Below are 114223 nucleotides of genomic sequence, written 5' to 3'. Positions count from 1 at the left end.
GGTGTAGCTGGTTCAGCGTTTCCGTATCATAGGCACTGGCATCATCCGGCTTGAACGGCTGGTCCTCGCCCTTGCCCTCCACGGTGATCGCACCGGCATAGCCGTTGCTGGAGAGATAGCTTTTCAACGTCTCTGCGCGGGCGACGGAGAGCCTGTAATTGGCCTCCGCCGAACCGACCGGATCGGTATGGCCGATCAGCGTGATCGCACCAGGCTTGACCGCCTTCAGGCATTCCGAGAGATCCTTTGCGGCCTCGATGCCCTCGGGTGTGAAATCCGCCGTGCCGAAGACGTAGCGCACGGGCGTCGACTTCTTCTTGATCTTCACGCCGCGGAAGGAAACCTTGCAACCGCCCCGCATGGCCAACTGCACGGGCCGCGGTGCGGCAAGGCGCATTTCGCTGGCGAGCCTGTCGAGACGCAGGATGTACTGCTCGTCCGGCGCCATCCAGTCCGGCGTCAGCGTCTCGTTCGAGCCGTCCTCCAGGGCAAGCTGGTAGAAGCGCGCGGCCTGTTCATAGTCCTTGCGCTCGCGCGCGAGATCGCCGAGCGCATCCAGCACCTGCCAGGGACCGCCATACTGGCGCTGCAGGTCTTCCAGCGCCTGCCGGTGATCGGAAAGCCGGCCGCCGCTGCCGACGGCGGTCGCGATGCGATTGAAGGTCGTCAATGCTGCGATACGGCCGGTGAGCGCCCGTTCGTTGGCGCTGCAATTGGCCGTGCCCGCCGTTTCCGCAAGCGCGCGTGCCTTCTGCTCGTCCCCTGCATTGAGCGCCTCGACGACACCGGTAAAGGCCTCACAGGCCGCGGCGGCAGGCGCCGCTCCGGCCAGTACGAAGAGTGTCGCTGCAAGGGATCGCATCAGCATTGTCGGTCCAGCCTTCATGTCCTCATGTAAGAAATGGGCAGGGGCCCGAAGGCCCCCGCCCCTCACGTCATTTGATCTCGAAGGTCACCATCTGGACGCCGCTTGCCCCGTTGTCCTTCTCGGCCTGTTTGGCGAGATTGACGGCAATGCCGCGCGTCAGCGGCTGCTTCGTGCTTGCGGCCAGTTCCTTGGCCTTCTCGGCCGTCAGCTTCTGGTCGCCAAGGCCGCCGATGCGGCAGTAGGCGATCATCGTTTCGCCGGGAGACGGCGAATCGAAGGTCAGGTTGCCCGTGCCCGGCTGCGGGATCAGGCGGCGCTCACCGGGATTGAGCGTGGTGCTGCCGATCATCACGTCGGGGATGATCTCCACATTGCCGGTGTCTTCCACATACATCACCTGCAGCTCGCAGGCATGGTTCGTGCTGAGTTCAAAGGCAAGGTAATCCCCAACCTTCGCGCTTGTCGACGGCACATGCAGGGCAAGCTTCACCTTGCTCTCCTGCGCCTTGTCGTCCTGCTTGTAGGGCGGGACATAGACCTTCTCCTCGGGCTTGGCATACTGGTCGCCACCCGTGGCCTGATCGGCCGGCTTCTGCTGGTAGTCGGTGCCGGCCTGTTCCTGCTTCTGTTCCGGTTTCTGCTCCGGCTGCTGGTAGCCGCTGTTGTCGGCGGACTGCTGGCCGGCATTGCCCTCCGGGTTGACGCCGCGCTTCAGCGGCTCGAGCTGGAGAAGCGGCTGAAGCATAAAGGCGTATTGCTCCTCGACCTCGACGCGCGGGATCGTCGCGCCCGATTCGAGTGTCGCCACCCAGTCGATGCCGATACGCAGCGCATTGACATCGGTGAGGCGGCGGATATCGGAGGCGAACTCTTCCGGCGTCATGTCGAATTCAGCCGCCAGCTGCTCGAAGTTCAGCTCGTCCTCGTACTTGTCGGCGAAGTAGGTGAAGATCTCGGCGCCGCCGGGAGCCTTCAGGCTGGTCTTGCCGCCGCCGGCCGTCGCTTCCGTGATGCCGAGGCGATCGAGCGCGGCGACGAAACGATCGGTGTCGCGCTTGTACACCTCGTTCAGTTCCTCCTGCGGAACATAGACGGCGAGCAGTTCGTCCTGCTGGTCCTTCGAGAACAGCGTCGACGTTTCGATATGTTCACGCAGCTGGTCACGCTTGGAGAGGATGCCGTCGAAATGGCAGTCGAAGCAGGAGCGTGCATTGATGATCTCGACGCCCTTGCCGATCGGCCGCTTGCGGAAGGAGACGATCGCCGTCGGGCCGATATCGAGCTGGTCGCCCTTGTCGGTCGACAGATAGTAACCCTGCATGCCGTTCGGAAGCGAGAAGATCATTTCGCCGCCGTCATGATCGAAGGGTTCGAGGCCCGCCTTGAGGCGCACGCCCTCCGGTCCTGCCGGGAAGCGCTTCAGCACCTGCTTGCCGACATCGCCGGCAAAGTCATAGGACTTCCAGTAGTAGCCGCCGAAGGGCATGTCGTGCCGCTCCAGCATGCGGTTGTGGTCGGAAACGCCGGAGGAACCATCGGCAAAGCCGGCGCGGACGATACGACGGCGCTCGATGTTCTGGTCGACCGGCACACCGAAGCGCTTTTCCAGCTCGGAAATGTTCGTCGGCAGCTTCATGAGACGGTTATAGACCTTCGGCCGGGCACCGTTGCTCATGAACCAGTCGACGCGCATGATCGGCAACTGCGTCTGCGTCGCCTTGGCAAGCGAGTGCAGCTGGGCGTCGCTGGCCGGGTCCACGCCATAGAAGTATTCGTTGATCAGGAAGTCGTAGTCCTCCTGGCTCCATTCGAGATCGCGCAGGTCGACACGCACGAGCAGACCGTCGGAACCTTCCACTTCTTCCGGAAGTACCAGTTCCGGTCCATAGGAGAGCGAGTTGAGCAGCTTCTTGAACCCGCCCGCCAGAACCTTCATGCGCTTCAGGAAGGTTTCATGGCTCTCGCAGCTCATCATCCCGTTGTACTGGTCGCGATAGCTGAAGTAGCGCATGAACGGCTGGTCGTGTTCATCGACCTTGGAAACATCGCGCAGCGCCAGTTCGACGAAATCGAGATATTTCAGCATTGGCCGCGAGCGCTCGGTCTTCGTCGCGGACACTGCTGTCGGGATAGCATCCTTGTTCAGCGAGTTGATCCAGTTGGCAAGGCTCTGCACTTCCGCATCATCGGGGCGCTTGCCGAGCGGCATGCGGCCGCTGGTGACGCTGGTGTAGAGCAGCGACTTGGCGGCATCGCCCGGCGTCACGAAGGCCGGATTGGCAGCAATCGAGGCAAGATCACCCGAAGGGAAGGAACCCTGCGAGCTTTCGCCCGGGCCATGGCAGTTGCGGCAATATTTGCCGATGAAAGCGTCGGCCGCCGAAGCGAATTCGGCGCTGCCGCCACCGGCGGCGAGCGCTGTTTCGGCGGTCGCTTCGCTGCAGACCGGCGCGGTGCTGGTCTCGACCGGTGTCACCTTGACCTCGCGGTCTGCAAGGAAGGCATACATGGCCTGCTTGTCTTCATCCGACAGCGTCGAAAGGCCTTGCGCAATACGGCGCATGACCGGATCGGCCAAAGGCGAGCCGGAGAGTTTCTTTCCTTCGTCGATCAGCCCCTTGGTGAAGACCTCGTGCGAGGCAAGGCCGGCCATGCGGGCCTTGGTGATATCGGGTGCGACGGCGCCGGTCAGGCCCTTCTCGCCCTCATAGGCGCGGGCGAGATCGAGACCGTAGGTCGTGGTGCGCGGCGTATGGCAATCGCCGCAGCCGCCGACATTCTCAACCAGGTAGCGGCCGCGCTCCATCTGCGTTTCCTCGCGCGGCTGGTAAGCCGGCACGGTGAAATGGCTGCGCTTCCAGAGCGTGATCGTCGTCTGGCGGCTGAAGGGGAAGGCGATCTCATGTTCCTTCGAGGCGGCATCCGACTGCGGCAGCGTCTCGATATAGGCCTTGATGTCGAGAACGTCCTCCGGCTTCATGCCGCCATAGGACGTGTAGGGCATGACCGGATAGAGATTGTCGCCGCTCTTCTTGAGGCCCACCATGACGGCATTCAGGAAGTCCGCATTGGACCAGCCGCCGATACCGTTCGGATGGGCGGAAATGTTCGGCGCGAAGAACTTGCCGATCGCCGTCTGCATTTCCATGCCGCCCGAAAGCAGCTCGGTGTTGTCACCGGAGCCGTGGCAGGCGCCGCAGCCGGCTGCGCCGAACAGCAGCTTGCCATTTTCGGCATTCGCCTTGTAGGTGCCGTAGGCATCGGCCGCGAACTGGTCGATGGCGAGCGCTCCGGTGGGACAGAACGCCGCCACGGCAAGGCCGATGGCAGCGGCAAGCCGGGCGCCGGGGCTGAAGAATGATGTCCTGAACATGCGCATGGCTTGTTCCTTTCGCTCCATGAAGCCGGCGCACCGGCTGGAAATGCAAACCCTTGAACCACAATTCCGAAAGAGAAACCGCTTCGCAGTTTCCTTGGAAACTGCCCTACCGAAATTCGAAACGCTCGAACTCGACGCGGCGCGGCGCCTTGCCGAGTTCCCTCAGTCCTTTTTCGATCGCCATCCGCAAGGGCGGCGGGCCGCAGAACCACAAATCGGCCTCCGCCGGGTTCATGCTCGTGCCGGCAACGAGCTTCGAGGCGTCGAAGCGGCCGTCGGTCGCCGAATTGTGCAGCACGAAATTGAAGTTCTCGAGCTTTTCCGCCTGCGCCCGAAACGTGTCGAGGCCGATTGCCTCGGCCCCGTCGCGCACGCAGTAGACCATGTGGATATCCTGCCCCTCGTCGCCCTTCAGCCGGCTCGCCATGGCGAGGAACGGCGTGACGCCGATGCCGCCGGCTAGCCAGATCTGTTTCTTGCCACCGCGCTTGTGGTTGAAATGGCCGTAGCCGCCCTCCAGCGTCAGCGCATCGCCGACGGCCACCGTCTCGCGCAGCGCCTTGGTGTAGTCGCCGAGCGGCTTGATGGCGAAACGCACCGATCCGTCGTCCTCGATGCCGGCGATGGTGAAGGGATGCGGCTCGCGCAGGCCCGGCTTGTTGACGCGGAAAAAACCGAACTGGCCGGGCATGGCCCGGAGCTTGCGGCCTGTGGGTCTGGCCGAGATGATCGTCGCTCCGTCATGGCGCTCGACATTCACCACCTCGTATTTCCGCGTGCGCAGCCAGGGCAGGAGCTGGGTATAGGCATAGCTGACGATACCGAGCGTGGCAAAGAGGTTGAGGTAGACCGCCAGCAGCACCGTGCCGTCATAAGGCCGCTTGATGAACATCTGGTGGAAGGCGACGAGCACGAAGAGCAGGCCGATGAAACGGTGGGTGATGCGCCAGTACTGGTAGGGAATCTGGAAACGTGTTTTCGGGATCACCTTCACCAGGCTGAGGACGAGCAGGAAGACGAAGCCGTAGAAGGCCCACTCGCCCGCCGTCTTGGCAAGCAGGTTGAGGCCGCTGGTCACCGAAAGGCCCTGGAAATCAGGCGCGACGAAATAGTGCACGAGGATAAGACAGAGCACCGCGATGCCGATCTTGCGATGGAACTGGTAGATGCGGTCGAGTCCGCCGAACAGCCTTTCGATGAAAGGCGGGCGGGTCGCCATGAACTGCGCGATACCCATGGCAACGAAAGCCATGGAGGAGGCCATCAGGGAGAAGGTGGTTCCCGCATTGGTATGGCTGACGGCTGGAACAGCCAGCAGCCCGGCAAAAATGATCAAAAGCGTCGCGACGATGGAACCCGCAGTCAACGTATGCCCCCACAAATTCAACTGGTCCGGTCCGAAATCCAGGGGCATGCTGGCAAGGCCCATGACGTTCGTCAACCGCATTCCTCCTATCGACGGGCGGGCGCACGGCTTTATTCGGGATGGTTTATTAGGAAAGGGAAACGTCTGGAATGAGCGCCGGAGGGAGCATCGATGCTGCATGCGAATGTGCAAAGGGCGCCTCGCGGCGCCCTTCTTTTTTAGTCGGCTTCGTGAGCGGGTTTACTTTCCGAGCCGCTCGATCTCCTCACGCGCCCGGTCGGCGAGCGGATGCTTCGGATGGCGCGCGATAAACAATTCCAGCGCGTCACGCGTCCCTTTCGACTTCAGATTTTCATACTCAGCCTGTACGGCCTTCTCGGGATCGGAGGGCTTTGCCATGATGCCGCCAGTACCGGCCGGCGCCTCACCGGCCGCTGCAAGGACAAGGCTGGTGGTCGCCACGATAGATATCTTTGATAGCAATTTTAACCTCCGGTCGAATACCATTCGGCAATTGTCCGTCCTGTTCTACGGGCTTCCATTTCACCACGGGAAGCGTGCATGGTTCAAGTGTTCACAGAATCGACCTGAATTGCGGTCTATCCAAGGCACGCACCCCAGACACCAAGCAGACGAGGAGAATGCGACATGACAGGTACAGGCAAGACCACCAAGACGATCGGCGAGACCGGCATATCGATGATTGACGGCGTTCTGTCGGGCAAGGCCTGGTCGGGCTCGGTGACCTATGCGTTCCCCACGTCGTCGTCCGCCTACACCTATGCCGGTGAAAAAGACAACGGCTTCGGTTCGATATCCTCCATGCAGCAATCCGCTGCCCGTTTCGCACTCGATACGAGCTTCGGCAGCGCGGCGAACAACGGTTTTTCGGTCGAGGGGTTCACGGGCCTTTCCATTTCACAGGGAAGCACGACGAGTTCCAACCTGCGTTTTGCCGAATCCAACGACCCGGATACGGCCTGGGCCTATTATCCCGGCACGACCAACGGCGATGGAGACCTCTGGTTCGGCCGCTCGTTCGACTATCGCTCGCCCGTCGCCGGCAACTACTCCTGGGCCACGATGCTACACGAAATCGGCCATGCGCTCGGCCTGAAGCACGGCCATGAGACAGACGACGGTTTCCCTGCCCTGCCGGGCAACAAGGATTCGATGGAGTATTCCATCATGACCTATCGTTCCAACATCGGCGGCCCGGCGGACGGCTACAGGAACGGCGAATTCGACTATGCCCAGTCCTACATGATGGCCGACATTGCCGCCCTGCAGCGCATGTACGGCGCCGACTTTTCAACCAATTCAGGCAACACGGTCTACAAATGGAAGCCCGGCAGCGGCGATACGCTGGTCAATGGCAAGGTCGCCATCGACGCCGGAGGCAACCGGATCTTCGCCACCATCTGGGACGGTGGCGGCAAGGATACCTACGACCTCTCCGCCTACAAAACCGGTGTCAATGTCGATCTTCGCCCCGGCCAGCATTCGAAATTCAGCGACGTCCAGCTTGCCCTGCTGAACTTCGAAAGCGATGCCTATGCCCGTGGCAACATCTTCAACGCACTCCTCTTCAAGGGTGACACCCGCTCGCTGATCGAGAACGCCAAGGGCGGCAGCGGCAACGACGTCCTGCGTGGCAACCAGGCGAACAACACGCTGCAGGGCAATGCCGGCAACGACAAGCTCTTCGGCATGGTCGGTAACGACAAGCTCGATGGCGGCGCCGGCAACGATGTGCTCACCGGCGGTGCCGGCAACGACGACTTCATCTTCAAGAAGGGTTACGGCCGCGACACGGTCACCGACTTCAAGGACAATGTCGACGATATCGATCTTCGTTCCTACAATTTCTCCAAGGTGAGCAGCGTGCTCAGCAAGGCTTCGCAGGTCGGCGACGATGTGCATATCAAGCTCTCGGCCGCCGACATCCTGATCCTCGACGACTTCAAGCTGAAGGATCTCGACGCGCGCGACTTCCTGCTCTGATTTCCCAGCAAGAATTCAGGCAAAGATGGGCCGGAACGCACGTTCCGGCCTTTTTCATGCCTTTCACGGCCCGAAGCCGGCGGAAACGTCAGTGATATATCACAACAATGGACAGCGGCCTCACGGCATGCGACGATGTGATATATCAAACAGGGACACGAAATGACGGAAAGCGCGGCTTCGCAGGCCCACCTCGCCTATCTCGCCCTCGAAGGGTTGCTCGTCACGCTCAAGCTGAAACCCGGCTCGCTCGTCACGGAACGCCAGCTCATCGCGCTTGCCGGCCACGGCCGGACGCCAGTGCGCGAGGCGATCCAGAAGCTGGAATGGCAGGGCCTGATCGCCGTGCGCCCGCGGGCCGGCCTGCAGATCACCGCGATCAGGCCCGAGGACCACGCCGAGGTCATGGCAACGCGCCGCCAGCTGGAGCCGCTTGCCGCCGAGCTTGTCGCCCGCAATGCGGACGAGGCGCACCGCGAATCGCTCGTCGCCTGCGCGCAGGCGATGACCGCCTGCTCGATCCATTCCGACATCGAAGGCTTTCTCGCCGCCGACAAGGCTTTTGACGAGATCATGGAGGCGGCCTGTCCCAACCGCTTCCTGACAACCGCCCTCGCCCCGCTGCAGACCCATGCCCGCCGCCTCTGGTTCGCGCGTGCCGACAGCCGGCAGATGGACCGCTCGGTGGACCTGCATGTGAAGGTGATCCGCGCCATCCGAAACGCCGACGGCCCCGCCGCCGCCGCCGCCATGGCGACCCTCATCGACGACCTCACCGGCTGAAACGAAAAGGGCGGCCCGAAGGCCGCCCATCAATCTTCAAGACCGGCGTTCGCTCAATCGACGAAGGCGCGTTCGATGACGAATTCGCCGGGTTTGTTGTTAGCGCCTTCGATCAGGCCAGCCTCTTCCAGGAGCACCTTGGTTTCCTTCAGCATGGCCGACGAGCCGCAGATCATGCCACGATCGACCGCCGGGTCGAAATGCGGCACGCCGAGATCGGCGAACATCTTGCCGTTGCGGATGAGGTCGGTGATGCGGCCCTGGAACGGATAGTCCTCACGGGTCACCGTCGCATAATGGCGCAGCTTGTTGCCGACGACTTCCGCAAGGAACTCGTGGTTACGGATCTCTTCGACGAGGTCGAAACCGTATTTCAGTTCCGCAACCTCGCGGCAGGTATGCGTCAGGATGACCTCGTCGAATTTCTCGTAGGTTTCCGGATCGCGAATGAGGCTGGCGAAGGGCGCGATGCCCGTGCCGGTCGAGAACATGTAGAGCCGCTTGCCCGGCGTCAGCGCGTCGAGCACCAGCGTGCCGGTCGGCTTCTTGCGCATCAGCACCGTGTCGCCCGGCTTGATCTGCTGGAGATGGGAGGTCAGCGGGCCGTCCGGCACCTTGATCGAGAAGAACTCCAGCTCCTCGTCCCAGGACGGGCTGGCGATCGAATAGGCGCGATAGACCGGCTTGTCGCCGACCATCAGGCCGATCATGGCGAATTCGCCGGAACGGAAGCGGAAGCTTTCCGGGCGCGTCATGCGAAAGCGGAACAGACGGTCCGTATAGTGCTGCACGCTCGTCACCGTCTCGGCGAAAACGCCGGCGGGAATGGCGGAGGCCACAAAATCTTCGGTCTTGGCAGGTGCGTTCATTTCGGGATCGGTCCTGGCTTCGCGTCGAGAAAATTTGACGATAGGCAGATATTACATCCTGAGCAGCAAAGGAAGGTATTCCGTTCCAATGCGCTGATTGGCCGCGCAATAGTTTGCCGCTCATGTCGTTTTTGCGCAAGGCCGGCCGTCCGGCCTTGATCTCGCGCAAAGCTGCCACAAAATTGCGGCTATTCGCCGGCCGGCGCCCGCATCAGGCCCGGCGGCGCCAGCTATAGGAACCCGCATCTCCGGAAGGACGCGCAGTCGGCTGGTAGTGGTTGTCGATGCCCGGCAGGCGGTTTTCCGCAAGCCGCTTCAGCGCCGTCGCATTGGTGACGGCGAAGCTGTCGATACCACAGCGCAGCATCAGCGGGATCTGGTCGATCAGCACGTCGCCCACCGCCCTCACCTCGCCCTTGAAGCCGAGGCGCGCGCGCAGCAGCGAGGCATGGCTGAAGGCCCGCCCGTCATTGAAGGCCGGAAAAGCGACTGCGACCAGCCCGATGCGGTCGAGATGACCCTCGAGCTTGCGCACGTCGTCCGCCGGATTGATCAGCACGCCGAGGCCGACCTCGTCCGTCTCCGAGACCTTCGCGAGGAAATCGCCGAGGCCGAGGATCGCCTTCTCGTTCGAGCCGGCCTTGGTCTCTTCAGTTTCGACCACCCAGGGATCGTCGGTCACGAAGCCGGTTTCGTTCCAGATTTTCGTCATCACCGGTCTCCTCAGGCTGCCGCGGCGGTCTTGTCGCCGTAGAGCGCATCCTTGAACGGCTGCGGCCCGACGCGGCGATAGGCGGTCAGGAAGGTCTCGGAGGGCTCAAGGCGCAGGCCGAGATAGGTATCGACGATCACCTCGATCGCATCCGTCACCTTTTCCGGCTCGAAGCCGCGTCCGATGATCTCGCCGATCGACGTGTTCTCGTCGCCGGACCCGCCGAGCGTGATCTGGTAGAGTTCCTCGCCCTTCTTCTCCACGCCGAGCAGGCCGATATGGCCGACATGATGGTGGCCGCAGGCATTGATGCAGCCGGAGATCTTGATCTTCAGCTCGCCGATCTCGGCCTGGCGCTCGGGCGAGCCGAAGCGGGTGGAGATCTCCTGCGCGACCGGGATCGAGCGGGCATTGGCCAGCGCGCAATAGTCCAGCCCGGGACAGGCAATGATATCCGTGATGAGGCCGGCATTGGCGGTTTCAAGCCCGGAGGCGACAAGGCCGCGATAGATCGGCTCGAGATCGGCCAGCGCCACATGCGGCAGGATCAGGTTCTGCTCGTGGCTGACGCGGATCTCGTCGAAGGCGTACTCCTCTGCGATGTCGGCGACCGCCTCCATCTGCGCATCCGTCGCATCGCCCGGGATGCCGCCGATCGGCTTCAGCGAGATCGTCACGCTGGCATAGTCGGGGTGCTTGTGCGGATGCACGTTGTGCTGCACCCAGCGGGCAAAGTCGGCATCGGCCTTCTTCCACTGTGCAAGGCTCGCCCAGCCTTCGGCACGCGCGGCAAGTGCCGGCGGCGCGAAATAGGCGGTGATGGCGGCGATGTCCCTTTCCGGCAGCTTCAGCTCGGTGTTCCTGAGTTCGGCGAACTCCACCTCCACCTGCCGCGCCAGTTCCTCCGCGCCGGTTTCGTGCACGAGGATCTTGATGCGCGCCTTGTACTTGTTGTCGCGCCGGCCATGCAGGTTGTACACACGCATGATCGCAGTCGTGTAGGACAGGAGGTCCTCTTCCGGCAGGAAATCGCGGATCTTCTTGGCGACCATCGGCGTGCGGCCCTGCCCGCCGCCGACATAGACGGCAAAGCCGATCTCGCCGTTGTCGTTCTTCTTCAGGTGCAGGCCGATGTCGTGCACCTGGATCGCCGCGCGGTCGCGCTCTGCGCCGGTGACGGCGATCTTGAACTTGCGCGGCAGGAAGGAGAATTCCGGATGCACGGAGGACCACTGGCGCAGGATTTCCGCATAGGGACGCGGATCGGCGACCTCATCGGCCGCAGCGCCGGCGAAATGATCGGCCGTGACGTTGCGAATGCAGTTGCCCGAGGTCTGCAACGCATGCATCTCGACCGTCGCGAGATCGGCCAGCGCGTCCGGCAGTTCCGACAGTTTCGGCCAGTTGTACTGGATGTTCTGGCGCGTGGTGAAATGGCCGTAGCCACGGTCATACTTGCGCGCGATATAGGCCAGCATGCGCATCTGGCGCGCATTCAGCGTGCCGTAGGGAATGGCGACGCGCAGCATGTAGGCGTGGAGCTGCAGATAGACGCCGTTCATCAGGCGCAGCGGCTTGAAAGCATCCTCGGCGAGTTCCCCGGACAGGCGGCGGCCCACCTGATCGCGGAACTGCTCCACCCGGCCGGAAACAAAGGCGTGATCGAATTCGTCGTAGCGATACATAGGCGTTCCTCAGGCGGCCGAAGCGGCCGTCGCAGTCAAGCCGGCATAGCCGGCGGCATAGGGAATGGTCGGGCCGGCGGCACGGATGCGCTCGCGCATGCGCAGCGGCCGCAGCACGCCGTCGATCTCTTCGACATCGACGACATTCACGTCAACCACTTTGTTGTCGGCGAAGGCCTGCTTGCCGGTCGCTTCCAGCGCGTCGACGGCCTCCTTGTGGCGCGCGACGAAGGCAGCCTGGAGCTGCTCGTTCCAGGTGCCGCTCGCATCCAGCCAGACGGAAATACCGTCGGAAAGGCGGTTGGCTGTCAGAACCTTGTCGGCCATGTCATGCTCCCAATACTGCTGTGGTGCGAACCGGCTCGCGGACAGCGAGCGGCTCGGAATGTTCGAAATTGGCGCCGGCAACGGCGTCGCCGATGATCACCATGACGGGACCGGTCAGCTCGTCGCGGTGCTCAAGGCCCGGCAGGTCCTTCAACGTGCCGTGCAGCAGCCGCTTTTCCCGCCGGCTGGCATTCTCAATGACAGCGACCGTCGTCTCGGCCGGCAGGCCCGCTTCCATCAGCCGGGCGGCGACGGAGGCGGCGACCGTGCGGCCCATATAGACGGCCACGGTGGCGCCGGAGATCGCAAGCCGCGCCCAATCCGGAAGGACAGAGCCCGTCAGGTCGTGGCCTGTCGTGAAGACGAGCGAGGACGCGACGCCGCGCAGCGTCAGCGGCAGTTCGAAATCGGCAGCCGCGGCGAAGGCGGAGGTGATGCCGGGCACGACCTCATAGGTGACGCCCGCCTGGCGGAGCGCCGCCATTTCCTCGCCGGCACGGCCATAGACCAGGGGATCGCCGGATTTCAGGCGCACGACACGTTTTCCCGCCTTGCCGAGTTCGACAAGCAGGTCGTTGATCTCTTCCTGCGACTTGGAATGACAGCCCTTGCGCTTGCCGACGGAAAGGCGCTCGGCATCGCGGCGCCCCATGTCGACGATGGCCTGCGGCACCAGCGCATCGAAGACGATGACGTCGGCTTCCATCATCACGCGCTGGGCGCGCAGCGTCAGGAGATCCTCTGCGCCCGGACCGGCGCCGACGAGCCAGACATGACCGGCGGCCCTGCCCTGCGAGGTCAGGAGGGAATCGGCAGCACGCTGCGCGAGTTCGATATCGCCATTGTTGACGGCATCGGCCACGGCGCCCTGAAAGAAGCGGCGCCAGAAGACGCGCCGCGTCACGCCGCGCGGCAGGATACGATCGACGGCTTCGCGGTAGCCGTTGGCGAGGCTGGCGAGGCGGCCGAGCGAAGGCGACAGGATCTGGTCGACCTGCGCGCGAATCATCTGCGCCAAGACGGGGCCTGCACCCTCCGTGCCGATGGCGACGGCGACGGGTGCCCGGTTGACCAGCGCCGGCGTGAAGAAATCGCAGTAGTCCGGCTGATCGACAGCATTGACCGGAATGCGCAGCGCGCGGGCCGCGGTGGAAATCGCCCGGTCGGTGGCAGCGTCGCCCGTCGCCGCGAAAACGAGCGTCGCATCGGCTATGGCGTCGCTGGAAAAGGATGCACGCACCAGCTCCAGCCCCTTGTCGGCGATGAAGCGGGCGAAGTCGGCCTCCGGCGTCTCGGCGAGCACGACGATCCGGGCATCCGTGTTGAACAGCAGCCGCGCCTTGGCAAACGCCTCGTCACCCCCACCCACGACAACGACCGTCCGGCCGCTGACGCGGAAGAACGCCGGGAATGTCGAAAGCTTCTGGTGTGCTGCGGTCATGGTGTGGTCCGGTTGAAGTCTGCGCACTATCGCGAAAAATGGCCACAAACAAAAGAAACAGAAATTCCAATGGCTCCGGGGGCGCGTATTGTTTTGCTCGCACCTCCCGCATTTTGAGCATAAGTCACCGGCCACCCTTGCCTGCCCACCGCACCGGCCGCTATGGAGGCACTGTCACGCCAACGGGGATTCCCATCATGGACCAGTCCGCCCTTGCAAAGCGCCTCCTCGATGTCATCGAATTCGATATTCTGCCGTTGACGCGCGACGGCGTTGCCGCCGGCAACAAGGTTTTCGGCGCGGCTATCCTCAACAAGGCCGATCTGTCGCTCGTGATCGCCGAAACGAACAACGAGACGGAAAACCCGCTCTGGCACGGCGAAGTGCACACGCTGAAGCGCCTTTACGAGCGCATCGAGAAGCCGGACACGAAGGACTACATCTTCCTCTCCACGCACGAGCCCTGCTCCATGTGCCTCTCGGCCATCACCTGGGCAGGCTTCGACAATTTCTACTATTTCTTCAGCCATGAGGATTCGCGCGACAGCTTTGCGATCCCGCACGATCTGCGCATCCTCAAGGAAGTTTTCCGGCTCGATCCCGGCGGTTATGCAAAGACGAATGCCTTCTGGCATTCCGCCGCCATCGCCGATCTCATCGCCACTTCCGACGAGACCGCGAAGGCAGCCTTGAAAGCACAGGACGCTAAGATCCGCGCCGCCTATGACGACCTGTCGGACGCCTACCAGTCCGGCAAGACCGGCAACAACATCCCCCTCAACTGAGAACCACGATGGAACCGAGCCGCGACATCGAACGCCTGATCGAGATCATGGCGGCCCTGCGCCAGCCTGAGACCGGCTGCCCCTGGGACGTCGTCCAGACCTTCGAGACGATCAAGCCCTATACGATCGAGGAGGCGTACGAGGTCGCCGACGCCATCGAGCGGAACGACATGGACGACCTGTGCGAGGAGCTGGGCGACCTCCTCCTTCAGGTGGTCTTCCATGCCCGCATGGCAGAGGAGCGCAGCGAATTCGACTTCGGCAACGTCGTCGAAGCCGTCACGCGCAAGATGATCCGCCGCCATCCGCATGTCTTCGCCCGCTCGGACGCGGACACGCCCGAAGCGGTGAAGCTGCAGTGGGATGCGATCAAGCAGGCGGAGAAGCGGGAGCGCAAGGAGCGCCGCGCCAGACGCGGCCTGCCGGACGACCCGCTCCGCGGCCATCTCGGCTCCGTGCAACGTTCCTTCCCCGCCCTCGTCGAGGCGCTGAAGCTTCAGGAACGCGCCGCCAAGGTGGGCTTCGACTGGTCCGAACCGGCGCCGATCCTCGACAAGATCGAGGAGGAGGTCGGCGAACTGCGTGAAGCGCTGCGGAACGATGACAAGAAGGCCGTCGCCGACGAACTCGGCGACCTCATCTTCGCGCTGGTCAATATCGGCCGCCATGTCGGCGCCGATCCGGAAATGGCGCTGCGCGGCACGAACACGAAGTTCCGCAACCGCTTCTCGCATATCGAGGACAACCTTGCTGCCAACGGCGAAAGCCTTGAAGCGGCGACGCTGGAGCGGATGGAAGAGTTGTGGCAGGCGGCAAAGCGGATCGAGCGGCAGTTGACGTAAGGGGCTGAAAGGCCCCTCATCCGCCTGCCGGCACCTTCTCCCCGCAAGCGGGGCGAAGGGGCAGGATGCAAGGCCTTCTCTTCATCCGGGACGTTTCGGTTTTTAGGAAACCGGTGCGACACCCCCTTCTCCCCGCCTGCGGGGAGAAGGTCGCGGCAGCGGGATGAGGGGCACTCAGCCCGGCGCCCTCAGCGCTCCCAGTCCTCCACCACTCTCTTGCCGCCAATGCCGAGCCGGCGGTCGAGTTCGGCAGCTTCCGTTTCGGTCAGCCGCAGTTCCAGCCGTACATTGCCGTCTTCCATGTCCTCGCGCGCATCGACGATCGAATGATCGTAGACCCAGGGCAGAAGCTGCAGCTGCGTGACCGGCAGGATGACGTCGCGATCGACCAGCACGCCGGAAAGCCGCTGGTTGATCTCAGAAAGCAGCTTGTCGACGCCCTCGCCGGAGATGGCGGAGACGGCGATGACGGTCGGCTGCCCCTCGGCCTTCTGCACCAGCGCCTCGCGCGCTTCGGGCTCCAGCCGGTCGATCTTGTTCCAGACCTCGAGGATGCGCTCCGCCCCGTCCTTCTCGTCGATACCGAGATCGGCGAGGATGCGCAGCACGTCCGAGGACTGCGCGCCGTTGTCGGGATCGGACATGTCGCGCACATGGAGAATCAAATCCGCCTCCAGCACCTCTTCCAGCGTCGCGCGGAAGGCGGCGACGAGGTGGGTCGGCAGGTCCGAGATGAAGCCCACGGTGTCGGAAAGGATAACGGTGCGGCCCTGCGGCAGCTTCATGCGGCGCAGCGTCGGGTCGAGCGTAGCGAAGAGCATGTCTTCCGCCAGAACCCCTGCCCCGGTGATGCGATTGAACAGCGTCGACTTTCCGGCGTTGGTATAGCCGACGAGCGCGACGATCGGATGCGGCACCTTCTTGCGCTTGGAACGGTGCAGCTGGCGGGTGCGGCGCACCTGCTCCAGCTCGCGCTCCAGCTTGACGATCTTGTCCTGCAGCAGCCGGCGGTCGGCCTCGATCTGGGTTTCGCCCGGACCGCCCATGAAGCCGGCGCCACCGCGCTGGCGTTCAAGGTGGGTCCAGCTGCGGACCAAGCGGCCCTTCTGGTAGTTGAGATGGGCAAGCTCGACCTGCAGCGTGCCTTCCTTGGTGGAGGCGCGCCGGCCGAAGATTTCGAGGATGAGGCCGGTGCGGTCGATGACCTTGGCACCCCATTCCTTTTCGAGATTACGCTGCTGTACCGGGGTCAACGGGTGATCGACGATGACGAGACCGGCATCGTGTTCATCGAGCAACGCCTTGATCTCCGCGATCTTGCCGGTGCCGAGCAGCGTGCCGGGCTTCGGCTGGCTGACGGGCACGACGGCAGAGGAAGCGATGGTCAGGTCGATAGCCCGGGCAAGGCCGACGGCCTCTTCCAGCCGCGCCTCGTCGGACCGCATGGTCACCGTCGGATCCGGTTTTCCACGCGCGGCCTTGAGGACCGGCACGATGACGACGGCGCGCATATCGTCCCGGTGCTTTTCAGCCTCCGGAACGATGGAATCCTTGCTTGTATCGGATTTCTTAATGGTCTTGGGTCCTGTCAGGAGCCGCTTTCCTCGGTCTCGAACATCTGCAACGGCTGGCCGGGCATGATGGTCGAGATCGCGTGCTTGTACACGAGCTGCGAGTGACCGTCGCGACGGAGCAGCACGCAGAAATTGTCGAAGGAGGTGACAACCCCGGTCAGCTTGACCCCGTTGATGAGAAAGATCGTCAGGGAAATCTTTTGCTTGCGAACGGTATTAAGAAAAAGATCCTGCAGGTTCTGAGAACGTTCCGCCATCGCGCCGCTTCTTTCTGATTGCCGGCCCTTGAGACCGGTTGACTAAAATAAATGTCCCCAGGCCCGACACGACGTGGCGGACCGCCAATTTTGGTATCAAATCGCGGTCTTCTCCGCAACGGCGAAAAAGGCCTCGCGGATTTTCTGTGCGGTCATGCCGGGATGGCCGTTGGCGATCGTACGCCCGTCGATCGAAACGACCGGCAGGCAGATCGTGGTCGCCCCGGTTACGAACACTTCCCGCGCGTCCAGCATCTCCGCCACGGAAAAGCGGCGCTCCTCGACAGCAAGGCCCAGCTTTTCAGCGACATCCATCAGCGTCGTGCGGGTAATGCCCTTGAGGATGCCGTGATCGGCCGGCCGCGTGACCAGCGTACCGGCCCGGTCGACGATCCAGAGATTCGTCGCGCCGCCCTCCGTCACATGGCCCTCCGCATCCACAAAAATCGCTTCCTGCGCGCCGGCCTCCTTCGCCTGCTGGCGGGCCAGCACATTCGGCAGCAGGCCGACGGTCTTGATGTCCACCCGCCCCCAGCGATTGTCAGCCACCGTGGCAGCCTTGATGCCCGAGGCGTATTTTGCAGCGTTCACCGCCGGATCCAGGCTTTTCGCCGTGACGACCAGCGTCGGGCGCACCTCCGGCGCGGGAAAGACATGGTCCCGCTTCGCGACGCCGCGCGTCACCTGGAGATAGACCATGCCGTTCGTCACGAGATTGCGCCGCAACACCTGCCGCAGGATGCCGGTCATCGCCGCGCGGGGCATCGGCGGGCGAATACGGATTTCCGCCAGCGACCGGTCGAGCCGGTCGAGATGGCGGCCGAGATCGACGATAAAACCCTGCTGGATCTGGCAGACCTCATAGACCGCATCGGCAAAGACGAAACCGCGGTCCAGGATATGCACCGCCGCATCGGCATGGCGGACATATCGGCCGTTGACATAGGCGATGCGCGGCATGGATGTTCCCGTTATAGGCGTTTGCGGATGCAAACGCTCAGAAATACTGGATGCTGACCCGGAAAAGCTGCTCGACATGGCGCACGGCCGCAGCGGCCGCGAACAGCACGACGCGATCCTTCGCCTTGATCTTGGTGTTGCCATCCGGCCGGATCACCGTCTTGTCGCGATAGATCGCGCCGATGCGGATACCGGGCGGCAGTTCGATCTCGCGCAGCGGCTTGCCGACGAGCGGCGAGGTCTCCAGCGCTTCTGCCTCGATCACCTCGGCAGACCCCTTCTGCACCGCATAGACCGAGCGGATACGCCCCTTGCGGACGTGCTGGAGGATGCCCGATATCGTCACTGCGCGCGGATTGATATGCGCATCGATGCCGAGCGTCTTGGTAAAATCCTGATACATCGGGTCGTTGATCAGGACGAGGTTCTGCTTGCAGCCGAGGCGCTTGGCCATCACGCTGCCGAGAATGTTAATCTGGTCGTTGTTGGTCAGCGCAACGATCAGGTCCGCATCCTGGATATCCGCCTGCAGCAGCATCTTCTGGTCGAGCGCCGAACCGTGCAGCACGACGGCGTTGCGCAGCTTGTCGGCGATGACGACCGCCCGCTCGCGGTCGCTCTCGATGATCTTCAACCGCGTCTTCGACTGATAGTCCTCGATCGCCTTGGCGACGAAATAGCCGATATTGCCGCCGCCGGCGATGACGATACGCGCCGCCTCCTGCTCCTCATGGCCGAACAGCGCCAGCGTGCGCCGGACGTGCTCCTTGTCGCAGACCACATAGGCAAGATCGCCCGAATGCAGCTGGTCGGAGGAATTCGGCACGAACAGCTTGCCATTGGAGAAGATGCCAGTGACGGTGGCGTTGAGATCCGGGAAGAGCTCGCTGAGCTGCTTCAGCGGGGTCTCGACGACCGGGCAATCCTCCATGCATTCGATCGCCACCATGACGATGCGGTCGTCGGCAAAGCGCACGACATCAGTCGCGCCCGGGAAGGAGATGCGCCGCAGCACCATCTTGCCCACCTCGATTTCCGGCGAGATGGTGACGTCGATGGGCATGTCGTCGCGCGAATAGAGATCGGAATACTCGGGCGCAAGGTAGCTCTGTGAGCGGATACGCGCGATCTTCGTCGGCACGTTGAACAGGGAATGCGCCACCTGACAGGCGACCATGTTGATCTCGTCGAACAGCGTGACGGCGATCAGCATGTCCGCCTGGTCCGCGCCGGCCTTGGCCAGCACCTCCGGATGTGCACCGTGACCGACGACGCCGCTGACGTCGAGCGTTTCCGTTATGGCCGATATCAGCGAGGGCTGCGTGTCGATCACCGAAACGTCGTTGCCCTCTTCCGAGAGCCGTTCCGCAATACCGTAGCCGACGCGCCCGGCGCCGCAGATGATGACCTTCATGCCCAAGAATCCCTCAAGTCGCTTGGCGCCTTATACGCCAAGCGACTTCAGTTTGCGATGGAGCGCGGAGCGTTCCATGCCGACGAATTCCGCCGTACGGGAAATGTTGCCGCCAAAGCGGTTGATCTGGGCGATGAGATAGTCCCGCTCGAACATTTCGCGCGCCTCGCGCAGCGGCAGCGTCATGATGTGCTGGTCGCCCTGCGTGGAAATCTTCGGCAGCATGTCGCCCACTTCCGTCGGCAGCATGTCGGCGGTGATCGGTGTATCCGGACCGTCGCTGCGCGCGAGAATCATCAGCCGCTCGATATTGTTCCGGAGCTGGCGGATATTGCCGGGCCAGTCGTGCGCCTGGAGCACCGCCAGCGCGTCGTCGCCGATCTTGCGGGCGCGGATACCCGCCTGCTCGCTGATCTGGCGCATGAACATGTCGACGAGGAAGGGAATGTCCTCGCGCCGTTCGGCAAGCGGCGGCACGCGCACGGGCACGACGGCAAGCCGGTGGTAGAGGTCTTCCCGGAAACCGCCTTCGGCGATCAGGCTTTCGAGATTGTAGGCGGTGGAGGAGATGATGCGCACATCCACCTTCACCCGCTTCGAACCGCCGACGCGCTCGAACTGCTGATCCACGAGCACGCGAAGGATCTTGTTCTGCGTCTCGCGCGGCATCTCGCCGATCTCGTCGAGATAGAGGATACCGCCATGCGCCTCCTCAAGCGCCCCTGTCCTGCGCGGTTGGCCGGGTGTGCCCTCGGTGCCGAACAGCGCGATCTCCATGCGCTCGGGCGTGATCGCCGCCGCGTTGAGCACGACGAACGGCCCGCTCGCCCGGCTCGACTTGCGGTGAATCATGCGCGCCACCAGCTCCTTGCCGGAGCCGGAGGGGCCGAGAATCATGATTCGGCTGTTGGTCGGCGAGACCTTTTCGATGTTTTGGCGCAGCTGGGAGACGGCGACCGAGGTGCCGATCAGCTCAACCGGGTCGCCGGAGCGCTTCTTCAGCTCCGTCACCTCGCGGCGCAGCTTGGAGTTCTCCAGCGCCCGTTCGGCGATCAGGATCAGCCGGTCGGCCTTGAACGGCTTCTCGATGAAATCATAGGCGCCGCGGCGGATCGCCGAGACGGCCGTCTCGATATTGCCGTGGCCCGAAATCATCACGACCGGCAGGTCCGGATGGCGGCTCTTGATCTCGTCGAGCAGCGCGAGGCCGTCGAGCTTGCTGCCTTGCATCCAGATATCGAGGAAGACGAGGCGCGGCACGCGATCGCTGATCGCGGCCAGCGCGCTGTCGCTGTCATAGGCCGTGCGCGTCTCGTGCCCTTCGTCCGAAAGAATGCCGGAAACGATCTCGCGGATGTCCTCTTCGTCATCCACCACAAGAATATCAGACGCCATGGCTCACTTCCTTGCTCTTCTTGTCCGCATCGACGGCCGCCGTTTCCTCGTAGGGCAGGATCACACGGATCATCGCCCCATGGCCGTTGTCGAAATCCGCCGGGGCATCATGCAGTTCCAGCTGCCCGCCGTGGTCTTCGATGATTTTCTTCACGATGGCGAGGCCGAGCCCCGTGCCCTTCTCGCGCATCGTCATGTAGGGTTCGAGAATCCGGTGCCGGTTCTCCGTCGGCAACCCCTTGCCGTTGTCAATGACATCAACGACGAACCGCCGTCCTGCGTCGTCGGGCGTCGCGCGCACGAGGATTTTCCGCTCCTCGCGCGTCACTTCGGGCGGCAGGGCCTCGATGGCCTCCACCGCATTCTTGATGAGATTGCCGAAGGCCTGGCCAAGCATGCGCGTATCGAACAGGCCTTCGAGCGGAACCTCGCCGAGATCCTTGCGGAAATCGACATGGGTATTGCCCATCTCGCGCAGGAAGACAGCATCCTTGAGGATGTTGCGCAGGTCCGACCGCTCCTTCGTCGGCTTCGGCATGCGTGCAAAAGCGGAGAACTCATCGACCATGCGGCCGATATCCTCGACCTGGCGCACGATGGTGTCCGTACACTGGTCGAAGACCGCGCGGTCCTCCGGATCGATCTGCTTGCCGTAGCGACGACGGATACGCTCGGCCGAAAGCTGGATCGGCGTCAGCGGGTTCTTGATCTCGTGCGCGATGCGCCGGGCCACGTCCGCCCAGGCGGTCGAACGCTGCGCGATGACGAGATCGGTGATGTCGTCGATGGTGATGACGTAGGATTCCTTGGCGTCCTTCGCCTCCTCGCGCGTCACCTGCACGTTGAGCGTCCGCTCCTTGCCGCCGTGCATGATGTTGATCTGCTTGCGGTAGTTGTTGCGGTGGCGGGTAGCCCCCTCGGCCAGCACCGCCGCGATTTCCGGCGCCACCGCGGTCAGCGGCTGGCCGATCAGGTCGTTGGCGTTGCGCCCGAGCAGGATTTCGGCCGAAAGGTTGGCGATCGTCATGCGCCCGTCGTCTTCCACGCCGATGACCGCCGCCGTCACGCCCGAAAGCACCGCCTCGATGAAGCGGCGGCGGTGGTCGACCTCGTCCTTCGCGTCAAGAATCTGCTCCTGCTGCGCGCGGATTTCCGCGATCATCTTGTTGAAAGTGCGCGAGAGGTTGCCGACGTCGCCATCGACAGTACGCACCGGCACACTGACATCGAGATTGCCCGAGGCAACGCTGTCCGCCGCGCCGATCAGCTGGCGGATCGGCCGCACGATGCGGTCGGCGACGGCGATCGCCGTCCAGATCGCCGCGAGCAGCACGATGAGGGCGAAGCCGAGATAGAGCACGCCGAAGGCGATCTGCAGCGTCGTGCGCCCGGCCTCGAGCGCCCGGTACTCTGCCGTGTTCTCCTCCATCAGCCGCATGGAGCGCATCACTTCGGGGTCGACGGTGCGGATCGTGTAGAGGAAGGCGTCGGAAATATTGTCGAGCTTGATGATGGCGCCGACGAGATTGGTGGCACCCGGCGGAATGAGCGTCGGCTGGCCGGCCGCAGACGCCTTCAGCGCATCCTCCGGCACGGCCGGCAGCGGGTTCTCGATCTGAATATTGGCCTGCAGGATGGTCGAACCGTCGGCCCGCAGCAGGAAGGCGCCGAGCATGCCGCGCCCGCGCGCCTGCCGCGTCATCAGATCGACGAAGCCCGTGCGGTCGAGGCTGTAGAGCTGGCGGTTGCGATCGAGATCGTTCGCCATCGACGCCGTCTGGCCCTGCAGATAGCTCGCGTTTTCCAAAACATAGGCCTGCGCCACATTGAGCGAGGAACTGACGATCGACTGGGTGCGGATGGAGAACCAGCGGTCGAGGCCGACATCGAGCGTGATGGAGGCGAAGATGGCGACGAGCACGGCAGGCGTGATCGCGACGATGGAGAACAGCGCCACGATGCGCACATGCAGGCGGGCAGCGGCGCGTCCGCGGCGGCGCGCGCGCAGGAGACGCAGGATCTCTCGGCCGATCAGGACCATCAGGCCGACGATGAAGACCGCGTTGATCGCCGCCGAGGCGATGACGACGTTCGCCTCCGGCTTGATCGGCGTCAGGCCGAGCAGGATGAACAGCGAGATGGTCGCGGCAACGAGGGCACCGCCAGCCAGCACCAGACCAGGCAGGGCAAAAGAGGCCCGTCGATCGCCGGTCGCTCCCTTTCCATTCTCGTTCGAAAGCAGGCTCACGCCTTCCGTCATCTGCCGCATCGCTTCCCCGGCCGGGCATCCCGAAGGGCGCCGGCGTTCTTCTCGTGTTTTCCGGAGTAGCGCCGACCGCATGAGGGACCGGCCACATTCGTACCCGCATCCATGACGATCAGGCACGCAAGCCTATTCGGCCGCAAACCCCTCTGTTACCCTCAAGCAACAGATTGTGGCCAAAATGCAACGCCCCCTGCCGTTAAGTCAAGCAGAACGCGAACTTCTGTATACAGATACACCCAGTTCGCGAATTTTCTTGCGCAGCGTGTTGCGGTTGAGGCCGAGGAGGTCCGCCGCCTTGATCTGGTTGCCGCGCGTCGCCGTCAGCGCGGCGAGAATCAGTGGATACTCCACCTCGGCCAGCACGCGCTCATAGAGCCCGGCCGGCGGCAGACCGTCGCCGAAGCCTGCAAAATACTGCCGCATGTTCTCCTCGACGGCCTGCGAAATGGAGAGCGAGCCGCTTCGCACCGCTGCCTTCTCGATTGGGCTGTCGGGAATGTCGGCGCGCAGCTCCGCCTCGATGATCTCGCGGGAGATGACGTCCTGCGGATAGAGTGCGGTGAGCCGGCGCACGACGTTTTCGAGTTCGCGCACATTGCCCGGCCAGGGATGCGCCTTCATCAGTTCCAGCGCCTCCTGGTCGAAGCGCTTGGCGTCGAGCCCTTCCTTCTCCGCCTGCTGCACGAAGTGGCGCACGAGATCGGGAATATCCTCCGCCCGGTCGCGCAGCGGCGGCAGGCGCAGCGGTACGACGTTGAGGCGATAGTAGAGGTCCTCGCGGAAAAGCCCCTGGTTGATCGACTGTTTCAGGTCCTTGTTGGTCGCCGCGACGATGCGCACGTCGGTGCGGATCGGCGTGCGCCCGCCGACGGTGGTGTATTCGCCCTGCTGCAGCACGCGCAGCAGCCGCGTCTGCGCATCCATCGGCATGTCGCCGATCTCGTCGAGGAAGAGCGTGCCGCCCTCGGCCTGCTCGAAGCGGCCGGTCGAACGGTTCTGCGCGCCCGTGAAGGCACCCTTCTCGTGGCCGAACAGTTCCGATTCGATGAGGTCGCGCGGAATGGCCGCCATGTTGATCGCGACGAACGGTCCATTGCGGCGCTTGCCGTAGTCATGCAGCGCGCGGGCGACCAGTTCCTTGCCGGTGCCCGATTCGCCGGTGATCATCAGCGTCAGGTCCGTTTGCATGAGGCGGGCGAGCACGCGGTAGATTTCCTGCATCGCCGCCGAGCGGCCGACGAGCGGCATGCCGTCCTGCGTGTCGTCGTCGAGCCGCGCGGGCTTGCGCTTCGGCTCCGACAGGGCCCGGCCGATGATGGCGATCAGCTCGGTGAGGTCGAAGGGTTTCGGCAGGTAGTCGTAGGCGCCCTTCTCCGAGGCCTTGATCGCCGTCATGAAGGTGTTTTGGGCACTCATCACGAGCACCGGCAGGTCCGGCCGCGCCTTCTTGATGCGCGGGAGGAGGTCGAAGGCGTTCTCGTCGGGCATCACGACGTCGGTGACGACGATGTCGCCCTCGCCGGCGGCGATCCAGCGCCACAGCGTTGCCGCGTTGGAGGTGATGCGCACGTCATAACCCGCGCGGCTGAGAGCCTGGTTGAGAACCGTGCGGATCGCGGCATCGTCATCGGCAACGAGGACTGTGGCGCCTGTCATCAATCATGTCCTTTGGTCTTGGGAAAGTCGTCGTCTTCGCTGACGCCGCGGGAGGCCGGCATCAGCACGCGGAAGGTGGTCCGGGAGGCCTGGCTGTCGCATTCGACAATGCCGCCATGCCCCCCGATGATCTTGGCGACCAGCGCGAGCCCGAGGCCCGAACCGTTGGTCTTGGTGGTGATGAAGGGATCGAAGAGGTGCGGCAGGAGATCCGCCGGCACGCCCGGCCCGTTGTCGTGCACGCAGAATTCCAGCGGCAGCGAGATCTTTTCCCGCGTGCCGGCGACGGAAAGGCGGATGCCCGGACGATAGGCGGTCGTGAGCTGGATCTCGCCGTCCGGCCGGTCGCCGATCGCCTCGGAAGCGTTCTTGATCAGGTTGAGGAACACCTGCACGAGCTGGTCTCGGTTGGCAAAGACCGGCGGCAGCGACGGATCGTAGAGTTCCGTGATCTTGATGTTGCGCGCAAAACCCGCCTTGGCGACCACCTTCACATGGTCGAGCACCGAATGGATGTTGAGCGGCACGCGGTCGACCGGCCGCTCGTCGGAAAACACCTCCATGCGGTCGACCAGCGAGACGATGCGGTCCGTCTCGTCACGGATGAGCCGGGTCAGCGTACGGTCCTCGTCGATGACGGAGGTTTCGAGAAGCTGCGCGGCGCCGCGGATGCCGGAAAGCGGATTCTTGATCTCATGCGCCAGCATGGAGGCGAGGCCCGTCACCGAACGCGCCGCCCCGCGATGGGTAAGCTGCCGGTCGATCTTGTCGGCCATCGAGCGTTCCTGGATGACGACCACCACCGAACCCGGCTCGGTCGTGACAGGCGCCACATAGATATCGACCAGTTTTTCCGCCCCGAGCCGCGGTGAACTCAGGTCGACGCGGTATTCACTGACCGGGGCCTTGCGCTCGCGCACCTGATCGATCAGCGTCAGCAGCGGGCTGCCGAAGGGAATGAAATTGGAGATGTCGTGCCGCGAGAGATAGCCGGCGCTCGACCCGAAGAAGGATTCGGCTTCCCAATTGGCGAAGGCGATCAGCCCGCGCGCATCGACGAGGATGACAGGATTCTGGATGGCGTTGAGCACGGCGAGCGCCAGGTCCGGCGCCTTCGCGGCATTCTGGTCGAAGGGCCTGTCCGTCATGCCGCCTCTCCGAGCCTTGCCGCGCCGCCCGCAAGCAGCGCCGTCGCGAGCCTGTCGGCGACGGCATCGCTGTCGCGCGCCGTCATGATCTCCGCCTTGGCCGGCCCCGTAAAGCCGGGTGCAAAACGCTCCAGATACCAGCCGACATGTTTGCGCGCATGGCGCAGCCCCGCCTCGACGCCGTAGAAGTCGAGCATCATGCGATAGTGCTCCACCGCAACCGCCGCGATCTCCTCCGTCGAAGGATGCGCCGCGCCGGCCAGCACCGCCGGATGCCATGGCCGGCCCTGCGCCCCGCGCCCGACCATCACCGCGTCCGCGCCGGAGCGCCGCAGGATCTCGCGCGCGTCATCGGCCGTGTCGACGTCGCCGTTCGCCACCAGCGGAATGGAAAGAACGTCCCGCACCGCGCGGATCGCGTCCCAGTCCGCCTTGCCCTCGTAGAACTGCATGCGGGTGCGCCCGTGCACGGTGATCATCGCCGCCCCCGCCGCCTCGGCGCGCGCGGCGATATGCGGCGCGTTCAGCGAATCGTGGTCCCAGCCGAGCCGCATCTTCACCGTGACCGGCACCTTCACCGCGCCGACCGTCGCCTCGATCAGCCCGAGCGCATGATCGGGATCGCGCATCAGCGCCGAACCGGAATAGCCGCCGATCACCTTCTTGGCGGGGCAGCCCATATTGATGTCGATGATATCGGCGCCCTCGCCCTCGGCGATCCGCGCCGCCTCGGCCATCCAGTGCGCCTCGCGCCCGGCGAGCTGCACCATATGCGGCCGGATGCCGCAATTGCGAATGCGCGACCAGCTTTCCCGCGCGTTCAGCGCCAGTTCCCGGCTCGCCACCATCTCCGTAACGACCAGCCCCGCGCCGAAACGCCAGGCGAGATCGCGGAACGGCAGGTCCGTGACGCCGGACATCGGCGCGAGGACCACCCGGTTGCGCAGGGTCCGGCCGCCGACGTCGAGCGGCGCTGACAGACTGGGGATCGTCAAATGCTCATCTTTCAAGCAAGTCATCTCTCTGCACTATTTTTAGCCATTGTTCTCGTTCTTGCCAAGCTGCAATCCTGCATGCCCGCAATTTTCCTTACAGCGCTGGAATTGCGGCACCCTTCCGGCTAAACCACCTCAAATCGCTTTGAAACGGGAGCTACGAGACCAGATGCTGGCGGAAAATGCGCTATCCTGCGGTGTGGTGATCGTCGCCGCCGGTCGCGGCGAACGGGCGGGCAGCCATGCCGAAGGCCCCAAGCAGTACCGCCGCATCGGCGGAAGGCCGGTCATCTCCCATACGCTCGATCTCTTTGTCAATTGGCTGCCCGCCCGGCGTATCGTGGTCGTGATACATCCCGATGACGTAGCCCTTTTCGAGAATGCACGCGCGCAATCCTTGCCCGCCGGCGACCGCCTGACGGTCGTCACCGGCGGCGCGACGCGCCAGCAGTCCGTTCTCGCCGGCCTCGAAGTGCTTGCGGAAGGCGACATCACGCATGTCCTCATCCAGGATGCCGTGCGCCCCTTCGTCGAGCCCGCCATCCTGGAGCGCACGCTGACCGCCTTCCAACATGGCGCCCGCGCCGTGCTGCCGGCCGTCGCCGTCGCCGATACGCTGAAGTGCGCGGACGCCAACGGCAATGTCGCCGAAACCGTCTCCCGCTCCGGCCTCTTCGCCGCCCAGACGCCGCAGTCCTTCCATTTTCAGACGATCCTGGAAGCCCATCGCCGCGCCAGCGCCTCCGGCCGCACGGACTTTACCGACGATGCCTCGATCGCCGAATGGGCGGGCGTGCGCGTCCACCTCGTCGAAGGGGGCCCTGGCAACGTCAAGCTTACCTTACAGAAGGACATCGCCATGGCCGACCAGCGCCTCGCCACCGCCCTGCCCGACGTTCGCACCGGCAACGGCTACGATGTGCACCAACTCGTCGAGGGCGACGGCGTCACGCTCTGCGGCCTCTTCATTCCGCACGACCAGAAATTGTCGGGCCATTCCGACGCCGACGTCGCGCTGCATGCGCTGACCGATGCCCTGCTCGCCACCTGCGGCGCGGGCGATATCGGCGATCATTTCCCGCCCTCCGACCCGCAGTGGAAGGGCGCGGCGTCCCGCATCTTCCTCGAACATGCCGCCGGCATCGTGCGCGCCAGGGGCGGCGTCATCATGAATGCCGATGTCTCGCTGATCGCCGAAGCGCCGAAGGTCGGCCCGCACCGCGAGGCGATGCGCCAAAACCTTGCCGATTTCCTCGGCATCTCCATCGATCGCTGCTCGGTCAAGGCGACGACCAACGAGAAGATCGGCTTCATCGGCCGCCGCGAAGGCATCGCCGCCATCGCCACCGCGACCGTCGTCTATAAGGGGACCGACGCATGAGTATCTGGCCAAAGGACATCGAAGCGGCTGCACAGACGATCGTCACCGATTTTGCGGCGCGCGGCCTTTTGATCGCCACCGCCGAATCCTGCACCGCCGGCCTCATCGCCGGCGCGATCACCGAAATATCCGGCTCCTCCACCGTCTTCGACCGCGGCTTCGTCACCTATTCCAACGAGGCGAAGCGCGAGATGATCGGCGTCGCCAACGCGACGCTGAAGGCGCACGGTGCCGTCTCCCGCCCGACCGCCATCGAGATGGCCGAAGGCGCCATCGGCAATTCCGGCGCAAACATTTCCGTGGCGGTGACGGGCATTGCCGGCCCCAGCGGCGGTTCGGAGGAAAAGCCCGTCGGCCTCGTGCATCTCGCCGCCGCCCGCAGGGGCCATGCGACCCTGCACCGGGAGATGCGCTACGGCGATATCGGCCGTAGCGCCGTGCGGCTTGCGACGGTGCGAACCGCCCTCGACATGCTGATCGAGCTGTCTAGGGACGATTGAGCTACTTCGTCGATCCCGGAAGACAGAGGCCGGTGACGTCGAGCAAGGCCTCCATGCGGACCTTCGCGTTGGTCGCTTCCCACCAGGGAACGCCGGTTGCCAGATATTCCTTGGCCATCCAGGCGTCGTTCGTCTCCTTTTCGCGGCGAACGGCGTCCTGGTACGCCTTGCCCGCGCGCTTTTCCGTCATGCATTTGGCGTAGTCGTCGCTGGCGAGTGTACGGCTGGCATAGATGCCCTCGAAATCGCCCGTGCTACCCGCCTTGCCGGTCTCGATATCGGCGACGCGCGCCGCCTGCTCGCGGGAAATGTCGAGATCGAGGGTCTCGATATAGACCCGCCGCCCCCAATCCATCTCCTTGTTCGCCGGATCCACCGGCGCGATCTCGTAAATCCGGCTGAGGAGTTTTGCGCCCCCTATGATGTCCGAGGCAACGGCGACGGTCGTCAGCGTGTAGGTAAGGTTTCGCGCCTCGACCTTTCCGGCAAGCAGGCCCATCGGTTCGTGCTTGCGCGTCACCGTCACCGTCTCCCCGACCGGCACCGCGCGGATATCCGGCGTCACCGTCTCCTTGCCGTTGAGGAAGAGATACATATTGGCGATGCGGCCGGGCGGAAAATCCCGGTCGGTGTAGAGCAGCGGCTGGGGATAGGAGCCGGGATTGCGTGAGTGCGTGCTCACCTTCAGCCCTTCGGACAGCCAGTAATTGCCGGCGATCGGACGTTTGTCCGCATCGAGCAGCAGCACATAGCTTCCGGGTTTGCGCAGGAGTGCCAGATCGGGCTCGGCGGATGCCGCATCGGCCGCGAAGATCGCAGCAGCCAGCAGAAAACAGCGCAAACGTCCCATCGTCACAGCACCCATCGTCCGCCTCCCGGCCGTTGATATCTAGGGTGAATGACGGATGATCGGCCGGTTTTGTTCAGCCGCCGTAGATCGTGGCCGCGCGCTTTTCAAAAGCCTCGGTGAACATACGGAAGGCGCGGTCGAACATCGAGCCCATCAGCGCGCCGAGAATCCGGCTCTTGAATTCGTAGTCGATGAAGAAATGCACGGAGCATCCGCCGTCCGGCAGCGGCTCGAAGCGCCAGCGATTGTCGAGATAGCGGAACGGCCCGTCGATATATTTGACGTCGATCGCCCGTTCGGCGCGGTTGAGAAGAACCTGCGTCGTGAACGTCTCGCGGATCGCCTTGTAGCCGACGGTCATGTCGGCGATCAGAAGTTCCTTGCCGTCGCGTTCCTTGCGCGAGCGCACCGTAAGCCCTTCGCAGAGCGGCAGGAATTCCGGATAGCGCTCGACATCGGCGACGAGGTCGTACATCTGCTCGGGCGTATGGGGAACCGGACGGCGGGTTTCGAACTGTGGCATGGCCGAGAGCTAATATTGCCGCGCGAGGATGGCAAGTAGCTCCCGGTTCTCGGCCTTCGATTTCAACACGCAAACCGGCACATCCGGTCCATATGCCGCAAGCTTCTCCTTGATTTCCGGGCTCTCCGTCTTCTCAAAGTTCCAGATGTAAGCGAGGAACTCGCGTGTCATCCGCTCCGGGCAGCCATCGGCCATTTCCGGCCGCGACCGGCCGCGGAATTTCAGCCAGCGCGACAGGACGCCGTAGAGCGACGCCCAGCGCGGCGGGCGAAGCCAGAGGACGAGATGCGTGCGCGGCAGGCGCACCGGTAGGGTGCCAGGGCTGGTGCCGTCGATGATCCAGCGCTCCTCCGCCACGATCGCCTGAAGGCGCATCAAGGCCTCCGCACGCGGTCGCACGATCCAGCCCGGCAGCCAGAATATCTCGCGGTCCATGGAGACATAGGGTAGGCCGAGCCGCTCGCTCAGCTTTCGCGCCAGCGTCGATTTTCCGCTGCCCGAGCAGCCCATGACCAGCACGCGCTCCGCCGTGTTCAGCCGCGCGGCGGCGGTCTCTTTCGTGATGGCGATCATGGTGGTTCTCCTATGCGCCGACGCGCGTCAGCAGGCGGCGCGCCTCACGTCGCGAAGACAGGGTGACGAGCGGTACGCCTTCGCCATGCTGCTCCAGCTTGCGGATGAAGACCGGTGCAGATTTTCTCTCGAAATTCCAGATGTAGTCGAGGAAGGTGCGGTCCGGAAGCGGTTCCGGGCAGTCCGCCGCCATTTCCGGCCGCACCGTGCCGTGGTAGCGCCAGACACGACGCGCGACGCCGAGAAGGCAGGTGAGCCGCGGCATGCGCACCCAGATGACGAGATCCGAGCGCGGCACGCGCAGGTCGAAGGTGGACGGATTGCTGCCGTCCATGATCCAGCGCTCCCGCGCCACCAGCATTTTCAGGATATCGAGCCGCGCGGCCGGATCGCGCTCGCGCCAGCCGGGCAGCCAGCGCACGTCCCGGTCGATCGACTGGTACTCCAGGCCGAACCGCGCGGCGAGCGCCTTTGACAGCGTCGACTTGCCGCCGCCCGAGCAGCCGATAACCAGCACACGGTTCGCCGTCTCCAGTCGCTCGGCCGCTTCGTCGATCGTGATCGAAACCGTCATCGCCACCCCCGAAACGCAAAACCCCGCCGTCGGGCGGGACGGCGGGGCTTAAAGGAAGGCTGAGGAAAAGTCTATTCCGCAGCGGCAAGAACCTTGCGTTCGCGCGCGGCCCGAAGCCGTGCGAAATCGTCGCCGGCATGGTGCGAGGAGCGCGTCAGCGGGCTGGAAGAGACCATCAGGAAGCCCTTGGAATAGGCGACGGTCTCGTAGGACTTGAACTCCTCCGGCGTCACGAAGCTCATGACGGCATGGTGCTTGCGGGTCGGCTGGAGATACTGGCCGATGGTGAGGAAATCCACATCCGCCGTGCGCAGGTCGTCCATGAGCTGGAGCACTTCGTTACGCTCCTCGCCGAGGCCCACCATGATGCCCGACTTGGTGAACATGGTCGGGTCCAGCTCCTTCACGCGCTGCAGGAGGCGGACGGAGTGGAAGTAGCGTGCGCCCGGACGAACCGTCAGGTAATTACCCGGCACAGTCTCCATATTGTGGTTGAAGACGTCAGGCTTGGCCGCAACGACACGTTCCAGCGCGCCCGGCTTCTTCAGGAAGTCCGGCGTCAGGATTTCGATCGTCGTCAGCGGCGAGGCTTCGCGGATCGCCCAGATCACCTTCTCGAAATGCTCGGCCCCGCCATCGGCGAGGTCGTCGCGGTCGACGGAGGTGATGACGACGTGGGAAAGACCCATCTGCTTGACGGCCTTGGCGACGTTCTCCGGCTCCGCCATGTCGAGTGCATTCGGCTTGCCCGTCGCCACGTTGCAGAAGGCGCAGGCGCGGGTACAGATCTCGCCCATGATCATGAACGTCGCGTGCTTCTTGTCCCAGCACTCGCCGATGTTCGGGCAGCCGGCCTCCTCGCACACCGTCACCAGCTTGTGGGAGCGCACGAGATCGCGCGTTTCCTGATAGCCCTTGGACACCGGCGCCTTGACGCGGATCCATTCCGGCTTGCGCAACACTTCCGTGTCGGGCCGGTGGGCCTTTTCCGGGTGGCGAACGCGCGGGGCGTTGGGATCAAGATTGGTGCGGTCGAGAATGGTGACCATGTCGATTCCACTTTCCTGTGGGGCGCCAGCACCCCTTGCGGACCGGAAATTAGCGGGCCCGCCTCCATGTGGAGGCGGGCTTTAGCACGTTCAAGCGTTCAGTGCACGCCCATAGGCATCGAGCACGCTTTCCTTCAGCGTTTCCGAAATGGTCGGATGCGGGAAGATCGTGTGCATCAGTTCTTCCTCGGTCGTCTCCAGGTTCATGGCGATGACGAAACCCTGGATGAGCTCGGTCACTTCCGCGCCCACGAGGTGCGCGCCGAGCAGTTCACCGGTCTTCTTGTCGAAGATCGTCTTGACGAGACCCTGGTCTTCGCCGAGCGCGATCGCCTTGCCGTTGGCGACGAAGGGGAAGCGGCCGACGCGGATGTCGCGACCCTGTTCCTTGGCCTTGGCTTCCGTCAGGCCGACCGAGGCGACCTGCGGATGGCAATAGGTGCAGCCCGGGATCTTCGACTTGTCCATCGGATGCACGTTCGGCAGGCCCGCGATCTTCTCGATGCAGATGACGGCCTCATGCTCGGCCTTGTGGGCCAGCATCGGCGGACCGGCGACGTCGCCGATCGCGTAGATGCCCGGTACGTTCGTCTTGCCGTAACCGTCGATGGCGATGAAGCCGCGGTCGGTCTTCACGCCGACGGCTTCAAGGCCAATATTTTCCACATTGGCCTGAACGCCAACGGCGGAGATCATCCGGTCGGCGGTGATCTTCTCGACCTTGCCGTCCTTCATCTCGACATGGGCGGTGATGGAGTTCGCCCCCTTCTCCACCTTGGTGACCTTCGCCTCCAGATGAATCTTCATGCCCTGCTTTTCGAACTGCTTCTTGGCGAGTGCGGAGATTTCCGCATCCTCGACCGGCATCACCGTCTTCATCACCTCGACCACCGTCACATCGACGCCGAGCGTGCGGTAGAAGGAGGCGAATTCGATGCCGATGGCGCCCGACCCCATGACGAGCAGAGACTTCGGCATCTCTTCCGGCTTCATCGCCTCGAAATAGGTCCAGATCAGCTTGCCATCCGGCTCGATGCCGGGCAGTGCGCGCGGACGCGCACCGGTGGCGATGACGATATGCTTGGCGGCGTAGGTGCCTTCGGGAAGAACATTCTTCGGCAGCGGCGCCTGCGGCTGCTGGATCGCCTTGGTCGTCTTGGACACGACGATCTCGCCCGGCTTGGTGATCTTGGCTTCACCCCAGATGATATCGACCTTGTTCTTCTTCATCAGGAAGCCGACGCCGCCGTTCATGCGCTGGGCGATGCCGCGCGAGCGGGCAACGATCGCCTTCAGGTCCGGCGTCACCGAGCCTTCGATCTTGATGCCGTAGTCGCCCGGATGCTGGGCGTAGTGGAATATCTCGGCCGAGCGCAGCAGCGCCTTGGTGGGAATGCAGCCCCAGTTGGAGCAGATGCCGGCGAGATGCTCGCGCTCGACGATGGCCGTCTTCAGGCCCAATTGCGCCGCGCGGATCGCGGCGATGTAGCCGCCCGGACCCGAACCGATAACGATGACGTCGTAGGCATTCGACATGAGCGCTTCCACTCCTCTGTTGTTCTTCTGCGCCACAGTCGGCCAACCGCCGCCACGGCCTTGACGAGAAGCGGAAGCACTCCGCCCCTCAGGGAAGCTGCTCGACCTTTTCCGGCCGCATCAGCATCCCGTAGATTTCATCCTTGAGCCGCATCCTCTCCTTCCGCATGTCGGCCATGTGGAAGTCGGCGACGGGCTCGATATCCGTCTCGGCGCGGTGGATCGCGAGATTCACCGCTTGATACTCCTCGGAAATCCGGTGGAAATGACCATCGACCTCGCGCAGGTGGCGGATCTTGGCCAGGTGCTCCGGAAATTCCTCTGCCAGCTGGTGCGGGGTATTCGGCATGTCCATCTCCTTCTTCTGATGATGGTGCCAGCCTAGCGCGCCCGCGCCTTCACTCCTTGATCCCGATCAAAGCCCGAGCATCATGCGCACGACCGGCTCGAGACCCTTGCCGATCGCCCGCGTGTTCTTCGCATCGAGATGCACGCCGTCGAGCGGCGTGGTCTCGGCCACCGCGCCCGCATCGAAGAAGCCGCAGCCGGCTTCGTCCGCCAGGTCCGCATAGAGCGTCGCCAGCATCGCCGATTGTTCCACGCCGCCGGCGAACATCGCCGCAAAGGCGGTGTTCGCGGTTTCGCACAGCGGCGGCGGGGAGACGATCAGCACCTCCGGCCCCTCCTGGTCACCGAACGACCAGGCATGGTGGCGCACGAGCGACACCAGCCGCTCCATGCCCTGCACGGCGCCGAAGGCGGTGCCGCAAACGACCGGCTTCATGTCATTGGCGCCGAGCAACAGGATGACGAGGTCGATCGGATCGTGGCTGTGCAGGATGGTCGGCAGGATGCGCGCGCCGTTGCGGTCGCAGTCCGCCATGTGGTCGTCATAGGCGGTGGTGCGGCCGTTGAGGCCCTCCGCGATCACGGTGACACCCGGTCCGAGGGCCTTGGCGAGCACGCTCGGCCAGCGATCCTCGAAGGCGTGCCGGTCGAGCGTTTCCGCTTTGTAACCCCAGGTCAGGCTGTCGCCGTAGCAGAGAACCGTCTTCATGGCCGCACTCCGCTATCAGACGAGCATCCCCATCGGGCTCTCGATGTAGCGCTTGAAGGCGCCGAGCAGTTCGGCACCCAGCGCGCCATCGACGCAGCGGTGGTCGGTGGAGAGCGTGACCGTCATCGCGTTGACGATGACCATCTGGCCCTTCTTGACCACCACCCGCTCCGTGCCCGCGCCGACAGCCAGGATCGTCGCATGCGGCGGGTTGACGACGGCAGCGAAGTTCGAGACGCCCATCATGCCCATGTTGGAGACCGCGGTCGTGCCGCCCTGGTATTCCTCGGGCTTCAGCTTGCGTTCCTTGGCCCGCTTGCCGAGATCCTTCATCTCGTTGGAGATGGCCGACAGGCTCTTCAACTCCGCCTTGCGGATGATCGGCGTGATCAGGCCGCCCGGGATGGAAACGGCGACACCGACATCCGCGTGCTTGTGCTTGACCATGTTCGTGTCGGTCCAGGAGACGTTGGCATCCGGCACGTCACGCAGGGCGAGTGCCATGGCCTTGATCACCATGTCGTTGACCGAGAGCTTGTAGGCCGGCTTGCCGTCCTTCTCCGGCGCGGAACCGTTGATCTGGGCGCGCAGCGCCAGCAGCGCATCGAGCTCGACGTCAACGGAGACGTAGAAGTGCGGGATCGTCTGCTTGGATTCCTGCAGGCGCTTGGCAATGGTCTTGCGCATGCCGTCATGCGGCACGAGCTCGTACGAGCCCTGCTCGAACAGCTTGAGCACGGCCTCTTCCGACATGCCCTTGGGGGCCGCGGCGGGCGCTGTGGAGGCGGCGGCAGCCGGGGCTGCTGCAGCGGCGGCGGGCTTGGCACCGCCGGAGGCGATCGCCTTCTCAACATCGCTCTTCACCACGCGGCCGTGCGGGCCGGAGCCGGAGACCGACTTGATGTCGACGCCGGCATCCTTGGCGATACGCCGGGCGAGCGGCGAAGAGAAGAGGCCGTTGCCGACGAAATGACCGTTGCCGGTGCTGGCAGCGACGGGAGCCGGCGCGGCTGCTGCCGTCACGGGCTTCTCTGCTTCCTTCGGCGCTTCGGCCTTGGCCTCGGCAGGCTTGGCTTCCGCCTTCGGCGCGGAACCACCGCCGGCAGCGGCTGCCGACACATCTTCACCGTCGGCGGCAAGGATGGCGATCAGGCTGTTGACCTTGACGCCTTCAGTACCGGCGGGCACGACGATCTTGGCGACAACGCCCTCATCGACGGCCTCGACTTCCATCGTCGCCTTGTCGGTCTCGATCTCGGCGATGACGTCACCGGATTTCACGGTGTCGCCTTCCTTGACCAGCCACTTGGCGAGGTTGCCCTCTTCCATGGTGGGCGAGAGGGCGGGCATCGTAATGTTGATCGGCATTTCGGCGCCCTCCCCTTATTTGTAGCAGACGGTTTTGACCGCCTGGACGACTTCGCCGACATTCGGCAGCGCCAGCTTTTCGAGGTTCGCGGCGTAGGGCATCGGAACGTCCTTGCCAGCAATCGTCAGGATCGGCGCATCGAGATAGTCGAAGGCCTGCTGCATGACGCGGGTCGCGATCTCGGTGCCGACGGAGGACTGCGGATAGCCCTCTTCCACGACGACGAGGCGGCCCGTCTTCTTGACGGATTCGATGACCGTCGGCAGATCCATCGGGCGGATGGTGCGAAGGTCGATCAGCTCGACGTCGATGCCGTCCTTCTCGAGCTCAGCAATCGCCTTCAGCGCGTAGGTCATGCCGATGCCGAAGGAGACGACGGTGACGTCGTTGCCCTTCTTGTGCACGCGCGCCTTGCCGATCGGCAACACGAAATCGTCCATCTTCGGCACATCGAAGCTCTGGCCGTAGAGGATTTCGTTTTCGAGGAAGATGACCGGGTTCGGGTCGCGGATGGCCGCCTTCAGGAGACCCTTCGCGTCGGCCGCCGTATAGGGCATGACCACCTTGAGGCCCGGAATGTGGCTGTACCAGGCGGCATAGCACTGCGAGTGCTGGGCCGCGACGCGCGCTGCCGCGCCATTCGGGCCGCGGAAGACGATCGGCGCGCCCATCTGGCCGCCGGACATGTAGAGCGTCTTGGCCGCGGAGTTGATGATCTGGTCGATCGCCTGCATGGCGAAGTTGAAGGTCATGAACTCGACGATCGGCTTCAGGCCGGTCATCGCCGCACCGACGCCGACGCCGGCAAAGCCATGCTCGGTGATCGGGGTGTCGATAACGCGGCGGGCGCCGAATTCCTGCAGCAGGCCCTGCGTAATCTTGTAGGCACCCTGGTATTCGGCAACTTCCTCGCCCATGACGAAGACGTCGTCATCGCGGCGCATCTCTTCCGCCATGGCGTCACGCAGCGCTTCGCGCACCGTCGTCGCCACCATTTCGGTGCCGGCCGGAATATCCGGATCAGCGGCAACTTCGCCCTTCGGCTGCGCCGGAACGGGCGCGGCAGCGGCGGCAGGTGCCGGCTCGACGGCCTTCGGCGCCTCGGCTTCAGCGGGCTTGGCGGCTGCCTTCGGCGCGGCGACCGCGTCGGCGCTCTCGCCGTCCTGCAGCAGCACGGCGATCGCCGTGTTCACCTTGACGCCCTCGGTGCCGGCGGCGATCAGGATCTTGCCGATCACGCCTTCATCGACGGCCTCGACTTCCATCGTCGCCTTGTCGGTTTCGATTTCGGCAATCACATCGCCGGACTTGACGGTGTCACCCTCGTTCTTCACCCATTTGGAGAGCGTGCCCTCCTCCATGGTCGGAGACAGGGCGGGCATGAGAATCTCGATTGGCATTGGTGTCCCTCCCCGGATTACAGCAGGATGTCGGTGTAGAGTTCGGATGCATCCGGCTCCGGATCGGCCTGCGCGAAATCGGCGCTGTCGGCGACGATGTCACGGACGTCCTTGTCGATCTGCTTGAGATCGTCCTCGCTTGCCCACTTGTTTTCCAGAAGGCGGGCGCGCACCTGCTCGATCGGGTCGTGCTCGGAACGCATCTTCTGCACTTCGTCCTTCGAACGGTACTTCGCCGGGTCGGACATCGAGTGACCGCGATAGCGGTAGGTCTGCATCTCGAGGATGACCGGCCCCTTGCCCGAGCGGCAATGTTCGACGGCTTCGTCGGCGGCGGCCTTAACGGCACGCACATCCATGCCATCCACCTGGTAACCGGGGATGTTGAAGGATGCGCCCCGATGCGAGAAATCGGTCTGGGCGGAGGCGCGCGAAACGGACGTGCCCATGGCGTAGCGGTTGTTCTCGATCACGTAGACGACCGGCAGCTTCCAGAGAGCGGCCATGTTGAAGCTCTCGTAGACCTGGCCCTGGTTGGCAGCGCCGTCGCCGAAATAGGCGAGCGAGACATTGTCGTTGCCGCGGTATCGGTTGGCGAAGGCAAGGCCCGTGCCGAGCGAAACCTGCCCGCCGACGATGCCGTGGCCGCCATAAAAGTTCTTTTCCTTGGAGAACATGTGCATGGAGCCGCCCTTGCCCTTGGAAAGGCCGCCGCGACGTCCGGTCAGTTCCGCCATCACGCCGCGCGGGCTCATGCCGCAGGCGAGCATGTGGCCGTGGTCACGATAACCCGTGATGACCTGGTCACCCTCCTTCAGCGCCAGCTGCATGCCGACGACGACAGCTTCCTGGCCAATATAGAGGTGACAGAAGCCGCCGATGAAGCCCATACCATAGAGCTGGCCAGCCTTTTCCTCGAAACGCCGGATGAGCAGCATTTCGCGATAGGCGTGAAGATCGTCTTCCTTGGAGAACTCGGCAATCGTGCCGCCGGTGAAGTCTTTCTTTGCAGGCTTTGCCGCGGTTTTGCGGCTGGACGTGGACGCGGTTTTACGCGGAGCCATTCGTTCCTCCCTATGTTTGCCTCTTGGAGGAAACCATAGGGGAGAAAGTCCGCCTCAGCAATGCCATAAATGCATGGCTTATATTCTTCGCAAGCCACTGATTAGTAAGGCATATTTACGATTAACCAGATTTCGGTTAATCGACTTCTTCAATGGAAAATAACGATTTCGTCGGCTCTGGACATATTGAGATAGGAGCGCGCTTTTTCGTCGAGCATGTCACGCTCGAGCGAGCCATCGCTCATCAGAGCCACCTCTTTTTCCAGAATCTGACGCTGCCGCACGAGGACGTCCAGGCGCGCCTGACGCTCTACTCTCTGCCGTTCGAGCTCCTCCATCCCCCTGAGGCCGAAATCGCCATGGACGGAATGATAGCCGAAGTAGGAAAGGAATGCGACTGTAATCACCGGCAACGCCAGCCGGCCGAATTTCCGCTTCTTATGGTGTTTGGTCCACATGCACAGCAGTCCCGATACGCAATACAAGTTCGATACTAGCGGTAAGCGGTTAACCGACCATTGACCATGATGGTTGGGCAAAGAAAAAACCGCATCTGCCGATGCCGCCCCGGTTTTTCCGTTGAAAGGCCCGTGCCGTCAGGAGCCGAGACAGGGCAATCGCATTTGGAAGGAAGCCGCTGCCTCATTCCCCTTCTCCCCACGGGGAGAAAGTGCCGGCAGGCGGATGAAGGGGATGGCAAAGGCGCAAATGATCCGTCCGCCCCCCTCATCGACCCCTTCGGGCCACCTTCTCCCCACCGGGAGAAGGAAAGAAAGGCACTGTCGAATTCCCTATGCGATTGCCTGAAGGCTCAGGCGTCGAGCATTTCCCGCACGGCCTCGGCGAGCTGCTTCAGAGAGAACGGCTTCGGCAGGAAGCCGAACTTGGCGTCCGCCGGCAGGTTGCGGGCAAAGGCGTCCTCGGCATAGCCCGAGACGAAGATGAACTTGAGGTCCGGATAGGTTTTCCGCAGCTCGCGCAGCAGCGACGGACCGTCCATCTCGGGCATGACCACGTCGGAGACAACGATGTCGACGGCACCGTTCAGCTCTTCCATGATGTCGAGCGCCTCGACACCGGACCCGGCCTCGTGGACGGTGTAGCCGCGGGTCTCCAGCATGCGCTTGCCGCCGCGCCGCACCGCTTCCTCGTCCTCCACGAGCAGCACCACGGCCGAACCGCCGGTAAGGTCGCGCGGCTCCTTGTCCGCTTCCCGCGCGGCCACGGCCGTCGATTGACCGCCGGTCTGCGACAGTGCCTGCACCGCGCCCGCCACTTCCGCCGGCACCACCTCTTCGATATGGCGCGGCATGAGGATGCGGAAGGTCGTGCCACTGCCGACTTCGGAATCGAGATAGATATAGCCGCCGGACTGCTTGACGATGCCATAGACCATCGAAAGGCCCAGCCCTGTGCCCTTGCCGACTTCCTTGGTGGTGAAGAAGGGCTCGAAGATCTTGTCGATGATTTCGGGCGGGATGCCGGTGCCCTGGTCGGCCACGTCCACTTCCACATAGTCGCCCGGCGGCAGATCGCGCAGGTTCCGTGCCGCCGCCTCGTCAGCCTCCACATTGCGGGTGCGGAAGGTGATGGTGCCGCCCTCCGGCATGGCGTCGCGCGCATTGACCGCAAGGTTGATCAGCACCTGCTCGAACTGGCCGAGATCGGTCTTCACCGACCAGAGGTCGCGGCCATATTCGACATCGATCTTGACGTTGGTGCCGGTCATGCGATCGACGAGCATGCGCAGGTCACCGATGACGTCGGTGAGGTTGAGCACGGTCGGGCGCATCGTCTGCTTGCGCGAGAAGGCAAGCAGCTGGCGCACCAGCACCGCCGCCCGGTTTGCGTTGCGCTTGATCTCCATGAGATCGGCAAAGCTCGCATCGGACGGGCGCGCGGACAGAAGCAGGTGGTCGGAGGAAAGCAGGATCGCCGTCAGCACGTTGTTGAAGTCGTGCGCGATGCCGCCGGCGAGCGTGCCGACCGCATTCATCTTCTGCGTCTGCGCCATCTGCGTCTCGAGCGCCTTCTGCTCGGTGATCTCGACGGCATAGACGATGGCCGCCTCCTCCGGCGCCTCGTCGCTCTGGTCGATGACGGCGTTCACATAGAAGCGGAAATGCCGGCCGTCGTCGGCCGGATGCAGCGAGTCGATCGGCGCGATGTCGCCCTGCCGGTCCTTCGCCGCATCGAGCGCCGATTGCAGGCGCAAGCGATCCGTCTCGTGCACGATGGTCTCGAGCTTGGCGCCGCGGTCGATATCGTCGCGCGAGACGACGCCCGAGAACAGCTTCAGGAATGGCGCGTTGGTGCGCAGGATCCGGCCGCCGCCATCGACCGAGGCGATGGCCATCGGCGTGTTGTTGAAGAAGCGCGTGAAGCGCATGGAGGCAATCGAGGCGGACTGATCGTTCGCGCTGCCCTCCTCGCGCGCAAGAACGATGGTGCGGCTTTCGCCGGGCGCCCCGTCGCGCGTCGTGGAAACGCGGTGCACGATGCGCACCGGAAGGCTCTGGCCGTTCGTCTTGCGCAGGTCGAGATCGAGCAATTCGGTGCGCTTCAGGCCAGGCTCGGCCTGCACGGACTGGATAAGCGCCAGCCCCTCGCCCGCCACCATCTCGGCGATCGACAGCGAGCCAGGATGGAACTTCGCAAGATCGATGCCGAGCCATTCGGCAAGCGTCGCGTTCAGGTAGACAATCTCGCCCTTGCGGCCCGCGGAGAAGAAACCGGCCGGTGCATGGTCCAGATAGTCGATGGCGTTCTGCAATTCCTTAAAGAAGCGCTCCTGGTCGTCCCGCTCGGAGGTGATGTTGGAAATCTGCCAGATATAGAGCGGCTGCTTCGGCTTGTCGCGGTTCGGCAGGATACGCGCCTTGAGGCGATACCACTGCGCGCCCGAGCCGCCGGAGCCGGCCGGGTTGAGCGGCTTCTGGACGCGGAACTCCTCGGCGCCTTCCTTGCCTTCGTGCAGTCCGTTGGTCAGGCGATAGACGGCTTCGGTCGCGTCGCGATTGCGCGACAGCAGGGTCTCGAGCGTCTGCACCTCGGCAGCACCGTTCGCCCCCGTCAGCGCGCCATAGGCCGCATTGGCGTAGACGATGCGGCCCTTGCGGTCGGTGACGACCGTGCCATCGGGATGCGCATCGAGAAAGGCGCGTGCCAGATCATCCGAGCGCGCCGCCTGCGGCATGACCTCGATGAAGCCGATCAGCGCGGAAACGACGAAGAAGATGCCGGCCATCGCGAGAACGCCGAGAACTCCGAGCACGAGCTCGTTGTCGAGCTGGTTCTTGAAGACGATGAACGCCCCCGCCGAAGCCGCCAGCACGACCGCGAGCAGCACCACACGCAGCGCCACCGCCGGCCGCACGCCGCGGTCCACGATCGGCACATTATCCCCGTCCGGCCGCTTCATCGTCGTCATCAGTCCCTCGTCTGCAACAGCCCGGGTCTTGCGCTTGACCCGAACCCGATGCCAGAATCATGTTTATCCGCACGAGGGAAGCGCAAAAAGCCGTCGAGGGGAAGCAAGGCCGCGAATTCACAGGGAATATTCCCGGCTCAAACATCGCAATTTCCCTAACCTGCCATACTTACGCGACGATGACGACGGCAATCCGTGCTGGACAACCGGTATACCGCGCTTGTAGGACCCCGGGAAAAGCCGTCAAATGCAGCCAATCGGCCCGAAAGGCCGAACTGCTGGGCCAAAACTGCTGAGAAGGAGTGACCGCGCCATGTTCCAGGAGATTCTCGCAGAGAACGGCACGAAGTTCGTCATCGCCGCGGTGGTGGTGCTGCTCGGCCTTCTCTGCCTCGCGCTGGTGCTCTGGATCATCCGGGGCCGCCCCTCCTCGCCCTTCATCCGCGGCGGGCGCAACCGTGCGCCGCGCCTTGCCGTGCTCGATGCCGCGGCAATCGACACGCGCCGCCGCCTCGTCCTGATACGCCGGGACGACGTGGAACACCTCCTGATGATCGGCGGCCCGACCGACATCGTCATCGAGACGCGCATCGCCCTCCCGTCGGCTGACCATGCCCAGCCGACGGAAAAGACCAACCAGAGGACCGAGCGTGCCGAGCCCGCACCGGTGCTGCAGGAAACAGTGGCGAAGGCGGCCGAACCCGCGATCGCCGCCCGCACCACCGCCTCGGCCGGTGCCGTCGCATCGGCCAACGGCACGGTGGAGCGCCGCCCGGCGGCAACGCCGGAGGGCGTCTCGGCGATGACCAGGGTGCTTTATGCCGGTGAGGACGACACCGCTCCCCGCACCACTCCGGCGCAGGCGGTGAGCCAGCCGGTCCAGACGACCCAGCAGGCGCAGACGGCCATGCAGCAGCGTACGCCGGAGCGCCGCATCGAGGACGTCCTCGAACAGAACCGCCAGCGCGTCCTGCCCCAGTCCACGGTAACGCACACGACACAGGCAACCGCCGGCCAGACGGTGCAGCGCCCGATGGCGACGCCGACGCTCGCCAAGCCGACGCCCCAACTTGCCGACAACCCAGCGCTGGTCAGCGAGTTCGAAAAGATCCTGGAGGCCGAAATGGCCAGCAGCGCCGCCGCCGGCACGACCGCCCACACAGCCGCCCAGCCGACGCTCAACCCGACGCAGACCGCCGCCACGATCGGTCATGGGCAGCCCGTCGCAAAGAGCCGCGAGGAAACCGAAGCGGAGATGGCGCGCCTGCTCGGTGAAATTGCCGCCAATCGCAAGGCGTAAGACAACCGGTCCGAACCGCACAGAAAAAAGCCGCTGGAAACACGAGGTTTCCGGCGGCTTTAATTTTGGTCTTGCCAGCACCGAACAACACGAAACCTGCCGGCACCGGAAACATCCGGTGTTCGATTACCGCGAAGCCTGCCCTCGGACCTCCTCAGATCCGTAGGAAAGGTCTACTCGTCGCGATACACCTTCTCCCGACGCTCATGGCGCTCCTGCGCCTCGATCGAAAGCGTGGCGATCGGGCGGGCGTCGAGACGCTTGAGGCCGATCGGTTCGCCTGTTTCCTCGCAGTAACCGTAAGTGCCTTCGTCGAGACGTTGCAGCGCCGCATCGATCTTGGAGATCAGCTTGCGCTGGCGGTCACGTGCCCGAAGTTCGATGGCACGGTCGGTTTCCGAAGACGCCCGGTCCGCAAGATCCGGATGATTGGCGCTTTCTTCTGCCAGATGGTCGAGGGTTTCGCGCGCTTCGCGCAGGATGTCGTTTTTCCAGGCGTTCAGCTTTGCTCGAAAGTAAGCCCGCTGGTTTGCGTTCATGAATTCATCGCCCTCATCGAGGACGAAATTGCTAAGATCGATCTTCTCACTCAACGCGATTCTCCTGAAGAACATCTCAAGGCGCGCTGTATATCCCCACGGGTAACGTGTTTCAAGCCTGTAGAAACTTACCCACGGTTTTTCGCGTCTGCCTCTGTTTTGAACCTTGCCAGACTAATATTTCATCAAGATTACAACGAGATGGCAAAATCGGCCGCCAAACATCCCCGTCGCCTCGCCCAAAGGGCGCTCTATCGCCTGTCTGTCGCATCGTCCTGCACCAAATATAGGCACGCGATTGCCGATCCGGGATAAGGGTAGGACGATTTTCTTTCGCGAACCTGTAGCGCCCTGGATTCAGACTTATTTTAGCAACTCATGCTTTTCTCTTGCCGTAAGGGCAGGAGCACGCATTGATGTTCAGCAGGGCAAAGGCCATTCTTTCGATCGAATCCGGCAATCCGGAGCTCGTCCAGGCGCAGCTTGCCGCCTTTACCAAGCAGGTGCCGCTGCTCTACTTCATGCTGGTGACGAATACTGTCGCCATCACCGTCACCCATTTGGGCACCGCTCCCGTCTCTCTCACCCTCTACATTCCCTCCGCGCTCTATGCCATCAGCCTGTTCCGCCTCGTCCACTGGTGGTTCAGCCGCAACCGGCGCTACACCCATGCGGAGGCAGTCGGCCGGCTGCGCTCGACCTATCGCCTGACCGCACTGCTCGGCGCCGGCTTCTGCGCCTGGTCGCTGAGCCTCTACCCCTATGGCAACGCCTACCAGCAGTCTCATGTCGCCTTCTACATCGCCAACACGGTCGTCGGCTGCATCTTCTGCCTGATGCACCTGCGGGCGGCCGCGCTCGCGCTGACGGCCATCGTGCTCGGCCCGTTCACCATCTTCTTCGGCACTTCGGGCAATCCGGTCTTCACCGCGCTCGCTCTCAATGTCGCACTCGTCACCGTCGCCATGGTGTTCATTCTCTTCACCTACTACCGGGATTTCGGCGCCCTCATCCAGTCGCAGAAGGAGCTGGAGGCGCGCCAGGCGGAAACCCAACGCCTCAGCGACGAGAACCATCGCCTCGCCAATCTCGACAGCCTGACCAACCTGCCCAACCGCCGCCAGTTCCGTGCCGAGCTCGAAACGAGGATCGCGCGGGCGGAGAAGAACCGCACCGGCCTCGCCCTCGGCCTTATCGACCTCGACGGTTTCAAGCCCGTCAACGACACCTTCGGCCACGGCATCGGCGACAAGCTGCTCGTCGAGGTCGGCGAACGGCTCCTCGCCTTTGCCGGCCAGGGTCTGTTCCCGGCCCGCCTCGGCGGCGACGAGTTCGGCATCATCTTCGAGGGCAAGGCCTGCGCAGAGCGGCTCCATGCGATCGGCGACGAAATCTGCGCGGCCCTCCAGGAACCCTATGTCTTCAACGGACAGACAGCACGCGTTTCCGGCTCGCTCGGCATCTCGATCCTCGGCGATGCCGGCACCACGGCCGACCGGCTCTTCGATCGCGCCGACTTTGCCCTTTATCTCGCCAAGCAGAATTTTCGCGGAACGACGGTCGTCTTCTCCGCCGAGCACGAGGCCGAGATCAACGAGCAGGGCCGCATCCAGCAGGCGCTGCGCGCCGCCGATTTCGAGAAGGAGATGCACCTCGTCTTCCAGCCCATGGTCGATGTGGACACGAACGGCATCTCCGCCTATGAGGCACTCGCCCGCTGGCGGAGCCCGACCCTCGGCAACGTGCCGCCCGGTATCTTCATCCGTGCAGCCGAGCGGGCCGGCATCATCGGCCGGCTGACGGAGATCCTGGTGCAGAAGGCGCTGGCGGCCATACAGAGCTGGCCGGATCACATCCGCCTCTCCGTCAACCTGTCGACCCGCGACGTCGTCTCCAACAAGACCGTCGATGCCCTGCTTGAGATCATCGCGCAAAGCGGCGTCGACCCGGCCCGCCTCGACATCGAGGTGACGGAGACGGCCGTCATGCGCAACTTCACGCTTGCCGCCGACAACATCCGCCGTTTCGCCGAGCGCGGCATCGGCATTGCGCTCGACGATTTCGGCACGGGCCATTCGAGCCTCAACTACGTGCACAAACTGCCGCTCACCAAGATCAAGATCGACCGCAGCTTCATCGTCGATATCGCCACGAACGAACGCAGCCGCAGCATCGTCAAGACGATCGTCGACCTCTCCCGCAACGTCGGCTGCGTCTGCGTTGTCGAAGGCATGGAGACCCATGAACAGGTCGCTGCGCTGCGCGGCCTCGGCTGCCGCATGATGCAGGGCTACTACTTCGCACGGCCAGAGCGGCTGGAGGGCACGCTGGCCTACCAGGCGCCGTCAGACACGATCGTGAACGCGCCCGTGCGCAAAACCGGTTGATCTTTCCCGCAAGGACAGACATGAAGTCGGAATGCGGCACGGATCGTTTGCTGCAGGCGGATGGAGGACACACTTGGCATCTCTCGGCACGCCGGCCTTCCGGCTCTACATCCTTCGTCACGCCCGCGCCGCCTGGGCCGAGCCCGGCCAGTCGGATTTCGACCGCGCCCTCGACGACGATGGCTTTGCCGAAGCCGAGGTGATCGCCGAGGAAGCCGCCGACCAAGGCTACAGGCCGGACCTCATCATCTCCTCCACCGCCGTCCGCTGCCGCCAGACCGCCGAGCCTTTCCATCGCTCGGTGAGCGAGGAGCTGACCATCGATTATGTCGATTCCCTTTATTCCGGCACGGTCGACACCTATGCCGAACTCGCCTTCGCGGACCGGCAGGAGACCGCCGTGATGATCGTCGGCCACAATCCGATGATCGAGGAGTTCTTCCACCGTCTCGTCGGCAAGGAGATCGCCGAGACCGCCGCCCCCTTCGGCTATCCGACAGCAGGCCTTGCCATCCTGGATTTCGACGAGCGCCCGACCGAAGACAACTATGCCGGCGCCTGCCTTGCCGGCTTCATGACACCGCGCCCGGCGCATTGAGGCGCAGCGCGATCCCTCGGGGCCGCCTCTTGATTTTCGGCATCGCGCTGGCGCAAAACCGCTGCAGATTCCTGCGTGACATGGTTTGCGTGAAAAGGCGGCCTCTTTTTCCGCCGGATTTCGTTTCCTATATCGCCTTCGATGCTGGAAAGAGACCTTGTCCCCTAGCCTGACCACCTTCACCGACGAAGCCCTGCTCGCGCTCGACGCGCTGACCGGCCGCGCCACCAACCTCGTCAACCCGTCGATCCGCCTCGGCGTGACGGGCCTGTCGCGCGCCGGCAAGACCGTCTTCATCTCCTCGCTCGTCCACAACCTGCTGAATGGTGGCCGCCTGCCGCTGTTCGAGGCAGGGCGCTCGGGACGTGTGTCAAAAATCCGGCTGGAGCCGCAGCCGGACGACGCCGTGCCGCGCTTCCAGTACGAGGACCATATCCGAGCGCTGGTCGCCGATCGCCTCTGGCCAGATTCGACCCGGGCCATCTCGCAGCTTCGCCTGACACTCGATTATGAAAGCGCCTCCGGCTGGGGTCGCCTGCTGTCACCCGGAAAACTGTCGATCGACATCGTCGACTATCCCGGCGAATGGCTGCTCGACCTGCCGCTGCTCGCGCAGGATTTCCGCACCTTCAGCGCAAACACCGTGGCGCTCGCACAGTCCGGCATCCGCGCGGAGCTCGCGCGCGACTGGCTGGCGCTGTCGGCCACCATCGACCCGGCAGCTTCAGCCGAGGAAGCGACCGCGCGCACGCTGGCAGAAGCCTTCACCGCCTATCTGAGGGCCTGCAAATCCGACGAACGTTCGCTCTCCACCCTGCCGCCCGGCCGTTTCCTGATGCCCGGCGACCTCGAAGGTTCGCCCGCCCTCACCTTCGCCCCCCTGCCGAACCTGCCGGAAGGCCGCCCGGACAGGGGATCGCTGCATGCCATGATGGAGCGCCGCTACGAGGCCTACAAGACGCATGTGGTGCGCCCGTTCTTCCGCGAACATTTTGCCCGGCTCGACCGGCAGATCGTGCTGATCGACGCCCTTCAGGCCATCAACCGCGGCGCCGAGGCCGTACACGACCTGGAGCGCGCGCTCGGCGACGTGCTCGATTGTTTCCGCGCCGGCACGAACAGCTTTCTGTCCTCCTTCGTGACACGCCGCATCGACCGCATCGTGATTGCCGCCACCAAGGCGGACCATCTGCACCACGAAAGCCATGCGCGGCTGGAGGCCGTCACCCGCCGCCTCGTCGAGCGCGCCGTCGAGCGCATCGGCATGAGCGGCGCCGGCATCGAGGTGATGGCGCTCGCCTCCGTGCGCGCCACCCGCGAGGCGACCGTCAAGCACGATGGCGAGGACCTGCCGGTCATCGTCGGCGTGCCCATGGCCGGCGAGCGGATCAACGGCGAGATCTTCGACGGCGAACGAAAAACAGCTATATTTCCCGGGGACTTGCCGAAGGATCCGGATTCACTTTTCAAGGAACTTGAATCCGTTCCTGAAGGCGAGGCGCCGCATCTCCTGAACTTCGTGCGCTTCCGACCGCCGCATATCGAGGAGACGGGCGGCGGCCTGAAACTGTCCGTGCCGCACATCCGCCTCGACCGCGCACTGCAATACCTGATCGGAGACCGGCTCGCATGAACGACCGTCCGCGCAAGCCCGCCGCCTTCGCTTTGCCCGCCGGCTCCCCGCAGCCATCCGAGCATGCAAAGCGCCGTGCGCCCGCCGCCTTCGACGACGCCGTCACGCTGACGCCGGATGCTGAGGATCCCTTCATCGCCACTACCGCCGACCTGCCGGATCTGGCACCGCCGATCGCCACCCCGCGCAAGCGCCGCCTCACCCTCGGCCGCATAGCCCTCGGCGCGCTCGGCCTCCTCGTCTCGCTCGCCGTCGGGCTCTGGGTCGATTCGCTGATCCGCGATCTCTTCAGCCGCAACGACTGGCTCGGCTATCTCGCGATCGCCGCTGCCGCGATCGCGGTTCTCGCCGTCTTCGGCCTTGTCGCGCGCGAACTGATCGGCCTGCGCCGTCTCGCCGCCGTGCAGGACCTCAAGCACGACGTCGCCGAAGCCGCCCTGTCGCCAAGCCCGTCGGTCGGCCGCGCCATCCTCGCCCGCCTCGTGCATCTCGTGGCCGCCCGGCCGCAGACGGCGCGCGGGCGCGCGCGTCTCGCCGAGACCGAAGGCGAGATCATCGACGCGGCCCACCTCGTCGACCTTGCCGAACGCGAATTGATGGCGCCGCTCGACCGCGAGGCGCGTGCGCTGATCCTCGGCGCGGCCAAGCGGGTCTCCATCGTCACCGCCGTCAGCCCGCGGGCGCTGGTCGATCTCGGCTATGTCATTTACGAGAGCAGTCGGCTGGTGCGCGGCATGGCGGAACTGTACGGCGGCCGTCCCGGCAAGATCGGCATGCTGCGCCTGATGCGTGATGTCATCGCCCATCTCGCCGTTACCGGCTCTATTGCCATGGGCGACAGCCTGGTGCAGCAGGTGCTGGGCCACGGGCTTGCCTCGAAGCTTTCCGCCCGGCTCGGAGAAGGCGTCATCAACGGCCTGATGACGGCGCGAATCGGCATTGCCGCCATGGATCTCTGCCGGCCCATGCCCTTCCGCGCGCTGAAACGGCCCGGCATCGGCGATTTCATCGGCGACCTTACACCGAGCATGACGAACGGCCGGCGCGACGACGCCTGACCCCCGGCACCGTGCATCATTCGCGACGCGCAGGCGGGGTCCTGGAACTGTGGGCTCGTTGCAACACCCCGGTTTTCAGGGCCTGCATGACCGGTAAATGACGAAGGGCAAGACGCCCGGAAACCGTCCATTAACCATTTTCGCGCAAATCTCGTCGCACACAAGCAGGCCAGATGGCCGTCGCCCATCAAGGATCGTTCATGTACTCGCGCACCTCTTTGATCGCCCGCGTCTCCGTAGCGGCCTTCCTCGCAGCCACCGCCATCGCGCTTCCCGCCTCCGCCGGCTCGCGCGACAAGGCGTTCTTCGAGCAGGTCACCGGCAGCTGGCAGGGCAAGGGCGAGATCGTCGCCGGCAAGTACAAGGGCACCAAGTTCGCCTGCGACCTGACGGGCGACACCGCACCCGCCAAGGGCGCCGGCATCCAGCTCGAGGGCTTCTGCCGCGTCGGCGTCTTCAAGCAGCCGATGTCCGCGCTCATAACCAAGTCGGGCAGCACCTACAAGGGCAAGTTCCTCGACGGCGCTTCCGGCAAGGGCCTCGACATCACCTCCGGCCAGGTCAACGGCGACAAGGTGGTCGTCGGCATCAACCGCCAGAAGCTGAACGGCGCGATGATCGCGCGCCTCGAAGGCGATAACAAGATGAACATCACCATCTCGGTGAAGGTCGAGAACAAGATGGTACCGGTCATCGGCGTCTCGCTCGACCGCAATCTCGACGACATCGCCGTCGGTTCGATCAAGTAACCTTCCACCATTCCGGGCCGACGCTCGCCGGCTCGATGCCCGCGACATCCGCATCTTCCAGCCAGGACCTCACCGTGCGCCCCTCGACCGCAAGGTCGGGCGCAACGTCGGCAAGCGGCATCAGCACGAAGCCGCGCCCCGTCATGCGCGGATGCGGCAGCTCCAGCCGCCCGCCGGATTGCGCCACGCCCTCATAGGTCAGAACATCGATATCGATGGTGCGCGGACCCCAGCGCTCCTTGCGCTCGCGCTTCATGTCACGCTCGATAGCAAGGCAGGTGTCGAGCAGCGGCTCGGGCGCAAGCGTCGTCTCCACCAGCGCACAGGCATTGAAGAACCAGTCCTGGTCGGTCTTGCCCCAGGGCGGCGTGCGGTAGAGCCGCGAGACGGCCGTCACGTGGCAGTCCTCCCGCGCATCGAGCGCCTGCAACGCCTCGGCCATGGAGCGCACGGGATCGCCGATGTTGCCGCCAAGGCCGAGCGAAGCCCGGCGGAAAGGCTCAGACGGCATGATCGACCGTCACCTGCACATAATCCAGCACGCCGGGCACCGGCGCGTTCGGCTTGCGCACCGTAATGCGGGCACGGGAAATCTGCGGGAAGCGGGCACAGAGCACCGTGGCGATCTCCTGCGCCAGCGCCTCGATGAGATAGCGCCGCTGGCCTGTGACGATCTTCTCGATCTCCTGGAAGGCGACGCCGTAATCGACGGTCGATTCGATCGCGTCGTCGGAAAGCGGGCGCAGCGGCCGCACCTCCAGCTCGGCATCGACGAAGAACCGCTGGCCGAGGAATTCCTCGGCGTCGTGCAGGCCGTGGCGGGCGAAGAAGGCACAGTTCTTGAGCGTGATCGTGTAGGTGGTGGTCATGGTCTTTCCTGTCTGGCTGCCTGTCTGTCAGGCGCGCGCCTCGCGCGCCGTCACCTTGCGCCTTGCGTCAAGCATAGCATCCGCCATTGCCAGCGCATCCCTGTTGATTGCGACATCGTGCACCCTGAAGACCGCCGCACCGGCAACCCGCAGCAGCGCGGTCGTGGCGGCAGTGCCGGCATCCCGGCCTTCCGCCTCGCGCCCCGTGACGGCGCCGACGAAACGTTTGCGCGAGGTGCCGGCCAGGATGGGCAGTTCGAAACCGAAAAGCTCGCCGAAACGCGCCATGAGTTCGAGATTTTCCCCCGTATCCTTGGCAAAGCCAAAACCGGGATCGAGTACCATCGCCTCTCGCGCGACACCCGCCTCCCGGGCGATCTCCAGCGAGCGACCGAGGAAGAGATACTGGTCCCCCACGACATCCGGCTGCTTCTGACGGTCGCGGCCGGTATGCATGATGCACAGCCCCGCCCGGGTCGCGGCGGCAACGCCGGCAATGTCGGGTTCGCGCTGCAGGCCGTGCACGTCGTTGACGATATGCGCCCCGGCCGCAACGGCCAGCCGCGCCGTCTCGGCCCGGTAGGTATCGACCGAGATGATTGCGTCCGTCGTAGCTGCAAGCGCCTCGATAACGGGCAGAATACGGTCCTGCTCCTGCGCTGCCGACACGGAAGCCGCGCCCGGTCGGGTGGATTCCCCGCCGATATCGACGATCTCCGCCCCCTCTTCGAGACAGAGCATGGCCTGCGCCACCGCCTTGTCCGCGCTGTCGAAGCGACCGCCATCGGAAAAGGAATCCGGTGTAACATTGACGATCGCCATCAAAATGCCACGCGGGCCGAGCTCCAGGGAGCGCCCGTGGGCGAGCACCCAGCGAAAGGGCTCGAATGGTGAAAACATGGCGGTTTTCCTCGCAGTTGGCGACAGCGCCTTGGACATCTCCTAGACACCCTTAGCTTTAAATCAACGGATTTGACGCTAAGGCTATCGAGCGGCGTCCCGGATAGGGTGTTGCGCTCGCCGAGCCTATGCCCCAAGCTTGGGGGAAGTTCAACCGGCGCTTTCGGCCGGTTTCCACACCGGATGTCCCGGTGGCGAAAGGAATGCTGACTGAATGACGACCATCGCTCGCCTGATGGCCCTTGCCGCCCTCGCCTGCCTCGCGTCCCAGCCCGCCCGCGCCGAGACCATCACCTCGAAGACCTTCGCCTATTTCTCCGTCGGCGGACGCACCGCGGCCGAACTCGACGAGGAACTGTCGAAGCGCGGTCCGATGATGAAACACAGCGGATCGCGCCATCCCGGCGCCACCCGCATCAAGTGGGGCGGCTCGGTCACCTATGTGCGCCGCGGCAGCCGCTGTGCGGTCGGCGAGGCGCGGGTGACGCTCTCCACCGAGATCATCCTGCCGCGCTGGAAGCACCGCAAGCGTGCCACTCCGTCGCTCGCGCTGATCTGGGATACGCTTTCGAGCGACATCAAGCGCCACGAGGAACGCCACGCCGAAATCGCCCGCACCCATGCCCGCAGCCTGGAGCGCACGCTGAAAGCCCTGCGGCCCGAGGCCGACTGCGAACGCATGCAGGCGCGGGTCGATCGGGTGACGGCGGATGCCGTAACGAAACACGACGCCGACCAGGCCCGTTTCGACCGCATCGAATCGAAGAACTTCAACGACCGCATGATGCGCCTTCTGGTGCACCGGCTGAAGAACCGCGCCGAGTAAAGGCGCACCGCGCCGGCAGGTATATCTTGAAGGAGTTTTAATGGAACGGGACCGGGCCAAGGCACGGAGGCGTTTCCATGCATGAAATGACTGGTTAGTTTTAGCGATAGCGCAATTCCGCAAATCGCCGTATGTTTATATCAACAGTGAACGGGAAGACGACTTTCCTTCCCGAAGTTGCATGAAGCGGTTTGTAACAGGTTCTCCTGGCGCGTCCTTATCAAAGCAGCAGGTGTCTCCTCCCTCTCCTGCCTGCGATGCGCCCTCCTGGCCTCGCTCGTCCTGACCGACCGGCGAGGCTCTTTTTTTACCCTTCTATTCTTGCAGGCGAGCAGAACCCGGCGATCTCTTCTTTACGCGCAAAGAAGAGGCGACAAGAGGCCGGCCGAAACCAAATCGGCTTCGGCCGGTAGTTCCGACAATCTGAAGGAAAAGATGTCAGGCCTGGCGTTCGGGAACGTGGACCACGAGCCCGTCAAGCGCATCCGACATCTTGATCTGACAGGAGAGCCGCGAGGTGGGACGCACCTCGTAGGCGAAGTCCAGCATGTCCTCTTCCATCGCTTCCGGCGGGCCGACGGTCGCGCTCCAGGCATCGTCGACATAGACGTGACAGGTCGCGCAGGCGCAGGCGCCGCCGCACTCGGCCTCGATGCCGGGCACGGAGTTGCGCACGGCGTTTTCCATGACCGTGGAGCCGTTGGCGACATCCAGTTCGTGGCGCGTGCCGTCAAAGGCGACGATGGTGAGTTTGCTCATGATGGCTTCCGGATCCTCAAGACTGCCCGGGCGGGCGAACGAACGGCCGGCGGAAGGATGGTCGAACGCGCCGGTTTTCCGCGGACGTTTCCAACAAAACCCCTCCCCAGTCAACATCGCGCGCCCGGCAGGATCCGGATGGTCCGGGCGCGGCATCGGCTTTTCCCGCCGCGCCAGGGAAGACACGGCGGGTCTGCGCCGTTCAGCGGCAGAGTTTCAGGATGAAGTTTTCCGCCTCGACCACGGCGGCAGCAACGCCGGCAAGCGCGATTGCATCGGCCGGATTGTCCTCGAGCGCGGCGGCCGCCTTGCCGACGGCGGTGGCGCCGACGGACTGTGCGGAGCCCTTGAGGCGATGAGCGACGGCAGCGCGGGCGGCGCCCTCCAGGCTCGCCAGGTCCTTCATGCTCGCGCGCGCCTGCCGCGCGAACATCTGCAGCACTTCCAGCTCCAGCCCCTTGTCACCCATCGTCTGGCGGGCAAGGTGTACCAGATCGATCGGCTTTTCCCCGGAATGGGACATGCCGCCTGCATTGTCCGGCGCCTCGAATGCAATGTTGAGCGCTGCCATTTGCCAATATCCTTATAGACGCGATGTACGCATGTTTCTTTGTGGTGCACGCAGGTGTCGATGCGGCACGGGTGTTTCCGTCGTTCCGCACAGGGACATGGGACGTTCATTCTGCGCGGCCGGCGCGCCTATCCGATTAAAAGACGGCGCAAAATGGGCATGAATCGCGAACTATGGTTAACGGCTGAAAAATAGCCATTTTCGCAGGTTTTCCATCGCGATACAGAATCGCCCGATATTAACTTCCTGTTAAGTTTCGGGCGAAGGGAGATGGCAATGAATTGTGTGATACAGGCTAATGTGTCACTACGATACGACCGGATAGTCCCGGTGGATAAGCCGTGGGCGGAGATACACCGCTTCGCCTTTTCGGTCTATCGAGCGAATTTGGAATGAACGGCGGTCCGGACGCTGCGTGCCATGAGGGTATGCAGCAAGACCGGCCACCAACCGGACCGGTTCGAATGCGCCTGAGCAGCGGCAGCGCGCATGAAGCCCGATCCCGGACATGGTAACGAGGCGTATCCGCATGGCGACGAACAAGCCCACCGAGTCGATCGACGACAAGGCCTTCCAGGCCCTGGAAGAAGCACTGAAGATCGACTTTGATGATCTAGCGCCGGAGACGCCCTCGAAGAAGGACGCTTCGGAGGCCCATGTGTCTGAACCAGCAAGCCGCGTTCCGAACAAGACGCAGGAAAAGCCTGCGAGCCGCCCTGCATCCGGCGAGGCCGCGCGTGGCCTCAGCCCCGAGCAGGCACCGAAAACCCCGGCCTTCACCCCCGCCAACGACGGCTCCCGCAAGACGCCTGCCGCGATCCTGAAGTCGCTGGACGTGCGCTCGGGCCGGGCCTCGATCCGCATGGCCATCCTGATGTCCATTCTCTGGGTCATCGGCGGGCTGGGCGTTGCCAACCTTCTCTATGCGCCCGAGATCTGGCAGATCCGCTCGGTGGCCGACCTGGTGGCGCTGCCCGGTGCCATCGGCATGGTCGTCGCCATCGTCATGCCGATCATGCTCTTCTTCGCCTTCGCGATCATGATCTCCCGCGCCCAGGAACTGCGCAGTGCCGCCCGCTCCATGGCGGAAGTCGCACTCCGTCTCTCCGAGCCGGAAACCGTCGCGAGCGACCGCATCATGAGCGTCGGCCAGGCCGTCCGCCGCGAAGTCTCCGCGATGAACGAGGGCATCGAGCGCACGATCGCCCGCGCAACCGAGCTCGAAACGCTCGTGCATTCCGAAGTCAACGCCCTCGAGCGCAGCTATTCCGACAACGAGATGCGCGTGCGCACCCTCGTCCAGGAACTCGGCTCGGAGCGCGAGGCGATCGTCAGCCATGCCGAGCGCATCCGGTCGTCGATCTCCGGCGCGCACGAACAGCTGAAGGACGAGCTGGCCAGCGCCGGCGACAACATCACCCAGCGCCTCGCCACCTCGGGCGAAGCCTTCGCCTCCATGCTCGATACCCGCGCCGCGATGCTGATGGAGAAATCCGACAGCGCGACGCAGACGATCGGCGCCATGCTGTCGGCCCGCACCGACAGCCTGCTCTCGACGCTCAGCTCCTCCGGCCTCGCGCTCGCCAACGAGTTCGACAGCCGCCTCGACCAGCTCACCAAGAACCTCGATTCGCGCGGCCGTGACCTGCTGCAGCAGTTCGAGACCCGCGCGAGCTCGCTCGACACCAATACGGAAAAGCTGAATGCCGCGTTGAACGAGCGCGCCAAGCAGCTCAATGAGACGCTGATCGCCCGCACCCGCGAGATCAGCGAAAGCCTGTCGATCGGCCAGCAGGCCGTCACCGGCGGTCTCGATCACATTCTCCAGTCGATGAACGCCGCGCTCGACGAAAAGGGCGCGCAGTTCCGCCAGAGCCTCAAGAACGCCGCCGACGACACCGTCATGGACCTCGACCTGCGCACCGGCTTCTTCGACGAGCGCATGCACGCGACCGTCGGCCAGATTGCCAGCGCCTTCGACCATCGTGTCGAGGAATTCACCCAGGCCTTCGACCAGCGCGCCGGCTCGCTCGACAGCAAGCTGATGGAGAGCCTTGCCCGCATCAACGAAACGGTCGCCAGCGGCCGCGACGCGATGGACGGTATCCTCACCTCCAGCATCGACCGTCTCGGCAACACGCTCACCGACCAGTCCTTCGCACTGGCCACGACGCTCGCCACCAGCCAGGAAGTCCTCGAAAGTGCGGTCTCCGGCCATGCCGACGCCATCTCCAATGCCGTCAGCGGTGCGCATGAACGCATGGGCGCGGTCCTCTCGGAAAAGTCCGCCGCCCTTCTCGGCGGCCTCGCCGACGTGCAGAACCGCATCGAAAGCGGCTTCGGCACCCGTGCCGAAGCGCTGGCGGAAAGCATTTCCGGCAGCGAACGCCGCCTGACGGACGCGCTGGATTCGCGCGGCTCGGCCATCGCCACCGACATCGAGGCCGCACAGGCCCGCATGGAAGAGGCCCTTGGCGCCCGCGCCAGCGCCCTGGTGGAAAGCATTTCCGGCAGCGAGCGCCGCCTGACGGATGCGTTGGATTCGCGTGGCACCTCGATCGCCTCCGGCATCGAAACCGCCCAGGCGCGCATGGAAGAGGCCCTCGGCGCCCGCGCGGACGAGATCGCCTCGACGATCGCCGCCAGCCACAACCGCATAGACAGCGCGCTGTCCGAGCGCACCACCGCCCTCTCCTCGATGCTGAACGAGACCGGCAGCCAGCTCGAACAATCCGTCGGCGCCGCCGCCGGCCGTGTCGAGAACGCCCTGACGGGCGCCGCCCGCCAGATCGACGACGCCATCACCGGCCGCACGGCCAATCTCGCATCGGTTCTGTCCAACAGCGCCGGCGCGATGCAGTCCGCGATCGACGCGGCGGCTGAACGCGTCGAAACAGTCCTCTCCGAAGGCAACCAGCAGCTCACGGGCGTCCTGCATGGCCAGGCCACCGAATTCGCCGAAGCCTTCTCCGGTCGTGCCGCCAACATCGCCGAACAGCTTTCGGGCCGCGCATCCGAACTAGCCGGTTCGCTCGTCTCCACCCACGAGCAGATCCGCGCGACGCTCGACGACCGCATCGACGCGATCAACCTCGCCATCACCGAGGGCCGCAACCAGCTCACCGAAACGCTCAACGATCAGGTCACCTCCATCGGCACCTCGATCGCCACCAGCGCCGGCATGCTGGAACTGTCCATGGAGCAGCTTTCGGACCGTGCATCGACGCTCACCGGTTCGCTGGCCTCCACCCATGACGAGATTCGTGCGACGCTCGACGACCGCATCAATGCGATCAACCTCGCCATCACCGAGGGCCGCAACCATCTCACCGAGACGCTGAACGACCAGGTGACCACCATCGGCACCTCGATCGCCACCAGCGCCGGCATGCTGGAACTGTCCATGGAGCAGCACGAGGAGGCTCTTCGCCGCACCATCGACGGCAGCGGCGCCCTGCTCGACCAGCGCGTGCGTGAAAGCGTCGGCGCCGTCGCAGAACGCCTCGTCGAAACCTCGGCGAAGATCGTGCACGCAGCCGACACCTTCGGCAGCCGCATGGAGCAGACCGTCGACAACGTCGCCAACCGCTTCGACACGACCGGCAGCCGCCTCGAGGAAAACCTCGGCAAGCTCGAATCCCGCATCGAATACAGCGTCGACCACGTCTCCGGCCTTGTCGATACGGCAGCATCGCGCATCTCCGACACCCTGTCGGAACGCCTCACCGATCTCGACCGCGCCGGCGGCGACGTTTCGCTGCGCGTATCCGAAGCCCTTTCCCGGCCGATGGCCGAGGTGGAGCGCATCGGCGACGAGACGACGGCACGCATCGCCGCCGCCCTCGCCGGCCGCGTCACCGACATCGAGCGCCTTGGTGCCAGCGCTGCCGAGCGCATCGAAGGCGCCCTCTCTGGCCGCCTCACCGATATCGAGCGCGTCACCGGAGAAGCCGCCGAACGCATCGACGGTGCGCTGGCAAGCCGCGCCGACCAGATCGCCCGCGTCGCCGGGGAAGCGGCCGACCGCATCGACGACACGCTGATTGCCCGCGCCACGCAGATCGAGATGACCGTGGGGAGTGCCGCCGAGCGTATCGACGGCGCCCTTGTCAACCGCGTCGACGAGATCAACCGCGTCGTCGGCCAGGTCGCAGACCGCATCGACGACACGCTGCTCGCCCGCGCAACGCAGATCGAGCTGACGGTCGGCAATGCCGCCGAGCGCATTGACGGCGCCCTCGTCGGCCGCGTCGACGAAATCAGCCGCACCGTCGGCGAGGCTGCCGAACGTCTCGAAGGCGCGCTCCTCAACCGGGCAAGCCAGATCGAACGCACCGTCGACAGTGCCGCCGAACGCATCGACGGCGCCCTTGTCGGGCGTGTCGACGAAATCAGCCGTACGGTCGGGGAAGCCACCGAACGGCTCGAAGGCACGCTCCTCAACCGCGCGAACCAGATCGAGCGCTCCGTCGGCGACGCTGCCGAGCGTATCGATGGCGCCCTCGTCAACCGCGCCGACGAAATCAGCCGCGCCGTGGGTGAGGCTGCGGAGCGCATCGACGGAACCCTGGCCAGCCGTGCCAGCGACATTGCCCGCATTGCCGGAGAAGCCGCCGAACGCATCGACGGAACACTCGTTGCACGCACCGGCGACATCGAACGCATCACCGGAGAGGCCGCCGAGCGCATCGCCGGCACGATCGACGAGAAGACCGGCCGCATCGAGGAACGCCTCGGCACGATGGACCGCGCGCTGACCATCGGTCTCGACAGTGTCAACCGTACGATCGACGGCAAGGCCGCAGGTCTTGCCGCAACGCTGCGCGACGCCGTTTCGCAGGCCGCCCAGGACATGGACGCCGAAGCGGTCCGCTCCGCCCAGTCGCTCGCCAAGACCGGTGAGGAATTCGCCAGCCTCAGCTCGTCGCTGCGCGGCGCCGTCTCCCGTGCAGCCCAGGAAATGGGCGTCGAGGCCCAGCGCGCCGCCGAAAACATCGCCCGCACCGGCGAGGAGTTCGCCGGCAACCTTTCGGCCCGCAACGAAGCCTTCGCCCGCGCCGTCGAAGAGACCACCTCCTCCGCCGTCGCCCGCTTCACGGAAACGGAAAACCGCCTTGCCGACCAGGCCCAGTCGCTGCGCGCCGGCCTCGGCGATGTCGAGAAGGCTCTGGAAGCGCGCGGTGCCTCCATCCGTTCGACGCTCGACGAGCGCACCCGCGAGCTCAACTCCATGCTGGCGAGCCGCACGGAAGAGCTGGCCCGCCTGATCGACGAGGAAGCCCGTCCGGTCATCGACAGCTATGCTGCCGTCGGCCGCGAGGCTGCCGAAGGCATCGGCGGTGTCGCCCGTGACGCTGCCGAGCGCATCAGCGGCGTCGCCCGCGAAAGCGCCGAGCGCCTGCGCAACGAGAACGCCGCGCTCATCAACGCGATCTCCGCCCGCACGGCCGATACGCTCGCCGCCATCACCAGCCGCACGGAAGAAGCCGCCGGCACGATGCGCGAGATCGAAAGCGGCCTTGCCGCCAATGTCGAAAGCCTGATCGCCCGCCTCTCGGAAAGCAACGGCGCGATCGCCGGCATCGTCGATGCCGCCAGCCAGACGCTCGGCGCCATCGATGGCCGTCTGATGAGCACGGCCGAACGCTTCTCCACCTCCGCCGAGCGCGCCTCCGACATGGTATCCACCACGTCGCGCCTGCTCGAGGGCAAGGTGGACCGCCTGTCCGACATCTCATCCGGCACGCTGTCGCAGATCGGCGGCATCGTCGGTCGCTTCGAGGACCACTCGAAGATCCTGTCGCAGGCCTCGGATCTGCTCGCCGCCGCCCAGTCGAACCTCGTCTCGACGCTGGAAGAGCGCCAGGACGCGCTGCGTTCGCTCTCCGTCGGCCTCGTGCAGCGCTCGGAGGAGATCGAGAAGACCATGCAGTCGCTCGAAGGCATGGTCGAGGGCGTCTTCACCCGCGCCGAGGAGCGCTCGAACCTCATCGCCGGCAACCTGCGCGGCGGCATCCAGACGTCGTTCGCCGAAGTCGGCCGCATCCTCGGCGAGACCGAGAAGCGCGCCGAGGCCGCTGCCAACACGCTGCGCGAGCAGCTGACAAAGGCCGGCGAGGAAGCAGGCCAGTCGGTCGAGGGTTCCTTCGCCCGCGCCGAAGAGCGGACCAAGGAAGTGGCGAACCGCCTGCGCGGCAGCGTCGGCGCCTCGCTCTCCGATGTCGATCGCCTGCTCACCGAAAGCGGCAAGAAGTCCGAAGCCGCCACGACCGTCATGCGCGAAACGCTGCGCGAGGCCGTCGAGGAAGCGGTCGGCAAGTTCTCCGGTGCGACCGAGGAAATCCGCCGCGCCGCCGCCGACATCCGCAAGGAGCTCGACCAGACCCGCGGCGAGCTGAAGCGCGGTGCCTTCGACCTGCCGGAAGAGGCCAAGGAAAACGCGGCGCAGATGCGCCGCGCCGTCAGCGAGCAGATCAAGGCCCTGCAGGACCTGTCCGACATCATCGGCAAGTCCTCCTCGGCGCTGGAAGTCTCCCGCCCGGCCGCGGTTCAGGCCAAGGTCGTACAGCAGGCACAGCCGGTGCAGGAAACCCGCGTCGAGCCCCGCCGCGAGGAGCCGGCCCAGCAGCTGCGCGGGAGCCTCGGCCTCGAGCGTGCCGCACCGGCCACGGTGCCGCAGCGCGCACAGCCCCTGCCCGCGGAATCCGAAGCCAAGACCACCGGCGAAGGCGGCTGGATGCGGGATCTCCTGCGCGGCGCCGTCTCGCGTGAGGAGGCCCAGTTCGGCCAGCCGCGCGCCGATGGTCAGGCGGCTCGCCCGGACAGCCGCAACCCGCGCCATGTCGTCGAATCGCTGAACTCGCTCTCGGTCGATATCGCCCGCGCCATCGACCACGATGCCTCGGTCGACCTGTGGCGCCGCTACCAGCGCGGCGAGCGCGACGTCTTCACGCGGCGCCTCTACACGCTGAAGGGCCAGCAGACGTTCGACGAGATCAAGCGCAAGTACGAGCGCGAGCCGGAGTTCCGCACCGCGGTCGACCGCTATATCTCGGACTTCGAGAAGCTGCTCGCCGACGTCGCCCGTAACGACCGCGACAAGGTCATGACGCAGACCTACCTCACCTCGGACACCGGCAAGGTCTACACCATGCTGGCCCATGCGGCAGGCCGCTTCAGCTAAGCTGATCCGGACGGAAAACGAAACGGCCGCCCGCAAGGCGGCCGTTTTGCGTTCAAGGCCCCAATTGGCGGAGCTGATAACGCACCTTTGATGAGACATGCCCTTCCGGGTGACCGATTTCCGGCGACGGAACCTTAAAATCCGGCTCTCCAGCCGCTATATGCGGACCAACGCGCCTGCGGGCGCATGGGAAGAGAGACGGAAATGATCTTTATACAAGGCTTTGGACGCATTCTGGCGACGCTGGCAGTCGCGGTGATGGTGATGATGACGGTGGTGGACGTGGCGGAAGCCCGCCGCGCCGGCGGCGGCCTCGGCAGCCGCGGCAGCCGCACCTTCTCGACGCCCTCGACGACGCGCACCGCACCGACGGATGCCCAGCCCATCGACCGCACCATGACGCGCCAGCAGTCGGCCCAGCCGTCCGCGGGACGCAACGCCACGGCCACCAATCCGCGCCCCGGCCTCTTCGGTGGTTTCGGCGGCACGCTGCTCGGCGGCCTGATGCTCGGCGGCCTCGTCGGCATGCTGATGGGCCAGGGGCTCGGTGGCGGCATCGGCATGCTCGGTCTTCTCCTGCAGATCCTGCTGATCGCCGGTGTCTTCCTGTTCCTCCGCCGCATGTTCGCGCAGAAGAATGCCACCGCCTATGCCGGCAGCGGCCATGCCCGCAACGCCACGCCGGACGGCGGCTCGCAGTTCAAGATCCCGAGCATCGGCGGCGGCAGCCGTCAGGCCGCACCGCAGCCGAAGGGCGGCGACGAGCTCGGCATCAAGCAGGCCGATCTCGAACAGTTCGAAAGCATGCTGAAGGAGCTGCAGGCGGCCTATGCAGCCGAGGACTTCCGCACGTTGCGCCAGATCACAACGCCGGAAGCCATGTCGTACCTTGCCGAGGAACTGAGCGACAACGCCACTCAGGGCCTGAAGAACGAGGTGCGCGACATCCACCTCGTGCAGGGCGACGTTGCCGAAGCCTGGCGCGAAGGCGCCGACGAATACGCCACCGTCGCCATGCGTTACGAGAGCATCGACGTGATGCGCGACCGCTCGACCGGCAAGCTCGTTTCCGGCGATCCGGACAATCTGACGGAAGCGGTCGAGATCTGGACCTTCGTGCGCCGCGACGGCGGCGACTGGAAGGTCTCGGCCATTCAGGGCGTCGAAAACGCCTGACGGGACGGCTGCGCGTCGGCGCGCGGCCCCTCATCCCGTTGTCGCAACCTTCTCCCCGCAAGCGGGGAGAAGGAGCAAGCGGCACAGTTTTCCAATCGACATGGGCGTTGTTTGCCTGGGGAAACCCGCAAGACACACCCCTTCGCGCCGCTTGCGGGGAGAAGGTGCCGGCAGGCGGATGAGGGCCTTTCTACGCCCGCGTGTCGAAAGAAATCAGATCGCGCCGAGCGCCCAGCCGACAATATCGGCCGTGACCGCGGCAAAGGCCGCGTCGAGCGCCTTCACGAAGGCCGGATTGCCCGCACCGCCAACCGGAACCGTCGCACGAAACACCTTCTGTGCTCGGACAGTCCCGTTGCGGTCGTTGAGCAGCTTTGCCGAAATCTCCACCACCGCCGCATCGGCGCCGGCGGTCTGCACCTCGAAGGCGCGGATATCGGTGACGATCTGGTAGTCGATCGCCAGCCCCTCGCCCGGCTTGCCGACACCGCCAAGACGGCCGGTGTTCTCGAAAGCCTGCACGAGCTTGGCCTGCACCATCTTGCTCAGGCTGTCGCTCCACTGCGCGCCGGCAAGGTACTGGATTTCGGAGGCGGACGGGCGGATGACGATCTGTTCGCTGTCGAGCGCCTTCAGCGCCGAAGGCTGCGGCACGAGGATCTGCCGGCTCTTGGCCGAAGGGCCTTCGACGGCGGCGACGGAGGAGAGCGCGAACGTATCGTTCTTGGCCTGTGTGCTGCCGCAGGCGGCAAGCGTCGTCGCCAGGACGGCCACGAGCGCGGCGCGCGCCGCAGTCCCGTTCCGCAACAAACCCATACCCGAACTCGTCATGTCGTCCTCAAACCCTTGTAACTGCCTGTGTAGCAGCGGCACGGCATGCTGTCACGGCTGCGCGGACGGACAAATCCGCCTCGGCCCGCCGGCGGCCGGCAGTTGTGGGGATAGGGCCACACCTTGCGGCCGGATCAGCGCCGGTTGCGACCATCATACTGCTTGACCGTGTCGCCGCCGAAGAGCAGGCGCTGCGGATTGCGCTCGAAGCCGGAGATCGCACCGTCGAGATTCTGGATGGTGCGGCGCGTATCGAGCACCAGCGCCTCGATGTCCCGCAGCCCCGAACCGGAGAATCGCTGCAATCCGTCGGCAATCGGTCCGATCCGCCCGTTCAGCGTGTCGGCCGCCTGCTTGATCGACTGCAGCGTCGCCTTGGCCTCGGCGAAGAGCGATTCGGAATCCCCCTCGCCCAGGAAGCCGTCAAGCTTGGCGAGCACGCCATCGACGCGCGTGGAAGCGGCATTCAGCTTGTTGCTCATCTGCTGCACGTCGGTGATGATCTGGTCGATATCCTCCTCGCGCGCGCCGATACGGTCGGCGACGCCCGTCACGGAGGCGATGGCCTTGCGGGCATCGGCTGTCGCGACCGAAATGTCGTTGATCGCCCCGCCGACCTTCTGCGGATCGACCGCAGCGATCAGGCTGTCGATCTTGTCGAGCGAGGCCGTCGCCTGCTTGCCGAGGGTATCGAAGGTCTCGGCCGTCTTGCGGAAGCCCTCGACCGTGGTCTTGATGTCGCCGGACGCGGCCGCGATGTCCTTGCTGACCTTGTCGACATTGCCGACAAAATCCTCGACCTTCTTCGGGTCAACCGCCTTGATCAGCTCGTCGACCGAGGCGAGCGTCGAATCGAGCCGGCCGGAAAGATTGCGGAAGGTTTCCGACAGGCCACCGACGCTCTGCAGGAACTCGTCCACCTTCTCGCCGTTGCGGGCGAGCGAGCCGGAGAACTGCTCTGCGTTCTGGATGGTCGTCGTCAGCGGCCCGCGTGCATCGGCGACGAAGCCCTGGATATCCGTGATCGCCGCATCGGCACGCTTCAGGATCTTGTCTGCGGTCGACAGGATGTTCGTCACGCTCGACTGTTCCGCCTGCAGCACCGCTGGAACCTCGGTGTCGAAGGCCTGGCGCAGGATGTTCGGATCGGCAGCACTGCCGCCGGAAAGCTCGATATAGGCCGCGCCCGTCAGACCCTGCACTTCAAGCACCGCGGTCGTCGTCTGCTTGACTGGCGCGCTGGTCGAGACCTCCGTCATGGCGACGGAGAAGAGCGGATCGTCGGCATCGATGGCAAGGCTGCGTACGGAACCGACCGGGATGCCGTTGAAGCGCACGGGCGAGCCGATGCTGAGCCCGTTCGCCGATCCCGGGATGCGGATCGCCAGCTGCGCCATCTCGCCGCCACGGCCGTATTGCGACATCCAGTAGACGAAAGCGAAGGCGGCAGCCATGACGAGGACGGTGAAGAAACCGACGAGGGCGTAATTGGCTTTGGTTTCCATGCTTCGGGCTATCCTGCTCGCAGTTCCATCCACCGGGGCCCATCGGCCCCGGACACGTCCTTACGTTTTGCGCACGATCGATCGCGCGCGCTTGCCCCGGAAATAGGACTGCACCCAGGGGTCGTCAAAGGCCAGCATGTCCTCGATCGTGCCTTCGACCATGACCTTCTTCTGCCCGAGAACGGCGATACGATCGCAAACCGAAAACAGGCTGTCGAGGTCGTGAGTCACCATATACACGGTCAATCCGAGGGTGTCGCGCAGTTTGGCGATCAGCTCGTCGAATTCCGCCGCGCCGATCGGGTCGAGGCCCGAGGTCGGCTCGTCGAGGAAGACGAGAGCCGGGTCGAGCGCCAGCGCCCGCGCCAGCGCCGCACGCTTGATCATGCCGCCCGAAAGCTCGGAGGGAAATTTGTTCGCGGCCTCCGGGGCAAGGCCGACAAGCTCGATCTTCAGCCGCGCCAGCTCGTCCATCATCGCCTGCGGCAGGTCGAGATATTCGCGCATCGGCACCTGGATGTTCTCCATGACCGTCAGCGAGGAAAAGAGGGCGCCGTGCTGGAAGAGCACGCCGAGCTTCATGTCGAGCGCCAGCCGCTCGGCCTCGCTCGCCTTGTCGAAATCCATGCCGAAGATGCGGATGTTGCCGGAGCGGCGCGGCAGAAGGCGCAGCACCGTGCGCATCAGCACCGACTTGCCCGTGCCGGACGCGCCGACGAAGCCGAGAATCTCGCCGCGATAGATATCGAGATTGAGCTCATCCAGTACGATGTTGCTGCCGAAGCCGACGGTCAGATCCTTGACCGAAAGCACCACGTCGTCCGCCTTTGCCGAAACCTGCTCCATGGACATCCCTAGAAATCGATCGCGGCGTAGAACATGGCGAAGAGGCCGTCGACGAGGATAACGACGAAGATCGACTTCACCACAGCGGCGGTGACGTGGCGGCCAAGCGATTCGGCGCTGCCGCCCACCTTCAGCCCCTCGACCGAGGCGACGATGCCGATGATCAGTGCCATGAACGGCGCCTTGATCATGCCGGACACCACCGTCGAGAGGTCGATGGCCTCGCGAAGACGCGACAGGAAAGTGTCGAAGGTGATGCCGGAATAGGACCAGGCGACGAAGGCCGCGCCGCCGAGGGCCGCAAAGTTGGCGATGATGGTCAGCAGCGGCAGCGCCACCGTCAGTGCCACCAGCCGCGGGAAGACGAGCACGCCGATGGGGCTGAGGCCCATGACCTTCAGCGCGTCGATCTCCTCGCGCATCTTCATCGAGCCGATCTCGGCCGTGATCGCGCTGCCGGAGCGGCCGGCGATCATGATGGCGGTGAGCAGCACGCCGACCTCGCGCAACTGAAGGATGCCGACGAGGTCAACGACGAAGACCTCCGCCCCGAAGTAGCGCAGCTGGAAAGCGCCCTGCTGGGCGATGATCGCACCGATCAGGAAGGACATCAGGAGGATGATCGGCACCGCGCGGACACCCATATGGTCGATCTGGTGCACGATCGCCGAGGGCGAGACGCCGCTGCGGCGCCCGAGCTTCAGTTGCGCGCCCCGCACCGCCGAGCCGAGGATGAACATGGCGGCGACCGTATCGTCCCAGACGTCCATCATCGCGCGGCCGATGGGGGTGAAGATGCGCTCGAACAGGGTGCCCTTCCCGCCGCCGCTATACCGTGGTTCGGCGAGCTTTTCCGGCAGGGCAGAAATCAGGTCGGCGTAGTGCGTACCCTCGCGATCGGTAAGGCTGACCTCGTTGCCGCCGCCCTGCCGCTCGGCAATCGCCCGGCGCAGCAGCCAGGCGCCGGCCGTATCCATGGCCGAAACGCCGCTGAGGTCGATTTCCAGCGCACCGGCCTGCCCGCGGCCGATATCGGCCAGCCGCTTGCTGGCGGCAACCGCGTTCGTGTTCACCCACTCGCCGGAAAGGCGCCAGACCTCCCGGCCGTTTTCAGGCGGGTTTTCGATCGCGATGTCGAGGGGGGAACGGGTGGCGGTCAAGTCTCTTGCATCTTCCCGTGCTTGGGACAACATGCGCCTGTCTTACCGGCTCGCCGCCCATCTGTCACCGAACGAACCTGCAAAAGCCCCTTCCCGCCTCGATTTTTTCAAGCCTGCCAGGATCAGTCCCATGCGCCGCACATTGCTCGCCACCACCGAAAGCTTCCCGATTGCCGGCACCTTCACCATTTCGCGCGGCGCCAAGACGACGGCCGAAGTGGTGACCTGCACGATCGGCAGTTCGGGCCTTTCCGGCCGCGGCGAATGCGTTCCCTATGCGCGCTACGGCGAATCGGTTGCCGGCGTGCTCGCCGCCATCGAGGACATGCGCGGCGCCGTGGAGGACGGAATCGGCCGCGAGGAACTGGCGCGGGTCATGCCCGCAGGTGCGGCCCGCAACGCCCTCGACTGCGCGCTCTGGGATCTCGAGGCGAAACTGTCGGGGGTGCCGACCTGGCAGGTGGTCAATGCCGCGGCGCCGCAAAAGCTCGTCACCGCCTTCACGCTCTCCCTCGGCGAACCCGAAGCGATGCAGCGCCAGGCCGCACAGGAGGCAGGCCGCCCGCTTCTCAAGGTCAAGGTCGGCACGGCGGACGATGCCGCCCGCATCCGCGCGGTGCGCGCCGGCGCCCCCGAAAGCGCCATCATCCTCGACGCCAACGAGGGCTGGACGCCGGAAAACCTCGCCTATCACTTCGCGCTCTGCGCAGAGGCACGCATCGCCCTTGTCGAGCAGCCGCTTCCGGCCGGAAACGATTCGGCGCTGCGCGACATTGCCCGCCCGGTCCCGATCTGCGCCGATGAGAGCGTGCACCAGACGCAGGACATCCCCAAACTTGCCGACCGCTACGACGCGATCAACATCAAGCTCGACAAGGCCGGCGGGCTGACGGAGGCGCTCGCGCTGCGCGAGGCGGCGAAGGAATGCGGCCTGAAGATCATGGTGGGCTGCATGGTCGGCACGTCGCTGGGCATGGCCCCGGCCGTGCTGTTGGCGCAGGGCGCCGATTTCGTCGATCTTGACGGCCCGCTGCTGCTTGCCCGCGACCGCGAACCGGGTCTGCGCTATAAAGGTTCCACCGTCTATCCGCCCGAGGCCGCGCTCTGGGGCTGAACACGCGGCGCGACGATGCGTCCGGCAATGACCGAGAGAAGACCGGCAGCGGCAACGAGCGACATCAGGTAGAAGCCCTGGACGCCGTACCAGCTGAAGGCATAGCCCGAGACGAAGGTGGCGAGCGCCGTGAAGACGCCGGTGTAGAAGAAATAGAGCCCCTGCGCCGCCGCCTCCTGCTCCTCCGCCACGCGCTCCACGAGCCGGCTCTGCGCGCTCATATGGATCAGCGCGTAGGTGAAGGCATGCAGACATTGCAGCGCGAAATAGCCGGCAAAGGACATGTCCATCGGAAAGAGGATCCAGCGGCCGACCGCAACGGCGCCGCCGACCATCATCATGGACCAGAGATTGAAGCGGCGCCGCAGCTGGACGGCAAAGAGGAAGAAGAGCACTTCGGCCAGAACGCCAGCGCTCCAGAGAATACCGACGTCGACGCCGCTGAATCCCATCTTCTGCCAGTAGATCGCCGAAAAGGCGAACAGCATGGCGTGGCTCGCATTGACCAGCGAGACGCCGATCAGCATGAACTGCACATCCGCCTGCCGCAGCGTGCTCTTCGTCGGCATGGTCGCGATCGCGGCAATCGGCGACGGACGGCGCGGCTTGCCGATCCTGGGCGCGATCACCGCGCCGATCACGGTCAGCACGAAGGCCACCGCCATCGCCGGCAGCACCATCGCACCGCCATAGAGGCCGGCAAGCCAGCCGCCGGTCATCGTCGCGACGATGAAGGCGAGTGACCCCCACAGGCGCATCTTGCCGTAGTCGAAATTCCAGCGCCGCACGCCCGACAGCATGATCGCCTCGGTGATCGGTACATAGGGTGAATAGACCGCGCCCTGCAGCGTATAGAGCAGCAGCACCGTCCAGAAGGAGCCCGTCGCAAAGAGCGCGAGAGCCGTCGCAAGCGACAGCAGCGCCGACCAGAGCAGCACGATCGAGCGCTCGCCGATCCGGTCCGCGATGATGCCCGCCACCGGCGCAGTGAAGACGCGCACGAACAGCGGCACGGCGAGAACCATGCCGATCTGGAAATCGCTCATCGAGAGCGTTTCCAGCCAGACCGGAAAGAACGGCAGCGCAATGCCGTTGACCATCATCGGCGCGCAGAAGACGAGAGCGATACGCGCAGCAAAATACGGCGGCGCGCCGGCGGTCACGGTAAAACCGGAGGGGGCATTCATTGGCGGGGAACCTGCGTTGGAACGCCCTCCGCTCTATCATGCCGATGTACGTACGCCAATGCGCTATTTCTGCCCACCGGCGGGAATGCCGAACTTGTGAAACCGGACACAGGCGCAGCGCGATCCGTCAGGTTCCGCCCCATGCTTTTGCATCCCGGATGCACGCAAGTTGCCGCAGGGCAGTTCCGCTTTTCTTCGAATCGCGGAAACGCTCTATCTCTCGTTTTTACGCAAAACCGCTACGCGCTTCCGCTGGAATTTCTCTAAGCGGCCTCCGGCTCCCGGGTCTCGATCGCCAGCATCCGGTGCGAGACCGGAAGGACTTCGGCGGGGCTTGAGGCGAGCTTCTGCCAGGTGATCAGTTCCATCTCCCCGTCATGGTGTTCGGCAATCGCCGTGCAGCTCTCCACCCAATCGCCGCTGTTGATGTAGCGGATGCCGTCGATCTCGGTGATGACGGCGTGGTGGATATGGCCGCAGATCACACCGTCGGCATCGTGGCGCCGCGCCTCCTCGACGACCACCTTCTGGAACTCGCCAATGAAGTTCACCGCCGTCTTGACCTGCTGCTTGGCCCAGGAAGAGAACGACCAGTACGGCAGGCCGAGCCGGCGGCGGATGGCGGCGAAGACCACGTTGATGGCGATGGCCGCGTCATAGGCCCAGTCGCCGAGATAGGCGACGACGCGGGCATGGCGCACGACGACGTCGAACTCGTCGCCATGCAGCACGAGATAGCGCTTGCCGTCAGCCGCCTCGTGGATGATGCGGTCGGCCACTTCCACGCCGCCGAAATGGGTGCCGGGGAAATCGCGCAGGAATTCGTCGTGGTTGCCGGGAATGTAAATGATGCGTGTGCCCTTGCGCGCCTTGCGCAGCAGCTTCTGCGTGACATCGTTGAAGGCCTGCGGCCAATACCAGTTGCGCTTCAGGCGCCAGCCATCGACGATGTCGCCGATGAGCACGATCGTTTCCGCTTCATGATGCCGCAGGAAGTCGATCAGGAAGTCCGCCTTGGCCGCCTTCGATCCCAGATGCACGTCCGAGATGAACAGCGTGCGGAAGTGGCGGACAGTGGGGTCGGCAAGGGTCGCAGTCATGCGTTCTTCTCCGGGTGGCCGGCCGCCGCGGTGGTCGTCGGGAGGGGCGGCTTTCATCCCGTTGAAAACCAGACTCCTGTTTCAGATTGATGACACACCTATGCCTTTTTCGGCGGCAAATAGGCATTGCACAGGCCGCTGATTGCGGCTTTATGGAAGACTCGGAAAACTTCACGTCGCGGCGGTTTCGCAGAGCGAAGAGCCGCAACGAAAACAGCATATGGCAGGGAGCATCATGAGCACGGGTGACAAATCGCGGACGCAGGACGGTCCGGCAAGCGGCGACATCGACCAGCAGGCCCTCTTCTTCCACCGCCACCCCCGCCCCGGCAAGCTCGAGATCAACCCGACCAAGCCGCTCGGCAACCAGCGCGATCTGGCGCTTGCCTATTCGCCGGGGGTCGCCGCGCCCTGCCTTGCCATCCGTGACGACCCCAACACGGCCGCCGACTACACGGCGCGCGCCAACCTCGTCGCCGTCGTCTCCAACGGCACGGCCGTGCTCGGCCTCGGCAATATCGGTCCGCTCGCCTCCAAGCCCGTGATGGAAGGCAAGGCGGTGCTCTTCAAGAAGTTCGCCGGCATCGACGTCTTCGACATCGAGATCGACGCGCCGACCGTCGACGAGATGGTCAATGTCGTCTCGGCGCTGGAGCCGACCTTCGGCGGCATCAACCTCGAAGACATCAAGGCGCCGGAATGTTTCGAGGTGGAGCGCCAGCTGCGCGAGAAGATGGATATCCCCGTCTTTCACGACGACCAGCACGGCACTGCCATCATCGTCGCCGCAGCGGTCCTCAACGGCCTGGAGCTCGCCGGCAAGGCGTTGTCGGACGCCAAGATCGTCGCTTCGGGCGCCGGCGCTGCCGCGCTTGCCTGCCTCAACCAGCTCGTTTCCCTCGGCGCGAAGGTCGAGAACATCTGGGTGCATGACATCGAGGGCCTGGTCTACAAGGGCCGCGAAGCCCTGATGGACCAGTGGAAGAGCATCTATGCGCAGGAGACCGACAAGCGCCAGCTCTCCGAAACCATCGACGGTGCGGACGTCTTCCTCGGCCTGTCGGCCGCCGGCGTGCTGAAGCCGGAGCTGCTCGCGCGCATGGCGGAAAAGCCGCTGATCATGGCACTCGCCAATCCGACGCCGGAAATCATGCCCGAGGAGGCGCGCGCCGCCCGCCCGGACGCGATGATCTGCACCGGCCGGTCGGACTTTCCCAACCAGGTCAACAACGTCCTCTGCTTCCCCTACATCTTCCGCGGCGCGCTCGATTGCGGCGCGCGCACGATCAACGAGGAGATGAAGATGGCCGCCGTGCGCGCCATCGCCTCCCTCGCCCGTGAGGAAGTGTCCGATGTCGCCGCCCGCGCCTATTCCGGCGACACGCCGAGCTTCGGTCCGAACTACCTCATCCCCTCGCCCTTCGACCAGCGCCTTATCCTGCGCATCGCGCCGGCCGTTGCCCGTGCGGCGGCGGAAACCGGCGTGGCGACACGCCCGATCGCCGATTTCGACGCCTATCTCGACCAGCTCAACCGCTTCGTCTGGCGCTCGGGTTTCGTCATGAAGCCGATCTTCGCTGCGGCGAAGAACGCGGCCAGGAAGCGCGTGATCTTTGCCGAAGGCGAAGACGAGCGCGTGCTGCGCGCCGCCCAGGTGCTGCTGGAGGAGGACATCGCCAAGCCGATCCTCATCGGCCGCCCGCAGATCATCGAAGCGCGCCTCAAGCGCTACGGCCTGCGCGTCCGCCCGCAGACGGACTTCGAAGTGGTGAACCCCGAGGACGATCCGCGCTACCGCGATTATGTCGACGACTATTTCCGCATCGTCGGCCGCCGTGGCGTCATTCCGGAAGCCGCACGCACCATCGTGCGCACCAACCAGACGGTCATCGGCGCGCTCGCCCTCAAACGCGGCGAAGCCGATGCGCTGATCTGCGGCGTCGAAGGGCGTTATGCCAAGCACCTGCGGGATGTCAGCCAGATCATCGGCAAGAAGGAGGGCGTGCTCGACTTCTCCGCCCTCAGCCTGCTGATCTCCCAGCGCGGCGCCACCTTCTTTACCGACACCTATGTCACCTTCGACCCGACGGCCGAGGAAGTGGCACAGATGACGGTCATGGCTGCGCAGGAAATCCGCCGCTTCGGCATCACGCCGCGCGCCGCCCTGGTCTCCCATTCGAACTTCGGCTCGCGGGATTCCGACAGCGCCTTCAAGATGCGCCGCGCCATGGAGATGGTGCGCGACATGGACCCGACGCTCGAGGCGGACGGCGAAATGCACGGCGATGCCGCGATCTCCGAGGCGCTGCGCCAGCGCGTCATGCCGAATTCGACGCTGTCCGGCGAAGCCAATCTCCTTGTCTTCCCCAATCTCGACGCCGCCAACATCACGCTTGGCGTCGTCAAGACGATGACGGACAGCCTGCATGTCGGCCCGATCCTGCTCGGCGCCGCCATGCCCGCCCATATCCTGTCACCGTCGGTCACCTCGCGCGGCGTGGTGAACATGGCCGCCCTTGCCGTGGTGGAGGCCTCCTACCCGGCCTGAGCCGCAATCCCCGCCTTACGAAACGGCCGCCGCCTCGGCGGCCGTCTTCGTTTGCAGCGCCGGGTGCGCAGCATCCCGCGCCTCCCACCAGTCGCCGAGCGCATCGACCAGCGGCAACAGCGTCAGGCCGGATGGCGTGAGGTCGTATTCGACCCGCAGCGGATAGCCGTCGAACACCGTGCGCTGCACGATGCCCGCCTTTTCCAGCTTGCGCAGTTCGAGCGTCAGGATGCGGTGCGAGACGGTGGGATTGTCGCGCCTGAGGTCGCTGAAGCGCTTCGTTCCGTCCTTGAGGTAATAGATCAGCAGCGTCGGCCAGCGGCCGCTCAAGACCTGCATGACCTCCTCGATCGGGCAACGGGAAACGAGATCCTTCATGACGGGCTCCGGCGTGGTGACAAAAATGTGCGTAATTTACATGGGGGCAGGCAAGGCTTAGGTCCAGTGTCGCTGCGCAGCGTGGTCAACAGAAATCACGGAGAAGAACATTGGAACCGATCCTCGTCTACGGCTTCCCCGCCGGAAGCTCCATGGGCCTTGTCGCCGCGCTGGAGTGGCTGGGAAAACCCTATCGCCTCTGCCGCGTCGACATGCTGGGCGACATGCGCGACCCTGCCTATGCCCGCCTCAACGCCCGGCACGAGACACCCGCCCTCGTCACCGATGACGGCCGGGTGATCACCGAAACCATGGCCATCGCCCATTGGATCGCCGCACGCGACACGGAACGGCGCGTCAGCTTCGAGGCAACGGCGCCGGAAGCCGACCGCATGGTTCAGCTGATGGCCTTCCTCAACACCGGCTTCACCGGTTCCTTCAGCCCGCTCTGGTCGGCGCTCGAACTGGAGACACCGGACCCGGTGCTCGAAGATTCGCTGCGTCGCTGGGGCCGCGAGGGGGTCATCGAACGGCACGACAAGCTGGAGGCGATGCTCGGCGACACGCCCTATCTTGCCGGCGACCGTCCGACATTGGCGGACGGCGTGCTGATCGGCGTCGCGCGCTGGCTCGACTACCACGCCGTCGCCCCGGCAAGCCGCTGGCCCCGAATCGAGGCCATCCGCCGCCGGCTGGAGGCCGACCCTGCCGTCGTGTTCGCCACCGCACTTGAAAGCGGCGAGACACCGGCCGGCAACGGCGCCTTCAAGGGCCACGTTCCGCTTGCCGAGGTCATCGAGCGTTTCGGAAAGGCCTGAAGAAGGAAGGTCGGGCAAAAACCCGGCCTTCCTATCCTCCCGCAGAAAGCTCCAGCCGGCGCGTCACGCCGATCGCCGTCAGAAACGCCTCGTCATGGCTGACGACGAGGAGCGCGCCGTCATAGGCGCGCAGTCCCGCCTCCACCGCCTCGATCGAATCGATATCCAGATGGTTCGTCGGCTCGTCGAGGACCAGCAGCGCCGGCGGCCGGCCCCCGCCGAGCACACAGGCTAGTCCGGCACGCAGCAGCTGCCCGCCCGAAAGGCTGCCGGTGACCTGAAGCGCGGCATCCGCGCGGAACATGAAACGCGCCAGCGCCGCCCGGCAGGCATTTTCGCCGGAACCGGGGTTGATCCGGCGAAAATTGTCGCGGATCGACAGGGCCGGATCGAGCAGGCTCACCTTCTGATCGAGCATGGAGGCGTCCGTAAAGAGGCGCGCGCTGCCCTGCCACGGCGTCAGCGCGCCGATGACGAGCGCCAGGAAGGTCGTCTTGCCCGCGCCGTTCGGCCCCGCCACGGCCACCCGCTCCGGCCCGGTCAAGGTGAAGGAAAGGTCGCGGATGACCGGACGGTCCGGCCGGTAGCCGGCGGTGACGCCGTCCATCCGGAGCACCGTCTTGCCGGCGGCAAGATGGGTCGGCGGCACGCTGACGCTCAGCGGCTGGAGGATTTCGATGCGCTCGCGCGCTGCCGCCACCGCCTCGCCCGCCTGCGCCTGGCGGTCCTCGGCAAGCCGCGCATTGGCGCCGCCCGTCAGCTCGCTGCGCTCCTTCATCGCGCCCAGCATGATGCGCGGAATGTCGCCACGCGCTTTCTTGCGGCGGCCGGCACTGTCCTTGCGCGCCTTGCGCTCGGCAATGACTTGCATGGTGTGCGCCACCTCGGCGGCATGCCTTTCCGCATCCGCAAGGTCACGATGGGCGGCGGCGAGTTCCAGCGCCTTGCGCGCATGATAGGCGCTCCAGTTGCCGCCATAGCGGGTGGCGCCGAGCGTCGTCAGCTCGACGATGGCATCCATGGTCTCCAGCAGCGCGCGGTCGTGGCTGACGACGATCGCCCCCGCCCGCCAGCCGGCGAGCAGATCGATGACCGCCTGCCGCCCATCCCGGTCGAGATTGTTCGTCGGCTCGTCGAGCAGCAGGAAATCGGGCGCGCTGAAGATGAGGGCCGCGAGCGCCGCCCGCGTGCGCTGTCCACCGGAAAGGGCGGCAAGCGGCGTCTCCGCCTCCGCCTCCAGCCCGACGCGGGCGAGCGCGGCGGCAAGCCGCGCCTCCAGCGTCCAGTCCGCATCGGCAAGGGCCTCGGCGTCCGCCTCCCCGCGCGCCGCGCGGGAAAGCAGGTCGAGCGCCTCGACGATGCCGAACAGGCTGGCAACGGTTTCCTGCGGGTTGACCTGCACGCTCTGGCGCAGCAGCCCGACCGTGCCGTTCACGGCGACGGTGCCGGCCTGCGGCGTGAGCGCGCCGGTGACGAGCTGCAGCAGCGTCGTCTTGCCGACGCCATTGCGGCCGACGAGGCCGGCGCGCTCGGCGCCGAAGGTCAGGTCGAGATCGGAAAGGAGGGCGTGGCCGTCAGGCGTGGACCACCGGATTTTGGAAAGGGTGATGGAATGCGGCATGAATAGAGATTTCCCCGAGGACAAAACGAAGTCGGTTTGTGGTCGGGTTGAAATCCATGGTGCACCATCCGGTCGGCATTGCGTTGCCGGAAATCTAGGGTCGAACCGACCGCCTTGCAAGGGTGCGTCCGGTTCGTCCGGTTTTTTAAGGCTCAGGCCGAGGGCTGCTTCAGCCGCTTCGACCATTCGTCGGCCTTGCCCTGGCCGGCATCCTTCCAGGGCGAGCCCTTGAGGCCGAGCTTCGCACGAAACCCCATGGCCGAGATGATCAGGCGGTTCATGCCGGAGGCGATGAAGGGCAGCGAGGCGATGTGCAGACCGGTAAACGGCAGGAAGGGATTGCGGCGCAGCGAGCCGTAGATCTCGATGCGCGTCGTCGTCTTGTAGCTCGGGCTGCGGGCATGGAAGCCGTGCGTGTCGGCGACGACAAGCGTGTTCGCCTTCACCGTCATCTTGACCGGCTGGCCATAGCCCAGCGCCGTCAGCTCGTCCGGCATGATGCGCAGCGAGCCGCGGGCGGAATACTTGTTCTCGATCGCATCGGCATTCTCGCTGATGTCGCGCTCCCAGGCGAGGCGCTGCGGCGTCATCTCGTGCGAGCCGGGCACATAGGCGAACGGGCCGTCCTCCTCGCCGACATCGCGCAGGAACAGCCAGGCCTTGGCCGTCGGCTGGAACGTGTCGCTGTGCAGCGCGGTCTGCGGGTCGGTCGAACCCTGCGTGATGACGGACGGCAGCGCCATCACCACCTGCACGACGAGCAGCGGCTGGCCGGCATGGGACGAGACGTAGCGCAGGAGATTGCTGACGCGCGGGTCGTTGCGCGCCGCCTTGAAGCCCGGCAGGCTTTCGAGGTCGCTGTCGTCGATGATCGCGCGGCGCGTGACGGTTTCGCCCTGCAGCATGTCGTAGCGCTCGAAATCCCGCTCGGCGATCTCGCGGGTGACCGCGGCAAACACGTCGGGCGACAGGAAGTTCTCGATCTTCACGAAACCGTTCTCGGCATATTGCCGGCGGTGATCCGGGGCGACGAGGTTTTCCAGCTTCTTGCGGCGCCAGGCAGCCATGCGCATGGCAAGCGAAACGCGCTTCTCGTGCAAGCCCTTCCGGTTCAGCCACTTGCTGCCGATGATGGGGTTGTCAGCGAAGGATTTTGCGCCGGATGCGAGCTGAAGCGCGTACCAGGGGCTGAGCAAGATGGAGGAAATCCGCATGAATACCTGCCTGCAAGGGCCGGGGTTCCGCCATAGGCGGTTGCGCCATCCGGGCGCAGACCGGCTGTTGAGTTTGTCGAGAGTGCTACACCAAGGCCCATGGGAGATCAATTGCGCGCCACGGGCAAAAAGGTGAATACGCAACTCATATTTTGTGACCGACATTAATCACAAATCCGGGAGCACGTTGCGCTTCCCCCGCCAGGGCCTATGATAGGAACTGCATATGCGGCCGGAACGCGGCCCAACCAATTCACGGGATCGATGATGTGACCGGGCGCCTTCGCCTCCTCCTTGCCATTGCAACCGGCCTGCCGCTGCTCCTATCGGGCGGCACGGCGGCGGCGAACGTGTGCGAGCGCCTCCAGGCGGAGCTGGCCAACCTGCCCAAGGTGGTGGTCGATACGACGAGCGCCCGCAAATATGCCGGCGCGATCGCCCGCCAGAACATTCAGCTGCGCAAGGCCAAGAGTGACCAGCGCCGCCTTGGCTGCTCGGGCGGCAGCATCATCGTGGTCGGCGGGGCGAATGCCGAAGCTTGCGACACGCTCTCAAGCGTCATCGGCAAGATGGAGCGCAACCTTGAAATCCTCGACAAGAAGCGCCGCGAATTTGCCGGCGGCACCTCGTCGCAGGGCAAGCGCAGCCGTCTCACCGCCCTCCTGGCGAGCAACGGCTGCGGCAACGAGGCGAAGGTCATGCCGATCGCGGCGACCGAGACGCTGCGCACGCTCGATGAAAAGCGCACCCTGCCCCTCGGCACCGCGCCCGACGGCAGCGAGCGCCTGAAACTGCGCTCGCTCGGCGGCAGCAACGGCCATGGCAACCTGCGCACCGTCTGCGTGCGCACCTGCGACGGCGGCTTCTTCCCGATCTCGTCGGGCGCGACACCGCTCGACTTCCGGCGCGACCAGAAGGTCTGCGCCATGATGTGCCCGGAAACCGAGACCGAACTGTTCTACCAGTCGATGACCAGCGGCCAGGAAACCGAGCAGATGACCTCCACGGTCACGGGCCGCCCCTATTACGAAATGCCGAACGCCTTCTCCTACCGCACGCGCGACCTTTCCAAGCCCGGCGCCTGCGGCTGCAACCTCTCGGCCTACTACCAGGAGATGATCAAGCGCGAGAAGGCGCTGAAGGGCGACGACGCCGAGACCGCGCGCGCCGGCACCGCCGACGATTCCGACAGCGGCTCGATCACCACCATTCGCACCCTGCCGAAGAAGGAAGAGACCCCGGTCAAGATGCCGGCGAAGGTCGAGGAGCGCGACTACGACCCGGCCAGCAGCAAGGTGCGCACGGTCGGCCCGGTCTTCCTGCCGGCCAACGAATCCGCCATCGACCTCGGCCGCCCGGTGGATGCCGGCGTCAACTGACGCCTTCCTCCGGCCAGCGTTCCTCGAACACCAGGTCTTCCAGCGGCAGGCGTTGCCGCCAGCCCTTCACCGCCAGCTCCGGCTCACCGTAGAGTCGGTCGACGAAGCCGACGCACAGCCAGGCGACGATCTCGACATGGCCGGGTATGCCGAGGATCGAACGGATATCGCTGTCGTGGAAGATGCTGACCCAGCCGACGCCGACGCCTTCCGCCCGCGCCGCGAGCCACAGGTTCTGCACGGCGCAGACCGTGGAATAGACGTCCATTCGCGGGTTGTGCGTGCGGCCGAGAACCACGCTGCCGCCGCGGGTCGGATCGCAGGTCACGCAGATCGACAGCGGCGCCTTCAGGATACCCTCCAGCTTCAGCGCACGATACTGCGCCTGACGCTCTCCTTCGAACATCGCCGCCGCCTCGGCATTGGCTTTCAGGAAGGCCGCATGCACCGCCTGACGGGTCGCCGCGCTGCGCACCAACAGGAAGTTCCATGGCTGCATGAAACCGACAGACGGGGCATTGTGAGCGGCCTGCAGCAGGCGGCCGACGAGGTCGTCCGGCAGGGGATCGGTCAGGAACTGGTCGCGCACGTCGCGGCGCGTTTCGATGGCACGGTAGACGGCTTGCTTTTCCTCGCGGGAAAAGGCGCCCGCCCGGACCAGAGGGTCCAAGGGTTCGCTTCGCATCGTCATCTCCCCAACAATGCGTCACAACCTGCCGCCGTCCGCGCGGTTCGGTCTATCGTGCCAGGCCGGTCTTCTGACTTCGGGTTACGCGGCAGGCACCTGCCTTCCCGGTTGAACAACCAGTGGCAAAAGCCTGAATCGATTCAAGCTTTTACGGTGCAAACCATCCCCGTCACAGCGTTGGGCACGTTCCGGACCTGAGCGTTTCGCCCGCACCGGATTCCCGATTCTCCCGCCGGAGCGGGCACCTGACGCGAAGGATATGCGCATGGCTTGCGGGCACGATCAAGCCCGCCTGCGCCATGCACCGCCGTGCCTGCGCCTCAGAGCGGCGCATCCGGATGGGGCGAGCCGTCATAGGCACCCCAGATAGACTGGTCGAAGCAGATCACCGAGCCCGTCATCAGGCCGGATTCCGGCGAGGAGAGATAGGCGCAGGCCCGCGCCACCTCGGCCGGATCGACGAGCCGCCCGAAGGGCTGGCTTGCCGCCGCTTTCGCCAGCCAGTCGTCGGCCGCGCCATGGAATTCGCGCTGGATGCGATCCTCTCCCTCCGAGGCCATCCAGCCGATGTTGAGGCCGTTGACACGGATGCGGTTGCGCAGAACGGCATAGGCCGTGTTCTTGGTCAGCGTCTCGAGCGCGCCCTTGGAGGCACAATAGGCGGCGATGAAGGGCTGGCCGGCCTTGGCCGACATCGAACCGATATTGACGATGGTGCCCTCGGTCTTCTCGCGCCGCATCACCGTGATCGCCTCCTGCATGAGGAAGAACGGCGCGCGTACGTTGACCGCGAACATGCGGTCGAACAGCTCCGGGCTCGTATCGAGGATCGTGCCGCGGTCGGTGATGGCGGCGGCGTTGACCAGCGCGTCCACACGGCCGAAGGCCGCGTCGCAGGCGGCAATGACCGCGCGCGCATCCTCGACCACAGCGAGATCGGCCTTCACATAGAGTGTCGCAACACCCGTCGCGCCGGAAATCTCCTTGGCCTTCGCCTCGCCCTTGGCGGCATTGCGACCGCAGATGACGAGGCCCGCCGCACCCCGCTCGGCAAAGAGCCGGGCGATCGTCGCCCCCAGTCCCTGCGTTCCTCCCGTGACGACGGCGATCTTGCCGTCGAGCCGCGCACCTTCACTCATGCCATGCCTCCCTTGCAGACCGGCCGACACTGGCTCGCGAACAACGAGAAGCCGATCGACACATGATTCATTTCCGCAAGCAAATCCCCTATCGGGCTGTTTCTCAAGCCATTTCCGGAGACAGAGACCGACCGGACACGACTATCTTCAGACAGGGCCGGCGCCTGCTGCGGCGCATCCTGGCGGAAACCCCATGGAAACAAGGCGGTAGGCGCTTCAGTGCGCAGGGCGACTGGTCAGGCCGCGCGTACCGCATCGGCTTCGGCAATCGCGTCGCCAGCCATGTCGCCGACATGAACGGCTCGGTTGCGACCGGCATTCTTGGCCGCATAGAGCGCCGCATCCGCCATCACCATCACATCGTGCAGGCTACCACCATGGTCCGGGAACTGGGCAATGCCCGCGCTGCCGCCGATGACCAGAAGCTGCCCGTCATGGGCGATCGGTATTTGCGCATCCCGGACAAGGCCCTCAGCAAGCTCGAGGAGCATCTCGCGGCTGGAGACACCGCCAAGGAGCACGGAAAACTCATCGCCGCCGAGGCGGGCGACCGTACCGAGCGGGCCGATACGCTCGGAAAAGCGGCGTGCGACAGCCTGCAGCACCGCATCGCCAGCCGCATGGCCGTACCGGTCGTTGACGGCCTTGAACCGGTCGAGGTCGAGAGCGACGATCGAGAAGGGCTGGCTCTCGCCCTTGCGGATGGCATGGCGCACCTCTTCGTCGAAACCGCTGCGGTTCTTCAGCCCCGTCAGCGGATCGTGCTGGGCAAGGAAGGCGTTCTGCGCCTCGCTGCGCTGCAGTGCCTTGACCAGTGCAGAGAAGCGCAGCGTGACAAACAGCATGACGCCGGCAAAGACCAGCACGAACATCGCGATCTGCGGCAGTGCCGATTTCCAGACGAACAGGCCGGGCATGTTCGGCCGCCAGGAGGCGACCATCGGATTGTAGGTATCGGCACCGACCGGCGTCATCACCAGCCCCGGCTCCTGCGTCACGATGGGCGTGAAGCCGAGGTCGCGCAAACCGAGTCGCCGCTCGGTATTGGCCAGCATCTTCTGCGAAACCGGCTTGACGGTGATCAGCAGCGTCGGCTGCATCCGGCTTGCGGGAATGTAGAGCGACTTCGGGATAACTGCCTGCACGACGACGATGCTCATGACGCGGTCGATGAGGCGCATGCCGGAGACGTGGATTTCCGGCAGCGCCGGCGTCAGCAGGTCGGGGTCCTCCTTGGCGCCCTGGACCTGCCATCCGCCACGGTCGGGCGACAGCGCCTCGCGGTAGGCGCGCTCGGCCTTGAGCGTCAGGTCGCTCACCCAATGCAGCTTCTCGCGCGCCTTGCTTTCGGAAACCGTCTCGCCGCGATGCACGCCGAGCACCTTTTCCCCGTCCGGCGTGGTGAAGATCATCCAGGAAAAGCCGAAGTCGGCCCACATCCAGTCGCGCAGCTGATCCTTGACGAAGGCATCACCCGGCATGCCGTCCTTCAGTTCGTTGAAGGTCTTGTCCCAGAAGGACAACTGGCTCTGGTACTGCACCACCTGGTCGATCTGATGGCCGAATTCGTTGCGCACCAGCGTGCGCTCGGTCTCGGCGGCAAAACTGTCGGCCCGCTCAATGGCATAGTCCAGCACGAGATAGTTCGCGGCGCCGAACAGGACGACGATCATCACCGCCGCCATCCGGATCGCCAGACCAACCCCGCGTCGCCGCATTGAGCGGCCCACCTGCGCCTTGCCTGTCATCGTTTCCCTGCCTGTCCCCTGCCGGTTTCTCCGGCTTATGGGACGAAGGCTAAATGACAGACGGCAAAATTCGCTTAAATGAGCTGGTGAGCGAAAACTTAACTTCCGCCAGCCGGATCCGGGAAACCTGACGCTCCATCCTGCCGAGTCTCCTCCTCCGCCGAGAGCTTCCGGCAGATAGACTGCATCAGCACAAGATTGCGCTGGTCGCGCCAGGTGGTGACGACACCCCAGACGAGGAGCAGCAGGATGGAAAGGAAGGCAACGCCGAGAATGACGAGGCTGCCGGTTGCAAAGCCGTAGAAGCCGAAAACCGCCGGCGTAGCGAAATAAGCGATCTGCGCCGAAAGCTGCCGCCCGGCCGAAAGATCACTGAGTGACCACAGCCGGATCAGCCGGACTTCCTCCTCGGTGAAGGCCGGGCGCAGGCCCGGCTTGTCGGCGGGATCGCCCACGCCCTACCCCCGGTCGCGATAACGGTTGGTGATCGGATAGCGCCGGTCTCGTCCGAAATTCTTCTTGGTGATCTTCACGCCCGGCGCGGACTGGCGGCGCTTGTACTCGGCGATGTAGAGCAGGTGCTCGACGCGGTGCACGGTCGCCGCGTCATGCCCGCGGGCGACGATCTCCTCGGTGCTCATCTCGCGCTCCACCAGGCATTCGAGGATGTCGTCGAGCACCGGATAGGGCGGCAGCGAATCCTGGTCGGTCTGGTTGGGACGCAGCTCCGCCGACGGCGCCTTGTCGATGATGTTCTGCGGGATCACCTCGCCCGTCGGCCCAAGCGCGCCTGGCGGCACATGCGCGTTGCGCCAGCGCGAGATCGCATAGACCTGCATCTTGTAGAGGTCCTTGATCGGATTGAAGCCGCCGTTCATGTCGCCGTAGAGCGTCGCATAGCCGACCGACATTTCCGACTTGTTGCCGGTCGTCACGACCATCGAGCCGAACTTGTTGGACACCGCCATGAGAATGGTGCCGCGTGCGCGGCTCTGGAGGTTTTCCTCCGTAATGCCTTCCTCCGTGCCTTCGAAAAGCTCCGAAAGCGAGGAGAGGAAGCCGGTGACCGGGGCCTCGATCGGCACGATGTCATAGCGGCAGCCGAGCAGCCGGGCGCAATCGGCCGCATCCTTCAGCGAATCCTTCGACGTGTAGCGGTAGGGCATCATGATGCAGCGCACCCGCTCCTCGCCGAGCGCATCGACGGCAATCGCCGCGCAGATTGCCGAATCGATGCCGCCGGACAGGCCGAGCACGACGTTCTTGAAGCCGTTCTTGTTGACATAATCGCGGAAGCCGAGCAGGCAGGCCCGGTAGTCGGCCTCTTCCTTCTCGGGAATGCGCGACGCCGGCCCACCGTCGCAGACCCAGCCGTCCGCCCGCTTCTTCCAGGTGGTGAGCGCGATCGTCTCCTCGAACTGGCTCATCTGGAAGGCGAGCGACTTGTCCGCATTGAAGGCGAAGCTGGCGCCGTCGAAGACCAGTTCGTCCTGTCCGCCGAGCTGGTTGGCATAGAGCAGCGGCAGGCCGGTCTCGATGACCTGCTTCAGGACGACCTGGTGGCGGATGTCGACCTTGCCGCGATAATAGGGGGAGCCGTTCGGCGACAGCAGGATTTCCGCGCCGCTCTCGGCCAGCGTCTCGCAGACACCGAGATCGCCCCAGATGTCCTCGCAGATCGGGATGCCGAGACGCACGCCGCGGAAATTGACGGGACCGGGCATCGCGCCCTGGTCGAAGACGCGCTTCTCGTCGAACTCGCCGTAGTTCGGCAGGTCCACCTTGTCGCGCACCGCGATCACCTTGCCGTCGTCGATGACGGCGACCGCATTGTAGCGCCCGGTTTCGTCCTGCCTCGGAAAGCCGATGATGACGCCGGGGCCGCCCTTGGCGGTATCGGCCGCCAGATCATCGACCGCGCGCCGGCAGGCATTCAGGAAGGCCGGCTTCAGCACGAGGTCTTCCGGCGGATAGCCGGAGATGAAGAGTTCGGTCAGCAGCAGCAGATCGGCGCCCTGCCGGGCGGCGTCCTCACGGGCGGCGCGCGCCTTGGCAAGGTTGCCGGCGACGTCGCCGACTACAGGGTTCAATTGCGCAACCGCGATGCGCAGCGTCGCCCTGCCTTGATCGGAGGTCATGTCTTGATCGGAAGTCATGTCTGCGGACCCATCTCTTGCTGGTGTCCGAGCCTGCGGCCGCGCGTCGCTGTCGCCCTCTCGAACGGTCGACAAGCTCTTTAGAGCATGGCGGACGTTTTGGGAATGAAGCGCGGAGCGTTTGCCGGACCTTTCGGCGCAAGAGCCCGGTTTTCAACGGGTCCGCAGCGCCATGGCGGGCCTGCAACAGACGGAACCAAAGCGGGGGACGAACGTTGCAGAAACCGTTCATCTCCTGTTCAAGATGACGTCCGTATGACAGATACACGAAACTTTCATGAAATCTGGAGACGGCCTTGGCCCTGTTCACCTCCGCAGCCGTGGCAATCAATGCAACCGAAGAACGCGCCGTCGAGGCCGGCTTCTTCGCGCGCCATGCCAAGACGCTTGCCGTCCTGCGTTCCCTTGCCGTTTCCGTCCTTCTTGCGCTCCTCACCGTCGTCGTCGTCGAATGGATCACGCGCGGCGCGCTCGATCAGGTGCGCCTCTATTTAACCAATCTCGAACAGCCTGCCTGGACGACGACGGGCGTCTTCTTCCTGCTCTACCTCGCCGTCGACGCGCTGATCGGCCGCCAGCACAAGGCCGTCCTGCTCGTCTCGCCGCTCGTCGTGCTGATGGGCGTCATTTCCCAGCAGAAGCAGGTCTTCCTCACCGATCCGCTCTACCCGACGGACCTGCTGTTCGGCCGGCAGATTCTGGAACTCATGCCCGTGCTCGTGCAGGACCGGCCGTGGACGGCCGCTCTCCTCGCCGTCGCCGTTCTCGCCTCCGTCGCCGGCCTCATCAGCCTGTGGGTCTTCGCCTGGCGCCGTTTCCGGCCGCTGACGAAGAGGGAACGCCTGACGCGGCTTGCCGTCGCGCTGCCGCTTCTCGCCGGCTTCGTCTCCATCATGGACTACAACGAGTTCTCCTGGGTCCGCGACCGGTTGAAAGTCTTCCCGATCATGTGGGATCAGGCGGAGAACTATCGCCACAACGGTTTCGTCATGGCCTTTGCCATCAACCTGCCGATGGCAAACGTCCAGGCGCCCGCCGGCTACATGACCGAGGCGATCGACAAGATCCCCTCCAAGCCGCTGCCGGCCGGCACCACGCACCGTTCGAAGCCCGACGTGATCGTCGTCATGAGTGAATCGCTGTGGGATCCGGCGCGCATCGAGAGCGTGAAGCTTTCGGCCGACCCGATGCCCGTCATCCGCGAAAGCCAGGGCGGCAACGTCTTCTCGCCGGAATTCGGCGGCCTCACCGCCAATGTCGAGTTCGAGGCGCTGACCGGCTTCTCCAACGCCTTCCTGCCGACGGGCTCGATCCCCTACCAGCAATATGTGCGAAAGCCGATCCCCTCGCTTGCCACCTTCTTCCGGGCGGAAGGCTACACGGCGCGCGCCATCCATCCCTTCTCCGGCTGGTTCTGGAACCGCAACAGCGTCTACAAGGCGTTCGGCTTCGAGACCTTCAAGGACGTCGACAAGATGCCGCCGCTCGCCAAGCGTGGCAACTTCACCTCGGACGAGGCGCTGACCAAGGAGATCATCCGTCAGGCGGACCTGCAGGAAGATCCCTTCTTCTTCTTCACCGTCACGCTGCAGGGCCACGGCCCCTATGACGACGGCCGCTACGCCAAGACCGACATCAAGGTCGACGGCAAGCTCGATGCCCGCGACAACCGCATGCTCGCAAGCTACGCGCAGGGCGTGAAGGAAGCCGACAACAGCCTGAAGATGCTGATGGACTGGGCCAAGGACCGCGACCGCGAGACGATCATCGTCGTCTTCGGCGACCACCTGCCGCCGCTCAACACCGTCTACCAGAACTCCGGCTACATGAAGGGCATCACCGCTTCACGCAAGGGTTCGCCCGAGGTGATGAAGAAGGAACACGAGACCCCGCTCGTCATCTGGTCGAACAAGACGGGTGCGGAAAAGGAAATCGGCACGATCAGCCCGGCGTTCCTGTCCTACTACATCCTCAAGGAAGCCGGCTTCGAGCATCCCTACTACACCGGGTTCCTCGGCGCGGTGCACGAGAAGCTGCGCGTCATCGACCGCTACATGCTGATCGACGCCAAGGGCAACGGTACGGGCGGCTGGGCGCGCAAGAAGACGATCGACCCGCTGGTGCGCGACTTCCGCTTCCTGCAGCACGACATCATGTTCGGCAAGCAGTACGGCCTGGAGCGCTTCTTCAACTCCCATGCGGAACTGATGGCCGCAGGCTACTGATTTCCCAGAAAAGAACGTTAGGTTAGGGCTCCGATTCCCACAACGGAGCCTGGCCATGAGACCCTTCGACGACGCCGCCCAGATCCTCTTCGGCAAAGCCTCCAGCGAACTCGACGATACCGAGCGCGAGGTCCTTCTCCATTCCCGCGAGGGTCGCATCCTTTCAGAGGATCGCAACGACGCCTATGACGCAAAACAGTCTGTCGGCGAGCGGGTCGCAGACGCCATCGCCCGCGTCGGCGGCTCGTGGGCCTTCATCATCACCTTCCTCGGCTTCCTCGTTGTCTGGACGATCGTCAACACGATCGTGCTGACGCGTGAAGCCTTCGATCCCTACCCCTTCATCTTCCTCAACCTCGTGCTCTCCATGCTCGCTGCCCTTCAGGCGCCGATCATCATGATGTCGCAGAACCGGCAGGCCGCCCGCGACCGCTTCGAGGCCTCGAAGGATTACGAGGTCAACCTGAAGGCCGAGATCGAACTGATGGCACTGCACCACAAGATCGACACCCACTTCATCAGCGAGATCGCTGCGTTGAAACTGGAGGTTCTGCGCTTGCACGAGGTGCTGCGGCAGAGGGAGTGACAATCGTCCACAACCTATCTGAGTTACAATTTTAGCTAATTCAATTAATAGGAGAAAATTAACACACAGGGCGCACGATATAGGTGCATTCCACCAGAATGCGCGAATACCTTGTCAGCGGACAATCCCAAGGAGGAGATGTCATGCACACGCTGTCTAACCTGGTAAAGGATCGATTCGGCACTTCGGCTCTGGAATTCGCGATCATTGCGCCCCTGTTCTTCCTTGTGCTCTTTACGCTCATCGCCTACGGCGTCTATCTCAGCGTAACCCATGCGGTACAGCAGGTCGCAGCAGACGCGGCCCGCACGGCGGTTGCCGGCCTCAACCAGACCGAGCGCATCACGCTCGTCAACCGCTACCTCGATACGTCCCACTTCGACTACGCCTTCCTCAATCGTGCAAAGATGCAGGTCGTCGTTACCGACGATCCGGCCAACCCGGAGCAATTCACGGTCACGATCACCTACAACTCCGAGGATCTGCCGATCTGGAACCTCTTCACCTTCGCCCTGCCCAGCCAGAAGATTAAACGCTACTCCACCGTCCGTGTCGGAGGAATGTGACCATGAAACGCTCTCGCACCTTGCTTTCCGACCGCGACGGCAACATTGGCACGCTTGCCGCCATCAGCCTGCCGCTGCTGATCTTCTCGCTCGCCCTCGGCGTCGACTACGGCTACCTCACCGTGCAGCAGCGCGAGTTGCAGACCGCCGCCGACCTTGCCGCCATTGCCGCCGCCTCCAATGTCAACGACGCGGAGAAATCCGCCGCCAGCTACTTTGCGCTCAACAACCTCCCTGTCGCCGTGACGGGCAAGGACGGCGCCACCATCCCGGCCGTCGTCACCACCTTCAACTCCAAGGCGACGCCGGCAACGGCTGTCGTCGAGCGTGGTCGCTACACGGCCGATCCCGACATCGCCCCGGCGGAGCGCTTCAAGGCGGCGAGCGCCGATGCGGACGCCGCACGGGTGACGATGACCCGCTCGTCGGATCTCTTCGTCGCAACGCTCTTCACCCCCAAGTCCCCGCTGCTCTCGGCAACCGGCTCGGCCGCCCGCTCCAAGACGGCGGCCTTTTCCATCGGAACACGCCTTGCCAGCCTCAATGACGGAATCTTGAACGCGGTGCTCGGCCAGTTGCTCGGCACCAACCTCTCCCTCAATGTCATGGACTACCGGGCGCTGGTCGATACCGACATCTCCGTCAACCCTTTCCTGAAGGCCGTCGCGACGCACCTCAACCTGACGGCAGGCACCTATGAGGATGTGCTGAACGCCGGCATCACCATGCCGCAGCTCCTCGCCTCGATGCGCGCCGTCGAGGGCCTGTCCGGCCCCGTGCGCTCCGCATTGCGGCTCGTCGAACAGGCAACGGCCGGCAGCAAGGTGAAGCTGCCGCTGTCCCGCATTCTCAATCTCGACCCGAAGAAGGGCCTCGCGATTGCCACCGGCGGCGACTGGAAGATGTCGATCAACGCCCTGCAGATGATCACGTCGGCCGCGGCGCTCGCCAACGGCAAGAACCAGGTGGCGCTCGACGTCGGCGCCGTCGTGCCCGGCCTTGCCGCGGTCAAGGTGACCCTCGCCATTGGCGAACCGCCGGTGGAAACGCCCTCGCACCGTCTCGGTGCACCGGGCACCGCCGTGCGCAGCGCCCAGACGCGGCTTGCCGTGGAAGTCTCCGTCGATGGCCTCGCCGCGCTTGCCGGCCTGCGCATCAAGCTGCCGCTCTATGTCGAGGTCGCAGCCTCGGAGGCAAAGCTCTCCGATATCCGCTGCCTCGGCGGCTCGCCGACGAATGCCAATGTGGTGGTCGATGCGGTGCCTGGCGTCGCGGAGGTGGCCATCGGCAAGGTCAATCCGTCCGTGCTCTCGGACTTCTCGGACGACGCACGGGTGGAAAAGGCCCGCATCGTCGATTCCGCCCTCCTCAGCATCGACGCGATCGCCCATACCGAAGTGAAGAACCTCGGCAGGACCCGCCTCACCTACACGCCGACGGAAGTCGCCGCCGGCACGACGAAATCCGTCTCGACGCGGGACACGCTCACCTCGGCCGTGCGCACCCTCTTCGGCAATCTCGACGTCGACATCAACATCAAGCTGCTCGGCCTGCCGATCGGCATTCCCGGCATCGCCGCGGCACTCGGCAGCACGCTCGGCGCCGTGACGCCCGCCATCGACGAACTGCTCTACAACCTCCTGATCCTCGCCGGCGTCCGGGTCGGCGAGGCGGACATCCGCGTGACCGGCGTCAGCTGCCAGCGGCCGGCGCTGGTGCAGTAGACCGGACGGTGCGCCGCCGCTGCCTCAGCGCGCCTGGGGCAGTTGCGGCGCACCGTCGTTGATTTCGTAGTAGTCGCCCTTGTCGGTGCAGAAGATGTGCACGCCCATCTCGAGCCCGGTCGGCAGGTCGAAGGCACCGGCCATGACCGATATGTGATCGGCCGTATCGCCCTTCCAGAACAGCGCCGAGCCGCAGATGCGGCAGAAGCCGCGCCCGGCAGTCGCGCTCGCCCGGTACCACGTGACGTTCTCTTCCCCTTCGATCGTCAGCGCGTCGTTGCGCACGTCGGTAGCGGCGTAGAAGTGGCCCGTCTGCCGCCGGCACTGGCTGCAATGACACGCAACCACTTTGCCGAGCGCGCCACGGGTGCGAAAGCGCACCGCGCCGCACAGACAATGCCCCGTATGTTCCTCACTCATGCCTTCCCCCCAAACGAAAACCGGGCCAGCTTTTCCAGCTGGCCCGGTCCTGTCAATTTCACATTCCTGAATGCTTGCATCAGTTCCGCTAATCTACGGAACCAAAGCATGAACGAATGGCGATCAACCGTTCACAACCATGCGTTTTTCATCGCGGCCGCCCTTCATGCGCTCGGCAAGAAGGAAGGCGAGCTCCAGCGCCTGGTCGGCATTGAGGCGCGGATCGCAATGCGTGTGGTAGCGGTCGGCGAGGTCATCGCCCGACAGCGCCCGGGCGCCACCCGTGCATTCCGTCACATCGTTGCCGGTCATCTCGATATGGATGCCGCCCGGATGCGTGCCTTCCGCGCGGTGGATCTGGAAGAAGCTCTCGACTTCCGACAGGATCCGCTCGAACGGACGGGTCTTGTAGTTGTTGAGCGTGATCGTGTTGCCATGCATCGGATCGCAGGACCAGACGACCTTCTTGCCTTCCCGCTCGACGGCGCGGATGAGCTTCGGCAGGTTGTCGGCGACCTTGTCGTGGCCGAAGCGGCAGATCAGCGTCAGGCGGCCAGCCTCGTTCGCCGGGTTCAGGAGGTCGGTCAGCTCCAGAAGGCCGTCGGCGGTCAGCGACGGGCCGCACTTGAGGCCGAGCGGGTTCTTGATGCCGCGGCAATATTCGATATGCGCATGGTCGGCCTGGCGCGTGCGGTCGCCGATCCAGATCATATGGCCGGATGTCGCGTACCAGTCGCCCGAGGTGGAATCGACACGGGTCAACGCCTGCTCGTAGCCGAGCAGCAGCGCCTCATGGCTGGTGAAGAAATCGGTCTCGCGCAGGCCCGGATGGTTTTCCGCGCTGATGCCGATCGCCTTCATGAAATCCATGGTCTCGGAAATCCGGTCGGCGAGCTTGCGGTAGCGCTCGGCCTGCGGTGAATCCTTGACGAAGCCGAGCATCCACTGGTGCACATTCTCGAGGTTGGCATAGCCGCCCATCGCGAAGGCGCGCAGCAGGTTCAGCGTGGCAGCCGACTGGCGGTAGGCCATGATCTGGCGTTCCGGGCTCGGCACGCGCGCCTCTTCCGTGAACTCGATGCCATTGATGATGTCGCCGCGGTAGGACGGCAGCGTCACGTCGCCCTGCTTCTCGATGCCCGAGGAGCGCGGCTTGGCGAACTGGCCGGCAATGCGCCCGACCTTGACCACCGGCTGCTGGGCGCCGAACGTCAGCACCACAGCCATCTGGAGGAAGGCGCGGAAGAAGTCACGGATCGTGTCGGCGCCGTGTTCGGCGAAGCTTTCGGCACAGTCGCCGCCCTGCAGCAGGAAGCCCTTGCCCTCGGCCACATTCGCAAGCGAGGCCTTCAGGCGCCGTGCTTCGCCGGCGAAGACGAGCGGCGGAAACTTCGAAAGGCGCTCTTCGGTCGCCGCCAATGCGGCGAGATCGGGATAGTCCGGAACCTGCTGGATGGGCTTGTGCCGCCAGCTACTCGGGGTCCAATTCTCTGCCATGATACTCACCTGTCCTGATGCGCCCAAGAAAGCCCGGGGCGCCACGTCCGTTTGAAGATGCGGGCTTATAAACCTTTAGATGGGTCTTGCATAGCCGCAGTTCCAGCCGCATCGACGCATTTGCAACGGTTGCGGCCCCGCTTCTGGACAGGCAATAAAACACCGCAAGCGACCGGTCTGGTCTAGAAACGACGCAGGATTGCATGTGAGGCAACCGGCCCGTCCGGCAGGACCCGCCGGGTGGCGCCCCGCTTCGGTCGGCTGCGGCCGGCAAGGAGACGCGAGAGAAGCGCGCTCACCCCTTCGAGACCCCGCCACGCCTCCGCCTCCAGCGGATCGGACAAGGGGTCCGCGCGGCGCCGCTTCGTCATCTTCTCCGCCCTGTCGAGGGCGATCATCCATTCCGGGCTCATGACGGCCTCCTGTTTCCGGTATCCTTTCCGAGATAGCGACCGCTCGCCGGCCGGCGTAGATGCGGAAATGAAACGTCCGTTTCACGGATGAGCGATGCCGGCCGGCGGCTTTTGCGCTAGAAAAGGGCGTTCAACAGGAGCCGGTGCATGTCGGAAGTCGACTGGAGCGATCTGCAGCTTTTCTTCCACGTCGCGACGGAGGGCGGCCTTGCCGGCGCGGCGGCGATCACGGGTGCCAGCGCACCGACGATCGGCCGGCGCATGCTGGCGCTGGAGCGGGCCATGGGCCGCACGCTCTTCATCCGCAGCCAGCAGGGTTACAGGCTGGCGCCGGACGGCGTGGTTCTGCTGGACCATGTCCGGACGATCCGCCGCACGACCGCCGACATCACCCGCTGGCACGGCGATGCCTTCGCATTGCCCATCGTCTCGATAGCCGGCGACATCTGGGTGATGGACTTCATCGCGGAAAACACGCGCGCGCTGCGTGGCCCGGCCGACAGTTTCCGCCTGTGCTGCAAGCATTTTCCGGCAGGGGAAGACCTGACCTATCGCCACGGCATGATCGGCCTCTTCCACAGCGCACCGAAGAGCGGCAATGTCGCCGTGCGCAAATCGGTGACCGTGGCCTATGCGGTCTATCGCGCTGCAGATCTCGCCTTCGAAGCGGATCTACCCTGGGTTTCGATCGGCACCGAGGTCGCCGTGTCCGATGCGGAGAAATGGGTTTTCCGCAACCACGAGCCGCAGATCCACACCTGGACGAATGCGCCGGCCGTGCTCGCGCGGCTGATCGCCGGTGGCGCCGGGCGCGGCGTACTGCCGGCCTTCGTCGGCGACGCCATGCCCGCGCTCGTGCGCGAGGGCTCCCCAATCGAGGATCTCGGCCATCCGCTCTGGCTCGCCGTCAACGACGACGACCGCCACCGGCCGGAAATGCGGCTGGCCCTCGATCGCCTCGCAGGCCTCTTCAAGCGCCACGAGGACCGCTTCGCCGGCCGGCTGGCCGGCGAGGAACAGCCGTCCGTCAGAGCCGCTGCCCGTTCCTGACGCGATAGCTCGGCTGGTACATGGTCACCAGCTCCTCCGACGCCGTCGGATGCACCGCCATGGTGCGATCGAAATCGTCCTTGGTGACGCCGGCCTTCAGCGAGATGCCGAGCAGCTGCGCCATCTCGCCGGCCTCGTGGCCGAGAATGTGCGCGCCGACGACCTTGCGATCGGCCGCATTGACGACGAGCTTCATGATCGTCTTTTCCTGCCGGCCGGAGAGCGTCGCCTTCATCGGGCGGAACTCGGCGCGGTAGACCTCCAGCTCGTCGAAGGTCTTTGCCGCCGCCTCTTCGCTGAGGCCGACAGTGCCGATCTCCGGCTGGGAGAAGACCGCGGTGGCGATGAGGTCGTGGTCCGGCGAAACCGGATTGCCGCGGAACTCCGTCTCGATGAAGCACATCGCCTCATGGATCGCGACAGGGGTGAGCTGCACGCGGTCGGTGACGTCGCCGAGCGCGAAAATGCCGGGCACGTTGGTGCGGGAATGGGCATCGACGATGATCGCCCCCCGCTCGTCCGTCGCAACGCCGGCCGTGTCCAGGCCGAGGCTGCCGGTGTTCGGCGCGCGGCCGAGCGCCAGCATCACCTGATCGACGGCAAGCGTCTCGCCCGTCTTGGTGGTGACGGTGCGCCTGCCACCCTCGGCTTCGCTCACACGGGTGATGATGTCCTCGCAGAGGATGCGGATCCCCTTGGCGACCATCGCCGCCTGCACGCCCTGGCGCATGTCCTGGTCGAAACGCGACAGGATCTGCTTTCCGCGGTAGATCAGCGTCGTCTCGACACCGAGGCCATGGAAGATGTTGGCGAATTCGACGGCGATGTAGCCGCCGCCGGCGATCAGGATGGATTTCGGCAGTTCCGGCAGGTCGAACGCCTCGTTGGAACTGATGCAGAGCGCATGGCCGGGCAGGTCGGCATGCGGCGTCGGATGGCCGCCGACGGCGATGAGGATGCGCTCGGCCGTCACCAGCTCGTCCGTCGCCGTCAGGCGCACGGTGTTCGGCCCGACGAGCACGGCGCGGCTCGCAAGGATTGTCGCGCCCGCATTGTCGAGGCCCTTGCGGTAGAGCCCTTCCAGACGGGTGATCTCCTTCTCCTTGGCTGCAACGAGCGCCTGCCAGTCGAAACGGGTCTCCCCGACCTGCCAGCCGAAGCCGGCGGCATCCTCGAAATGTTCAGGAAACTGCGAGGCGTAGACATAGAGCTTCTTGGGCACGCAGCCACGGATGACGCAGGTACCGCCGAAACGGAACTCCTCGGCGATAGCCACCTTCTTGCCCATGCCGGCGGCAAGGCGCGCGCTGCGCACGCCGCCGGAGCCTCCACCGATGACGAAGAGGTCGTAGTCGAATGTCGGCATGGTGATCTCCTGCGGGCAAGCCTGGCCGGACGGCCGTCTGACGGGGGCCGACGGTGCGAATCCGCCGTCGGGCGCTACACATATAGGAACAGCAGGGCCAAAAGGAAAAGACCACGCCGCCGCAGCCCGGCGTTGCAGGCACTTCCTCCCCTTCACGTCTTCGCGAGATCCGCCCAAAAATGGGTAGGACGACGGCGGCAATTCCCGTTTACGTCCGCCCGCATGCACTCTAAGAATTGCACGCTCGATTGTGGGCTAACCGGATGACAAATATGCACAAATTCAAACATTTCACAGCAGCCGCCGCAGCACTCGTCATGCTTGCAGGCCCGGCCGCCGCGGAAGACCTCGTCTTCAAGCTCAAGAACGGCACCGGCTCGGTGCTGACCCGCTTCCACACCTCCCCGGTCGGCGTCGACAAGTGGGAAGAGGATGTTTTCGGCGAGCAGGTCCTGAACCCCGGCGAAACGATCGAGATCACCATCGCGGACGGCCGCAGCGTCTGCAAATACGACATGCGCTTCGAGTTCACGGAAGATTCCGACCTCGACACGACCACCGATACGCAGAACCTCTGCGAGCTCGGCGAATACACGATCCACGAATGAGCCCGCCCGGGATCGCCGCGCATTGCGGCGGTCCCGCACGTTTCAGGCCATGACAGTACCGCGCTCGACGGCCGCCTGAAAAGCCTCGGAAATCGCCGAAAACTTGAGCGCCTGCCAGCGCCGGTATTCCAGGACGAGATCCGGTGAGACCCAGCAGTCGCCGCGATTGCCGGCAAGCGCCCAGCCGATCAGCCCCTCGTCCCGCGCCCTGGCCAGGATGCGTGCCGTGTGGCTCTGCGAGATCAGGTAGCGCGCGGCAATGCCGCTCGACGTCACCGGACCGATCCAGACCCGAGTTTCCGTCAGGTGCCACGGCGCCCGCGCCGCGATGTCGTGCAGGATGTTGCTGCCCGCTTCCGCCCGGGTGAACAGGCCGACGGCATTCGGCGGGCGACACCAGCCCTGCGCGGAAAGCAGCAGGCGCGCCATGCGCGTCTGTGCAGGAAGGATGAGGTCCGGCGCCGCCCGCAGGCGCTCCGCACGCCCCGCGCCGTCCATGCGGTCGAGCGCTTCCAGATGGGTGCAGTACCAGCGGCGGATCAGGTCTTCCGTATGCGCCCGCGCAACGAAAACCCGCTGCCGGCGGTCGCTGTTCGCAAGCGGCTCGACGAGACCGTACTGCCGCATCTCGGCCAGGAAGGCGAGAACGGTGTTGCGGCTGGCGATCGGCGTATTGGCAAGGAAGCGCAGGAGATTGCTGGGCGAGATCGGCGGGCGCGCCGGATCGAGACGATGCTCGAAGTGCAGCGCCAGCGTCGCCTGGCTGAGAAGCCATTTTTGCAGGTCCGCCAGATAGCGCACCTCGCGGGGAATCTCGCGATGCGTGGCCAGAAGCTCGGCGGCGGAAAAAACGAGACAGTCCTGGAACCGACTGTCCGCAAGAAGACGGTCGACGCTATAGACTATCATCTGGTCGGGAACGCGATCGGCGAAAGATCGCTCTGGCAGCACGGGCGACAGGGCGGCATAACGGAAAAGGGCGGCTCGCGCCGCCCCTTCATCATTCGGTTACTGCTGCGGCTGCGCTTCGCCGCCCTCGGCCGACGCTGCGGCGCCGAGGATCGGGTTCAGCTTCTTGGCGCTTTCGGCACGCAGGTCGCGGTCGACGCCGACAGCCCAGATCTCGGCGGCCTTCATGACTTCGCGCGTGGCGATCGGGCCGTCCGACAGCAGCTTCTTGCCGACCGGCGAGCTGTAGAAGTCAGCGATCGACTTCAGCTCTTCCTGGGTGAAGGTCTTGGCGTAGATCGTCGCGGCTTCCTTCTCGAGGTCGGCGCGGCGCGGGGCGAGCGCCAGAGCCTGCTCGTCGACGGTGGCGTTGATTTCCGTCTCGTGGTTCGGCGAGGCCTGGACGAGCGTCGCCTTGATGCGAACGGCAAGACCCGGCAGGATGTTGTCGAAACCGTTCGTGGCACCGATCGCGTCGATGGCGGCGCGGGCAGCCTTGACCTGCTCGTCGGTGACGTCCTGCGCCTTGGTGGCGCCGGCAAGCGCTGCCGATACGATGAGGGTCGCCGCGAGGGTCCGGCCGAAACCAGCAAATTTGATCATGTCGGTCTGTGCTCCTGTCTAGTCTTTTGCCGTCAGCGTGCGCGCACCCGCGGGTCCCGCGATGATGGCCAGCGACGCCATGTTGATGAAGAGTCCGTGTTCGACGACACCGGGAATGTCATTGAGGTTGCTTGCGAGCGCATCTGCATCAGGAATGCGGCCAAAAGATGCGTCGAGAATGTAGTGTCCACCGTCCGTCATGAACGTGCCGTCGCCCGAGGCGCGCAGCGCGATTCCCCCGGAAAGCCCAAGGCGGGCCGCCGTCTTCTCGATGGCGATGCGGGTGGCGGTGAGACCGAAGGGATTGACTTCGATCGGCAGTTTGAAGGCGCCGAGCGTCTCCACGACCTTGGTCTCGTCGGCGATGACGATCATGCGCGTCGAGGCGCTGGCGACGATCTTCTCGCGCAGCAGCGCGCCGCCGCCGCCCTTGATGAGGCGCAGCTTGCCGTCGACTTCATCGGCGCCGTCGATGGTGAGGTCGAGTTCCGGCAGTTCGTCGAGCGACTTCAGCGGCACGCCGAGCTCGACGCAGAGCCGCGCCGTGCGCTCGGAGGTGGGCACGCCCTCGACCTTCAGGCCGCCGGCGACCTTTTCCGCCAGGAGCCGCACGAACTCCTCGGCGGTCGATCCGGTGCCGATACCGAGGCGCATGCCGTCCTCTACATGGGTGAGCGCGACCTCTGCGGCCTTGATCTTCATTTCCCGGGCGTCCATGCCCAAAACTCCTTGAATGGTCGTCGGCCGGCGCCGAAGCGGCCGGATTTCCGGTGAGACACTTACACGCCCCCGCCGGCAAACGAAAGCCAAAAACGCCGCCCGTCCCATGCCGGCCAAGGCGGAGAAGGCGATTGCAAATGCCGGCGCCATCGCATACCGGAAGGGCCTGCCTGCGTCCTCCCCATACAAGGTTTCCCCATGTCTGCTTCTCTCGTAGTCTTCGATCTCGACGGTACGCTCATCGACACGGCGCACGATCTCGTGGCAAGCCTCAACCACACGATCGGCCTCGAGGGCCTCGAGCCCGTCGGTTACGGCGACCTTACCTATCTCGTCGGCCACGGCGGCCAGGTGATGATCAAGCGCGCCTTCGCGCTGCGCGGACGCGACATTTCCGAGGAGGAGCTGCAGCGCATGCTCGCCGCCTTCGTCGAGCACTATTCCGGCGCGATGCCCGGCGTTTCCGTGCCCTATCCGGGCCTTCTCGACGCCATGGACCGCCTTGCCGGCGCCGGCCACCGCCTTGCCGTCTGCACCAACAAGCTGGAAGGCCTCGCCCGCCGCCTTCTCGACGGCCTCGCCCTCACCCCGCGTTTTGCCGCGATCACCGGCGGCGACACCTTCGCGGTGCGCAAGCCGGACGCCGAGCACCTGCTCGGCACCGTCCGCCTTGCCGAGGCCGATCCGAAGCGCACGGTGATGATCGGCGACAGCCTCAACGACATGCTCGTCGCCCGCAATGCCGGCGTGCCCTCCATCGGCGTGCCCTTCGGCTACTCGGACGTACCCGTCGCCGACCTTGAACCGAGCCATGTCATCACCCATTTCGACGAACTGACACCCGACCTCGTCGAGCGGCTCATCGCCCGCTGATATCCCGGAGGAAAGCCTTGGACTGGACGGAAACACTCTTGAACCTCCGGTCCGGCTGGACTCCCGTCCATCAGGGCGAATCCGGCGACCGGGTTTTCCGCAGCCCGGATGGCCGCAGCTACGCCAAGCTGGCAACCGGCGACCGTGCGCCGGAGCTTGCCGGCGAACGGGACCGTCTCGGCTGGCTCGCCGGCCGGGGCATCGCCTGTCCCTTGCTGGAGGACTGGCGGGAGAACGAACACGGCGCCTGCCTGATGATGAGCGCCGTGTCCGGCGTTCCCGCCGTCACGCTTACGGGCGACGACCTTCTGAAGGCATGGCCGTCGATGGCCGAACAGCTTGCGGCTATGCACGCCCTTCCCGTCGCGGATTGCCCCTTCGAAAAGAACCTTTCCGGCATGTTCGCCCGCGCCGCCGACGTGGTGGCGCGCGATGCCGTCAATCCGGACTTCCTGCCCGACGAGGATCAAGGCCAGCCGGGCAGCGTGCTCCTCGCCCGTGTCGAGGCAGACCTGCCGCAGCGGCTCGCGCAGGAAAAAACGGACCGCGTCGTCTGCCACGGCGACCCCTGCCTGCCGAATTTCATGGTGGACCCGCACACACTGCGCTGCACGGGCCTGATCGATCTCGGCCGGCTCGGCACGGCGGATCGTTATGCCGATCTCACGCTGATGCTCGCCAACGCTTCGGAAAACTGGGCAACGCAGGCACAGGCGGCAGAGGCCTTCGACACACTGTTCTCCGCCCTAAAGATCGAGGCGCCCGATGAGGGGCGCCTCGCATTCTATCTCAGGCTGGATCCGCTGACCTGGGGTTGATCAGCTTTCCCCCTGCCGCGCCTTCTGCGTGGCGGCGAAGGCCTTGCGCATGTAGCCGTCACGGTCATAGACATCGTCGAAATACTCGACCACGCCGTCCTTGTTCGGCCAGGCGGTGAAGTAGGCGATGTAGATCGGAATGTCGGCCTTGACGTTCAGCGCCTTGTTCTTGCCACCGGCGATTTCCTTGCCGACGTCTTCCTCGCTGACACCAAGCACCGCGGCGGCCATCTTGCGCGGCTCGGCAAGACGCACGCAGCCATGGCTCAGCGCCCGCATGTCCTTCTTGAAGAAGCTCTTCGACGGTGTGTCGTGCATGTAGATGGCGTGGCTGTTCGGGAACAGGATCTTCAGTTCGCCCAGCGCATTGTCGCCGCTCGGCGGCTGGCGGACGGAGACGCCCGCGGTCGAGCCGTACCAGTTGACCGACGACGAGGCGACCGCGCGACCGCCGACAGCGACCTCATAGCCCATGCGGTCGAGGTAGGACGGATCGTTCCGGAGCTTCGGCAGCATCTCGTTGATGATGATCGACTGCGGTACGCCCCAATAGGGGTTCACCTCGACGGTCTGCACCTTGTCCTCGAAGAAATAGGTCTGGTTCGACTTGGAGCCGACGACCGTGCGCATCGAGAACTTTTCCGCGCCGTCCTCGTAGTAGTAGACTTGGAAGGCCGGCTGGTTGATGAAGACGTGGCGCGCGCCGAGATCGACCGGCAGCCAGCGCGCCTGTTCCAGCGCCACGTCGAGCTTGGCGACCTTGTCAGCGACCGAATCGCCGCCGACGAGCTTGCGGATCGACGCCTTGCCGACGACGCCATCCGGCTTCAGCCCGTTCTCCTTCTGAAAGGCTTCGACGAGCGCGACCAGCTCGGGCGTGTAGTCCGGCGTGTCCTTGTAGTTGGCGATGGCGAGCGAATGGTCGGTCTTCAGTGCATCCGAACCGTGCCTGACGACACCCTTGACGATGTTCGCAAGTTCCGGATTGCTCTGGCCCGGCTTCAGCACGGTGCCTTCGGCGATGACGACACGGTCCTCGCCGGAGGTTTCCGCCTTCAACTTTGCAAGCTCGGCCTTCAGCGCCCGGAAATCGGCGCTCGCCGGCGAACGGCTTTCGAGATAGCCCTTGACGTTGCTGCTCATCGCCACGTTCTTCAGCGCCGCGACGAGGTTGACGTCCTTGCGCTTGAAATCGTGGTAGCCGGAGATCTTGTTCGGATCGATGCGGCCGCGCACGGCGTCCTGCACATAGGCGGCGACGGCCGCGGAGAGACCGACCTCGAAGGCCGCAAGCTCGCTGTAGCGCGCATTCATGTCGGCGCTGTCAAAGCTTTCGGCCGGAATCTTGACCGCATAGTCCCAGGGATCGAGGCCGACGGCGGCCGCATCGGCCAGCACCGCGATGGCGGTCTTCGCCTTGTCGTTGATGCCGGTGCCATCGATCCAGACGAATTTCTTCTGCGTGCCGTAGAACGTCTCGACCGCCTTGGCGGCATCCGGTGTCGCACGCACATTGATGGTGGAGAAGGCGGCGCGCACACCGGCATCGCCGGCCGGCGCGATATCGGCCGAAATGGAGCTGGTGACGACCGGGTCGGCCAGCTTGTCAACCGCGACACGCCTCAGGGCATCGGCCTTGTAGGTGTAGTAGCGCGGGCCGGTAACACGCGGAAGCGGCTTGGCTTCCTGCTTCACCTCGGCGCCAGGCAGCGCCAGGCCGGTCGTGACGCCGGGGAGCGGCTCGGACTTCTGCTTCTTCTTGCCGTTCAGCCATTCCATGACGGTCAGGGCGTTGGCGGGTGTCGCATGGAGCGAAACAGTGGCGCAGGAAAGAGCCAGCGTGGCGGCCAGCACGGCAGTCTTGGTAAGCTTCATCTGTATTCCATTCCCCGAATGAACCGTACTCACGGTCTCTGGCGGCGCCCGAACCAGCAGGCCGGTAAGTTATAGGAAAGGATGGTTGATGAAAAGGAAACGCCCCTTCCCCCAGCCCTCGCAAAACCTCACGAATCCGTGACGCCAGACCCTGGCAAGCCAGACGGATGAAGCCCCGTAAAAATTTGAATTGGCGTCGATTTTTCCTGCGGGAAACACAAATTCCGCAAAATCCGCCTTGAGAGCGCGAAAAAACAAGCGGGCGGTTGTGATGGAAAAGGCACAGCGCCGAAAGCCCCGGCCGGACCTGTCGGCGCCCCTGCGCCGGCCTAATCGATTTTAACCGAAAGTCTCGTGCGCCCCGCCAATCCGCCCCTTGCAACCCCGTCGCAGATGGGCCAGAGATTTGCGCGATTTTTTCGCGCCAGCGCGGGGCCCCGGAAGGTCCGCGCGTGCCCGGCCTGCCGCTTCCCATGCGGCGGCACCGCCGGCGGCTCACCGAAGCGCATGGGTATTTAGCGGGAAGCACAATGACATCGACGCGCACGGAAACGGATACATTCGGCCCCATCGAAGTGGACAACAGCCGCTATTGGGGCGCGCAGGCCCAGCGCTCGCTCGGCAACTTCAAGATCGGCTGGGAAAAGCAGCCGCTGTCGGTCGTGCGTGCCCTCGGCATCGTCAAGCAGGCTGCCGCCCGCGCCAACATGGAACTGAACCGCCTCGACCCTGAAATCGGCAAGGCCATCACCGAGGCCGCGCAGGAAGTCATCGACGGCAAGCTCAACGATCATTTCCCGCTCGTCGTCTGGCAGACGGGTTCGGGCACCCAGTCGAACATGAACGCCAACGAGGTGATCTCCAACCGGGCGATCGAAATGCTCGGCGGCGTGATGGGCTCCAAGAAGCCGGTGCATCCGAACGACCACGTCAACATGAGCCAGTCGTCGAACGACACCTATCCAACGGCCATGCACATCGCCTGCGCCGAGCGCATCGTGCACGACCTCCTGCCGGCGCTGAAGCACCTGCACGCCGCGCTCGAAGCCAAGGTCAAGGCCTTCGACCACATCATCAAGATCGGCCGTACGCACACACAGGATGCAACGCCCCTCACCCTCGGTCAGGAGTTCTCCGGCTATGCCGCGCAGGTCGCTTCCGCGATCAAGCGCATCGAACTGACGCTGCCGGGCCTGTGCGAACTCGCCCAGGGCGGCACCGCCGTCGGCACGGGCCTCAACGCCCCGGTCGGCTTTGCCGAAAAGGTCGCCGCGCACATCGCCGCGATCACCGGCATCGACTTCGTGACCGCACCGAACAAGTTCGAGGCGCTGGCCGCCCACGATTCCATGGTCTTCTCGCACGGCGCGATCAATGCGGCCGCCGCAGCGCTGTTCAAGATCGCCAACGACATCCGCTTCCTCGGCTCCGGCCCGCGCTCGGGCCTCGGCGAACTGGCGCTGCCGGAAAACGAACCCGGCTCCTCCATCATGCCCGGCAAGGTCAACCCGACCCAGTGCGAAGCCCTCACCCAGGTCTGCGCCCAGGTCTTCGGCAACCACGCCTCGCTCACCTTCGCCGGCAGCCAGGGCCATTTCGAGCTCAACGTCTTCAACCCGCTGATGGCCTACAACTTCCTGCAGTCCGTCCAGCTCCTCTCGGATGCCGCGATCTCCTTCACGGACAATTGCGTCACCGGCATCGAGGCCCGCGAGGACAACATCAAGGCGGCGCTCGACCGCTCGCTGATGCTCGTCACCGCACTCGCCCCGAAGATCGGCTACGACAACGCCGCCAAGATCGCCAAGACCGCCCACAAGAACGGCACGACGCTGCGTGAGGAGGCCGTCGGCGGCGGTTACGTCACCAACGAAGAATTCGACGCGGTTGTGCGCCCTGAGAAAATGATTATGCCGGGTTGAGGCAGAATTTTCGAATATTCTACTACGGAGGCCGCAGACCATTGAATCTGCGGCCTTTTTTCTGACTGCTTTCCGTTGCGGCAGCTACAACCGTTAATCATTCCCAAAGCATTTGGGTATTATTTTGCGGGATGGGAGCCAATGAAGGAAATCAGGAGCAGCCGACATGAACACGGCCGTTGCGCAAAAGGTCCAGGTGCCGGATATCGCCGCGCAGGTGACCTATGCCATGCGCATAATGGGTGTCTCTCCCATCCCGCGGAACTACGAGCTGTTCTATGAGGCCTATATCGGCTCCAACCCCAAGCTGACGCGGGAACTCGCGGCACTCGGCAGCAAGGCCTCACAGGAGGAGCTGGACGAGATCGGCGCCCAATATTTCGGCCACCACCATGGCGCCACCGCCATCGACGGCGCGCACACGCGGATCGTCGGTGAACTGGAGGGCCTGCTGCGCCTCCTCAAGCAGGAGCAGACCTCGCTCGAAAGCTACAACAAGCTGCTCGACGAAACGGTCGTCCGCATCACCGGCAAGAACGCCACGAGCGTCGACATCATCAGAAGCGTCATCGGCGTGCTCACGCAAGCGACGGGCGACACCATCAACCAGGGCAAGGAGATGGTGCAGAACGTCGCACAGAAGTCGATCGAAATGGACAATGTGCGCAAGGAGCTCGACGAGTACAAGCGCATCGCCAACACGGATTCGCTGACGCAGCTTTCCAACCGCCGCGCCTTCGACGACAAGCTCTCCGCCATCTACAATTCGACGATGTCGCGCAACGTGACCGCGCTGATCCTCGCCGATATCGACCACTTCAAGAAGATCAACGACACCTATGGCCACCCCGTCGGCGACAAGATCCTCGCTTCCGTCGGCAGCCTGATCCGCGCCAACGTGCGCAAGGACATCCTCGTCGCCCGCACCGGCGGCGAGGAATTCGCGATGATCGTCGAGGGCAACACCGAGGAAGAGGCGATGGCGATCGCCGAGCGGATCCGCATCGCGCTGGAGCACACGCCCTTCAAGAACTCCAAGACCGGCGTCAACTACGGCCCCATCACCATTTCGCTCGGCTTCTGCATGGCCTCCTGGGCGGAAGGCCCGGGCGAACTCTACTCCAAGGCGGACATCGCCCTCTACTGTGCCAAGAACGGCGGTCGCAACCGCACCATGCCCTTCGAGGACGGCATGAAGAAGGACTTCTCCAAGAGCTGGCTGATCTACCGGAAGTAGGCGGCCAAAACTCCTTTCGAAAACGGCGCCTTCGGGCGCCGTTCTGCATTTTGCGCGCCCGATGGAACCCCGGCCGCCATCGCGCGTTCCAGGCGCAGGAGGAACGCGCCATGCAAACGGGATTTTTCGAGCTGACGATGCTGACCGCCCTGATGTTGAGCAGTCTCATTTGGATCCAGCCCTTCTGAAGCGGCCGGAGGCCTGTTCCCGCCGGAACATCGTGGCCGGCAGCGCTGTCCTACAACGTCCCCATCAGAACAAGGCGCCGGGCACGAAGCCGACGGCCGACGACAGGGACCAGGACAATGAAAACGCTCGCCATCGCACTTCTCGCAGGCCTCCTCTCCACCGCAGGCGCCGCCGTTGCCGCCGACAATGTGGTCGATCCGGTCGAGGTCGCCTCGCTCTCCTCCTCCACCCAGAAGACCGGCTGGCTGCAGGTGCTTTCGGGCGGCAAGCCGGTAAAGTCGGAAAAGAAGATCGCCGCCGTCTCCCGTGCGCCGATCGCCCGCGAACTGGTCGCCTTCACGGAGAAGGTCGCGCCGGGCACCATCATCGTCGACAATTCCGAACGCCGCCTCTACCACGTCCTTGGCTCGGGCCTCGCCATGAAATACGCCATCAGCGTCGGCCGCGAGGGTTTTATCTGGACCGGCTCGGAAAAGGTGACGCGCAAGACCGAATGGCCGACCTGGACGCCGCCGGAAGACATGCGCGCCCGTGAAGCCAAGAAAGGCAAGATCCTGCCCGTCTCCATGAAAGGCGGCCTCGAAAACCCGCTCGGCTCGCGCGCCATCTACCTCGGCTCGACCATCTACCGCATCCACGGCACCAACCAGCCGTCCTCGCTGGGCAAGGCGCAGTCCTCCGGCTGCATCCGCATGGCGAACGAAGACGTCGAACACCTTTATGCACAGGTCACGACGGGCGTCACGGTCATCGTTCGCGATTGATTTCGAGAGCCATCGCCCACCCCTCAGCGGCAGGCGGAAGCGCCTGCCGCTTTTGCGATCGCGATGAGGTCCGGGCGGTATTCGAAGTGCATCGTATCGTAGTGATACCAGCGCCCGCCCCAGACAAAGCCGTGCTGCTCGAAGAGCGCGACGATCTCCAGCGGATACTTGTTGGAATATTTCGGCACCTTGCCGGGCTTGCCGCCCGACCAGATCCAATAGTCGGCGAACTTGGTGTTGAGGTCGATGGCAGCCCCGAAACTGTGCACCGACATGTTTTTCGCACCGGACACTTTTCGCCAGTTGAACACACCGGCGGAGGGCGCGAGATAACGCTTCAACTCCGGTTTGGCCATAAGCGCATCGCGCACCTTCTCCAGCGCCGCAGCCGCGCCTTGCCGCTTCGTTACGCGCAGCGTCTCGTCGAACCATTTGACCGGCACGAGATCCGCCTGCACCGCCTTGGCGGATTTCCCATAAAGCCGCATCATCAGCGCATCGCTGCGGATGCGGCCGGGATCGAAATCGACGGCGGGTTTCGCCTCGCAGGCCCCGAGCGGGTAGATCTGCCGCAGGCTGTCCTCGACGTCACCGGCAGCAAGCGCCGCCTGGTGATCCTTCGCCTTGCCGTCATCGATCTCGAGCGGCGGCCCGCCATCCTTGAAGACAAGCGTGTTTCCCTCGATGCCGGCAAGGCTTTCCGGATAGGCGGCCACCAGCAGTTTCAGGCGGGCCGCAAGGTCGGGTTCCGCAGCACCGGCCGGGGACGCGGCGACGACCAGCATCGCCGCAGCGGCCGCGAGGCTCCGGCTAGTTGACCGAGATGTTGATATAGTCGCCTCCCGCACCGCGCCAGATTTCGACATAGATCTGCACGTCGCCGTCGAGCAGACGGCGGGCGGCGCTGCGCTCGATACGGCCGGCGCGGATCATGCGCTCGGCAAGCTCGCGGTTGCGCGCGGAAGCGAAGAAACTGTCGAGGTCGTCGCCGGGCTGGCGCACGCCGAAGCGATGCACGTTGGCGCGGTCCTGGCGGAGGACCTGCCAGGGCTGCGTCAGGCGTTCGTTGTTGGAATTGTAGAGATCGTCCTGGCCGATATAGGCGCCGTAGCTCTCGATCAGCTCATCCGCCCTGGCCGCACCGGCCGAAACCACGAGCACAGCGGCGAAAGCCGCCGCAAAAAGTCCTTTTTGCATTCCCTGCTCCACTTTCCGGCCAAAGCCGATCATCATCAAAGACAAGACGGGTGACGGTGGCGGGATATTCGCCGACGCCTACCACATGGACGTGGCGGCACGGCCGGGCCAGTCCCGGTCGTAGGCGGCGCCGTCGAAGCCCTTCTTGGCCGAGGCGAGCATCTGCCCGACCGTCGGCAGGCAGGCTGTATCGCGGTGTTTTTCCGGATTCCAGAGGTCGGCGCGCAGCACCGCGCGGGCGCATTGCGAATAGACCTCGTCGATGGTGATGACGACGACGGAGCGCGGGTGTTTGCCGTCCATCACGAAGCGTCCGGTGATCTCGGCGTCAATGCGCACCACGGCGCGGCCGTTGAGGCGCATCGTCGTGTTGGAGCCGGGAATGAGGAACATCAGCGCGACACGCGGGTCACGAACGATGTTGGAAAGCGAATCGATGCGGTTGTTGCCGCGCCAGTCCGGCAGCATCAGGGTACGCTCGTCCTCGATATGAATGACGGCGCCGGCATCGCCGCGCGGCGAACAATCGAGCCCCTCCGGTCCGACCGTGGCAAGCGCCATGAAGGGCGAGGCCGCGATCATCGTGCGGTATTCCGGCAGCAGATAGTCCGTCACCTTGGCGAGCGAGGCTTCGCCCGGGCCCCCGTAAAGCGCGTTCAGTTCCTCGACCGAAGTGACGATGCTCATGCCTGTCTCCTGTGCTGTGCGACCGCTGCCGCGCTTCGCACCCTTGCATGACAGGCGCGTGACGGAAAGCCCGTCAGGCGGCGATGCGCTCCCGATCCTCCGCAAGGAACTGCACGATCCGGTCGATGACAGGCTCGGCGGAGACGATGCGGCGATGACCGAACCCGTTCGCCCATTCGAGCGTGACATTCGGCCCGGAGGCGGCGTAGCGCCGGGCGTGCAGCGCCGGCACCTCCTTGTCGTCCTCGGCATGAAGGACGAGCATGGGAGACTTCAGCCGGCCGGCCCCATTCGCCGCGTCGAAGGCCGAAAGCGGCGCGCCGGCGATGCGCTCGACATGGCTCTCCAGCGCGCCCTGCGCCTTCGGCCCGAGCTTCAGGAAACGGCCGAGGTCCTTGAACAGCCAGGTCATCTCGCTTGGAGAGCCGATGGTCACCAGCCGGCGCGGCCGGTGCGCCGGCACCGACGGCACGAGGCCGCTCGCCGCGCAGGCGAGCGACGCCCCGCCGAAGGAGTGCCCGCAGAAATAGTCGAAGCCGCCGAAACGCTGCCACGCCGCGTCGATCGCCCTGACGGCCATCGGCAGCGTCAGCGTGCGCCCGCCCGAGGCGCCGTGCCCCGGCAGGTCGAGTGCCACCACCTCATGGCCGGCGGCGACCAGTGCCTCCGTCAGCGCCGAAAGATAGGCCGCGCGCGAGCCCCAGCCGTGCACCACGAGAACGCGGCCGGCAAAATTCTGGCATGGCCGCGCGGCAAAACGGTGCGCCACGGCCCGGCCACCGGCAAAGGTGAGCGGCACGCGTTCGGCCTGCCGCATCCAGCCGGCCGAACGCGCGAAAAGGTCCTTCTCCTTCGCCGTGCGCGGCCGGCGGCCGGGCGTCGTCGCAAAGAGGCGGAAGGCGGCGCGACCGGCCGCATCGGGGGAGATCCTCGCGACGCCGGACAGCGCCAGCCGGATGACCTTCAAGCCAAAGGATGCCATAGTGGGAATCCAAAAAAGATGTTCAATGCTGAACAATAAAGTGCAACGATGAACAAAAATCAAGCCTTCCCCTGGGATCATCCGCGCTTTCGCAGCTGGATCGGCGTGGGGCGTGCCTGCCAGCTGATGCAGCAGGCGATGAGCCGGGCGATCGCCCATCTCGGCATCAAGCCGCCGCATCTCGACATCTTGATCAATCTCTATCGCTTCAACGGCATTTCCCAGCAGGACCTCGCCCGCAAGCTGCTCGTCGGCCGCTCCAACATGAGCATGCTGCTGCCGCAGCTCGAAAAGCGCGGCCTGATCGAGCGGCGGGCCGACGCCAAGGACAGGCGTGTGCTGCGCCTGTCGCTGACGGAGACCGGCCGCAGCCTGACCGAGGAGGCGATGACCCTGCAGACCGGCCTCATCGACCGCACCCTCTCGCAGGCACCGGCCGAGCGATGCCTGGAGGTCGCCGAGGCGATGGAGGACATCATCCGCATCCTTCAGACGATGGAACCGGAAGACCCGGTCTAGACCGTGGCGACGTGATCCGCCCGCGTCGATTTCAGCGACAGGAACTCCCAGAGCGCGACACCGAACAGGACGGCGGCCGCGGCCATGAAGAGCTGGTAGGGCTCGACGAAGGGTACGGCCACCGAGAGCGCAAGCAGCGCGGCGATGCCGGCGATATGCGACAGCGGCGAGCGGCCGCGGATCGCCGCCTTGAACCAGATGTTGCCTGCAAGGAAGACCACAGGCCCGCCGATGATCGCACTCGCCGTCTTGAAATCGACCGCGCCATGCGGATGGGCAAGCGCGAACTCCTCCGCCACCGCCGAGAGGATGATGCCTGCGACAATCGGGATATGGGCATAGGTGAAGGCCATGCGCGCGATGCGGCCCGGCGTCGCCGAATGCTCGATGAGATGCGCCGCCTCGCCATGGCCGAAGCGGAAATAGATCCACCACATGGTGGCGGTCGAGAGGAACGCGACGGCAAGCAGGAGAATGGTGAAGCCGTCGAGCAGCTCCATGCCGGCAACCGTCCGCCCGGTGACGAGGATCGTTTCGCCAAGGCAGATGATGACGAAGAGCGCGCAGCGCTCCGCCATGTGCTCTCCGGAGACCTGCCAGTCCCCCACCGTCGAGCGACCGAGGCCGGGCACGACGAAGCCGAGCGCCGGAGAGGCATATTCGATGGCGAGCGCGACCAGCCACAGCCCCAGCCGCGCCTCGCCCTCGACGAAGGCGCCCGCCAGCCAGAACACGCCGGAAAACACCGCCCAGATCGTGATGCGCGTGAAGTTGAGGCTGTTCTGCGGCCATTCGCGCCGCATCACATAGGCGGTGAAGGCCGCGCGGCCGACCTGCATGGTGACGAAGACGAGCGCGAAGAGCAGCCCGCCCGCGCCGAAGGCCGTCGGAATGGCGATCGACAGCATCAGGCCGAGGAACATCAGCACGAAGAGCAACAGGCGCACCGGCGCCTTGTCCGGATCGAGCCAGTTCGTCACCCAGGTCGTGTCGATCCACACCCACCAGATGGCCATGGTCAGCATCGCCGCCTCGACGAGGCCGAGCAGCGAATAGTGCGCCGCCAGCGAATGGGAAAGCTGGATGATCGTCAGCACGAAGACGAGGTCGAAGAAGAGTTCGGCGAAGGCCACCTTGCCTTCCTGGGCGGTGCCGCGCGCCCTGAGGCAGGCGGAATTGGCGAAACGGTCGTCGGTCGTCGCCGTCATGGCTGGCGTTCCTTTTTCTACAGGCGCTCGATCCGCCGGTCGGGCACGATCCACAGGAGCGCGACCGCGGCATAGATGACATGGGAAATCACCGGCGAGACAAAGGCAAGCCCGATCGCCGCGAGATAGAAGAGCGGCGAGAAGCGCCCCTTGAAATCGCGCCCGAAGGCCTCGCGCAGCCGCTCGGCATCGGGGTGCACGGCAACGATGCGCACCTGCAGGATCTCGTAGGCGACGGCGGAGAGCAGCAGGATCGCGCCATAGAGCGCGGTCGGAAGCGGCGCGGCCGGATTGTTGCCCATCCAGGCCGTGACGAAGGGAATGAGCGACATCCAGAACAAGAGGTGCATGTTCGCCCACAGCACGCCGCCGCTCGCATTGCCGCACACCGTCAGGAGATGGTGGTGGTTGTTCCAGTAGATCGCGACATAGACGAAGCTGAGGAGATAGCCGAGAAAGACCGGCATCAATGGCATGAGGGCAGCCAGCGTCGGCTCGGCCGGCACGGTGAGCTGCAGGACCATGATTGTGATGATGATGGCGATCACGCCATCGCTGAAGGCTTCGAGCCGTCCTTTGTTCACGCGCGCCTCACACCCCTGTCTTTATTAGACATTAAGCAAGTTGCGCTGAGTCGCTACAGCGGATTTTTCGGCGTCAGCCCGCCTCTTCCTGCTCGTGGCGCTGGCGTTCCTCCTCTGCCGCCGCACGTTGGCGCCCGGTGCGCGCCGCGACGATGTCGGCCGGCTGGGCGTTGCCGCGGATGAGCTGGCGACCGGCATAGATGCCGCCGACCGTTTCCAGCTCCAGCCGCTCGCGGTCGACGTCGCGGAACTCCTCCACCACCTCGGCGGCAAGGTCCTCGTCCTCGCCCAGAACCTTCAACGTCTCGCGGCTGAACACCATCGCCGATTCGAAGGTCTCGCGGATCTGGAAGTCGACGCCGGCATGGACGAGATCGACGGCATGGCCGCGGTCGTAGGCTCGCGCCAGGATCGGCACCAGCGGGAACTCCTCGCGCACCACCTCGGCGATCTTCACCGCCGCCGCCTTGTCGTCGAGGCAGATGAGGATCGCCCTGGCGGTCGCCGCGCCGGCGGCGTGCAGGATGTCGATGCGCGCACCGTCGCCGTAATAGACCTTGAAGCCGAACTCCGCGGCATCGCGCACGAACTCGGCATCCTTGTCGATCAGCGACAGCGTGTAGCCGCGGGCGAGCAGCGGCTGGCTGACGATCTGGCCGAAGCGGCCGAAGCCGATCATCAGCACCGTGCCCTCGACATTCTCCGGCAGCGTCAGCCCCTCGGTAGACGGCTGCTGTTTGGGCACGATGCGATCGTGCAGGATGACCATCAGCGGCGTCAGGATCATCGAGATGATGATCGTTGCCGTCAGGATGGCATTCTCCTCGCCGTTGAAGATGCCGGCGGAAACGGCGGCGGCGTAGAGCACGAAGGCAAACTCGCCGCCCTGCGCCATCAGCACGGCCCGTTCCAGGCTTTCGGCATGGCACGTCCCGAGCAGCCGGGCGACCACATAGATCAAGAGGGTTTTGGCGACCATGTAGCCAACGACGCTCGCCACGACGAGCTGCCAGTTGGCGGCGATGACGCCGAGGTCGATCGCCATGCCGACGCCGAGGAAGAAGAGGCCGAGCAGGATGCCGCGGAACGGCTCGATATCCGCTTCAAGCTGATGACGGAAACTCGATTCGGAAAGCAGCACCCCCGCCAGGAATGCGCCCATGGCCATCGAAAGACCGGAAACCTGCATGGCAAGCGCCGAGCCTAGGACGACGAGCAGCGCCGCCGCCGTCATCACCTCGCGCGCGCCGGAGGCCGCGAGCACCCGGAAGAGCGGATTGAGCAGGTAGCGCCCGGCCAGCACCAGCGCCACGATGGCGCCGATGGCGATGCCGATGGAAAGCCAGCGGTCGGAGGCATCCGTCGCCGCCGCCCCCGTGCCGAGCAGCGTGACGATGGCAAGCAGCGGCACGATGGCAAGGTCCTCGAAGAGCAGGATCGCGATGATGCGCTGCCCCTTCAGGGTCGACATCGTGCCCCGCTCCTGCAGCATCTGCATGACGATGGCGGTGGAGGTGAGGACGAAGCCCGTTCCGGCGACGAAGGAGGGAACGAGCGGAAAGCCCAGCGACACGCCGATGCCGGTCAGCGCCGCCATCGCGCCCATCACCTGGATCGCGCCGAGCCCGAAGATGTCCTTGCGCATGCCCCAGAGCCGGGAGGGCTGCATTTCCAGCCCGATGATGAAGAGGAACATCACCACGCCGAGTTCGGCGACATGGATGATCGCCTGCGAATCGGCGAAGAAACCGAGGCCGAAGGGGCCGATCGCGAGCCCCGCGGCGAGATAGCCGAGCACCGAGCCGAGCCCGATCTTCTTGAAGATCGGCACGGCCGCGACGCCTGCCGCCAGCAGCACGACGACCTGGGTGAGATCATTTGCATTCGCTTCGGCTGCCAAGGGGCATCTCCCGTTCGCTTCTGGGTGGACGCTACCCTCGACAGGCAGTCCGATATGTTACCGCGGTTTCTGCGAAATATCGCGGTTCATGCCCTTCTCCGCAAGCTCACGCTCATAAGCGGCGAAGAGTTCCGCACCTTTTTCCCCGAGTTCCCGCAGATAGGACCACGTGTAGATACCGGTATCATGAAGGTCGTCGAAGCCGATGCGCACGGCATAGTTGCCGGTCGGCGTCATGGCGATGATCGCGACATTGCGTTTTCCCGGTACCGTCACCTTCTGGCCAGGCCCGTGGCCCTGCACCTCCGCCGAGGGCGAGAGCACACGCAGGAGTTCGGCCGAAAGATCGAAGCTGGCACCGTCGTTGAAGGTCACGACGAGGCGCTGGCGGTCCTTCGACACACGCAGTTCGGTCGGCCAGAGATCGCTCATCCCGTTTCCTTTCCGTCTGTTTTCGCGAAGGACTATGCGCCAGATCAAGGATGCGCAAGGCGGAAAATGCTGTCATAATCCCGTGACCGGCTTGACGCTGCGCTTCCGGCGCACGACATGTCGGCAATGGAGGACGTGTCTTGAATTCGTATGCAGGCCCGCTGGGTGGCGCGAACCTAATCGCGCAGTCCGACGCACCGATGATCGATCCCTTCGGCCGCGCCATCACCTATCTGCGCGTATCGGTGACCGACCGCTGCGATTTCCGCTGCACCTATTGCATGGCGGAAAACATGACCTTCCTGCCCAAAAAGGACCTCCTGACGCTGGAAGAGCTGAACCGGCTCTGTTCCACCTTCATCGCCAAGGGTGTGCGAAAGCTGCGGCTGACCGGCGGCGAACCCCTGGTCCGCAAGAACATCATGCATCTCGTGCGCGAACTCGGCCGCCAGGTGCATGATGGGCGCCTCGACGAACTGACGCTGACGACCAACGGCTCGCAGCTCGCCCGGCACGCGGCCGAACTTGCCGATTGCGGCGTGCGCCGCATCAACGTTTCCCTCGACACGCTCGATGCGCAGAAGTTCCGGACCATCACCCGCTGGGGCGAGCTCTCCAAGGTTCTGGAAGGCATCGACGCCGCGCAGGCCGCCGGCCTGCACATCAAGATCAACGCCGTCGCCTTGAAGGATTTCAACGACCGCGAGATCCCCGACCTGATGCGCTGGGCGCACGGCCGCGGCATGGACCTCACCCTCATAGAGACCATGCCGATGGGCGAGATCGAGGAAGACCGCACCGACCGCTACATGCCGCTGTCGGAAATGCGCGCCCGCCTCGAGAGCGACTTCACCCTGACGGAAAATGCCTACAGAACCGGCGGGCCGGCGCGCTATGTCACGGTCGCCGAGACCGGCGGCCGCCTCGGCTTCATCACGCCGATGACGCACAATTTCTGCGAAAGCTGCAACCGCGTGCGCCTCACCTGCACCGGCACGCTCTACATGTGCCTCGGCCAGAATGATGCGGCCGATCTGCGCCTTCCGCTGCGGGCCTCCGACGACGACGCCCTGCTCTCGCAGGCGATCGATGAGGCTATCACCCGCAAGCCGAAGGGCCACGATTTCGTCATCGACCGCCGCAACCGGCCGGCCGTTGCCCGTCACATGAGCGTCACCGGCGGCTGATCCCCGCCGAAAGCGAGGTTTTGGTGAAAATCCTTCCGCCCGCCCTGCCCGCCCTTTTCCTTGCCGCCGCCCTTCCTTCCCTCGGCCTTGCCGCCGAGCGGCCGGAGGGCATCGCCGCCGCTGAGGCGATCGCCAAAGCCGCCCTTGGCGCGGACTGCGACATGAACGGCATGGAGGAGGTGCCGATGGTCGGACCGGAGGCAGAAGGGTTCGGACACGCCCTCTACCGTTTCACCTACAAACCCGACTACGACCCGAACGGCCCCGGTGTCGAGGCCACGCTCTACCAGCTGTTCTGTGGCTCGGGCGCCTACAACATCCGCAACGCTTTCGTCCTGCAGACAAGCGATGCCGACACGCCGAAGCTCATCGCCTTCGCCACGCCGGACCTTGCCTATGCCTATGCAAACGAGGAAAACAGCCGACTGACTGCCGAGCCGAAGATCAACGGCTTCCGCGCCACCACCCTTCTGGTCAATGCCAGCTTCAACGAGAAGACCCGCACCATCACCAGCCACGCCGCCTGGCGCGGCATCGGCGATGCCTGGGACAGCGGCGACTGGGTTTTCCGCAACGGCAATTTCATGCTGACCCGCTTCGAGTTCGACCCGACCTACGGCGACCCGGACCCTGCGGTGCCGGAAAGCTATGTGGTCTACGAAGCCGGCAAGTAACGGCGGCGCTTCCGATTTCCGGCGCATCCGCACCCGCCACCAACGCCTCCGCCATGCCGGATCAAGGGCGCGGCCTACTCAGCCCAAGAGACGCTCCTCCCATCGATCTCCCGTCGCCGCGCACGTGATCCGGGGTCCAGCTGACGCGCGTTCGCACAGCTAGAAGACTCACCCAACCCGTTGACGCCCCCCCCCTTCCGCGCCGCAAACGCGGCGCCGCGGGACCCCGCATAACGTCCGGTATGACGGGAGAAGAGTTGTGTGTAAACGCAGGCGGCAGCGCTTGTCTCACCCATCCCATGAACGCCAATTGCACGAAAACCCGCCCCCGCATTTTCCCCGCCTCCTTCACTCATGCCTACAATCCCCCATCCCGCCACGGATACACCGCGAGGCGTCGTGGCGAGGCGGGGTCGGCGCTTTTGGCGAGGGACGGA

100 protein-coding genes and 1 riboswitch (1 of these 101 cut by a window edge) are annotated in these 114223 nt (G+C 64.7%); of the genes, 33 read left to right on the top strand and 67 right to left on the bottom strand.

The annotated features are described in order from the left end of the window. From EXZ48_RS10450 to EXZ48_RS10435, 4 genes are all read right to left on the bottom strand, one after another. Positions 1 to 868: the 5' portion of an OmpA family protein gene (locus EXZ48_RS10450; RefSeq protein WP_023514239.1), read on the bottom strand. 26 nt of this gene lie to the left of the window's left edge; 868 of the gene's 894 nt are visible here — the first part of the coding sequence; its start codon is at positions 866 to 868; its stop codon lies beyond the left edge, outside the window. A gap of 67 nt (positions 869 to 935) precedes the next feature. Then, positions 936 to 4247: a c-type cytochrome gene (locus tag EXZ48_RS10445; protein ID WP_024271071.1), complete on the bottom strand. Its 3312-nt coding sequence runs from the start codon at positions 4245 to 4247 to the stop codon at positions 936 to 938. Positions 4248 to 4353: 106 nt separating this feature from the next. Beyond that, positions 4354 to 5688 (bottom strand): ferric reductase-like transmembrane domain-containing protein, encoded by a 1335-nt coding sequence (locus EXZ48_RS10440; RefSeq protein ID WP_245290148.1) that lies wholly within the window; start codon positions 5686 to 5688, stop codon positions 4354 to 4356. Between the two features lie 165 nt (positions 5689 to 5853). Next, positions 5854 to 6075: a hypothetical protein gene (locus EXZ48_RS10435; protein ID WP_037408405.1), complete on the bottom strand. Its 222-nt coding sequence runs from the start codon at positions 6073 to 6075 to the stop codon at positions 5854 to 5856. A 186-nt stretch (positions 6076 to 6261) separates the two neighbouring features. Between EXZ48_RS10435 and EXZ48_RS10430 the strand changes: the two genes are divergently transcribed. Together EXZ48_RS10430 and EXZ48_RS10425 are read left to right on the top strand one after the other, a co-directional pair. Further along, positions 6262 to 7617: a M10 family metallopeptidase gene (locus EXZ48_RS10430; RefSeq protein WP_130515813.1), complete on the top strand. Its 1356-nt coding sequence runs from the start codon at positions 6262 to 6264 to the stop codon at positions 7615 to 7617. A 162-nt stretch (positions 7618 to 7779) separates the two neighbouring features. Beyond that, a complete protein-coding gene (locus tag EXZ48_RS10425) occupies positions 7780 to 8400 on the top strand; it encodes a GntR family transcriptional regulator (RefSeq protein WP_130515811.1) in 621 nt (206 codons plus the stop codon). Positions 8401 to 8453: 53 nt separating this feature from the next. On the opposite strand, the gene EXZ48_RS10420 is transcribed toward EXZ48_RS10425, so the two are convergent. From EXZ48_RS10420 to cysG, 5 genes are all read right to left on the bottom strand, one after another. Then, entirely contained in the window at positions 8454 to 9269 is an 816-nt protein-coding gene (locus EXZ48_RS10420; protein WP_023512814.1) for a ferredoxin--NADP reductase, read from the bottom strand. A 211-nt stretch (positions 9270 to 9480) separates the two neighbouring features. Further along, positions 9481 to 9981: a DUF934 domain-containing protein gene (locus EXZ48_RS10415; protein WP_050743177.1), complete on the bottom strand. Its 501-nt coding sequence runs from the start codon at positions 9979 to 9981 to the stop codon at positions 9481 to 9483. A gap of 11 nt (positions 9982 to 9992) precedes the next feature. Next, positions 9993 to 11666, bottom strand: a complete 1674-nt coding sequence (locus tag EXZ48_RS10410; protein WP_023512812.1) for a nitrite/sulfite reductase — start codon at positions 11664 to 11666, stop codon at positions 9993 to 9995. 9 nt (positions 11667 to 11675) lie between these two features. Further along, positions 11676 to 11993, bottom strand: a complete 318-nt coding sequence (locus EXZ48_RS10405; protein WP_023512811.1) for a DUF2849 domain-containing protein — start codon at positions 11991 to 11993, stop codon at positions 11676 to 11678. Between the two features lies 1 nt (position 11994). After that, complete coding sequence (gene cysG, locus EXZ48_RS10400) at positions 11995 to 13434, bottom strand: siroheme synthase CysG (RefSeq protein WP_130515809.1); 1440 nt, start codon at positions 13432 to 13434, stop codon at positions 11995 to 11997. A 197-nt stretch (positions 13435 to 13631) separates the two neighbouring features. Between cysG and EXZ48_RS10395 the strand changes: the two genes are divergently transcribed. Then, positions 13632 to 14219 (top strand): deaminase, encoded by a 588-nt coding sequence (locus EXZ48_RS10395; RefSeq protein WP_130515807.1) that lies wholly within the window; start codon positions 13632 to 13634, stop codon positions 14217 to 14219. An 8-nt stretch (positions 14220 to 14227) separates the two neighbouring features. Next, positions 14228 to 15061 carry a nucleoside triphosphate pyrophosphohydrolase gene (gene mazG / locus EXZ48_RS10390; RefSeq protein WP_130515805.1) on the top strand — a complete coding sequence of 278 codons (834 nt, stop codon included), beginning with the start codon at positions 14228 to 14230 and terminating at the stop codon, positions 15059 to 15061. Positions 15062 to 15249: 188 nt separating this feature from the next. Here mazG and hflX read toward each other — a convergent pair whose 3' ends face one another. The 9 genes from hflX to dusB form a co-directional block, all read right to left on the bottom strand. Then, positions 15250 to 16572 (bottom strand): GTPase HflX, encoded by a 1323-nt coding sequence (gene hflX, locus EXZ48_RS10385; protein ID WP_130515802.1) that lies wholly within the window; start codon positions 16570 to 16572, stop codon positions 15250 to 15252. Between the two features lie 77 nt (positions 16573 to 16649). Beyond that, on the bottom strand, positions 16650 to 16892 hold the full coding sequence (hfq, locus tag EXZ48_RS10380; RefSeq protein ID WP_023514954.1) for an RNA chaperone Hfq: 243 nt from the start codon (positions 16890 to 16892) through the stop codon (positions 16650 to 16652). 96 nt (positions 16893 to 16988) lie between these two features. Next, a complete protein-coding gene (locus EXZ48_RS10375; protein ID WP_130515799.1) occupies positions 16989 to 17852 on the bottom strand; it encodes a D-amino-acid transaminase in 864 nt (287 codons plus the stop codon). A gap of 37 nt (positions 17853 to 17889) precedes the next feature. Continuing rightward, entirely contained in the window at positions 17890 to 19266 is a 1377-nt protein-coding gene (gene trkA / locus EXZ48_RS10370; protein WP_050743182.1) for a Trk system potassium transporter TrkA, read from the bottom strand. A gap of 30 nt (positions 19267 to 19296) precedes the next feature. Continuing rightward, complete coding sequence (locus EXZ48_RS10365) at positions 19297 to 20661, bottom strand: sigma-54 dependent transcriptional regulator (RefSeq protein ID WP_023513269.1); 1365 nt, start codon at positions 20659 to 20661, stop codon at positions 19297 to 19299. Then, positions 20651 to 22921 (bottom strand): PAS domain-containing sensor histidine kinase, encoded by a 2271-nt coding sequence (locus EXZ48_RS10360; RefSeq protein WP_050743373.1) that lies wholly within the window; start codon positions 22919 to 22921, stop codon positions 20651 to 20653. Before EXZ48_RS10360 ends, EXZ48_RS10365 begins: the two co-directional genes overlap by 11 nt. 207 nt (positions 22922 to 23128) lie before the next feature. Then, positions 23129 to 24583: a nitrogen regulation protein NR(I) gene (gene ntrC, locus EXZ48_RS10355; RefSeq protein WP_130515795.1), complete on the bottom strand. Its 1455-nt coding sequence runs from the start codon at positions 24581 to 24583 to the stop codon at positions 23129 to 23131. Beyond that, positions 24583 to 25731: a nitrogen regulation protein NR(II) gene (locus EXZ48_RS10350; protein WP_130515793.1), complete on the bottom strand. Its 1149-nt coding sequence runs from the start codon at positions 25729 to 25731 to the stop codon at positions 24583 to 24585. The genes ntrC and EXZ48_RS10350 overlap by 1 nt, the downstream gene beginning before the upstream one ends. Continuing rightward, positions 25728 to 26750 carry a tRNA dihydrouridine synthase DusB gene (gene dusB / locus EXZ48_RS10345; protein WP_165909326.1) on the bottom strand — a complete coding sequence of 341 codons (1023 nt, stop codon included), beginning with the start codon at positions 26748 to 26750 and terminating at the stop codon, positions 25728 to 25730. Before dusB ends, EXZ48_RS10350 begins: the two co-directional genes overlap by 4 nt. Positions 26751 to 26895: 145 nt before the next feature. Between dusB and EXZ48_RS10340 the strand changes: the two genes are divergently transcribed. After that, positions 26896 to 28107, top strand: coding sequence for a bifunctional 2-C-methyl-D-erythritol 4-phosphate cytidylyltransferase/2-C-methyl-D-erythritol 2,4-cyclodiphosphate synthase (locus tag EXZ48_RS10340; protein WP_130515789.1), 1212 nt, complete (start codon positions 26896 to 26898; stop codon positions 28105 to 28107). A 2-nt stretch (positions 28108 to 28109) separates the two neighbouring features. Further along, entirely contained in the window at positions 28110 to 28607 is a 498-nt protein-coding gene (locus EXZ48_RS10335) for a CinA family protein (protein ID WP_130516202.1), read from the top strand. A gap of 1 nt (position 28608) precedes the next feature. Here the strand turns inward: EXZ48_RS10335 and EXZ48_RS10330 are convergent, their stop codons facing one another. The 13 genes from EXZ48_RS10330 to cckA form a co-directional block, all read right to left on the bottom strand. Further along, positions 28609 to 29472: a hypothetical protein gene (locus EXZ48_RS10330; RefSeq protein WP_130515787.1), complete on the bottom strand. Its 864-nt coding sequence runs from the start codon at positions 29470 to 29472 to the stop codon at positions 28609 to 28611. A 58-nt stretch (positions 29473 to 29530) separates the two neighbouring features. After that, complete coding sequence (locus EXZ48_RS10325; RefSeq protein ID WP_023513277.1) at positions 29531 to 29980, bottom strand: type II toxin-antitoxin system RatA family toxin; 450 nt, start codon at positions 29978 to 29980, stop codon at positions 29531 to 29533. A 9-nt stretch (positions 29981 to 29989) separates the two neighbouring features. Next, the gene (locus EXZ48_RS10320) at positions 29990 to 30553 is read right to left on the bottom strand and encodes an AAA family ATPase (RefSeq protein WP_050743188.1); all 564 of its coding nucleotides are present in this window, start codon (positions 30551 to 30553) and stop codon (positions 29990 to 29992) included. 10 nt (positions 30554 to 30563) lie between these two features. Then, positions 30564 to 31127: an AAA family ATPase gene (locus EXZ48_RS10315; protein WP_050743189.1), complete on the bottom strand. Its 564-nt coding sequence runs from the start codon at positions 31125 to 31127 to the stop codon at positions 30564 to 30566. A gap of 71 nt (positions 31128 to 31198) precedes the next feature. Beyond that, positions 31199 to 32176, bottom strand: a complete 978-nt coding sequence (gene lipA, locus EXZ48_RS10310; RefSeq protein WP_050743190.1) for a lipoyl synthase — start codon at positions 32174 to 32176, stop codon at positions 31199 to 31201. A gap of 90 nt (positions 32177 to 32266) precedes the next feature. Next, entirely contained in the window at positions 32267 to 33712 is a 1446-nt protein-coding gene (lpdA, locus tag EXZ48_RS10305; RefSeq protein WP_023513281.1) for a dihydrolipoyl dehydrogenase, read from the bottom strand. Positions 33713 to 33800: 88 nt separating this feature from the next. Beyond that, positions 33801 to 34061: a YdcH family protein gene (locus EXZ48_RS10300; protein WP_023513282.1), complete on the bottom strand. Its 261-nt coding sequence runs from the start codon at positions 34059 to 34061 to the stop codon at positions 33801 to 33803. A 66-nt stretch (positions 34062 to 34127) separates the two neighbouring features. Continuing rightward, complete coding sequence (locus EXZ48_RS10295; protein ID WP_023513283.1) at positions 34128 to 34769, bottom strand: SGNH/GDSL hydrolase family protein; 642 nt, start codon at positions 34767 to 34769, stop codon at positions 34128 to 34130. A gap of 15 nt (positions 34770 to 34784) precedes the next feature. Further along, a complete protein-coding gene (locus tag EXZ48_RS10290; RefSeq protein ID WP_130515785.1) occupies positions 34785 to 36137 on the bottom strand; it encodes a pyruvate dehydrogenase complex dihydrolipoamide acetyltransferase in 1353 nt (450 codons plus the stop codon). A 15-nt stretch (positions 36138 to 36152) separates the two neighbouring features. Further along, positions 36153 to 37538: a pyruvate dehydrogenase complex E1 component subunit beta gene (locus EXZ48_RS10285; RefSeq protein WP_130515783.1), complete on the bottom strand. Its 1386-nt coding sequence runs from the start codon at positions 37536 to 37538 to the stop codon at positions 36153 to 36155. Positions 37539 to 37555: 17 nt separating this feature from the next. Then, on the bottom strand, positions 37556 to 38602 hold the full coding sequence (pdhA, locus tag EXZ48_RS10280; protein WP_023517283.1) for a pyruvate dehydrogenase (acetyl-transferring) E1 component subunit alpha: 1047 nt from the start codon (positions 38600 to 38602) through the stop codon (positions 37556 to 37558). Positions 38603 to 38751: 149 nt separating this feature from the next. Next, positions 38752 to 39060, bottom strand: coding sequence for a septum formation initiator family protein (locus EXZ48_RS10275; RefSeq protein WP_023516821.1), 309 nt, complete (start codon positions 39058 to 39060; stop codon positions 38752 to 38754). Between the two features lie 353 nt (positions 39061 to 39413). After that, a complete protein-coding gene (gene cckA, locus EXZ48_RS10270) occupies positions 39414 to 42032 on the bottom strand; it encodes a cell cycle histidine kinase CckA (RefSeq protein ID WP_130515781.1) in 2619 nt (872 codons plus the stop codon). Positions 42033 to 42345: 313 nt separating this feature from the next. On the opposite strand from cckA, the gene EXZ48_RS10265 reads away from it, so the two are divergent. Further along, a complete protein-coding gene (locus EXZ48_RS10265) occupies positions 42346 to 43332 on the top strand; it encodes a flagellar biosynthetic protein FliO (RefSeq protein ID WP_165909324.1) in 987 nt (328 codons plus the stop codon). A 173-nt stretch (positions 43333 to 43505) separates the two neighbouring features. Here EXZ48_RS10265 and dksA read toward each other — a convergent pair whose 3' ends face one another. After that, the gene (gene dksA, locus EXZ48_RS10260) at positions 43506 to 43925 is read right to left on the bottom strand and encodes an RNA polymerase-binding protein DksA (RefSeq protein WP_024271077.1); all 420 of its coding nucleotides are present in this window, start codon (positions 43923 to 43925) and stop codon (positions 43506 to 43508) included. 362 nt (positions 43926 to 44287) lie between these two features. On the opposite strand from dksA, the gene EXZ48_RS10255 reads away from it, so the two are divergent. The 5 genes from EXZ48_RS10255 to EXZ48_RS10235 all read left to right on the top strand — a co-directional run bounded on the left by EXZ48_RS10255 (position 44288) and on the right by EXZ48_RS10235 (position 50296). Then, positions 44288 to 46258, top strand: a complete 1971-nt coding sequence (locus tag EXZ48_RS10255; protein ID WP_130515777.1) for a bifunctional diguanylate cyclase/phosphodiesterase — start codon at positions 44288 to 44290, stop codon at positions 46256 to 46258. Between the two features lie 73 nt (positions 46259 to 46331). Further along, positions 46332 to 46856: a histidine phosphatase family protein gene (locus EXZ48_RS10250; RefSeq protein WP_023517022.1), complete on the top strand. Its 525-nt coding sequence runs from the start codon at positions 46332 to 46334 to the stop codon at positions 46854 to 46856. 157 nt (positions 46857 to 47013) lie between these two features. After that, positions 47014 to 48489, top strand: coding sequence for a YcjX family protein (locus EXZ48_RS10245; protein ID WP_130515775.1), 1476 nt, complete (start codon positions 47014 to 47016; stop codon positions 48487 to 48489). Continuing rightward, complete coding sequence (locus EXZ48_RS10240; protein ID WP_023512197.1) at positions 48486 to 49547, top strand: YcjF family protein; 1062 nt, start codon at positions 48486 to 48488, stop codon at positions 49545 to 49547. Before EXZ48_RS10245 ends, EXZ48_RS10240 begins: the two co-directional genes overlap by 4 nt. A 200-nt stretch (positions 49548 to 49747) precedes the next feature. After that, positions 49748 to 50296 carry a hypothetical protein gene (locus EXZ48_RS10235; protein ID WP_130515773.1) on the top strand — a complete coding sequence of 183 codons (549 nt, stop codon included), beginning with the start codon at positions 49748 to 49750 and terminating at the stop codon, positions 50294 to 50296. On the opposite strand, the gene folK is transcribed toward EXZ48_RS10235, so the two are convergent. The 3 genes from folK to folP are packed head-to-tail and all read right to left on the bottom strand — an operon-like array spanning position 50289 to position 52065. Beyond that, on the bottom strand, positions 50289 to 50807 hold the full coding sequence (folK, locus tag EXZ48_RS10230; protein WP_130515771.1) for a 2-amino-4-hydroxy-6-hydroxymethyldihydropteridine diphosphokinase: 519 nt from the start codon (positions 50805 to 50807) through the stop codon (positions 50289 to 50291). The two genes, EXZ48_RS10235 and folK, sit on opposite strands and share 8 nt — an antisense overlap. Beyond that, on the bottom strand, positions 50797 to 51165 hold the full coding sequence (gene folB, locus EXZ48_RS10225) for a dihydroneopterin aldolase (RefSeq protein WP_023512200.1): 369 nt from the start codon (positions 51163 to 51165) through the stop codon (positions 50797 to 50799). The genes folK and folB overlap by 11 nt, the downstream gene beginning before the upstream one ends. Before the next feature lie 27 nt (positions 51166 to 51192). Then, a complete protein-coding gene (folP, locus tag EXZ48_RS10220; RefSeq protein ID WP_130515769.1) occupies positions 51193 to 52065 on the bottom strand; it encodes a dihydropteroate synthase in 873 nt (290 codons plus the stop codon). Positions 52066 to 52279: 214 nt separating this feature from the next. Here folP and EXZ48_RS10215 point away from each other — a divergent pair, with 214 nt between their 5' ends. Continuing rightward, positions 52280 to 52891: a DUF922 domain-containing Zn-dependent protease gene (locus EXZ48_RS10215; protein ID WP_023512202.1), complete on the top strand. Its 612-nt coding sequence runs from the start codon at positions 52280 to 52282 to the stop codon at positions 52889 to 52891. 438 nt (positions 52892 to 53329) lie between these two features. Here EXZ48_RS10215 and EXZ48_RS10210 read toward each other — a convergent pair whose 3' ends face one another. Both EXZ48_RS10210 and EXZ48_RS10205 read right to left on the bottom strand, forming a co-directional pair. Then, on the bottom strand, positions 53330 to 53650 hold the full coding sequence (locus tag EXZ48_RS10210) for a 2Fe-2S iron-sulfur cluster-binding protein (RefSeq protein ID WP_023512203.1): 321 nt from the start codon (positions 53648 to 53650) through the stop codon (positions 53330 to 53332). 202 nt (positions 53651 to 53852) lie between these two features. Beyond that, the gene (locus tag EXZ48_RS10205) at positions 53853 to 54221 is read right to left on the bottom strand and encodes an Hpt domain-containing protein (RefSeq protein ID WP_130515767.1); all 369 of its coding nucleotides are present in this window, start codon (positions 54219 to 54221) and stop codon (positions 53853 to 53855) included. A gap of 529 nt (positions 54222 to 54750) precedes the next feature. On the opposite strand from EXZ48_RS10205, the gene EXZ48_RS10200 reads away from it, so the two are divergent. Together EXZ48_RS10200 and EXZ48_RS10195 are read left to right on the top strand one after the other, a co-directional pair. Continuing rightward, positions 54751 to 61404, top strand: a complete 6654-nt coding sequence (locus tag EXZ48_RS10200) for a hypothetical protein (protein WP_165909323.1) — start codon at positions 54751 to 54753, stop codon at positions 61402 to 61404. Positions 61405 to 61608: 204 nt separating this feature from the next. Further along, positions 61609 to 62580: a Tim44 domain-containing protein gene (locus tag EXZ48_RS10195; RefSeq protein ID WP_023514982.1), complete on the top strand. Its 972-nt coding sequence runs from the start codon at positions 61609 to 61611 to the stop codon at positions 62578 to 62580. 213 nt (positions 62581 to 62793) lie between these two features. Here EXZ48_RS10195 and EXZ48_RS10190 read toward each other — a convergent pair whose 3' ends face one another. From EXZ48_RS10190 to EXZ48_RS10175, 4 genes are all read right to left on the bottom strand, one after another. Next, a complete protein-coding gene (locus tag EXZ48_RS10190) occupies positions 62794 to 63411 on the bottom strand; it encodes an ABC-type transport auxiliary lipoprotein family protein (protein ID WP_130515762.1) in 618 nt (205 codons plus the stop codon). Positions 63412 to 63545: 134 nt separating this feature from the next. After that, on the bottom strand, positions 63546 to 64916 hold the full coding sequence (locus EXZ48_RS10185; protein WP_130515760.1) for an MlaD family protein: 1371 nt from the start codon (positions 64914 to 64916) through the stop codon (positions 63546 to 63548). 60 nt (positions 64917 to 64976) lie between these two features. Then, positions 64977 to 65762, bottom strand: coding sequence for an ABC transporter ATP-binding protein (locus EXZ48_RS10180; RefSeq protein ID WP_023514979.1), 786 nt, complete (start codon positions 65760 to 65762; stop codon positions 64977 to 64979). Between the two features lie 8 nt (positions 65763 to 65770). Further along, entirely contained in the window at positions 65771 to 66922 is a 1152-nt protein-coding gene (locus EXZ48_RS10175; protein WP_371687650.1) for an MlaE family lipid ABC transporter permease subunit, read from the bottom strand. Positions 66923 to 67052: 130 nt separating this feature from the next. Between EXZ48_RS10175 and dgcA the strand changes: the two genes are divergently transcribed. Further along, entirely contained in the window at positions 67053 to 68036 is a 984-nt protein-coding gene (gene dgcA / locus EXZ48_RS10170) for an N-acetyl-D-Glu racemase DgcA (protein ID WP_130515756.1), read from the top strand. Here dgcA and EXZ48_RS10165 read toward each other — a convergent pair. Then, positions 68006 to 69223 (bottom strand): MFS transporter, encoded by a 1218-nt coding sequence (locus EXZ48_RS10165; protein WP_130515754.1) that lies wholly within the window; start codon positions 69221 to 69223, stop codon positions 68006 to 68008. The two genes, dgcA and EXZ48_RS10165, sit on opposite strands and share 31 nt — an antisense overlap. Positions 69224 to 69486: 263 nt before the next feature. Beyond that, positions 69487 to 70323 (bottom strand): UDP-2,3-diacylglucosamine diphosphatase, encoded by an 837-nt coding sequence (locus tag EXZ48_RS10160; RefSeq protein WP_130515753.1) that lies wholly within the window; start codon positions 70321 to 70323, stop codon positions 69487 to 69489. Positions 70324 to 70558: 235 nt separating this feature from the next. Between EXZ48_RS10160 and EXZ48_RS10155 the strand changes: the two genes are divergently transcribed. Then, positions 70559 to 72871, top strand: coding sequence for an NADP-dependent malic enzyme (locus tag EXZ48_RS10155; protein WP_130515751.1), 2313 nt, complete (start codon positions 70559 to 70561; stop codon positions 72869 to 72871). A 15-nt stretch (positions 72872 to 72886) separates the two neighbouring features. Here the strand turns inward: EXZ48_RS10155 and EXZ48_RS10150 are convergent, their stop codons facing one another. Continuing rightward, positions 72887 to 73249 carry a helix-turn-helix domain-containing protein gene (locus tag EXZ48_RS10150; RefSeq protein ID WP_130515749.1) on the bottom strand — a complete coding sequence of 121 codons (363 nt, stop codon included), beginning with the start codon at positions 73247 to 73249 and terminating at the stop codon, positions 72887 to 72889. Between the two features lie 110 nt (positions 73250 to 73359). Here EXZ48_RS10150 and EXZ48_RS10145 point away from each other — a divergent pair, with 110 nt between their 5' ends. Beyond that, positions 73360 to 74067: a glutathione S-transferase family protein gene (locus EXZ48_RS10145; protein WP_130515747.1), complete on the top strand. Its 708-nt coding sequence runs from the start codon at positions 73360 to 73362 to the stop codon at positions 74065 to 74067. 31 nt (positions 74068 to 74098) lie between these two features. Here EXZ48_RS10145 and EXZ48_RS10140 read toward each other — a convergent pair whose 3' ends face one another. Beyond that, positions 74099 to 75688 carry an ABC-F family ATP-binding cassette domain-containing protein gene (locus tag EXZ48_RS10140; RefSeq protein ID WP_130515746.1) on the bottom strand — a complete coding sequence of 530 codons (1590 nt, stop codon included), beginning with the start codon at positions 75686 to 75688 and terminating at the stop codon, positions 74099 to 74101. 152 nt (positions 75689 to 75840) lie between these two features. Then, the gene (locus EXZ48_RS10135; protein WP_023513103.1) at positions 75841 to 76902 is read right to left on the bottom strand and encodes a phytanoyl-CoA dioxygenase family protein; all 1062 of its coding nucleotides are present in this window, start codon (positions 76900 to 76902) and stop codon (positions 75841 to 75843) included. A gap of 269 nt (positions 76903 to 77171) precedes the next feature. On the opposite strand from EXZ48_RS10135, the gene EXZ48_RS10130 reads away from it, so the two are divergent. Beyond that, complete coding sequence (locus tag EXZ48_RS10130; RefSeq protein WP_130515744.1) at positions 77172 to 78281, top strand: DUF2865 domain-containing protein; 1110 nt, start codon at positions 77172 to 77174, stop codon at positions 78279 to 78281. Here EXZ48_RS10130 and bluB read toward each other — a convergent pair. The 5 genes from bluB to EXZ48_RS10105 all read right to left on the bottom strand — a co-directional run bounded on the left by bluB (position 78274) and on the right by EXZ48_RS10105 (position 83994). Further along, on the bottom strand, positions 78274 to 78966 hold the full coding sequence (bluB, locus tag EXZ48_RS10125) for a 5,6-dimethylbenzimidazole synthase (RefSeq protein WP_023513101.1): 693 nt from the start codon (positions 78964 to 78966) through the stop codon (positions 78274 to 78276). The genes EXZ48_RS10130 and bluB overlap by 8 nt on opposite strands. Positions 78967 to 79011: 45 nt before the next feature. Then, a riboswitch (cobalamin riboswitch) is annotated at positions 79012 to 79233 on the bottom strand. Between the two features lie 56 nt (positions 79234 to 79289). Beyond that, the gene (locus EXZ48_RS10120; RefSeq protein WP_023513100.1) at positions 79290 to 80108 is read right to left on the bottom strand and encodes an SDR family oxidoreductase; all 819 of its coding nucleotides are present in this window, start codon (positions 80106 to 80108) and stop codon (positions 79290 to 79292) included. 236 nt (positions 80109 to 80344) lie between these two features. Continuing rightward, a complete protein-coding gene (locus EXZ48_RS10115) occupies positions 80345 to 81856 on the bottom strand; it encodes a diguanylate cyclase domain-containing protein (protein WP_130515742.1) in 1512 nt (503 codons plus the stop codon). A 98-nt stretch (positions 81857 to 81954) separates the two neighbouring features. Then, positions 81955 to 82311 carry an ammonium transporter gene (locus EXZ48_RS10110; protein WP_130515740.1) on the bottom strand — a complete coding sequence of 119 codons (357 nt, stop codon included), beginning with the start codon at positions 82309 to 82311 and terminating at the stop codon, positions 81955 to 81957. Positions 82312 to 82314: 3 nt separating this feature from the next. Continuing rightward, on the bottom strand, positions 82315 to 83994 hold the full coding sequence (locus EXZ48_RS10105; RefSeq protein WP_130515738.1) for an NAD+ synthase: 1680 nt from the start codon (positions 83992 to 83994) through the stop codon (positions 82315 to 82317). A 314-nt stretch (positions 83995 to 84308) separates the two neighbouring features. On the opposite strand from EXZ48_RS10105, the gene EXZ48_RS10100 reads away from it, so the two are divergent. The 4 genes from EXZ48_RS10100 to EXZ48_RS10085 all read left to right on the top strand — a co-directional run bounded on the left by EXZ48_RS10100 (position 84309) and on the right by EXZ48_RS10085 (position 89113). Then, positions 84309 to 86237: an LTA synthase family protein gene (locus EXZ48_RS10100; protein WP_130515736.1), complete on the top strand. Its 1929-nt coding sequence runs from the start codon at positions 84309 to 84311 to the stop codon at positions 86235 to 86237. 55 nt (positions 86238 to 86292) lie between these two features. Further along, positions 86293 to 86823, top strand: coding sequence for a DUF1003 domain-containing protein (locus EXZ48_RS10095; RefSeq protein WP_023513095.1), 531 nt, complete (start codon positions 86293 to 86295; stop codon positions 86821 to 86823). A gap of 143 nt (positions 86824 to 86966) precedes the next feature. Next, the gene (locus tag EXZ48_RS10090) at positions 86967 to 87389 is read left to right on the top strand and encodes a TadE family protein (RefSeq protein WP_024271085.1); all 423 of its coding nucleotides are present in this window, start codon (positions 86967 to 86969) and stop codon (positions 87387 to 87389) included. 2 nt (positions 87390 to 87391) lie between these two features. Beyond that, entirely contained in the window at positions 87392 to 89113 is a 1722-nt protein-coding gene (locus EXZ48_RS10085; protein WP_023516586.1) for a pilus assembly protein TadG-related protein, read from the top strand. Between the two features lie 24 nt (positions 89114 to 89137). On the opposite strand, the gene EXZ48_RS10080 is transcribed toward EXZ48_RS10085, so the two are convergent. The 3 genes from EXZ48_RS10080 to EXZ48_RS10070 all read right to left on the bottom strand — a co-directional run bounded on the left by EXZ48_RS10080 (position 89138) and on the right by EXZ48_RS10070 (position 91443). After that, positions 89138 to 89533 (bottom strand): GFA family protein, encoded by a 396-nt coding sequence (locus EXZ48_RS10080; protein ID WP_130515734.1) that lies wholly within the window; start codon positions 89531 to 89533, stop codon positions 89138 to 89140. A gap of 123 nt (positions 89534 to 89656) precedes the next feature. Further along, complete coding sequence (locus EXZ48_RS10075) at positions 89657 to 91030, bottom strand: class II 3-deoxy-7-phosphoheptulonate synthase (protein ID WP_023516307.1); 1374 nt, start codon at positions 91028 to 91030, stop codon at positions 89657 to 89659. A 182-nt stretch (positions 91031 to 91212) separates the two neighbouring features. Further along, positions 91213 to 91443, bottom strand: a complete 231-nt coding sequence (locus tag EXZ48_RS10070) for a hypothetical protein (protein WP_023516306.1) — start codon at positions 91441 to 91443, stop codon at positions 91213 to 91215. Positions 91444 to 91590: 147 nt separating this feature from the next. On the opposite strand from EXZ48_RS10070, the gene EXZ48_RS10065 reads away from it, so the two are divergent. After that, on the top strand, positions 91591 to 92493 hold the full coding sequence (locus EXZ48_RS10065; protein WP_130515733.1) for a LysR family transcriptional regulator: 903 nt from the start codon (positions 91591 to 91593) through the stop codon (positions 92491 to 92493). Here the strand turns inward: EXZ48_RS10065 and gor are convergent. Continuing rightward, positions 92471 to 93859 carry a glutathione-disulfide reductase gene (gor, locus tag EXZ48_RS10060; protein WP_130515731.1) on the bottom strand — a complete coding sequence of 463 codons (1389 nt, stop codon included), beginning with the start codon at positions 93857 to 93859 and terminating at the stop codon, positions 92471 to 92473. The two genes, EXZ48_RS10065 and gor, sit on opposite strands and share 23 nt — an antisense overlap. 317 nt (positions 93860 to 94176) lie before the next feature. On the opposite strand from gor, the gene EXZ48_RS10055 reads away from it, so the two are divergent. Continuing rightward, the gene (locus EXZ48_RS10055) at positions 94177 to 94467 is read left to right on the top strand and encodes a hypothetical protein (RefSeq protein WP_371687653.1); all 291 of its coding nucleotides are present in this window, start codon (positions 94177 to 94179) and stop codon (positions 94465 to 94467) included. 42 nt (positions 94468 to 94509) lie between these two features. Here the strand turns inward: EXZ48_RS10055 and EXZ48_RS10050 are convergent, their stop codons facing one another. From EXZ48_RS10050 to rpiA, 3 genes are all read right to left on the bottom strand, one after another. Next, positions 94510 to 95376 (bottom strand): hypothetical protein, encoded by an 867-nt coding sequence (locus tag EXZ48_RS10050; protein ID WP_023515093.1) that lies wholly within the window; start codon positions 95374 to 95376, stop codon positions 94510 to 94512. Between the two features lie 99 nt (positions 95377 to 95475). After that, complete coding sequence (locus EXZ48_RS10045; RefSeq protein WP_023515092.1) at positions 95476 to 96018, bottom strand: DUF2059 domain-containing protein; 543 nt, start codon at positions 96016 to 96018, stop codon at positions 95476 to 95478. Positions 96019 to 96036: 18 nt separating this feature from the next. Further along, entirely contained in the window at positions 96037 to 96735 is a 699-nt protein-coding gene (gene rpiA / locus EXZ48_RS10040) for a ribose-5-phosphate isomerase RpiA (protein WP_050743218.1), read from the bottom strand. A 201-nt stretch (positions 96736 to 96936) separates the two neighbouring features. Between rpiA and EXZ48_RS10035 the strand changes: the two genes are divergently transcribed. Together EXZ48_RS10035 and EXZ48_RS10030 are read left to right on the top strand one after the other, a co-directional pair. Further along, positions 96937 to 97611, top strand: coding sequence for an HAD family hydrolase (locus tag EXZ48_RS10035; RefSeq protein ID WP_130515726.1), 675 nt, complete (start codon positions 96937 to 96939; stop codon positions 97609 to 97611). Between the two features lie 17 nt (positions 97612 to 97628). Further along, positions 97629 to 98429, top strand: coding sequence for an APH(3'') family aminoglycoside O-phosphotransferase (locus EXZ48_RS10030; RefSeq protein ID WP_130515724.1), 801 nt, complete (start codon positions 97629 to 97631; stop codon positions 98427 to 98429). Here EXZ48_RS10030 and EXZ48_RS10025 read toward each other — a convergent pair whose 3' ends face one another. Next, on the bottom strand, positions 98430 to 100304 hold the full coding sequence (locus EXZ48_RS10025; protein WP_130515722.1) for a murein L,D-transpeptidase: 1875 nt from the start codon (positions 100302 to 100304) through the stop codon (positions 98430 to 98432). It lies immediately after the preceding gene. 530 nt (positions 100305 to 100834) lie between these two features. On the opposite strand from EXZ48_RS10025, the gene fumC reads away from it, so the two are divergent. The 3 genes from fumC to EXZ48_RS10010 all read left to right on the top strand — a co-directional run bounded on the left by fumC (position 100835) and on the right by EXZ48_RS10010 (position 104416). Beyond that, positions 100835 to 102226 (top strand): class II fumarate hydratase, encoded by a 1392-nt coding sequence (gene fumC / locus EXZ48_RS10020; protein ID WP_023515087.1) that lies wholly within the window; start codon positions 100835 to 100837, stop codon positions 102224 to 102226. Positions 102227 to 102392: 166 nt separating this feature from the next. Continuing rightward, complete coding sequence (locus EXZ48_RS10015; protein ID WP_023515086.1) at positions 102393 to 103463, top strand: GGDEF domain-containing protein; 1071 nt, start codon at positions 102393 to 102395, stop codon at positions 103461 to 103463. A 305-nt stretch (positions 103464 to 103768) separates the two neighbouring features. Next, positions 103769 to 104416, top strand: a complete 648-nt coding sequence (locus EXZ48_RS10010) for a L,D-transpeptidase (RefSeq protein WP_130515720.1) — start codon at positions 103769 to 103771, stop codon at positions 104414 to 104416. Between the two features lie 23 nt (positions 104417 to 104439). Here EXZ48_RS10010 and EXZ48_RS10005 read toward each other — a convergent pair whose 3' ends face one another. The 4 genes from EXZ48_RS10005 to EXZ48_RS09990 all read right to left on the bottom strand — a co-directional run bounded on the left by EXZ48_RS10005 (position 104440) and on the right by EXZ48_RS09990 (position 107282). Beyond that, a complete protein-coding gene (locus EXZ48_RS10005) occupies positions 104440 to 105201 on the bottom strand; it encodes a M15 family metallopeptidase (RefSeq protein ID WP_245461996.1) in 762 nt (253 codons plus the stop codon). A gap of 25 nt (positions 105202 to 105226) precedes the next feature. Beyond that, complete coding sequence (locus EXZ48_RS10000; protein WP_130515716.1) at positions 105227 to 105613, bottom strand: hypothetical protein; 387 nt, start codon at positions 105611 to 105613, stop codon at positions 105227 to 105229. Positions 105614 to 105691: 78 nt separating this feature from the next. Further along, entirely contained in the window at positions 105692 to 106300 is a 609-nt protein-coding gene (locus tag EXZ48_RS09995; RefSeq protein WP_130515714.1) for a pyridoxamine 5'-phosphate oxidase family protein, read from the bottom strand. A gap of 73 nt (positions 106301 to 106373) precedes the next feature. Continuing rightward, positions 106374 to 107282 carry an alpha/beta hydrolase gene (locus EXZ48_RS09990; RefSeq protein WP_130515712.1) on the bottom strand — a complete coding sequence of 303 codons (909 nt, stop codon included), beginning with the start codon at positions 107280 to 107282 and terminating at the stop codon, positions 106374 to 106376. 48 nt (positions 107283 to 107330) lie between these two features. On the opposite strand from EXZ48_RS09990, the gene EXZ48_RS09985 reads away from it, so the two are divergent. Then, a complete protein-coding gene (locus EXZ48_RS09985) occupies positions 107331 to 107801 on the top strand; it encodes a MarR family winged helix-turn-helix transcriptional regulator (protein WP_130515710.1) in 471 nt (156 codons plus the stop codon). Here the strand turns inward: EXZ48_RS09985 and EXZ48_RS09980 are convergent. The 4 genes from EXZ48_RS09980 to EXZ48_RS09965 all read right to left on the bottom strand — a co-directional run bounded on the left by EXZ48_RS09980 (position 107798) and on the right by EXZ48_RS09965 (position 111925). Further along, positions 107798 to 109009, bottom strand: a complete 1212-nt coding sequence (locus EXZ48_RS09980) for a low temperature requirement protein A (protein WP_130515708.1) — start codon at positions 109007 to 109009, stop codon at positions 107798 to 107800. The two genes, EXZ48_RS09985 and EXZ48_RS09980, sit on opposite strands and share 4 nt — an antisense overlap. 17 nt (positions 109010 to 109026) lie before the next feature. After that, complete coding sequence (locus EXZ48_RS09975; protein ID WP_023516543.1) at positions 109027 to 109593, bottom strand: TMEM175 family protein; 567 nt, start codon at positions 109591 to 109593, stop codon at positions 109027 to 109029. A 73-nt stretch (positions 109594 to 109666) separates the two neighbouring features. After that, a complete protein-coding gene (locus tag EXZ48_RS09970; protein WP_023516542.1) occupies positions 109667 to 111493 on the bottom strand; it encodes a monovalent cation:proton antiporter-2 (CPA2) family protein in 1827 nt (608 codons plus the stop codon). Between the two features lie 57 nt (positions 111494 to 111550). Further along, entirely contained in the window at positions 111551 to 111925 is a 375-nt protein-coding gene (locus tag EXZ48_RS09965; protein ID WP_024269945.1) for a gamma-butyrobetaine hydroxylase-like domain-containing protein, read from the bottom strand. A 200-nt stretch (positions 111926 to 112125) separates the two neighbouring features. Between EXZ48_RS09965 and moaA the strand changes: the two genes are divergently transcribed. Together moaA and EXZ48_RS09955 are read left to right on the top strand one after the other, a co-directional pair. Next, entirely contained in the window at positions 112126 to 113112 is a 987-nt protein-coding gene (moaA, locus tag EXZ48_RS09960) for a GTP 3',8-cyclase MoaA (RefSeq protein WP_088016467.1), read from the top strand. Between the two features lie 23 nt (positions 113113 to 113135). Further along, positions 113136 to 113786 carry a DUF1176 domain-containing protein gene (locus EXZ48_RS09955; protein WP_130515706.1) on the top strand — a complete coding sequence of 217 codons (651 nt, stop codon included), beginning with the start codon at positions 113136 to 113138 and terminating at the stop codon, positions 113784 to 113786. Positions 113787 to 114223: the final 437 nt, after the last annotated feature.

Source organism: Shinella sp. JR1-6, from assembly GCF_004284735.1.
In the GTDB taxonomy this organism is placed as follows: domain Bacteria; phylum Pseudomonadota; class Alphaproteobacteria; order Rhizobiales; family Rhizobiaceae; genus Shinella.
This window is presented reverse-complemented; position numbering and strand designations above follow the sequence as displayed.

What these genes read in the sequence shown, in the direction of transcription:
- EXZ48_RS10255 (WP_130515777.1), top strand. Translation starts at nt 44,288, where the DNA reads ATGTTCAGCAGGGCAAAGGCCATTCTTTCGATCGAATCCGGCAATCCG.
- EXZ48_RS10000 (WP_130515716.1), bottom strand. Translation starts at nt 105,613, where the DNA reads ATGCAAAAAGGACTTTTTGCGGCGGCTTTCGCCGCTGTGCTCGTGGTT.
- moaA (WP_088016467.1), top strand. Translation starts at nt 112,126, where the DNA reads ATGATCGATCCCTTCGGCCGCGCCATCACCTATCTGCGCGTATCGGTG.
- EXZ48_RS10105 (WP_130515738.1), bottom strand. Translation starts at nt 83,994, where the DNA reads ATGACCTCCGATCAAGGCAGGGCGACGCTGCGCATCGCGGTTGCGCAA.
- EXZ48_RS10240 (WP_023512197.1), top strand. Translation starts at nt 48,486, where the DNA reads ATGAACGACCGTCCGCGCAAGCCCGCCGCCTTCGCTTTGCCCGCCGGC.
- EXZ48_RS09965 (WP_024269945.1), bottom strand. Translation starts at nt 111,925, where the DNA reads ATGAGCGATCTCTGGCCGACCGAACTGCGTGTGTCGAAGGACCGCCAG.
- ntrC (WP_130515795.1), bottom strand. Translation starts at nt 24,583, where the DNA reads ATGACAGGCGCCACAGTCCTCGTTGCCGATGACGATGCCGCGATCCGC.
- EXZ48_RS10035 (WP_130515726.1), top strand. Translation starts at nt 96,937, where the DNA reads ATGTCTGCTTCTCTCGTAGTCTTCGATCTCGACGGTACGCTCATCGAC.
- EXZ48_RS10395 (WP_130515807.1), top strand. Translation starts at nt 13,632, where the DNA reads ATGGACCAGTCCGCCCTTGCAAAGCGCCTCCTCGATGTCATCGAATTC.
- EXZ48_RS10085 (WP_023516586.1), top strand. Translation starts at nt 87,392, where the DNA reads ATGAAACGCTCTCGCACCTTGCTTTCCGACCGCGACGGCAACATTGGC.
- EXZ48_RS10095 (WP_023513095.1), top strand. Translation starts at nt 86,293, where the DNA reads ATGAGACCCTTCGACGACGCCGCCCAGATCCTCTTCGGCAAAGCCTCC.
- dgcA (WP_130515756.1), top strand. Translation starts at nt 67,053, where the DNA reads ATGCGCCGCACATTGCTCGCCACCACCGAAAGCTTCCCGATTGCCGGC.
- EXZ48_RS10200 (WP_165909323.1), top strand. Translation starts at nt 54,751, where the DNA reads ATGGCGACGAACAAGCCCACCGAGTCGATCGACGACAAGGCCTTCCAG.
- EXZ48_RS10420 (WP_023512814.1), bottom strand. Translation starts at nt 9,269, where the DNA reads ATGAACGCACCTGCCAAGACCGAAGATTTTGTGGCCTCCGCCATTCCC.
- EXZ48_RS10185 (WP_130515760.1), bottom strand. Translation starts at nt 64,916, where the DNA reads ATGGAAACCAAAGCCAATTACGCCCTCGTCGGTTTCTTCACCGTCCTC.
- EXZ48_RS10300 (WP_023513282.1), bottom strand. Translation starts at nt 34,061, where the DNA reads ATGCCGAATACCCCGCACCAGCTGGCAGAGGAATTTCCGGAGCACCTG.
- EXZ48_RS09990 (WP_130515712.1), bottom strand. Translation starts at nt 107,282, where the DNA reads ATGGCATCCTTTGGCTTGAAGGTCATCCGGCTGGCGCTGTCCGGCGTC.
- EXZ48_RS09980 (WP_130515708.1), bottom strand. Translation starts at nt 109,009, where the DNA reads ATGACGGCGACGACCGACGACCGTTTCGCCAATTCCGCCTGCCTCAGG.
- EXZ48_RS10445 (WP_024271071.1), bottom strand. Translation starts at nt 4,247, where the DNA reads ATGCGCATGTTCAGGACATCATTCTTCAGCCCCGGCGCCCGGCTTGCC.
- hflX (WP_130515802.1), bottom strand. Translation starts at nt 16,572, where the DNA reads ATGCGCGCCGTCGTCATCGTGCCGGTCCTCAAGGCCGCGCGTGGAAAA.
- mazG (WP_130515805.1), top strand. Translation starts at nt 14,228, where the DNA reads ATGGAACCGAGCCGCGACATCGAACGCCTGATCGAGATCATGGCGGCC.
- trkA (WP_050743182.1), bottom strand. Translation starts at nt 19,266, where the DNA reads ATGAAGGTCATCATCTGCGGCGCCGGGCGCGTCGGCTACGGTATTGCG.
- EXZ48_RS10045 (WP_023515092.1), bottom strand. Translation starts at nt 96,018, where the DNA reads ATGATCAAATTTGCTGGTTTCGGCCGGACCCTCGCGGCGACCCTCATC.
- EXZ48_RS10405 (WP_023512811.1), bottom strand. Translation starts at nt 11,993, where the DNA reads ATGGCCGACAAGGTTCTGACAGCCAACCGCCTTTCCGACGGTATTTCC.
- bluB (WP_023513101.1), bottom strand. Translation starts at nt 78,966, where the DNA reads ATGCGAAGCGAACCCTTGGACCCTCTGGTCCGGGCGGGCGCCTTTTCC.
- EXZ48_RS10325 (WP_023513277.1), bottom strand. Translation starts at nt 29,980, where the DNA reads ATGCCACAGTTCGAAACCCGCCGTCCGGTTCCCCATACGCCCGAGCAG.
- EXZ48_RS10155 (WP_130515751.1), top strand. Translation starts at nt 70,559, where the DNA reads ATGAGCACGGGTGACAAATCGCGGACGCAGGACGGTCCGGCAAGCGGC.
- EXZ48_RS10425 (WP_130515811.1), top strand. Translation starts at nt 7,780, where the DNA reads ATGACGGAAAGCGCGGCTTCGCAGGCCCACCTCGCCTATCTCGCCCTC.
- EXZ48_RS10005 (WP_245461996.1), bottom strand. Translation starts at nt 105,201, where the DNA reads ATGCTGGTCGTCGCCGCGTCCCCGGCCGGTGCTGCGGAACCCGACCTT.
- EXZ48_RS10140 (WP_130515746.1), bottom strand. Translation starts at nt 75,688, where the DNA reads ATGCCGCATTCCATCACCCTTTCCAAAATCCGGTGGTCCACGCCTGAC.
- EXZ48_RS10330 (WP_130515787.1), bottom strand. Translation starts at nt 29,472, where the DNA reads ATGGGTGCTGTGACGATGGGACGTTTGCGCTGTTTTCTGCTGGCTGCT.
- EXZ48_RS10120 (WP_023513100.1), bottom strand. Translation starts at nt 80,108, where the DNA reads ATGAGTGAAGGTGCGCGGCTCGACGGCAAGATCGCCGTCGTCACGGGA.
- EXZ48_RS10135 (WP_023513103.1), bottom strand. Translation starts at nt 76,902, where the DNA reads ATGCGGATTTCCTCCATCTTGCTCAGCCCCTGGTACGCGCTTCAGCTC.
- EXZ48_RS10180 (WP_023514979.1), bottom strand. Translation starts at nt 65,762, where the DNA reads ATGGAGCAGGTTTCGGCAAAGGCGGACGACGTGGTGCTTTCGGTCAAG.
- EXZ48_RS10360 (WP_050743373.1), bottom strand. Translation starts at nt 22,921, where the DNA reads ATGACGGAAGGCGTGAGCCTGCTTTCGAACGAGAATGGAAAGGGAGCG.
- hfq (WP_023514954.1), bottom strand. Translation starts at nt 16,892, where the DNA reads ATGGCGGAACGTTCTCAGAACCTGCAGGATCTTTTTCTTAATACCGTT.
- EXZ48_RS09995 (WP_130515714.1), bottom strand. Translation starts at nt 106,300, where the DNA reads ATGAGCATCGTCACTTCGGTCGAGGAACTGAACGCGCTTTACGGGGGC.
- EXZ48_RS10265 (WP_165909324.1), top strand. Translation starts at nt 42,346, where the DNA reads ATGTTCCAGGAGATTCTCGCAGAGAACGGCACGAAGTTCGTCATCGCC.
- EXZ48_RS10320 (WP_050743188.1), bottom strand. Translation starts at nt 30,553, where the DNA reads ATGATCGCCATCACGAAAGAGACCGCCGCCGCGCGGCTGAACACGGCG.
- EXZ48_RS10235 (WP_130515773.1), top strand. Translation starts at nt 49,748, where the DNA reads ATGTACTCGCGCACCTCTTTGATCGCCCGCGTCTCCGTAGCGGCCTTC.
- EXZ48_RS10070 (WP_023516306.1), bottom strand. Translation starts at nt 91,443, where the DNA reads ATGAGCCCGGAATGGATGATCGCCCTCGACAGGGCGGAGAAGATGACG.
- EXZ48_RS10340 (WP_130515789.1), top strand. Translation starts at nt 26,896, where the DNA reads ATGCTGGCGGAAAATGCGCTATCCTGCGGTGTGGTGATCGTCGCCGCC.
- cysG (WP_130515809.1), bottom strand. Translation starts at nt 13,434, where the DNA reads ATGACCGCAGCACACCAGAAGCTTTCGACATTCCCGGCGTTCTTCCGC.
- EXZ48_RS10415 (WP_050743177.1), bottom strand. Translation starts at nt 9,981, where the DNA reads ATGACGAAAATCTGGAACGAAACCGGCTTCGTGACCGACGATCCCTGG.
- EXZ48_RS10115 (WP_130515742.1), bottom strand. Translation starts at nt 81,856, where the DNA reads ATGACAGGCAAGGCGCAGGTGGGCCGCTCAATGCGGCGACGCGGGGTT.
- EXZ48_RS10210 (WP_023512203.1), bottom strand. Translation starts at nt 53,650, where the DNA reads ATGAGCAAACTCACCATCGTCGCCTTTGACGGCACGCGCCACGAACTG.
- EXZ48_RS10015 (WP_023515086.1), top strand. Translation starts at nt 102,393, where the DNA reads ATGAACACGGCCGTTGCGCAAAAGGTCCAGGTGCCGGATATCGCCGCG.
- cckA (WP_130515781.1), bottom strand. Translation starts at nt 42,032, where the DNA reads ATGACGACGATGAAGCGGCCGGACGGGGATAATGTGCCGATCGTGGAC.
- lpdA (WP_023513281.1), bottom strand. Translation starts at nt 33,712, where the DNA reads ATGTCGAATGCCTACGACGTCATCGTTATCGGTTCGGGTCCGGGCGGC.
- lipA (WP_050743190.1), bottom strand. Translation starts at nt 32,176, where the DNA reads ATGGTCACCATTCTCGACCGCACCAATCTTGATCCCAACGCCCCGCGC.
- EXZ48_RS10165 (WP_130515754.1), bottom strand. Translation starts at nt 69,223, where the DNA reads ATGAATGCCCCCTCCGGTTTTACCGTGACCGCCGGCGCGCCGCCGTAT.
- EXZ48_RS10430 (WP_130515813.1), top strand. Translation starts at nt 6,262, where the DNA reads ATGACAGGTACAGGCAAGACCACCAAGACGATCGGCGAGACCGGCATA.
- EXZ48_RS10090 (WP_024271085.1), top strand. Translation starts at nt 86,967, where the DNA reads ATGCACACGCTGTCTAACCTGGTAAAGGATCGATTCGGCACTTCGGCT.
- pdhA (WP_023517283.1), bottom strand. Translation starts at nt 38,602, where the DNA reads ATGGCTCCGCGTAAAACCGCGTCCACGTCCAGCCGCAAAACCGCGGCA.
- EXZ48_RS10010 (WP_130515720.1), top strand. Translation starts at nt 103,769, where the DNA reads ATGAAAACGCTCGCCATCGCACTTCTCGCAGGCCTCCTCTCCACCGCA.
- EXZ48_RS10215 (WP_023512202.1), top strand. Translation starts at nt 52,280, where the DNA reads ATGACGACCATCGCTCGCCTGATGGCCCTTGCCGCCCTCGCCTGCCTC.
- EXZ48_RS10410 (WP_023512812.1), bottom strand. Translation starts at nt 11,666, where the DNA reads ATGTATCGCTACGACGAATTCGATCACGCCTTTGTTTCCGGCCGGGTG.
- EXZ48_RS10075 (WP_023516307.1), bottom strand. Translation starts at nt 91,030, where the DNA reads ATGGCAGAGAATTGGACCCCGAGTAGCTGGCGGCACAAGCCCATCCAG.
- EXZ48_RS10025 (WP_130515722.1), bottom strand. Translation starts at nt 100,304, where the DNA reads ATGAAGCTTACCAAGACTGCCGTGCTGGCCGCCACGCTGGCTCTTTCC.
- folP (WP_130515769.1), bottom strand. Translation starts at nt 52,065, where the DNA reads ATGTTTTCACCATTCGAGCCCTTTCGCTGGGTGCTCGCCCACGGGCGC.
- EXZ48_RS10315 (WP_050743189.1), bottom strand. Translation starts at nt 31,127, where the DNA reads ATGACGGTTTCGATCACGATCGACGAAGCGGCCGAGCGACTGGAGACG.
- EXZ48_RS10190 (WP_130515762.1), bottom strand. Translation starts at nt 63,411, where the DNA reads ATGACGAGTTCGGGTATGGGTTTGTTGCGGAACGGGACTGCGGCGCGC.
- EXZ48_RS10365 (WP_023513269.1), bottom strand. Translation starts at nt 20,661, where the DNA reads ATGGCGTCTGATATTCTTGTGGTGGATGACGAAGAGGACATCCGCGAG.
- EXZ48_RS10285 (WP_130515783.1), bottom strand. Translation starts at nt 37,538, where the DNA reads ATGCCAATCGAGATTCTCATGCCCGCCCTGTCTCCGACCATGGAGGAG.
- EXZ48_RS09985 (WP_130515710.1), top strand. Translation starts at nt 107,331, where the DNA reads ATGAACAAAAATCAAGCCTTCCCCTGGGATCATCCGCGCTTTCGCAGC.
- EXZ48_RS10150 (WP_130515749.1), bottom strand. Translation starts at nt 73,249, where the DNA reads ATGAAGGATCTCGTTTCCCGTTGCCCGATCGAGGAGGTCATGCAGGTC.
- EXZ48_RS10055 (WP_371687653.1), top strand. Translation starts at nt 94,177, where the DNA reads ATGCTTGCAGGCCCGGCCGCCGCGGAAGACCTCGTCTTCAAGCTCAAG.
- EXZ48_RS10065 (WP_130515733.1), top strand. Translation starts at nt 91,591, where the DNA reads ATGTCGGAAGTCGACTGGAGCGATCTGCAGCTTTTCTTCCACGTCGCG.
- EXZ48_RS10080 (WP_130515734.1), bottom strand. Translation starts at nt 89,533, where the DNA reads ATGAGTGAGGAACATACGGGGCATTGTCTGTGCGGCGCGGTGCGCTTT.
- EXZ48_RS10295 (WP_023513283.1), bottom strand. Translation starts at nt 34,769, where the DNA reads ATGAAGACGGTTCTCTGCTACGGCGACAGCCTGACCTGGGGTTACAAA.
- EXZ48_RS10275 (WP_023516821.1), bottom strand. Translation starts at nt 39,060, where the DNA reads ATGTGGACCAAACACCATAAGAAGCGGAAATTCGGCCGGCTGGCGTTG.
- rpiA (WP_050743218.1), bottom strand. Translation starts at nt 96,735, where the DNA reads ATGGACGCCCGGGAAATGAAGATCAAGGCCGCAGAGGTCGCGCTCACC.
- EXZ48_RS10350 (WP_130515793.1), bottom strand. Translation starts at nt 25,731, where the DNA reads ATGACGGACAGGCCCTTCGACCAGAATGCCGCGAAGGCGCCGGACCTG.
- fumC (WP_023515087.1), top strand. Translation starts at nt 100,835, where the DNA reads ATGACATCGACGCGCACGGAAACGGATACATTCGGCCCCATCGAAGTG.
- EXZ48_RS10160 (WP_130515753.1), bottom strand. Translation starts at nt 70,323, where the DNA reads ATGACTGCGACCCTTGCCGACCCCACTGTCCGCCACTTCCGCACGCTG.
- folB (WP_023512200.1), bottom strand. Translation starts at nt 51,165, where the DNA reads ATGACCACCACCTACACGATCACGCTCAAGAACTGTGCCTTCTTCGCC.
- gor (WP_130515731.1), bottom strand. Translation starts at nt 93,859, where the DNA reads ATGCCGACATTCGACTACGACCTCTTCGTCATCGGTGGAGGCTCCGGC.
- EXZ48_RS10050 (WP_023515093.1), bottom strand. Translation starts at nt 95,376, where the DNA reads ATGATAGTCTATAGCGTCGACCGTCTTCTTGCGGACAGTCGGTTCCAG.
- EXZ48_RS10290 (WP_130515785.1), bottom strand. Translation starts at nt 36,137, where the DNA reads ATGCCGATCAACATTACGATGCCCGCCCTCTCGCCCACCATGGAAGAG.
- EXZ48_RS10375 (WP_130515799.1), bottom strand. Translation starts at nt 17,852, where the DNA reads ATGCCGCGCATCGCCTATGTCAACGGCCGATATGTCCGCCATGCCGAT.
- folK (WP_130515771.1), bottom strand. Translation starts at nt 50,807, where the DNA reads ATGCCGTCTGAGCCTTTCCGCCGGGCTTCGCTCGGCCTTGGCGGCAAC.
- dusB (WP_165909326.1), bottom strand. Translation starts at nt 26,750, where the DNA reads ATGACTTGCTTGAAAGATGAGCATTTGACGATCCCCAGTCTGTCAGCG.
- EXZ48_RS10195 (WP_023514982.1), top strand. Translation starts at nt 61,609, where the DNA reads ATGATCTTTATACAAGGCTTTGGACGCATTCTGGCGACGCTGGCAGTC.
- EXZ48_RS10205 (WP_130515767.1), bottom strand. Translation starts at nt 54,221, where the DNA reads ATGGCAGCGCTCAACATTGCATTCGAGGCGCCGGACAATGCAGGCGGC.